At 70.2% G+C, this 112,710-nt stretch carries 106 protein-coding genes, 2 tRNA genes and 2 pseudogenes (1 of these 110 only partly in view); 43 read left to right on the top strand and 67 right to left on the bottom strand.

All coding sequences use genetic code 11. The features are described from left to right. Both J7E96_RS25385 and J7E96_RS25380 read right to left on the bottom strand, forming a co-directional pair. Window positions 1-2,455, bottom strand: the 5' portion of a protein-coding gene (locus tag J7E96_RS25385) for an SUKH-4 family immunity protein (RefSeq protein WP_215134150.1). 209 nt of this gene lie to the left of the window's left edge; only the first 2,455 of its 2,664 coding nucleotides appear in the window; its start codon is at window positions 2,453-2,455; the stop codon falls past the left edge of the window. A 7-nt stretch (window positions 2,456-2,462) separates the two neighbouring features. After that, window positions 2,463-3,440 carry an HNH endonuclease gene (locus tag J7E96_RS25380; RefSeq protein ID WP_215134148.1) on the bottom strand — a complete coding sequence of 326 codons (978 nt, stop codon included), beginning with the start codon at window positions 3,438-3,440 and terminating at the stop codon, window positions 2,463-2,465. A 238-nt stretch (window positions 3,441-3,678) separates the two neighbouring features. On the opposite strand from J7E96_RS25380, the gene J7E96_RS25375 reads away from it, so the two are divergent. Together J7E96_RS25375 and J7E96_RS25370 are read left to right on the top strand one after the other, a co-directional pair. Next, window positions 3,679-4,281 (top strand): YwqJ-related putative deaminase, encoded by a 603-nt coding sequence (locus J7E96_RS25375; RefSeq protein ID WP_215134145.1) that lies wholly within the window; start codon window positions 3,679-3,681, stop codon window positions 4,279-4,281. 10 nt (window positions 4,282-4,291) lie between these two features. Next, the gene (locus J7E96_RS25370; protein WP_215134143.1) at window positions 4,292-4,801 is read left to right on the top strand and encodes an SUKH-3 domain-containing protein; all 510 of its coding nucleotides are present in this window, start codon (window positions 4,292-4,294) and stop codon (window positions 4,799-4,801) included. Between the two features lie 230 nt (window positions 4,802-5,031). Here J7E96_RS25370 and J7E96_RS25365 read toward each other — a convergent pair whose 3' ends face one another. After that, window positions 5,032-6,369: a sensor histidine kinase gene (locus tag J7E96_RS25365; RefSeq protein ID WP_215134141.1), complete on the bottom strand. Its 1,338-nt coding sequence runs from the start codon at window positions 6,367-6,369 to the stop codon at window positions 5,032-5,034. Window positions 6,370-6,523: 154 nt separating this feature from the next. On the opposite strand from J7E96_RS25365, the gene J7E96_RS25360 reads away from it, so the two are divergent. The 8 genes from J7E96_RS25360 (at window position 6,524) to J7E96_RS25325 (ending at window position 13,092) form a co-directional block, all read left to right on the top strand. Then, window positions 6,524-7,393, top strand: a complete 870-nt coding sequence (locus tag J7E96_RS25360; RefSeq protein ID WP_215134139.1) for a hypothetical protein — start codon at window positions 6,524-6,526, stop codon at window positions 7,391-7,393. An 11-nt stretch (window positions 7,394-7,404) separates the two neighbouring features. After that, window positions 7,405-7,475, top strand: a tRNA-Gln gene (locus J7E96_RS25355). A 109-nt stretch (window positions 7,476-7,584) separates the two neighbouring features. Beyond that, entirely contained in the window at window positions 7,585-9,036 is a 1,452-nt protein-coding gene (gene glmU / locus J7E96_RS25350) for a bifunctional UDP-N-acetylglucosamine diphosphorylase/glucosamine-1-phosphate N-acetyltransferase GlmU (RefSeq protein WP_215134137.1), read from the top strand. Window positions 9,037-9,157: 121 nt separating this feature from the next. Then, window positions 9,158-10,135, top strand: coding sequence for a ribose-phosphate diphosphokinase (locus tag J7E96_RS25345; RefSeq protein WP_215134135.1), 978 nt, complete (start codon window positions 9,158-9,160; stop codon window positions 10,133-10,135). Between the two features lie 184 nt (window positions 10,136-10,319). Next, the gene (locus tag J7E96_RS25340; RefSeq protein WP_215134133.1) at window positions 10,320-10,904 is read left to right on the top strand and encodes a 50S ribosomal protein L25/general stress protein Ctc; all 585 of its coding nucleotides are present in this window, start codon (window positions 10,320-10,322) and stop codon (window positions 10,902-10,904) included. 132 nt (window positions 10,905-11,036) lie between these two features. Next, window positions 11,037-11,639: an aminoacyl-tRNA hydrolase gene (gene pth, locus J7E96_RS25335; protein WP_215134130.1), complete on the top strand. Its 603-nt coding sequence runs from the start codon at window positions 11,037-11,039 to the stop codon at window positions 11,637-11,639. A 65-nt stretch (window positions 11,640-11,704) separates the two neighbouring features. After that, a complete protein-coding gene (locus J7E96_RS25330) occupies window positions 11,705-12,172 on the top strand; it encodes a hypothetical protein (RefSeq protein WP_215134128.1) in 468 nt (155 codons plus the stop codon). Window positions 12,173-12,363: 191 nt separating this feature from the next. Then, window positions 12,364-13,092: an LPXTG cell wall anchor domain-containing protein gene (locus J7E96_RS25325; protein WP_215134126.1), complete on the top strand. Its 729-nt coding sequence runs from the start codon at window positions 12,364-12,366 to the stop codon at window positions 13,090-13,092. A gap of 72 nt (window positions 13,093-13,164) precedes the next feature. Here J7E96_RS25325 and ppc read toward each other — a convergent pair whose 3' ends face one another. Then, window positions 13,165-15,891: a phosphoenolpyruvate carboxylase gene (gene ppc, locus J7E96_RS25320; protein ID WP_215134124.1), complete on the bottom strand. Its 2,727-nt coding sequence runs from the start codon at window positions 15,889-15,891 to the stop codon at window positions 13,165-13,167. Window positions 15,892-16,108: 217 nt separating this feature from the next. On the opposite strand from ppc, the gene J7E96_RS25315 reads away from it, so the two are divergent. Next, window positions 16,109-17,092 carry an acyl-CoA desaturase gene (locus tag J7E96_RS25315; RefSeq protein WP_215134121.1) on the top strand — a complete coding sequence of 328 codons (984 nt, stop codon included), beginning with the start codon at window positions 16,109-16,111 and terminating at the stop codon, window positions 17,090-17,092. Beyond that, window positions 17,089-17,778 (top strand): TetR/AcrR family transcriptional regulator, encoded by a 690-nt coding sequence (locus tag J7E96_RS25310; RefSeq protein ID WP_215134119.1) that lies wholly within the window; start codon window positions 17,089-17,091, stop codon window positions 17,776-17,778. The genes J7E96_RS25315 and J7E96_RS25310 overlap by 4 nt, the downstream gene beginning before the upstream one ends. Before the next feature lie 74 nt (window positions 17,779-17,852). Here J7E96_RS25310 and J7E96_RS25305 read toward each other — a convergent pair whose 3' ends face one another. The 5 genes from J7E96_RS25305 to J7E96_RS25285 form a co-directional block, all read right to left on the bottom strand. Next, a complete protein-coding gene (locus J7E96_RS25305; protein WP_215134118.1) occupies window positions 17,853-18,074 on the bottom strand; it encodes a DUF397 domain-containing protein in 222 nt (73 codons plus the stop codon). Then, window positions 18,071-18,313 (bottom strand): DUF397 domain-containing protein, encoded by a 243-nt coding sequence (locus J7E96_RS25300; RefSeq protein ID WP_214977249.1) that lies wholly within the window; start codon window positions 18,311-18,313, stop codon window positions 18,071-18,073. Before J7E96_RS25300 ends, J7E96_RS25305 begins: the two co-directional genes overlap by 4 nt. After that, window positions 18,306-18,512 carry a DUF397 domain-containing protein gene (locus J7E96_RS25295; protein WP_214977250.1) on the bottom strand — a complete coding sequence of 69 codons (207 nt, stop codon included), beginning with the start codon at window positions 18,510-18,512 and terminating at the stop codon, window positions 18,306-18,308. The genes J7E96_RS25300 and J7E96_RS25295 overlap by 8 nt, the downstream gene beginning before the upstream one ends. Next, window positions 18,509-19,375: a helix-turn-helix transcriptional regulator gene (locus J7E96_RS25290; protein WP_215134116.1), complete on the bottom strand. Its 867-nt coding sequence runs from the start codon at window positions 19,373-19,375 to the stop codon at window positions 18,509-18,511. The genes J7E96_RS25295 and J7E96_RS25290 overlap by 4 nt, the downstream gene beginning before the upstream one ends. 221 nt (window positions 19,376-19,596) lie before the next feature. Further along, a complete protein-coding gene (locus J7E96_RS25285; RefSeq protein ID WP_214977252.1) occupies window positions 19,597-19,785 on the bottom strand; it encodes a hypothetical protein in 189 nt (62 codons plus the stop codon). A 23-nt stretch (window positions 19,786-19,808) separates the two neighbouring features. Between J7E96_RS25285 and J7E96_RS25280 the strand changes: the two genes are divergently transcribed. Genes J7E96_RS25280 through J7E96_RS25265 form a run of 4 tightly spaced genes read left to right on the top strand, consistent with a single transcriptional unit; the run spans window position 19,809 to window position 21,377 of the window. Continuing rightward, window positions 19,809-19,961 carry a hypothetical protein gene (locus J7E96_RS25280; protein ID WP_215134284.1) on the top strand — a complete coding sequence of 51 codons (153 nt, stop codon included), beginning with the start codon at window positions 19,809-19,811 and terminating at the stop codon, window positions 19,959-19,961. Then, window positions 19,958-20,707: an ATP-binding protein gene (locus J7E96_RS38530; RefSeq protein ID WP_215134114.1), complete on the top strand. Its 750-nt coding sequence runs from the start codon at window positions 19,958-19,960 to the stop codon at window positions 20,705-20,707. Before J7E96_RS25280 ends, J7E96_RS38530 begins: the two co-directional genes overlap by 4 nt. Then, window positions 20,704-21,120 (top strand): DUF6247 family protein, encoded by a 417-nt coding sequence (locus tag J7E96_RS25270; RefSeq protein ID WP_251061189.1) that lies wholly within the window; start codon window positions 20,704-20,706, stop codon window positions 21,118-21,120. Before J7E96_RS38530 ends, J7E96_RS25270 begins: the two co-directional genes overlap by 4 nt. After that, the gene (locus J7E96_RS25265) at window positions 21,117-21,377 is read left to right on the top strand and encodes a hypothetical protein (protein WP_215134112.1); all 261 of its coding nucleotides are present in this window, start codon (window positions 21,117-21,119) and stop codon (window positions 21,375-21,377) included. The genes J7E96_RS25270 and J7E96_RS25265 overlap by 4 nt, the downstream gene beginning before the upstream one ends. 57 nt (window positions 21,378-21,434) lie before the next feature. Here J7E96_RS25265 and J7E96_RS25260 read toward each other — a convergent pair whose 3' ends face one another. From J7E96_RS25260 to J7E96_RS25235, 6 genes are all read right to left on the bottom strand, one after another. Next, on the bottom strand, window positions 21,435-22,529 hold the full coding sequence (locus tag J7E96_RS25260) for a serine hydrolase domain-containing protein (protein WP_308296128.1): 1,095 nt from the start codon (window positions 22,527-22,529) through the stop codon (window positions 21,435-21,437). Beyond that, the gene (locus J7E96_RS25255) at window positions 22,526-23,461 is read right to left on the bottom strand and encodes a hypothetical protein (RefSeq protein ID WP_215134110.1); all 936 of its coding nucleotides are present in this window, start codon (window positions 23,459-23,461) and stop codon (window positions 22,526-22,528) included. Before J7E96_RS25255 ends, J7E96_RS25260 begins: the two co-directional genes overlap by 4 nt. Next, entirely contained in the window at window positions 23,458-24,453 is a 996-nt protein-coding gene (locus tag J7E96_RS25250) for a hypothetical protein (RefSeq protein WP_308296127.1), read from the bottom strand. Before J7E96_RS25250 ends, J7E96_RS25255 begins: the two co-directional genes overlap by 4 nt. Further along, window positions 24,450-25,157 (bottom strand): hypothetical protein, encoded by a 708-nt coding sequence (locus J7E96_RS25245; RefSeq protein WP_251070395.1) that lies wholly within the window; start codon window positions 25,155-25,157, stop codon window positions 24,450-24,452. The genes J7E96_RS25250 and J7E96_RS25245 overlap by 4 nt, the downstream gene beginning before the upstream one ends. Window positions 25,158-25,168: 11 nt before the next feature. Continuing rightward, window positions 25,169-25,360 (bottom strand): hypothetical protein, encoded by a 192-nt coding sequence (locus tag J7E96_RS25240; RefSeq protein ID WP_215134108.1) that lies wholly within the window; start codon window positions 25,358-25,360, stop codon window positions 25,169-25,171. A 159-nt stretch (window positions 25,361-25,519) separates the two neighbouring features. After that, complete coding sequence (locus J7E96_RS25235) at window positions 25,520-26,335, bottom strand: trans-aconitate 2-methyltransferase (protein WP_215134106.1); 816 nt, start codon at window positions 26,333-26,335, stop codon at window positions 25,520-25,522. Window positions 26,336-26,423: 88 nt separating this feature from the next. Between J7E96_RS25235 and J7E96_RS25230 the strand changes: the two genes are divergently transcribed. Further along, window positions 26,424-26,921, top strand: a complete 498-nt coding sequence (locus J7E96_RS25230; protein WP_215134104.1) for a MarR family winged helix-turn-helix transcriptional regulator — start codon at window positions 26,424-26,426, stop codon at window positions 26,919-26,921. Here J7E96_RS25230 and J7E96_RS25225 read toward each other — a convergent pair. The 4 genes from J7E96_RS25225 to galT form a co-directional block, all read right to left on the bottom strand. Further along, complete coding sequence (locus J7E96_RS25225; protein WP_215134102.1) at window positions 26,880-27,722, bottom strand: response regulator transcription factor; 843 nt, start codon at window positions 27,720-27,722, stop codon at window positions 26,880-26,882. The genes J7E96_RS25230 and J7E96_RS25225 overlap by 42 nt on opposite strands. Window positions 27,723-28,100: 378 nt before the next feature. Beyond that, complete coding sequence (galK, locus tag J7E96_RS25220) at window positions 28,101-29,255, bottom strand: galactokinase (RefSeq protein WP_215134100.1); 1,155 nt, start codon at window positions 29,253-29,255, stop codon at window positions 28,101-28,103. Beyond that, window positions 29,252-30,226 (bottom strand): UDP-glucose 4-epimerase GalE, encoded by a 975-nt coding sequence (galE, locus tag J7E96_RS25215; protein WP_215134099.1) that lies wholly within the window; start codon window positions 30,224-30,226, stop codon window positions 29,252-29,254. Before galE ends, galK begins: the two co-directional genes overlap by 4 nt. Next, window positions 30,223-31,257 carry a galactose-1-phosphate uridylyltransferase gene (gene galT, locus J7E96_RS25210; protein ID WP_215134097.1) on the bottom strand — a complete coding sequence of 345 codons (1,035 nt, stop codon included), beginning with the start codon at window positions 31,255-31,257 and terminating at the stop codon, window positions 30,223-30,225. Before galT ends, galE begins: the two co-directional genes overlap by 4 nt. Window positions 31,258-31,471: 214 nt before the next feature. On the opposite strand from galT, the gene J7E96_RS25205 reads away from it, so the two are divergent. Together J7E96_RS25205 and J7E96_RS25200 are read left to right on the top strand one after the other, a co-directional pair. After that, window positions 31,472-33,142, top strand: coding sequence for a sodium:solute symporter family protein (locus J7E96_RS25205; protein WP_215134095.1), 1,671 nt, complete (start codon window positions 31,472-31,474; stop codon window positions 33,140-33,142). A gap of 14 nt (window positions 33,143-33,156) precedes the next feature. Continuing rightward, complete coding sequence (locus J7E96_RS25200; protein WP_215134093.1) at window positions 33,157-33,423, top strand: hypothetical protein; 267 nt, start codon at window positions 33,157-33,159, stop codon at window positions 33,421-33,423. A gap of 166 nt (window positions 33,424-33,589) precedes the next feature. Here J7E96_RS25200 and J7E96_RS25195 read toward each other — a convergent pair whose 3' ends face one another. The 10 genes from J7E96_RS25195 to rsmI form a co-directional block, all read right to left on the bottom strand. Then, entirely contained in the window at window positions 33,590-34,264 is a 675-nt protein-coding gene (locus J7E96_RS25195; protein WP_215134091.1) for a LuxR C-terminal-related transcriptional regulator, read from the bottom strand. Between the two features lie 226 nt (window positions 34,265-34,490). Next, on the bottom strand, window positions 34,491-36,239 hold the full coding sequence (locus tag J7E96_RS25190) for a PQQ-binding-like beta-propeller repeat protein (protein ID WP_215134089.1): 1,749 nt from the start codon (window positions 36,237-36,239) through the stop codon (window positions 34,491-34,493). Window positions 36,240-36,307: 68 nt separating this feature from the next. Next, on the bottom strand, window positions 36,308-38,149 hold the full coding sequence (locus J7E96_RS25185) for a PQQ-binding-like beta-propeller repeat protein (RefSeq protein ID WP_215134087.1): 1,842 nt from the start codon (window positions 38,147-38,149) through the stop codon (window positions 36,308-36,310). Between the two features lie 229 nt (window positions 38,150-38,378). Next, entirely contained in the window at window positions 38,379-40,181 is a 1,803-nt protein-coding gene (locus J7E96_RS25180) for an ABC-F family ATP-binding cassette domain-containing protein (RefSeq protein WP_215134085.1), read from the bottom strand. 165 nt (window positions 40,182-40,346) lie between these two features. Next, a complete protein-coding gene (locus tag J7E96_RS25175; protein WP_215134083.1) occupies window positions 40,347-41,258 on the bottom strand; it encodes a 4-(cytidine 5'-diphospho)-2-C-methyl-D-erythritol kinase in 912 nt (303 codons plus the stop codon). Then, complete coding sequence (gene rsmA, locus J7E96_RS25170; RefSeq protein ID WP_374196718.1) at window positions 41,255-42,181, bottom strand: 16S rRNA (adenine(1518)-N(6)/adenine(1519)-N(6))-dimethyltransferase RsmA; 927 nt, start codon at window positions 42,179-42,181, stop codon at window positions 41,255-41,257. The genes J7E96_RS25175 and rsmA overlap by 4 nt, the downstream gene beginning before the upstream one ends. Before the next feature lie 260 nt (window positions 42,182-42,441). Further along, window positions 42,442-43,704: a ubiquitin-like domain-containing protein gene (locus tag J7E96_RS25165; RefSeq protein ID WP_374196717.1), complete on the bottom strand. Its 1,263-nt coding sequence runs from the start codon at window positions 43,702-43,704 to the stop codon at window positions 42,442-42,444. A 108-nt stretch (window positions 43,705-43,812) separates the two neighbouring features. Beyond that, on the bottom strand, window positions 43,813-44,682 hold the full coding sequence (locus tag J7E96_RS25160) for a TatD family hydrolase (protein ID WP_215134079.1): 870 nt from the start codon (window positions 44,680-44,682) through the stop codon (window positions 43,813-43,815). A gap of 58 nt (window positions 44,683-44,740) precedes the next feature. Continuing rightward, window positions 44,741-45,148: a hypothetical protein gene (locus J7E96_RS25155; protein ID WP_215134077.1), complete on the bottom strand. Its 408-nt coding sequence runs from the start codon at window positions 45,146-45,148 to the stop codon at window positions 44,741-44,743. Between the two features lie 138 nt (window positions 45,149-45,286). Further along, window positions 45,287-46,189, bottom strand: coding sequence for a 16S rRNA (cytidine(1402)-2'-O)-methyltransferase (gene rsmI / locus J7E96_RS25150; protein WP_308296126.1), 903 nt, complete (start codon window positions 46,187-46,189; stop codon window positions 45,287-45,289). A 61-nt stretch (window positions 46,190-46,250) separates the two neighbouring features. On the opposite strand from rsmI, the gene J7E96_RS25145 reads away from it, so the two are divergent. From J7E96_RS25145 to J7E96_RS25130, 4 genes are all read left to right on the top strand, one after another. After that, on the top strand, window positions 46,251-47,972 hold the full coding sequence (locus J7E96_RS25145; protein WP_215134073.1) for a dolichyl-phosphate-mannose--protein mannosyltransferase: 1,722 nt from the start codon (window positions 46,251-46,253) through the stop codon (window positions 47,970-47,972). Between the two features lie 133 nt (window positions 47,973-48,105). Further along, window positions 48,106-49,731: a penicillin-binding transpeptidase domain-containing protein gene (locus tag J7E96_RS25140; protein ID WP_215134072.1), complete on the top strand. Its 1,626-nt coding sequence runs from the start codon at window positions 48,106-48,108 to the stop codon at window positions 49,729-49,731. 27 nt (window positions 49,732-49,758) lie between these two features. Further along, window positions 49,759-50,283: a YbaK/EbsC family protein gene (locus J7E96_RS25135; RefSeq protein ID WP_374196716.1), complete on the top strand. Its 525-nt coding sequence runs from the start codon at window positions 49,759-49,761 to the stop codon at window positions 50,281-50,283. Beyond that, on the top strand, window positions 50,280-51,125 hold the full coding sequence (locus J7E96_RS25130) for a DMT family transporter (RefSeq protein WP_215134067.1): 846 nt from the start codon (window positions 50,280-50,282) through the stop codon (window positions 51,123-51,125). The genes J7E96_RS25135 and J7E96_RS25130 overlap by 4 nt, the downstream gene beginning before the upstream one ends. 55 nt (window positions 51,126-51,180) lie before the next feature. On the opposite strand, the gene J7E96_RS25125 is transcribed toward J7E96_RS25130, so the two are convergent. The 5 genes from J7E96_RS25125 to J7E96_RS25105 form a co-directional block, all read right to left on the bottom strand. After that, entirely contained in the window at window positions 51,181-51,963 is a 783-nt protein-coding gene (locus J7E96_RS25125) for an SDR family NAD(P)-dependent oxidoreductase (protein ID WP_215134065.1), read from the bottom strand. A gap of 7 nt (window positions 51,964-51,970) precedes the next feature. Continuing rightward, window positions 51,971-53,128 (bottom strand): serine hydrolase domain-containing protein, encoded by a 1,158-nt coding sequence (locus J7E96_RS25120; protein ID WP_215134260.1) that lies wholly within the window; start codon window positions 53,126-53,128, stop codon window positions 51,971-51,973. Between the two features lie 208 nt (window positions 53,129-53,336). Continuing rightward, a complete protein-coding gene (locus J7E96_RS25115) occupies window positions 53,337-54,098 on the bottom strand; it encodes an energy-coupling factor ABC transporter ATP-binding protein (protein ID WP_251070391.1) in 762 nt (253 codons plus the stop codon). Window positions 54,099-54,112: 14 nt separating this feature from the next. After that, entirely contained in the window at window positions 54,113-54,874 is a 762-nt protein-coding gene (gene cbiQ / locus J7E96_RS25110) for a cobalt ECF transporter T component CbiQ (protein ID WP_215134063.1), read from the bottom strand. A gap of 1 nt (window position 54,875) precedes the next feature. Then, complete coding sequence (locus J7E96_RS25105; RefSeq protein ID WP_215134061.1) at window positions 54,876-55,928, bottom strand: energy-coupling factor ABC transporter permease; 1,053 nt, start codon at window positions 55,926-55,928, stop codon at window positions 54,876-54,878. Between the two features lie 167 nt (window positions 55,929-56,095). Between J7E96_RS25105 and J7E96_RS25100 the strand changes: the two genes are divergently transcribed. Beyond that, complete coding sequence (locus J7E96_RS25100) at window positions 56,096-56,479, top strand: SsgA family sporulation/cell division regulator (RefSeq protein WP_215134060.1); 384 nt, start codon at window positions 56,096-56,098, stop codon at window positions 56,477-56,479. Window positions 56,480-56,641: 162 nt separating this feature from the next. Here the strand turns inward: J7E96_RS25100 and J7E96_RS25095 are convergent, their stop codons facing one another. Continuing rightward, window positions 56,642-58,870: an MMPL family transporter gene (locus tag J7E96_RS25095; RefSeq protein ID WP_215134058.1), complete on the bottom strand. Its 2,229-nt coding sequence runs from the start codon at window positions 58,868-58,870 to the stop codon at window positions 56,642-56,644. Between the two features lie 162 nt (window positions 58,871-59,032). Next, on the bottom strand, window positions 59,033-59,608 hold the full coding sequence (locus J7E96_RS25090; protein ID WP_215134056.1) for a TetR/AcrR family transcriptional regulator: 576 nt from the start codon (window positions 59,606-59,608) through the stop codon (window positions 59,033-59,035). 388 nt (window positions 59,609-59,996) lie between these two features. Here J7E96_RS25090 and J7E96_RS25085 point away from each other — a divergent pair, with 388 nt between their 5' ends. Next, window positions 59,997-63,236 (top strand): S41 family peptidase, encoded by a 3,240-nt coding sequence (locus tag J7E96_RS25085; RefSeq protein ID WP_215134258.1) that lies wholly within the window; start codon window positions 59,997-59,999, stop codon window positions 63,234-63,236. Between the two features lie 376 nt (window positions 63,237-63,612). Here J7E96_RS25085 and J7E96_RS25080 read toward each other — a convergent pair whose 3' ends face one another. The 4 genes from J7E96_RS25080 to J7E96_RS25065 all read right to left on the bottom strand — a co-directional run bounded on the left by J7E96_RS25080 (window position 63,613) and on the right by J7E96_RS25065 (window position 67,329). Further along, on the bottom strand, window positions 63,613-63,858 hold the full coding sequence (locus tag J7E96_RS25080; RefSeq protein ID WP_215134054.1) for a hypothetical protein: 246 nt from the start codon (window positions 63,856-63,858) through the stop codon (window positions 63,613-63,615). A 101-nt stretch (window positions 63,859-63,959) separates the two neighbouring features. Beyond that, entirely contained in the window at window positions 63,960-64,841 is an 882-nt protein-coding gene (locus J7E96_RS25075) for an SDR family oxidoreductase (RefSeq protein WP_215134052.1), read from the bottom strand. Next, window positions 64,838-65,800 carry an alpha/beta fold hydrolase gene (locus J7E96_RS25070; RefSeq protein ID WP_215134050.1) on the bottom strand — a complete coding sequence of 321 codons (963 nt, stop codon included), beginning with the start codon at window positions 65,798-65,800 and terminating at the stop codon, window positions 64,838-64,840. The genes J7E96_RS25075 and J7E96_RS25070 overlap by 4 nt, the downstream gene beginning before the upstream one ends. After that, complete coding sequence (locus tag J7E96_RS25065) at window positions 65,797-67,329, bottom strand: NAD(P)/FAD-dependent oxidoreductase (protein WP_215134047.1); 1,533 nt, start codon at window positions 67,327-67,329, stop codon at window positions 65,797-65,799. Before J7E96_RS25065 ends, J7E96_RS25070 begins: the two co-directional genes overlap by 4 nt. Window positions 67,330-67,493: 164 nt before the next feature. On the opposite strand from J7E96_RS25065, the gene J7E96_RS25060 reads away from it, so the two are divergent. Then, a complete protein-coding gene (locus J7E96_RS25060) occupies window positions 67,494-68,150 on the top strand; it encodes a MerR family transcriptional regulator (protein ID WP_215134257.1) in 657 nt (218 codons plus the stop codon). On the opposite strand, the gene J7E96_RS25055 is transcribed toward J7E96_RS25060, so the two are convergent. Then, a complete protein-coding gene (locus J7E96_RS25055) occupies window positions 68,147-68,956 on the bottom strand; it encodes an exodeoxyribonuclease III (protein ID WP_215134045.1) in 810 nt (269 codons plus the stop codon). The two genes, J7E96_RS25060 and J7E96_RS25055, sit on opposite strands and share 4 nt — an antisense overlap. Window positions 68,957-69,022: 66 nt before the next feature. Between J7E96_RS25055 and J7E96_RS25050 the strand changes: the two genes are divergently transcribed. After that, on the top strand, window positions 69,023-69,505 hold the full coding sequence (locus J7E96_RS25050; protein ID WP_215134043.1) for a GNAT family N-acetyltransferase: 483 nt from the start codon (window positions 69,023-69,025) through the stop codon (window positions 69,503-69,505). Between the two features lie 74 nt (window positions 69,506-69,579). Here J7E96_RS25050 and J7E96_RS25045 read toward each other — a convergent pair. From J7E96_RS25045 to galU, 9 genes and pseudogenes are all read right to left on the bottom strand, one after another. Further along, window positions 69,580-69,653: transfer RNA gene (locus J7E96_RS25045), tRNA-Ala, on the bottom strand. Between the two features lie 60 nt (window positions 69,654-69,713). After that, window positions 69,714-70,814, bottom strand: coding sequence for a gephyrin-like molybdotransferase receptor GlpR (gene glpR / locus J7E96_RS25040; RefSeq protein ID WP_215134041.1), 1,101 nt, complete (start codon window positions 70,812-70,814; stop codon window positions 69,714-69,716). 140 nt (window positions 70,815-70,954) lie between these two features. Next, on the bottom strand, window positions 70,955-71,581 hold the full coding sequence (locus J7E96_RS25035; protein ID WP_215134255.1) for a GNAT family N-acetyltransferase: 627 nt from the start codon (window positions 71,579-71,581) through the stop codon (window positions 70,955-70,957). Continuing rightward, window positions 71,578-72,183, bottom strand: a complete 606-nt coding sequence (locus J7E96_RS25030; protein ID WP_215134039.1) for a molybdenum cofactor biosynthesis protein B — start codon at window positions 72,181-72,183, stop codon at window positions 71,578-71,580. Before J7E96_RS25030 ends, J7E96_RS25035 begins: the two co-directional genes overlap by 4 nt. Continuing rightward, the gene (moaC, locus tag J7E96_RS25025) at window positions 72,180-72,659 is read right to left on the bottom strand and encodes a cyclic pyranopterin monophosphate synthase MoaC (RefSeq protein ID WP_215134037.1); all 480 of its coding nucleotides are present in this window, start codon (window positions 72,657-72,659) and stop codon (window positions 72,180-72,182) included. The genes J7E96_RS25030 and moaC overlap by 4 nt, the downstream gene beginning before the upstream one ends. Window positions 72,660-72,710: 51 nt before the next feature. Further along, window positions 72,711-74,163 (bottom strand): annotated as a pseudogene (locus J7E96_RS25020) (transposase). Further along, window positions 74,156-74,610: pseudogene (locus tag J7E96_RS25015) on the bottom strand (recombinase family protein). The pseudogenes J7E96_RS25020 and J7E96_RS25015 overlap by 8 nt, the downstream one beginning before the upstream one ends. Before the next feature lie 93 nt (window positions 74,611-74,703). After that, window positions 74,704-76,005: a gephyrin-like molybdotransferase Glp gene (gene glp / locus J7E96_RS25010; RefSeq protein ID WP_215134035.1), complete on the bottom strand. Its 1,302-nt coding sequence runs from the start codon at window positions 76,003-76,005 to the stop codon at window positions 74,704-74,706. Then, entirely contained in the window at window positions 76,002-76,937 is a 936-nt protein-coding gene (galU, locus tag J7E96_RS25005; protein WP_215134033.1) for a UTP--glucose-1-phosphate uridylyltransferase GalU, read from the bottom strand. The genes glp and galU overlap by 4 nt, the downstream gene beginning before the upstream one ends. 135 nt (window positions 76,938-77,072) lie before the next feature. Between galU and J7E96_RS25000 the strand changes: the two genes are divergently transcribed. Next, entirely contained in the window at window positions 77,073-77,624 is a 552-nt protein-coding gene (locus tag J7E96_RS25000; RefSeq protein WP_215134031.1) for a 5-formyltetrahydrofolate cyclo-ligase, read from the top strand. On the opposite strand, the gene J7E96_RS24995 is transcribed toward J7E96_RS25000, so the two are convergent. Next, the gene (locus J7E96_RS24995) at window positions 77,614-80,397 is read right to left on the bottom strand and encodes a penicillin acylase family protein (RefSeq protein ID WP_215134029.1); all 2,784 of its coding nucleotides are present in this window, start codon (window positions 80,395-80,397) and stop codon (window positions 77,614-77,616) included. The genes J7E96_RS25000 and J7E96_RS24995 overlap by 11 nt on opposite strands. Window positions 80,398-80,601: 204 nt before the next feature. Between J7E96_RS24995 and J7E96_RS24990 the strand changes: the two genes are divergently transcribed. The 6 genes from J7E96_RS24990 (at window position 80,602) to mscL (ending at window position 86,333) form a co-directional block, all read left to right on the top strand. Next, a complete protein-coding gene (locus tag J7E96_RS24990) occupies window positions 80,602-82,116 on the top strand; it encodes a potassium/proton antiporter (RefSeq protein ID WP_251070404.1) in 1,515 nt (504 codons plus the stop codon). A 253-nt stretch (window positions 82,117-82,369) separates the two neighbouring features. After that, a complete protein-coding gene (locus J7E96_RS24985) occupies window positions 82,370-83,635 on the top strand; it encodes an MFS transporter (RefSeq protein WP_215134027.1) in 1,266 nt (421 codons plus the stop codon). A gap of 67 nt (window positions 83,636-83,702) precedes the next feature. Beyond that, a complete protein-coding gene (locus J7E96_RS24980) occupies window positions 83,703-84,044 on the top strand; it encodes an FmdB family zinc ribbon protein (RefSeq protein WP_215134025.1) in 342 nt (113 codons plus the stop codon). A 78-nt stretch (window positions 84,045-84,122) separates the two neighbouring features. Further along, window positions 84,123-84,956, top strand: coding sequence for an S-methyl-5'-thioadenosine phosphorylase (locus J7E96_RS24975; protein ID WP_215134023.1), 834 nt, complete (start codon window positions 84,123-84,125; stop codon window positions 84,954-84,956). 126 nt (window positions 84,957-85,082) lie between these two features. Then, window positions 85,083-85,697 (top strand): RcpC/CpaB family pilus assembly protein, encoded by a 615-nt coding sequence (locus tag J7E96_RS24970; RefSeq protein WP_308296125.1) that lies wholly within the window; start codon window positions 85,083-85,085, stop codon window positions 85,695-85,697. Window positions 85,698-85,832: 135 nt separating this feature from the next. Beyond that, entirely contained in the window at window positions 85,833-86,333 is a 501-nt protein-coding gene (gene mscL / locus J7E96_RS24965) for a large conductance mechanosensitive channel protein MscL (protein WP_215134021.1), read from the top strand. Window positions 86,334-86,340: 7 nt separating this feature from the next. Here the strand turns inward: mscL and J7E96_RS24960 are convergent, their stop codons facing one another. Next, a complete protein-coding gene (locus J7E96_RS24960; RefSeq protein WP_215134019.1) occupies window positions 86,341-86,565 on the bottom strand; it encodes a hypothetical protein in 225 nt (74 codons plus the stop codon). 93 nt (window positions 86,566-86,658) lie between these two features. On the opposite strand from J7E96_RS24960, the gene J7E96_RS24955 reads away from it, so the two are divergent. Continuing rightward, a complete protein-coding gene (locus J7E96_RS24955; RefSeq protein ID WP_215134016.1) occupies window positions 86,659-87,744 on the top strand; it encodes a P1 family peptidase in 1,086 nt (361 codons plus the stop codon). Window positions 87,745-87,888: 144 nt separating this feature from the next. Continuing rightward, the gene (locus tag J7E96_RS24950; protein ID WP_215134014.1) at window positions 87,889-88,653 is read left to right on the top strand and encodes a DUF6227 family protein; all 765 of its coding nucleotides are present in this window, start codon (window positions 87,889-87,891) and stop codon (window positions 88,651-88,653) included. Window positions 88,654-88,665: 12 nt separating this feature from the next. On the opposite strand, the gene J7E96_RS24945 is transcribed toward J7E96_RS24950, so the two are convergent. The 4 genes from J7E96_RS24945 to J7E96_RS24930 form a co-directional block, all read right to left on the bottom strand. Then, window positions 88,666-90,756, bottom strand: a complete 2,091-nt coding sequence (locus tag J7E96_RS24945; protein WP_215134012.1) for a fructose-specific PTS transporter subunit EIIC — start codon at window positions 90,754-90,756, stop codon at window positions 88,666-88,668. Beyond that, the gene (gene pfkB, locus J7E96_RS24940; RefSeq protein ID WP_215134010.1) at window positions 90,753-91,730 is read right to left on the bottom strand and encodes a 1-phosphofructokinase; all 978 of its coding nucleotides are present in this window, start codon (window positions 91,728-91,730) and stop codon (window positions 90,753-90,755) included. Before pfkB ends, J7E96_RS24945 begins: the two co-directional genes overlap by 4 nt. 13 nt (window positions 91,731-91,743) lie before the next feature. After that, a complete protein-coding gene (locus J7E96_RS24935) occupies window positions 91,744-92,505 on the bottom strand; it encodes a DeoR/GlpR family DNA-binding transcription regulator (RefSeq protein WP_215134008.1) in 762 nt (253 codons plus the stop codon). A gap of 173 nt (window positions 92,506-92,678) precedes the next feature. Continuing rightward, window positions 92,679-94,163, bottom strand: coding sequence for an MFS transporter (locus J7E96_RS24930; RefSeq protein ID WP_215134006.1), 1,485 nt, complete (start codon window positions 94,161-94,163; stop codon window positions 92,679-92,681). Window positions 94,164-94,225: 62 nt separating this feature from the next. Between J7E96_RS24930 and J7E96_RS24925 the strand changes: the two genes are divergently transcribed. Beyond that, window positions 94,226-95,203, top strand: coding sequence for a YafY family protein (locus J7E96_RS24925; protein ID WP_215134004.1), 978 nt, complete (start codon window positions 94,226-94,228; stop codon window positions 95,201-95,203). A 95-nt stretch (window positions 95,204-95,298) separates the two neighbouring features. On the opposite strand, the gene J7E96_RS24920 is transcribed toward J7E96_RS24925, so the two are convergent. Next, window positions 95,299-96,297 carry an RNA polymerase sigma factor RpoD/SigA gene (locus tag J7E96_RS24920; protein WP_215134002.1) on the bottom strand — a complete coding sequence of 333 codons (999 nt, stop codon included), beginning with the start codon at window positions 96,295-96,297 and terminating at the stop codon, window positions 95,299-95,301. Between the two features lie 172 nt (window positions 96,298-96,469). Here J7E96_RS24920 and J7E96_RS24915 point away from each other — a divergent pair, with 172 nt between their 5' ends. Further along, window positions 96,470-97,009, top strand: coding sequence for a GNAT family N-acetyltransferase (locus J7E96_RS24915; protein ID WP_215134000.1), 540 nt, complete (start codon window positions 96,470-96,472; stop codon window positions 97,007-97,009). A gap of 49 nt (window positions 97,010-97,058) precedes the next feature. After that, on the top strand, window positions 97,059-98,105 hold the full coding sequence (locus J7E96_RS24910) for a questin oxidase family protein (protein WP_215133998.1): 1,047 nt from the start codon (window positions 97,059-97,061) through the stop codon (window positions 98,103-98,105). A gap of 16 nt (window positions 98,106-98,121) precedes the next feature. Here J7E96_RS24910 and J7E96_RS24905 read toward each other — a convergent pair whose 3' ends face one another. After that, window positions 98,122-98,883, bottom strand: a complete 762-nt coding sequence (locus J7E96_RS24905) for a dioxygenase (protein WP_215134249.1) — start codon at window positions 98,881-98,883, stop codon at window positions 98,122-98,124. A gap of 104 nt (window positions 98,884-98,987) precedes the next feature. On the opposite strand from J7E96_RS24905, the gene J7E96_RS24900 reads away from it, so the two are divergent. After that, a complete protein-coding gene (locus tag J7E96_RS24900; protein WP_215133996.1) occupies window positions 98,988-99,479 on the top strand; it encodes a MarR family winged helix-turn-helix transcriptional regulator in 492 nt (163 codons plus the stop codon). Window positions 99,480-99,511: 32 nt separating this feature from the next. Here J7E96_RS24900 and J7E96_RS24895 read toward each other — a convergent pair whose 3' ends face one another. Both J7E96_RS24895 and J7E96_RS24890 read right to left on the bottom strand, forming a co-directional pair. Continuing rightward, window positions 99,512-101,041, bottom strand: coding sequence for an MFS transporter (locus tag J7E96_RS24895; RefSeq protein WP_215133994.1), 1,530 nt, complete (start codon window positions 101,039-101,041; stop codon window positions 99,512-99,514). A 64-nt stretch (window positions 101,042-101,105) separates the two neighbouring features. Then, window positions 101,106-101,777: a TetR/AcrR family transcriptional regulator gene (locus J7E96_RS24890; RefSeq protein WP_308296124.1), complete on the bottom strand. Its 672-nt coding sequence runs from the start codon at window positions 101,775-101,777 to the stop codon at window positions 101,106-101,108. Window positions 101,778-102,013: 236 nt separating this feature from the next. Between J7E96_RS24890 and J7E96_RS24885 the strand changes: the two genes are divergently transcribed. Next, the gene (locus J7E96_RS24885; protein ID WP_215133992.1) at window positions 102,014-103,366 is read left to right on the top strand and encodes a M6 family metalloprotease domain-containing protein; all 1,353 of its coding nucleotides are present in this window, start codon (window positions 102,014-102,016) and stop codon (window positions 103,364-103,366) included. Here the strand turns inward: J7E96_RS24885 and J7E96_RS24880 are convergent. The 6 genes from J7E96_RS24880 to J7E96_RS24855 form a co-directional block, all read right to left on the bottom strand. Then, window positions 103,363-104,004, bottom strand: a complete 642-nt coding sequence (locus tag J7E96_RS24880) for a bifunctional 2-polyprenyl-6-hydroxyphenol methylase/3-demethylubiquinol 3-O-methyltransferase UbiG (RefSeq protein WP_215133990.1) — start codon at window positions 104,002-104,004, stop codon at window positions 103,363-103,365. The two genes, J7E96_RS24885 and J7E96_RS24880, sit on opposite strands and share 4 nt — an antisense overlap. 120 nt (window positions 104,005-104,124) lie before the next feature. After that, window positions 104,125-104,559, bottom strand: coding sequence for a hypothetical protein (locus J7E96_RS24875; RefSeq protein ID WP_215133989.1), 435 nt, complete (start codon window positions 104,557-104,559; stop codon window positions 104,125-104,127). A gap of 133 nt (window positions 104,560-104,692) precedes the next feature. After that, window positions 104,693-105,823 (bottom strand): hypothetical protein, encoded by a 1,131-nt coding sequence (locus J7E96_RS24870; RefSeq protein WP_308296123.1) that lies wholly within the window; start codon window positions 105,821-105,823, stop codon window positions 104,693-104,695. After that, a complete protein-coding gene (locus tag J7E96_RS24865) occupies window positions 105,820-106,713 on the bottom strand; it encodes an NAD(P)-binding domain-containing protein (protein ID WP_215133987.1) in 894 nt (297 codons plus the stop codon). Before J7E96_RS24865 ends, J7E96_RS24870 begins: the two co-directional genes overlap by 4 nt. After that, entirely contained in the window at window positions 106,710-107,909 is a 1,200-nt protein-coding gene (locus J7E96_RS24860) for a hypothetical protein (protein WP_215133985.1), read from the bottom strand. The genes J7E96_RS24865 and J7E96_RS24860 overlap by 4 nt, the downstream gene beginning before the upstream one ends. 29 nt (window positions 107,910-107,938) lie before the next feature. Further along, window positions 107,939-108,247, bottom strand: a complete 309-nt coding sequence (locus J7E96_RS24855; RefSeq protein WP_251070388.1) for a hypothetical protein — start codon at window positions 108,245-108,247, stop codon at window positions 107,939-107,941. 173 nt (window positions 108,248-108,420) lie between these two features. Between J7E96_RS24855 and J7E96_RS24850 the strand changes: the two genes are divergently transcribed. Next, complete coding sequence (locus tag J7E96_RS24850) at window positions 108,421-109,521, top strand: DNA-binding transcriptional regulator (protein ID WP_215133983.1); 1,101 nt, start codon at window positions 108,421-108,423, stop codon at window positions 109,519-109,521. Window positions 109,522-109,537: 16 nt separating this feature from the next. Continuing rightward, on the top strand, window positions 109,538-110,116 hold the full coding sequence (locus J7E96_RS24845; protein ID WP_215133981.1) for an HD family hydrolase: 579 nt from the start codon (window positions 109,538-109,540) through the stop codon (window positions 110,114-110,116). A 93-nt stretch (window positions 110,117-110,209) separates the two neighbouring features. On the opposite strand, the gene J7E96_RS24840 is transcribed toward J7E96_RS24845, so the two are convergent. After that, window positions 110,210-111,898, bottom strand: a complete 1,689-nt coding sequence (locus J7E96_RS24840; RefSeq protein ID WP_308296122.1) for a class I adenylate-forming enzyme family protein — start codon at window positions 111,896-111,898, stop codon at window positions 110,210-110,212. Window positions 111,899-112,710: the final 812 nt, after the last annotated feature.

The raw sequence follows: 112,710 nt of genomic DNA, 5'->3' as shown, positions 1-112,710 counted from the left end.
ACTGCGGCGGCACGGGCTGGCCGCCGGGGCCCGCCTCCACCGGTACGGCCACGATGTTGGCCGTGCCGTACTGCACACAGACCGCCCGGCCGAAGTCGCTGCCCATGACGAGATACGAGCCCGCGTCCGGAGCCGGCTGCACGCCGCGCTGCGCGGCGAGCTCCGCGAGCGTCGGCACCGGCTGACCCGGCACCGCCTGCGCCCAGAAGAACGGCCCGAAATCGACGGGCAGACCCGCCCACACGAGCGTGCGCGCCACGATCTCCGGTACGCCCTGACGCGACACCGCCGCCTGGTCGAAGCGGAAGATGCCCTGCGGCCCGAAGGCGCCCATCAGCTCGTGCGCGATGCCTTCGGGCGGGATCGGCGGCGCCTGCGTCAGCTGGCCCGGCGGCGGCAACGGCACCCGCATCGGCGCGGGGCGCGCCGGGCCGTCCGCGACCTGGTGCAACTCCCCCTGGTGGGTGAGGAGATGCCGCATGCCCTGCTGGCGGCTGGCGTGATCCTTGCCGTACGGCGCCACGCTCGTGATCCGCACCTGCGGCCAGGTCTCGCGGATCATGCGGGCGCAGTAACCACCCGGCAGCTCACACGACTCCAGCTCCGTGTGCAGCTCCAGCACCTGCTGCGGCGGCACGTTCATGGCGCGCAACTCGTGCAGGATCTGCCACTCCGGGTGCGGCGTGCCGGGCGCGGAGCGGCGGATGAGCTGCTGCTCACTGCCGTCCTGGGCGCGGTAGCGCAGGACGGCCTGGTAGCCGGGGCCGACGGTCGGCAGGCCGGTCGGCTGGGGCTGCGGATAGCCGTACGCCTGCCCCTGGCCCTGCGGAGGCTGCGGCATGGGCATGGGCATGGGCTGCGGCATCGGTGCGCCACCGGGCGGCATTCCCGGCATTCCCGGCATCCCGGGCGGACCGGGCGGGCCGGGCGGCTGCGGGGCGCCGGGCGGCGGACCGACCTGGCCGGGACCGGCCAGCATGGTCTCCGCGTGATGCACACCGCCGCCGGGAGGGCCGGGCGGACCGGGCGGTTGCGGAACCCCCGGCATGCCGCCACCCTGACTCGGGTCGGAGAACATCGTCGCCGCATGATGTACGCCCCCACCGGGAGGCGGGGCCGCCGAACCAGGAGCCCCGGGAGGCCCAGGAGGACCGGGAGGAGCGGGCGGCTGCGGAGCCCCCGGCATGCCACCGCCCTGACTCGGGTCGGAGAACATCGTCGCCGCATGGTGAACACCGCCACCGGGAGGCGGCGTCGGCGAACCAGGAGGGCCAGGAGGACTCGGCGGGCCGGGCGGACTGGGCGGGCCGGGCGGACCGGGCGGCTGCGGGCCGTCGGGCCCCAGCGCCGAAACGAGCTGAGTCGGTACGTACCCACCCGCCGGCGTACCGGGAACGCCGGGCGGCGGCGGAGGCATCGAACCGCTCCCCCGCGCACCGCGCGGCACCGCGGCCTTGCTGGTCGCGGCGTCGGCGATGTCCCCGGCATCGGGCCGGGGCCCGCCGGGGCGTACGGGCGCAACCGGCGGCTGCGGCGCCTCACCGGGGACCGCGGGGGCCACCGTGGTCGAGGGCAAGTGGCTGCCGCCCGACATCAGCGCCGTCTTGGCCTCCGGCGGCACACCGGGCGGCGGGGCGTCGTCCTCGTCGGACCCGGAGAGCGGCGGCGCGAAAACCGTCGCGGGCAGCGGAACGGACGCGTCGTCGGAGCCGGTGGCCGAGTTGGTGTCGGTCCCGGCCCAGGGGGTCGCCCCGACGGGCGCCGCGGGCACGCCGTCGGAAGCGGTGGGCTCGTAGTCGACCTGGCCCGCACTGGGCCAGGGAGTCCCTCCGGACCCGCGTTCGGCCTGCGAAGCGTTCTCACTCCCGGATCCGCCCCAATTCCCGCCCCCGGCCGTCGAACTGGCGTCGGCCGAATCACCGAGCGCGCCACCGGCACCGCCCGCCGAAGGCGAAGCCGCCCCCGCGCTGACCGCGTCGGCCCAACCGCCGCCCGCAGAGGCCGAACCAGCAGCCGAACCCGAAGTCGAAGTCGAACCCGAACCTGAACTCGAACCCGTCGAACGGCGATCCGGAATGCCGATCTTGTCCGCCGCGTCCTGGAGCCACTCCGGTGGCGTCAACAGGAACGACGTCTGTTCCAGGTCAACCCGCTGCGCCGGAGCCGGCCCCGCATCCGCCACCGGTGACACGTCCGGCGTCCCGTACTCCTCCTCGTACCGGCGGATCACCTCACCCACCGGCAGCCCGGGCCACAGCGTGGCCTCGCCACTGTCCCGCGCGATGACGAGGCGCTGACGCCCACCGTCCGACGCCGGACCGTCCGCACGGTCCTCCGCCCACACCACGAAACCGAGTTCGAACTCGCGCACCCGCACCTCACGGTGCGACGGCACGGGCACATCCCCGTTGACCCACTCTTCCGCGCGCTCCTGCGCCTGCGCGAAGGTCACCATCGGACCGTCACCCCTCCACCGGGACGGCGCGCGCGAAGCCGCCGTCCACCATCAGGTTCGCCACGGTCTCCAGCTCCGGCGGATTGCCCGCCAGCCGCTGCAGAAAAGCGTCGAAGTCGTCGCCGCAGGGCAGCAGCAGCCGCTCCACGCGGTCATTCACCGTCCAGCCGTCGCGGTCCCGCGCGTCGTCGTACGCGACGAACCACACCGACCCCACCGCCTCGCCCCTGACCTTCACGGCCAGCAGACCGCCCTGCACGAAAGCGACGCCCAGATAGTCCTTGGTCATGTGGTCGCGCAAGCACTTGTTGACGTACACCAGATCATTCACCGCGGCCTCGTCCCGCACAGTGAAGAACGGCTGGTCGACCAGCAGCCCCAGCTCCGCGTCCAGCGCAGCGCCCACCGGCGCGCAACCGCCCGCCGCCTTCAGGAAGGACCTGTACGCGCCCGGAAGCCGGTAGCCGAGATCCTCCTCCACGCCCAGGATCTGCTGCTCACTCACCGATACGGAACCCTTCGGCAGCCCGAAATGGGCCGGCCGCGTCTCCTGAAGGGGCCGCGTACCGCGCTTGTCCTGATCGACGGCGGCCGTCGTCAACCCACCGTGGTGACGCAAAAGCGCCTTCACCTCTACGGGTACGAGTTCCATGCGCCGGGTGTTCGCCACGTGGTGCCAGGTCCAGCCGTGCGGGGTCGCGACCGCCGGGATCGTGTCCCACAGGTCATGCCCGTCGGCGGCCAGCGCCGCATTGGCGGACACGTAGTCGGTAAGCCGCAGTTCATCGACGCCGAAACCCTCCGGGGGCTCGGCGATCTCCGCGACAGCACGCGCGTACGGCGTGAAAACCGGGAAGCCGGCGTCGTCAACACGCACACCCTGAGGATGGCGGGAGGCCCGGACCGGGTCCGGGAAGTGCACGAGCTGCCCGGCGTAGGCCGCATTCGGTGGCGCGGCTTGCTGCCCGAGCCGACCTGTCGTCATGGCGGTTGCCCCCTGCTGCGTCTGGCTGATCCGGACAGCCTATGCGGTGGGACAACACGCGGCCCCGCCCCTCGCCTTGCGTAACGAACCGTCACACCGGGGTCACCACCTGGCGACACACGTACACGATTCACCGACCCAGCTTCCGTACCAGCGGACACATTTGGCAGGCTGTCCCAGCAACGCGGGGGCGTGCACACCAGCGGCTACCGTCGCGGGCACGGAGGGGAGCACCACCATGCACACGGCACAGACAGCCGCCACGACGACACCGACGGGCACGGCCACGGCCACGACAGCGACAACGAAGACGTCGGCAGCGGCGGCCACAGGCGCAGACACAGCCACAGCCGGAGACCCGCGCCTCAGCTGGAGCAGCACCGATCCCACCCACGTGCCCGCGCTCAGCCACCGCCGGGACGGCATCCTGCCGACAGTCGCCGCCGCACTCTCGGTACGCGGCGCCGACACGCTGATGTGCACCGCCGGCAGGGGCGACCAGCCGCCGGCGCTGCACCCGCTCGTCCAGGACTTCCTCGACACCCTCACCAGCGGCCAGCGAGAACGCTTCACCGGCCGCTGCCCGGAAGCGATCCTCCTCTCCCGGCACATCACCGCCACCGAAGGCGCACGCTCCAAGCGCGCCTCCCGCAAACCGCTCACCACGGGCGAGGCCCGCCGCTCCCTGAAGCACTCCAAACTCACGGCACGCCGCATCCGCGAGGACGGCGATCCCCTGCACGGCAGCTACGCACCGCCGTGCCGATCCTGTACGCCGATGCTCGCCCATTTCGGCGTACGTGCCGTAGACCCGACCGCGACCACCAACGAGAAGGGCTGACCCGCACCCCATGCCGGCCCCCAACACCAGCACCACCCGCTTCCCGGTAGCCGTGGACGCCGCCCTGCGCGCGGCCGGCTGGCAGCCCGGACGCTGGGACATACGGCAGGCGGAGCACTGGGCCGACACCCTGCGCGCCCACACGTCACCGGTCGGCCACCAGCACAGCGTGTTCCCCGCGGCGGTAGAGGCGTGGGCCGAATTCGGCGGCCTGCACATCACGCCGCCGGGCCCGGGCCGGCAGATCGCGCCCACACCCGTACGTTTCGATCCCCTCAGCGGACTGCACCACGCCCGTACGCTCGCCGACCTCGGCCGGGCCCTCGGCACGGAGGTGTGCCCGCTGGGCACGGAACTCGGCGGCGAGGGGTACGACGGGCAGGCGGTGCTCGCGATCGATGTGGAGGGCCGCGTCTACAGCCTGGACCACACGGGCGACTGGTACCTGGGCCCGGACCTCGACCACGCCCTCTCCACCCTGATCACCGGCACCCAGCCCAGCCGGCTGACCCCGGCGTAGCACCGCGCCGGAGCCGGGCGGCGCGCGCGGTTCGCGGGGGCTACGTGGTCGGCGCCGCGCCGCGGCGTCTCCTCGGGCGTCGAACGTTCGGCCACCGCGATTCGCTCGGCGTGGCTGCGTTCAACGCCCTGCGGGGAGCGCCCCGACACGCCCCCTCCGGCACCGCGCCACATCGCCACATCGCCACCACACGCCGCAGCCGAAAGCGGAGCCGAATGCGCACGCGGCGGCTACGTTCCGCGCGGGCGGGCCGGGAGTACCGCCGAGACGCGGAAGCCGCCCGCGTCCGTCGGGCCGGACACGAAGACGCCCCCCAGCGCCGTCACCCGCTCCCGCATCCCCACCAGCCCATTCCCCCCGCTCGGCAGCCCCGCGTCAGCCGTCCCGGCGTCCGACGGCCCGTTCTCGACCTGCATCGCGACCTCCGAGCCGCGGTGCGCGAGCCGCACCCACGTCTTCGCCCCCGCCGCGTGCTTGTGCACGTTCGTCAGGGCTTCCTGCACCACGCGGTACGCCGTCTGCTCCACCAGCGCCCCGCAGTCGACCGGATCGCCCTCCACCGAGAACTCCACCACCATCCCCGCCTGCCGCGACTGCCCCACCAGCGCCTCAAGATCGGCCAGATACGGCCCGTCCTCCGCCTCGGCGGCAGCCACAGCCGCAGCCGCCGCACCCACCGCCGCCAGCGGAACAGCCGACGACGTCAACGACCGCGCCCCAGAACCCCCCGCATCCCCCGACCGCAGCACCCCGAGCATCTCCCGCAACTCCCTCAGCGCCCGCCGCCCCATGTCCCCGACCAGCGCCGCGTTCTTCACCGCCTTGGCCGGGTCCTTCAACGCCACCGCCTGCAGCGCCGCCGCATGCACCACCATCAGACTCACCCGGTGCGCGACCACATCGTGCATCTCACGCGCGATCCGCGTCCGCTCCTCCGTACGCGCCCACTCGGCCCGCTCCTCCGCCCGGTCCGCCAGCAGCGACAGCTCCCGCTCCAGCGAATCCGCCCGCTCCCGCAAGCTCTCCATCAACCGCCGCCGCGCCCCTATATAGAGCCCGTACAACACCGGCGGCCCCGTCAGCCCCAGCGACAAGAACAACGAAACCACCGGCACGTACCAGGGCCCGGGCCTGAAGTCCCCGTCCGTGGCGTTCGCCACGTCCTGCTGGGTCCGTACGAACGTCACGATCAACGTCCCGGCCAGCGACATCCCCGCCAGCACCACCGTGATCCGGCGCGGCACCTCCGACGCGGCCAGCGTGTACAGCGACACGATGCCCATCAGGAAAGCCATCTCGGCCGGCGTCACGGCGATCGACACCAGCACCACCGCGATCGGCCACCGCCGCCGCACGACCAGCACGGACCCCGCGACCAGCCCGAACACCACCCCCAGCGGAACCGGCAGCCCCGCGTTCCCCGCGAACCTCACACCCTCCAACGCACATTCGAGCGCCGAAACCAGCGCCAGCCCCACATCCAGGACGACACTGCGCCGCCTGTCCCACCACCAGAAGCGCCGGGCGGTCATGCCCGTGGCGTCCTGATCTGCCCCCGTAACGGTCATGCCGACCACCCTACGGGCGCCCGCCACCCAATATCCGGAGACCGGACGAGTGCGGAAACAGCCGTTGGCCCCCGAAACATGTGTTGTCCACACGAACTATTGAATCGCCCGCACTTTCGACCCAGGACACCGCATAACGAACAAGGCTGCTCGCATGACGGAAATCCTCGGCAAGTACGCCGACTTCGAAGGCCTCCGGGAGCAGGCGATCTCACTCCGCCGCCAGGGCCTCAGCCGCCGCCAGATCCGCGACCTCATCCAGGTCGACAACAACGACATCCTCAACCGCCTCCTCGACGGCGAACCCGCCCCCGACTGGACCAAGCGCCCCAACGCGAAGGACGACCTGCGGGCGAAGGCCCGCGAGCTACGCCTCCAGGGCCTCACGTACGACCAGATCCAGCTGGAGCTGGGCTGCTCGAAGAGCTCGATCTCTTTGTGGGTCCGGGAGCTGCCCAAGCCGCCGAAGAGGACCCGCGAGGAGGCATCCACTATCGGGAAGCGAGGCTGGGAGGCAACAAACCAGCGACGTGAAATTGAGCGGGAGAGGACCAAGCGTGCCGCTACGGAGGCAGTCGGCACACTGACGGACCGCGAACTCTTCCTCGCCGGTGTCACGCTCTACTGGGCCGAGGGCGGCAAGGACAAGTGGTACGACCGGCGCGAGTCTCTTAAGTTCATCAACAGCGACCCGAACGTGATCAAGCTCTACCTGCGATGGCTCGACCTGCTCGAGGTGCCCCGTGAGCGCCTGCGCCTCTCCGTCAGCATTCACGAATCGGCCGACGTGCCCGCCGCCGAACAGTTCTGGGCGGAGGTCGCAGGCGTGGCACCCTTCGCCTTCAACAAGGCAACACTCAAGCGGCACAATCCCAAGACCGTCCGCAAGAACACAGGCGACGCGTACCGGGGTTGCCTGAGCATCTACGTCACCAAGAGCGCCGACCTCTACCGTCGCATGGAAGGCGCCTGGTACGGCATAGTAGGGGCGTCACTCGCGTCCGATCCAGAAAATCGGACATAAGCGACGAACCATCCCGGGTCGTCTAATGGTAGGACAAATGGTTTTGGTCCATTGAATGAGGGTTCGATTCCTTCCCCGGGAGCTTCACCTTGCGGGTCCTGACCACACTGGTCAGGACCCGCCCGCGTTTCGCGCATGACACCCCCCGGTATCCTGCGGGTGTCCACCACCCGAAGCCGAAGGGCATCACCGTGAGCGCCAACCGCCCGGCCGCCGCCGTCGTCGTCCTCGCAGCGGGTGAGGGCACCCGCATGAAGTCGGCCATCCCGAAGGTCCTGCACGAGATCAGCGGGCGCTCGCTCGTCGGGCACGTCGTCGCCGCCTCCCGCGAGCTGAACCCCGAGCACCTCGTCGTGGTCGTCGGCCACGCCCGCGAGCAGGTCGCCGCGCACCTCGGCGAGATCGACCCCGAGGCCCGCACCGCCGTACAGGAGCAGCAGAAGGGCACCGGGCACGCCGTCCGCATGGGCCTGGAGCAGCTCGGCGGCGGCATCGACGGCACCGTCGTCGTGGTCTGTGGCGACACGCCGCTGCTGACCGGTGACACCCTGGCCCGTCTCGCCCGGACGCACGCCGCCGACGGCAACGCGTGCACCGTGCTGACCGCCGAGGTTCCGGATTCGACGGGGTACGGGCGGATCGTCCGGGACCGGGACAGCGGCGCGGTCACCGGGATCGTCGAGCACAAGGACGCCACGGACGCGCAGCGGGCGATCAGTGAGATCAATTCCGGTGTGTTCGCGTTCGACGGGCAGCTGCTGGCCGATGCGCTGGGCAAGGTCCGTACGGACAACAGTCAGGGTGAGGAATACCTCACGGATGTGCTCGGCATCCTGCGTGAGGCGGGCCACCGGGTGGGTGCGGCGGTTGCTTCCGATCATCGGGAGATCCTGGGTATCAACAACCGGGTCCAGCTGGCCGAGGCGCGCCGGCTGCTCAACGCGCGGCTGCTTGAGCGGGCGATGCTGAGCGGTGTGACCGTTGTCGACCCGCTCTCCACGTTCGTCGATGTGACGGTGACGTTCGATCAGGACGCGGTGGTGCATCCGGGTACGCAGTTGCTGGGTGCGACGCACTTGGGTGAGGGCTGTGAGGTGGGGCCGAACTCGCGGCTCACGGACACGGTCGTCCATGCGGGCGCTCGCGTGGACAACACGGTGGCGGAGCGGGCGGAGGTCGGGCCGGGGGCGGCGGTCGGCCCGTACACCTATTTGCGGCCCGGTACGAAGCTCGGTCCGAAGTCCAAGGCCGGTGCGTATGTGGAGATGAAGGCGGCTGTCATCGGTGAGGGCACGAAGGTGCCGCATCTGTCGTACGTCGGTGACGCGACCATCGGCGAGTACACGAACATCGGCGCCGCGAGCGTCTTCGTGAACTACGACGGTGAGAAGAAGCACCACACCACGATTGGTTCGCACTGCCGCACGGGCTCGGACAACATGTTTGTGGCTCCTGTCACGGTCGGGGACGGCGCGTACACCGCGGCGGGCTCTGTCATTACCAAGGATGTTCCGTCCGGTTCACTCGCTGTTGCCCGTGGGCAGCAAAGGAATATCGAGGGTTGGGTGGCTCGAAAGCGTCCGGGAAGTGCTGCCGCGCAGGCGGCTCAGTCGGCGGCTGAAGTGGCCGAAGGCGAAAACTGACTGGAAACAGGTGCGCCACTGACGGCGTACCGTGATAGGTGCACACAATTCGGCTGGCTCGTATGCGATTCAAAGGCGTGCGGGCGCAGCAGCAATGATTCACGTCCGAGGAGACAGTGCTGTGACCGGGATCAAGACGACCAGCGAGAAGAAGCTGATGCTCTTCTCCGGCCGCGCCCACCCCGAGCTGGCCGAGGAGGTCGCGCACCAGCTGGGTGTCGACCTCGTGCCGACGAAGGCTTTCGACTTCGCCAATGGTGAGATCTACGTCCGCTACCAGCAGTCGGCGCGCGGTGCCGACTGCTTCCTGATCCAGAGCCACACGGCCCCGATCAACAAGTGGATCATGGAGCAGCTGATCATGCTCGATGCTCTGAAGCGGGCTTCCGCGCGGAGCATCACGGTGGTCGTCCCGTCCTACGGGTACGCCCGTCAGGACAAGAAGCACCGTGGCCGTGAGCCGATCTCGGCCCGTCTGATCGCCGATCTGATGAAGACGGCGGGCGCGGACCGCATTGTCACGGTGGACCTGCACACCGACCAGATCCAGGGTTTCTTCGACGGTCCGGTGGACCACCTTTTCGCGCTGCCGGTCCTCGCGGACTATGTCGGGGCGAAGGTGGACCGGTCCAAGCTGACGATCGTGTCGCCGGACGCCGGCCGCGTGCGCGTCGCCGACCGCTGGTGCGACCGGCTGGACGCGCCGCTGGCGATCGTCCACAAGCGCCGCGACAAGGACGTTGCGAATCAGGTCACGGTCCACGAGGTCGTGGGTGACGTGAAGGGGCGTATCTGCGTCCTGGTCGACGACATGATCGACACGGGTGGCACGATCTGCGCCGCTGCGGACGCGCTGTTCGAGAACGGTGCGGAGGACGTCATCGTGACGGCCACGCACGGCATTCTGTCCGGTCCGGCTGCGGATCGTCTGAAGAACTCCAAGGTGAGTGAGTTCGTCTTTACGGACACGCTGCCCACGCCGGGTGAACTGGAGCTCGACAAGATCACTGTGCTGTCGATCGCGCCGACGATCGCGCGTGCGGTGCGTGAGGTCTTCGAGGACGGTTCGGTCACGAGCCTCTTCGAGGAGCAGTCGTAGCGACGTTCCGCACCTAGATCGATTTTTGGTACGGCCTTCCCGCCGGGTAGACTCCTTGAGTTGCTCGGCGAGGGAGGCCGTACTTGTTCAGTACGGCATATCCGTTATCGACGCGCTCTTCGTAGCAGGCCGTTTCGTGGCCGGGTGACCCATCCGTTTTTTGTCACCTGCGAGGAGTGCAGCCATGGCCGAGATCAAGATCGCCGCTGAAGTCCGTACCGAGTTCGGCAAGGGCGCTGCCCGTCAGACCCGTCGCGCCAACAAGGTTCCGGGCGTCATCTACGGCCACGGCGCCGAGCCGGTCCACGTCACCCTGCCGGGTCACGACCTGATGATGGCGCTCAAGACCAGCAACGCGCTGCTGAGCCTCGACGTCGACGGCAAGACCGAGCTGGTCATCCCGAAGGCGATTCAGCGTGACGCGATCCGTCGCACCATCACCCACGTCGACCTGCTCGCGGTCAAGCTGGGCGAGAAGGTCACGGTCGAGGTCGCGGTCCACACCGAGGGTGAGCTGGCCCCGGGTGGCAACCTGCTGGAGAACGTGCTGAACACGCTGTCGGTCGAGACCGAGGCCACGCACATCCCCGAGTCCGTCACGGTCTCCATCGCGGGCCTTGAGGCCGGTGTCTCGATCCACGCGAAGGACATTCCGCTGCCCGAGGGCACGACCCTGGTCACCGACCCGGACGCCATCGTCATCCAGGTTCTGGCCCCGCAGGCCGAGGAGGCCCCGGCCGAGGGTGAGGCCGAGGGCTCCGAGGTCTGAGCCTCGTTGCTCAGCTAGCTGCTCACCCAGCTGCTCACTGTCCAGCCGCCGTCCCGCGCCTCTGCGCGCGGGACGGCGGTTGGCGTATGAGGGCGTACGAAGCGCACGAAGGCGTATGAAGGAGACATGCAGATGACGGACGCAGCAGCAGCCCCCGCCGGGCCGTGGCTGATCGTGGGCCTGGGCAATCCTGGTCCCGACTACGCGGCCAACCGCCACAATGTCGGCTTCATGGTGGCCGATCTGCTGGCGGAGCGCATGGGGGCGAAGTTCAAGGCGCACAAGGCCCGCGCCCAGGTCGTCGAGGGCCGCATGGGTGCGCCGGGTCCGGCGAACCGGCGTGTGGTGCTGGCCAAGCCGCTGTCGTACATGAATCTGTCCGGCGGTCCGGTCACGGCGCTGCGTGACTTCTACAAGGTGCCGACGGCCAGCATCGTCGCGATCCACGACGAGCTGGACATCGATTTCGGGGCGCTGCGCGTGAAGCTGGGTGGCGGCGACAACGGTCACAACGGCCTCAAGTCGATGACCAAGGCGATGGGGCCGGACTATCACCGCGTTCGGTTCGGCATCGGGCGGCCGCCGGGGCGTATGCAGGTGGCGGACTTCGTCCTGAAGGATTTCTCCTCGACTGAGCGCAAGGAGCTGGGTTACTTCGTGGACCGGGCGGCGGATGCGGTGGAGTGTCTGGTCACTGAGGGCCTTGAGCGCGCGCAGAGCTCGTACAACTCCTGACATTCCCCCTCCAGTCATGGCCAGAGGTTGACCGAGCGCGGTCACATGGCCAAGGATCGCGCTCCATGGCCTCGAAGCGGACTCAAGCCCTCCTGTACGCCCGGCGGACTGCGATGGCCGGCATCGCGCTGCTGCTGCTCATCGCCGGCGTGCGTTCCTCATGGGGCACGGCCCAGCACGTCATGCTCGCCAAGGGGCGCGAGCACGGCACGATGACGGTCGCCGCGTGCGGCGCCGAGACCTGTACCGGCCCGTACACCCCCGAGGGCCGTACGCCCGACCACCCGCGCGTGAGCATCGACAAGTCGATCGCGGCGAAGAAGGGCATGAAGCTCCGGGTCGTGGTGAAGCCCGGCACCGATGAGGTGGTACGCGCCGGAGGGTCCGGGCTCCTGCACGCCTGGACCCCGCTCGGTGGCGCACTGCTGCTCGCCGGTCTGGTGATCGGTGGGGGCCTGCGGCTGACCCGCACGGCCTGGGCAGCGGGGGTGGTCGGCGGGGCGCTGTTGGTCGCCTCTTTCTTCGCGCTCTGAGTTACGGGCCGCGCACCTCTGTGCGGGAAGCCGGTACCGCGTATTCCTGATCGTTACCCGGGACCAATGGGTCAAGTCACGGCGCATGGGACGGATGGGCCGAGTTCCTCCTTGACGGGCCCCAGCGATCACAGGAAGCTGAGCCGCCCCACCCCCCACGGCATGCCCACTTCTCTCACGTTGGACTGCCCATGCGCCCCCTCATTACCTCCAGCGCTCTGGTGACGGCTGTGACCGCCTCCCTGCTGCTGGCCCCTTCCGCCTACGCCACGCCCAAGGGCGACAACGGCACGGTGAAGATCCACGACGCCACGACCGGCGAGGAACTTCGCAAGAACGAGCCGAAGGTCTGCTCCTTCTATCTCGACGCTTTCGGCTTCGACGCCGCCCAGCAGGTCGACTGGCACATCGAAGCCTGGGCCAACAACGAACTCGCCAAGGGCGAGACCGTGAAGTCCGGGTCGCTGACGCTCGACAGCTCCGGCCACGAGCGAACCGCGGACATGACCCTGCCCGACGGCCAGTACAAGCTGTTCTGGAACTTCGAGGGCGAGAACGGCAGGGCCAAGCACAAGGTCTTCAAGACCGACTGCCCGGCCGAGGAGAACCCCGCAGACAAGCCCGGTAAGCCCGCCGACAAGCCCGCCGACGAGCCCGCCGAGGAGCCGGGCGCCACGCCCAACGAGAAGCCCTCCGAGCCCGCCCCGGCCGGCGAGCAGCCGAACGGGGGCGCCTCCCCGGCGGAGTCCGCTCCGGCGTCCCCGGCCCCGGCCGGTCAGGGCGATGTATCCGGCGGATCCGGCGACCTGGCGGAGACCGGTTCGGGTGCGCCCGTCGGTGTCCTCTCCGCCGTCGCCGCGGCGCTGCTCGGCGCCGGTGGCTACCTGGTGATGCGCCGCCGCAAGGCCCAGCAGAGCTGATCAGCGAACACGAACGGCGGTGGTCCTTGAGGACCACCGCCGTTCGTGTTGTCCGTACTGCCGCCGTGTCCGTCAGCCGGTGTTGCGCAGGCCTGCCGCTACGCCGTTGACCGTGAGCAGCAGCGCCCTGGCCAGCAGCGGGTCCGGCTCCTCGCCGCGTTCGGCCGCCGCGCGCTGGCGGGCCAGCAGCGAGACCTGGAGGTAGGAGATCGGGTCCAGGTAGGCGTCGCGGATCGCGAACGTCTGGTGGAGCACCGGGCTGGAGCCCAGCAGCTGCTCCTCGCCGGTGATCCGCAGGACTTCCGCGACGGTGAGCTCGTGCTCGGCGCGGATCATCTCGAAGACGTGCTTCAGCTCGTCCGGGACGAGCGTGTCGACGTAATGCTGCGCGATGCGCAGATCAGTCTTGGCGAGCGTCATCTCCACGTTGGAGAGGAAGTTCCGGAAGAAGTGCCACTGTTCGTGCATTTCGTCCAGGACCGTGTCGAGCCCCGCTTCGCGCAGCGCCTTCAGGCCGGACCCGACGCCGTACCAGCCGGGCACGATCTGCCGGGACTGTGTCCACCCGAAGACCCACGGGATGGCCCGCAGGCCGTCCAGACCCGCGCCGCTGTCAGGGCGGCGCGAGGGCCGTGAGCCCAGGTGCAGGTCCGCGAGCTGGTCGACCGGGGTGGCCGCGAAGAAGTACGCCGGCAGATCCGGGTTCTCGACGAGCTCGCGGTACGCCGTGTGGGCGGCCTCGGACACGGTGTCCATCGCCGCGTCCCAGCGCGCGAGCGCCTCGTCGGACTGGCGCGGCGAGGTGTGCAAGGCGGAGGCCTGCAGCGTGGCGGCGACCGTCAGCTCCAGGTTCTCCCTGGCCAGGGACGGCACGAGGTACTTGTCGGAGATGACCTCGCCCTGCTCGGTCACCTTGATCTCGCCCTCCAGCGTGCCCCAGGGCTGCGCGAGGATCGCGTCGTGCGAGGGGCCGCCGCCGCGGCCGACGGTGCCGCCGCGGCCGTGGAAGAGCCGCAGGCGTACGCCGTACCGGTGTGCGACGTCACGCAGCCGCCGCTGGGCGCGGTGGATCTCCCACTGGCTGGTCGTGATGCCGCCGAACTTCGACGAGTCGGAGTACCCGAGCATGACTTCCTGCACGTCACCGCGCAGGGAGACGAGCCGCCGGTACGACGGATCGGCGAGCATTTCGTCCAGGATCACGTCGGCCGCGCGCAGCTCGTCCGTGGTCTCCAGCAGCGGCACGATGCCGATCTTCGCCCAGCCGGTGTGCAGGTCGACGAGCCCCGCCTCCCGCGCGAGCACAGCGGCGGCGAAGACGTCATCGGCGCCCTGGCACATCGAGATGATGTACGACTCGATGACCTCGGGCCCGAAGCGCTCCAGCGCCTCCCTGATCGTGGTGAACACGCCGAGCGTCTTCTGGCCCGCGGCGTCCAGCGGCGCGGGCGTCGGGGCGAGCGGCCGCCGCGACCGCAGTTCCTTCGCGAGGAGCTTCTGCCGGTACTCGCGCGGCATGTCGGCGTACCGCCAGGACTCCTCGCCCAGCCGGTCGAAGAGTTGCCCGAGGGCGTGGTGGTGGGCGTCGGCGTGCTCGCGTACGTCCATCGTGGCGAGCTGGAGCCCGAACGCCGCGAGCGTGCGGATCGTACGGTCCATGCGGCCGTCGGCGAAGAGCTCGCCGCGGTGCTCGCGCAGCGATGTCTGGATGAGCGCGAGGTCGGCGATGAGCTCGCCGGTGCCGAGGTAGTCGATGCCGGGGCGGTGCGGGGTGCCGTTGGCGAGGCGTTCGCGCGTGTTGAGGAGCTTCTGCCGGATGCAGGTGGCCTTGAGCCGGTAGGGCTCCTCGGCGTTCAGCCGCTTGTAGCGGGGGCTGATGGGCAGCCGCTCCAGATCTTCCTGGAGGGAGGTCATCAGCTCTTCGGTGACACCCGTGTAGCGGATGGAGTTGGACAGCTGCCCCCGCAGCTGATCAACGAGCTCCAGCGCGTCCGTGATGCCGTGCTCGTGCTGAAGGATCAGCACTTCCCACGTCACCGCGGGGGTCACATTCGGATTTCCGTCGCGGTCGCCGCCGATCCAGGTGCCGAAGGTGAGCGGCCGGGTGCCGGCGGGCAGCTCGACGCCCACCCGCTCCAGCTCGGCGGAGAGGTCTTCGAGGACGTCGCCCACGGCCCCCGCGTGCAGCTCATCCAGGTAATAGATGGCATTGCGGGCTTCGTCGGCGGGCTCGGGGCGTACGACACGCAGCTCGTCCGTCTGCCAGATGAGGTCGATCGATTCGGCCAGACGGAGGTCATGGCGACGCCGGTCGGAGGCGATGACCGGGGTCTCCAGAAGCTCCGCGATGCGGCGCAGCTTGTTCAGCACGGACCGGCGCGCCGCCTCGGTCGGATGGGCCGTGAAAACCGGCCTGACGTTGAGGTTCTTGACGGTGTGGCGCAGGTGCTCGGGGTCGGCGTCCTTGAGCCTGTCAGCCGTTCGGGCGAGAAGCCCGCCCTGTTCGGCACGCTTTGCGCGCATCTCACGACCGCGGTGCACCTGCTCGGTGACGTTGGCAAGATGGAAGTACGTCGAGAAGGCGCGCACCAGCCTGGCTGCGGTTTCCAGGTCGGTGTCGCCAAGTAGTTCGGCGGCGGCCTCGCCGTCGGTGCGCGTCAGGGCGCGCACCCGCTCCACCAGCTCAAGGAGCTCGTGGCCTTCCTGCCGTACGAGCGTCTCGCCGAGCAGGTCGCCGAGACGGCGGATGTCGGCACGCAGCTCCGCGCTGGTGTTGGAGTTCTGGTCGGCACTGCTCACAGGTGCGGCTCCTTGCAGTGTTTGAGCACGTCTGGAGGTTATGTGGACCACGCTGTCCGACGGCACCAAGGATATGCGGCGCGGCCGAACGGGTTCCCCGCGGCCTCTTGCCGCCGGGCAAAGCGCTGCCATACTTACGACGCCGTAGGTTACGCATCCGTAGCCAAAGCGTTCACGGCTACAGCTTCTGACACTTCCCTCACCCCCAGGGGACCCCATGACCACTCGTTCCGACGTGCTCGAAGATGCCCGTGAGGCAGGTAGCGACACCTCGGCCCCCACCGCCACCCGCGGCGGGGAGTCAAAGCGCTCCGTCGAGCAGCTCGCGCTTCTCCTCTTCATCATCGTCCCCTTCCTGGCCCTGCTGGCGGCTGTGCCGCTGGCCTGGGGCTGGGGGGTGAGCTGGCTCGACCTGGGCCTGATGGTCTTCATGTACTACCTCGGGTGCCACGGCATCACGATCGGCTTCCACCGCTACTTCACCCACGGTTCCTTCAAGGCGAAGCGCCCGCTGCGCATCGCCCTCGCTGTGATGGGCTCAATGGCGGTCGAGGGCCCCCTGGTCCGCTGGGTCGCGGACCACCGCAAGCACCACAAGTTCTCGGACGCCGAGGGTGACCCCCACTCCCCGTGGCGTTTCGGCGAAACACTCCCCGCCCTCATGAAGGGCCTGTGGTGGGCGCACATCGCATGGATGTTCGACGAGGAGCAGACGTCACAGGAGAAGTACGCCCCGGACCTGATCAAGGACCCGGCGATCCGCCGCATCTCCCGCGACTTCGCCTACTGGACGATCCTGTCCCTGGCCATCCCTCCCCTCGTCGGCGGCCTGGTGACGATGTCCTGGTGGGGCGCGTTCACGGCGTTCTTCTGGGGCTCCCTGGTCCGCGTCGCGCTCCTCCACCACGTCACCTGGTCGATCAACTCGATCTGCCACGCGGTGGGCAAGCGCCCGTTCAAGTCCCGTGACAAGTCGGGCAACGTCTGGTGGCTCGCGGTCCTGTCCTGCGGCGAGTCGTGGCACAACCTGCACCACGCGGACCCGACGTCGGCGCGGCACGGCGTGATGAAGGGCCAGCTGGACTCCAGCGCCCGCCTGATCCGCTGGTGCGAGAAGGCCGGCTGGGCGTACGACGTCCGGTGGCCGAGCGCGGACCGTATCGACTCCCGACGCAAGAGCGAGCCCTCCGAAGCGGCATGATTGGTGACGTGGCGATCGACGGCAGCAGTACGAACAGCGAGAAGAGCAGGCCCACTCCGAGCCGGCGTGCCCGCCGCGTCCGCATGACCGGCAAGGAACGCCGCGAACAGCTGCTGGACATCGGCCGCACCCTCTTCGCCGAGAAGGGTTTCGAAGGCACGTCGGTGGAGGAGATCGCGGCGAAAGCAGGCGTCTCCAAGCCGGTGGTCTACGAACACTTCGGCGGCAAGGAGGGCCTGTACGCGGTAGTGGTAGACCGTGAGATGCGCCGCCTGCTGGACATGGTCACGGGCGCCCTTACGGCGGGCCACCCCCGCGAGCTCCTGGAACAGGCCGCCTTCGCGCTCCTGGACTACATCGAGACGTACACGGACGGCTTCCGCATCCTGGTGCGGGACTCCCCGGTAGCCCAGTCAACAGGCAGCTTCGCCTCCCTCATCAGCGACATCGCCACCCAGGTGGAGGACATCCTGGGCCTGGAGTTCAAGGCCCGCGGCTTCGACCCCAAACTGGCCCCCCTGTACGCCCAGGCCCTGGTCGGCATGGTCGCGCTCACCGGCCAGTGGTGGCTGGACGTCCGCAAGCCGAAGAAGGCGGAGGTCGCGGCGCACCTGGTCAACCTGTGCTGGCACGGCCTGGAGAACCTGGAAGCCAAACCCCGCCTAATAGGCCACCGCAAGAACTGATCACCCCGGAACCACGCGAGCGGGCCGCCCCGGAAGAGGGCGGCCCGCTCGCGTTGTCTCCGGAGGCGTTCGCGTCAGACGGTACGGTCCAGCCCGTCGCCCTTGATTCCGCCGAGGAACGCGACGAACGCGGCGGCGGTGACGGCGAGCACGGGACCTCGTTCGGCCTTCGAGTCACGGACTCCGACCCACAACCGGGCACGTGCGATCTCGACGCACTCGTTGTCGGCCGCGCTGTAGCTGCTCTTGAACCAGCCCGCAGCCGCGAGCTCAGCGGCAGTTGGCGCGTTGTTCATCGAGGGCGCCCTTGTCGCGCTGTGGCCGATAGCTCGTCGCCCTTGATCCCGCCGAGGAACGTCGCGAACGCATCGGCGGTGACAGCAAGAACCGGGCCTTGCATGACCTTCGAGTCTCGGATGCCGGTCGTGCCGTCAGCGAAGGCCACTTCGACGCAGTTGTCGCCGCCTGAACTAAAGCCACTCTTGAACCACACCGTGTCCGCTGCTCCACTGTGGAGAGAAACGCGATCAGTCATGGGGACGCTCCTGCGTCAGTTCGCTGAGAAAGGCAGTGAACGCAGCGGAGGTGACGACGAGTACGGGCCCCTGCACGGCCTTCGAGTCGCGGATGCCGGCCTTGCCGTCAATGAGGGCAACCTCGACGCAGTCTCTGTCGCCTGCGCTGTAACTGCTCTTGACCCACGACGCCTTACTCAGGTCGACCTGCCTGCTCAACTCAGCTCCTCGATGATCTTGCGGATGAAGGCGCAGGACTCGTCCGTGCCGAGCGCCCTTGCCCGCAACAGATTGAACGCAAGTTCGTACTGCCCCACGTGTGCATCTTCCTCCAGGTACAGGGAAGTTGTCAGGGGCTCCACCACGACTACTGGGTCACCGCTGTCGAATCGGAACACCGTGTAGGAGCCGGCGCTCACCCCGGCATGGGCGCCCAAGCCGAAGGGCATGACTTGGAGCTGTACGTGAGGGACTTCGTCCTGAACGTTCAGCAAGTGGTGCAACTGCGCTCGCAGCACTTCGCTCCCGCCTACGCGTCGGCGCAGCACCGCCTCGTCCAGCACGCACCAGAGACTGAGAGGTAGCTCCCTCCGGAGGACTGCCTGGCGGCGCATACGCAACTCCACGAACGTGGATACCTCGCGCTTCGTGCGCCACCGCGTACCGGAACTCACAACCGCGTGCGCGTACTCCTCGGTCTGGAGGAGCCCCGGGATGAGCTGGGACGCGTAGAAGTCGGCGTGATTGGCCAGCTCCTCCAGCTCAAGGTAGTCAGCGAAGGGGTCGTCGATCGCGTCTCTGTACTGGTTGAGCAGATTGCCTCGACGCCCGGAGGAAGCAAGGCTGGCCAGCTTTCGGATCTCGGACTTACGGCTCTCCGGTACGTCGTAGATCGCGAAGTACTGATCGAGCGACGCGCCCGGGACCCGCATCTTGCCGTTCTCGATCTTGCTGAGCACGGGCGGCCCGGACATGCCCAGCCGTTCCGATGCCTCCTGAAGGCTGAGACCGGCCCGCTGCCGAAGCGTCCGCAGGGCAAGCCCCAGCCGCCTCCGCATCAATGTCGGCTTGGCATCCACCACTACCCGATCACCATCCTCTCGACCGAGAGCGTACAAGCATCAACTCCGGTGTCATATGCCAGTTTTGGAGTCCAGCCCGAAATATTGCCTAAGAGTGTTGCGCAGAAAATTTTCGGGAGCCATGCTTAGGTCGTCACACAACGCAGTCACGTGACTGCTTAAAGCAACCTGTTGTCACGCGCCCGAAGGAAGCGGCCATGGCGTTGCACACTCCCGCGGACCTACGCACCGAGGTCCTGGACCTTCTCTCCCTCACCCCCGAAGCTCGCCTCCGCCTTGCCGGACTCGCCTGCGCCCGGTGCGGAAGCACCGCCCCACTCCGGCCCGGCGGCCACGCGTACACCCGCAGCCCCGGCGGCGGGCGGCTCGGGTGGGCCGTGAAGGTCTGCGAAAGCTGTCCTCTCGCTCATTCCGCAGAAGGGAAGTCGGGCTCTTGACCAACTTCGCCGGCGGCCGGGCCACCGCAATGGTCCGCCCCTACCTGCTCGCCGCCGAACAGCGCCAACGGCGCCGGGCCCTGTGGCTGGCGATGTACGGCATCGATGTCGGCCCGCGTCGTATCCATGGGGTGGCGGTGGCGCGGTGAACCGGCTGCTCCCATGGACCGGTGAGGACGGCCGGTCCTGTTACCTCTCCACGGACGGCGACGGCCCGTTGTCCCGGCTCGCCGACCGGATCGAGTTCGTACAGCTCTCTCTCGCGGGCCGGCTCCTCGACCATGCGCGGGACGTACTCACCGAAGCCGGGCCGGTTGCGGCATCGGACCTCGGCGTCGTGGTGGCCCAGTTGACGGATGCCTTGCGCGACGCGCTGCTCATCGCGGAGAGCCGGGGTGCCCGCCTCGCTCCGGCAGAGAACGAACGCGTCCTCCCGAACGGAGTTCACGCCGTGCCACCACTCATCGAGGTCGCCCAGGACACACTGGCCCACTGCCCCACCGCGCCCAAGGCACTCGGCCTGCTCTCGCTCCCCGGCGGAGACCTCGCCTCAGCGGGCGCCGCCAGGCGCTACGTACGGATGGCGGCCACGTCCTGGGGACTGCCGCCGGACACGGCAGACGCCCTGGAAACGATCACCGGAGAGCTCGCCGCCAACGCCTTGGAGTACAGCGCGAGCCTCTCCATCACCGTCGCCCTGTCCCGTACCGCCTCGGCGGTCGTCGTCAGCGTGACCGACGAAGGCCAGGAATGCTTGTCCGTACCTGACACGCCAGGGCCCGAGCAGGAACATGGGCGCGGGCTGCTGATCGTCGACGCGCTGGCCTCTCACTGGGGCCGGCGGCACACACGTACCGGGCTCACCGTCTGGGCCGAGATCACCGTCGAAGGATGAGCCCCACGACCACCCGCCGCTGCCGGTACCGTACGAAGACCGAACCGCCCGCACCGGAGGCCACCGTGAGTGCCCAGCCCAATGGCCCGTACGGACCACTGATCCCCATGCCCGAGCTCACGCCCGACGCGCTGCGGAACGCAGTCTCCCGCATCGCCCCCAGCCGGGTCCCCGCGCTCACCCAGCACCTGTTCGAGGCCACGACCAACGCCCAGCAGACGCAGAGCCTCGCTCCGCTGCGCGCCTTCGTGCACTCGTGGGCCGTGTTCGTCGCGATCGAGCGGCATCCGGAGCGCGCAGCCCAGCTGCGTGAACTGGAGCGCATCGTGGACGCGGGCGAGCAGGATCCCACCGACGCGATCACCAAAATCCGCCGGATCCGGGAGGCAGCCGAGGCGGAGGCCGGGCTGTGACGGACTGGACGTGGGATTACAACCCGAGCGCCGAGTACCTCACCAGTGGACTGCCAGTCGGTGTCGCGGCGGAAGTAGAGCGGCTGGCCACCGAGCTGGCCGCACTCGGACGCGACTCGGTGAAAGTCGGCCGGCCCATCGACCGCGAGGGTGGGCTCCGAGAGTTCGATCTGATGGGCGGGCGCGGATTCATCAGCTTTCTCGCTGTACCGCGCCACGAATGCGTCTACGTCTGCAACATCACCTGGTACGGCTGACGCCGACGACGCCTGAGCCCGCGCCGGCCACGGCCGTGTCCCCGACGGGACGCATGCTCAGAGCGTCGAGCCGGCGGCGAGTGCGTACAGCAGCTCGTACGCCGATTCCACCAGGCGCAACCTGTCGCCCCGGCGGGTCGCCAGCGCCGCGATGCCGGTTCCCGAGGCGGGGTGGAAGCCGAGGAAGGCCTGTTGGCCGAAGGTGGCTCCAGCGTGGAAGAGCAGGGGTCCCCCCGGGGCCGGGTGGTGGAACCAGGTCAGGGTGTGGGTGTCGCGGCGGCGCAGGCCGCGGCGCAGTTGCGGGATCTGGACGTCGTACAGGGGCAGGTGCAGTGGCGTGGGTCCGGGGTTCAGGTGTGCTTCGAGGTACGCGAGGAGGTCGGCGGGGGTGGAACGTACGGCTCCGGCGGCCATGAAGGGGCCCATGCCGATGCCGGTTACGGGTGTGGTGCCGTTCCTGCGGTGCCCCACGGCGGTGGTGGAGGGGGTGGTTGATGGGACGCCGGGGCCCAGGGTGGTGCCTGTCAGGCCCAGGGGGCGCAGCACGTGGCGGGTGAGCAGCGTGGGGCAGTCGGCGCCCGCGGCCCGGGCCATGGCGGGGCCGAGCAGCGCCACCCCGAAGTTGGAGTAGCGCCAGCGGGTGCCGGGGCGGTGGTGGGGCCGGGTGCGGGCGAAGGTGCGCAGGAGGCGTTCGGTGTCGTACGTGGCGTAGGCGTCGGCGTACGGGCGCAGCAGCGCACCGGGGATCAGGTCGCCGGGGATGCGGGGCAGCCCCGCGGTGTGCGTGGCGAGGTGGCGCAGGGTGATGTGGCGCGATTCGGGGTGGCGCAGGGGAAGGGGCAGGTCCGGCAGGTGGGCGGTGAGCGGGTCGTCGAGGGACAGCACTCCGGTACGGGCCAGGTGGGTCAGGAGCAGGACGGTGAAGGTCTTGCTGACCGAACCGAGTTCATACCGCAGCGCGTGTCGCGGCACGGCCGGGGCGCGCGCCGTGCCACCCCTGCCTGCCGTGCCACCAGTCACCGTCGTACGCCGGCCGTGGCGGGTGACCGCGAGCACGACGTCCGGGGCGTCGATCGCGGTGACGGCGTCCGCGAGGCGCAGCGCGAGCGCGTCGGCGGACGTCGTGGCGGCCGGTGCCAGGCGCGTCGTCACGTGGGGGACATCGCCCGAGAGGTGGCCATCGCGGAGGCGAACGCGGCGACCAGCGTCGGGTGGTGGACGATGTCGAAGACCTCCGCCTCGTCGCCGTCCGGCATCCCGTGCTGGAGGGGCATCGCACCGCTCTCGGACTGCGCGGCGGCGTACCGCTCCCACACCTGCGCGTCGAGCGTGGGACGGGGCAGGCACGCGTCGACGACGAGGAGTTCGCCGAGCAGGTCCCAGTGTTCGAGGTCGGCCCAGTCGTCGATCCAGGCGGGCAGGTACAGGGCGAGGTAGGCGGCGGTCTGCGGCGGGATGCGGCCGGGGGCTTCACCCCAGTTGGTGAGGTGGAAGACGGTGTGCGTGATGTCGTATGCGATGTGGTACTGGACCGTCCACGGTTCGGGGTGCCGGCTCAGCCAGGTCAGCTTCACGGCTTCGTCGAAGTCCCCGCTGGGGGTGAGGCCGATTTTGCGTTCGGCGCCCAGCACGCTGAGCCGCCGGGTGGGCACCATGTCCAGCGCCGGCCAGGTGCGGGTGCGGTGGCTGGCGTCCACGGCCGTTTCCAAGCCCGGGTGACGGAAGCCGAGTTCATGGAAGGTCGCGTAGATCTCCAGAGGTACAGGGGTGAAGGGTTCGTCGCGCTGAAGAGCCGCCAGTACATTGCCGCCGTCGAGCAGTTCCCGCCATGTGAAGTCCAGGAGCTGTCCGGCGCGGGCGTGCTGACGTGAGCCAGCCACGCCCTCCCGGAAGAGCACCCGCATGTTGAGCGCCAACTCGCCGATGGGTTTGAGCCGTTCGACGATGCCTCGGCCGGTGGCGCGGTCACCGGGCGTCAGCCGGAAGTGCTCACGGTGGTCGTCGAGCCAGGTCAGGGCCCGGTCTCCGACACTGTGCAGGAGCGCGGGAGGAGCGGCTGCGACTGCGCCTGCGGTACGTGTCATCGAGTTGCCTCGCTTTCGTGGACCTGCGCCCGCGTATCACCCTCGACCGCACCCAGGGCGATGCGGGCCAGCGTGCCGGCGAAGGCGGTCACCAGGGTGGAGTGGTAGCAGGCCGTGAAGGTGGCGGCGCGGTCGCCGGCGGGTGGTCCTGCTCCCCTGTCGGGCACGCTGCCGTCGGCCCTGCGCGCGTCGGCCAGCCGCCGCCAGGCCACCGGATCGTACGGAGCGGCGGGCAGGCAGGCCGTCACTGCCAGCAATTCGCCTGCCAGGTCCCACAGTTCTTCGTCCAGCCAGTTCTCCAGCCAGGCGGGGAGCCACAGCCGCAGGTAGTCGGCCTGCGCGCGGGGCAGCCGGCCACGGGCGCGGCCCCAGTCGGTGAGGTGGAAGACGTCGTGGGTCAGGCCGTACGCCCCGCCCCGGTCCAGCGCCCACGGCTCCGGCATCAGGCCGAGGTTGGTCAGCCCCAGCACGGCCTCGAAATCGGCGTGCGGCGCCAGACCGATCCGGCGCTCCGCGTTGAGCACGGCGAGGGTACGGGTGTGGTCATCGCGCGTCACGCGCCAGCCGCGCAGCCCGGTCGTCGCCGCCAGCAGTTGTTCCACGGTGGTGTTGCGCAGCCCGGCCTGGGCGAAGACTCCGTAGATCTCCACCGGATACGTGGCGTGCGGCTCACCGCGGATGAGCTCGGCGAACAGCTCCGCGCCGCGCGTCTCGTTCCAGGCGAAGGCGAACAGCCCGTCCGCCACCTGGCGCAGCTCGTCGCGGGGGTGTGACGTGCGGATCAGGTGCGTCAGTTCGGCCAGTTCACCGAGGGGTTTGAGGGTGAGGTTGGGATCGGCGTCCGTGGTGACGTTCGGGGGCAGCCGGAAGTCCCCGCGCGCCGCGTCCAGCCACTCCAGGCTGTCGCCGACCATGCGGTCGAGGAACGACGCCCACGACGCTGACGCCGGGGCGGCCGGGTCGCCGGTCACCCACCCCGTGTGGCCGGTCACCCGCCCCGTCCGTAGAACTGCCGTGCGGCCACGACGTGGAGCGCCACCCTCGGATCTCCGTCGCTCATTTGCCGTACGAACACCAGTCCGGTATCGAGCCCCAAGGTCGGTGGGGCGTCCGGCAGCCGGGCCAGCCAGCGCCCGAGTCCGGCGGCCTGCAACCAGTCCCTGCGGCGTACGGCCCGGACGAAACCCCGGGCCAGGTCGTCGGTGCGCGACGCGAGCCGGTCGGCCAGCCCCTGCGCGAGTCCGGGAAGCGCGAGCGCGGCCAGTTGTGACGCCCGGTGGGAAAGCTTTGGCCAGGGATCGTCGGTCACCCATGCGGAGGCTGCCTGTGGCGCCTGCGGCCAGCGGTCCGCGCCGCCGGGCAGGAAGGCGCGCGAGGCCTCCACCAGGCCGCGGTAGCTCCACACCGACACCTCCGAGGCGTCAGGGCCGGGCGGGTAGGCGGCCAGCGCCTCCCGGACGACCACTTCGTCGTTCTCCCCACCGGGTGCTGCCCGGTGGTCCAGCGCGTACGGTGCGAGCGCGTCGGCGCCCAGCACCCGGATCGCGGCTGATGCCAGCGCGTCCCCTTGCCGCAGGAGGCTGGAGAGCGCATAGGGGTCGCCCTCACCTCGCAGGGCAAGGACGACTCCGTTTGCGGCATCGGCGACCACAGCGCTCAGCGGGACTGAGCCCGCCTCTTGAGCCTGTTCAGTCAACGCATTCCTCCTCAACGGGCCTTCGGGTCCGTCTTCGGGCGGGGGGTCGGCGGTGAGCCGAGGAGCAAAGCTGCGAGCAGGAAGGAGCCCTCACACTCACGCGTGTCGCGGAAGACGCCCTCCGGCTCCGTGGAATCCAGCAGCCCCTCTACTTCGGCGCTCAGCGCCGCGGTCTCGACCGGGGAAGTGCGGTCCATGATCATGGGACCATCTCCTCTTCTAGCGGCTGAACAACCAGCGTTGCATGGGCCCCAATTGGTTGCAAACGGGAGATAACGGGCGCGGGTCCGACGGGAAATCCGAGAGAAATCCGCCTCTTTGTTGACGACGTAACAGCTGCACCTCCCTGACCAAAGGTCAGCTCAAACGGCCTTCCCTCCGCCCTTCCGTGCGACCGCGAAGATGCGCCGGAACGGAAAGACCGTCCCGTGCGGTCCCGCCGGATACGCACCACGCAAGGCCTCGGCGTACTCCGCGACAAAGGCTTCCCTCGCCTCCGGATCGTCCGCGAGGGCGGTCAGGACCGGCCGCAGGGCTGTGCCCTTCACCCAGTCCAGGACCGGGTCCTCGCCATGGAGGACGTGAAGGTACGTCGTCTCCCATACGTCGGCCTCGCAGCCCAGCGCCGTGAGGCGGGTGAGGTAGTCGCCCGGTTCGAGGACCGCCGCCACCGCCGCCCGCCCACCCGCGCCGCCCAGCCGTCCGCGCCAGCGCGGGGAATCGCGCAGGGCGGCCAGGATCGTGTGGCTGGGGGCCGTGAAGTTGCCCGGCACCTGGAAGGCGAAGGTGCCGCCGGGGGTGAGTGCGTCCAGCCAGGCCGGGAAGCGGTCGGCGTGGTCCGGAACCCACTGGAGGAGCGCGTTGGAGACGATCAGGTCGTACGTCGCCTCCTCGGGCGCCCAGGTCGCGGCATCGGCGTGGACGAAGTCGAGGAGCGGCCCCGCGTGCCGCGCGGCCCGCTCCAGCATCTGCGGGGAATTGTCGTAACCCGTGATGCGGGCGGCGGGCCAGCGGTCCGCCAGCAGCGCGGTCACGTTGCCGGCGCCGCAGCCGAGGTCGGCGATGCGGGCGGGCGCGGGGGCGTCGACGCGGGCGAGGAGGTCGAGGAAGGGCCGGATGCGGTGGCCCGCGTGCCGGAGGTACTGCTGCGGGTCCCAGATCGGGGGGCGTACCGTCATGTACGCAGCTTGACCACCCAGCCCTCTCGACATCAAGATTCTCTACGCCAAGAGACTTCATGTCGACAGACCAACTACACTGATCGCCATGGAGGACGAGGTCGACCGACTGGTCGCTGCATGGCGCCGCGAGCGCCCCGACCTCGACGTGGAACCACTCGAGGTCCTCAGCCGCGTCTCCAGGCTGGCCCGCCACCTCGACCGCGCCCGGCGCATAGCCTTCTCCGAGCATCAGCTGGAGCCGTGGGAGTTCGACGTACTGACGTCGCTGCGGCGCGCCGGCGACCCGTACCAGCTCTCGCCGGGCCAGCTGCTGACCCAGACCCTGGTCACCTCCGGCACCATGACCAACCGCATCGACCGGCTCGCCAAGAAGGGCCTGGTCGAACGGCTGCCCGATCCCAGCGACCGCCGCGGCGTCCTCGTGCGGCTCACCGCCGAGGGCCGCGACCGGGCCGACCAGGCGCTCGCGGGGCTGCTCGCGCAGGAGCGGGCCATCCTCGCCGAACTCTCGCGCGCGCAACGCGGCGAACTGGCCGGGCTGCTACGCCGGTTGACCGCCCCGTTCGACAACATCCCGGGCTAGGCCCACGGATCCCGGCTCCACGGGTCCCGGGACCACCGGCCCCGGATCCACCGGTCCCAGACCCACCGGCCCCAGGTCCACCGGCCCGACCCCGGCGCGGCGCGCGAGCGCGACGGCGGCGAGCGTGGAGTGCACGCCCAGCTTCCCCAGCACGTTCTGCATGTGCGTACGGACGGTGTGCGGGGAGAGGAAGAGCCGCTCGGCCACGGCCTTGCGGCCCAGCCCCGCCACCATGCACCGCAGCACCTCCCGCTCACGCGGGGTGAGGGACTCGACGAGCCGCTCACTGTCGGTGCGGTGCTTGCGAGCCGCGGTCAACTCGCGCAGTACGCCCGTGAGAAGCGCCGGCGGCAGGTGCGTTTCGTCGCGCAGTACGCCGCGGATGACGGCCAGCAGGCGTTGCAGCGAGCAGTCCTTGGCGACCCAGCCCGCGGCCCCGGCCTGCAGCGCGAGGGCGGCGCGGCGCGGATCGTCCTTCTCGGCGAGGACGACCGAGCGTACGGTCAACTGCCCGGACCGGACGCCCGCCACCAGCGAGATACCGTCCACCGGACCGTCCTCGCCCGGCTCCGGCACGCGGACCGCGCGGGCGGGCGGCACCGCGGTGGTGCCGAGGTCGGCGTCGACGAGCATGACATCGAATCGGCGGCCTTCCGCCGCCCCCCGCTCCAGGGAACGCAGCGCGGCCGGGCCGCTGCCTGCCGCGCAGACATCGACGTCCGGCTCGGCGGCGAGGGCCGCGGCGAGCGACTCGGCGAAAATGCGGTGATCGTCCACCACCAGTACCCGGATCCGAACCACAGACACCCCCATGCCGCTGCCGCGTTGTGCCGGGATGTCCCCCTGGGCCCCCCCGGGGAGGCGAAACCGCCTGCGGGTACGACGCCCGGAGGAAGGTGCACGTCACGTCGGACGCACGGCCGCCGCCGTGTACCGAACACTGACCACTGACCACCCCGGGCGACGTACCCGACTGTCTCGCCCCCTGATCAAGCACCGGCCCCCACCGGCGCTCTTCTTCAGCGTACGGGCGGGGGCGGCAAGCGGAAGGCAATTCGCAGAACTGATTGGCCGGTGTGTTTCTGCTGTGCCTCCTGTTCCTTCTCGAGACAGAAGACGACAGAACTCGACCAACAACGGCACCGCGGGTCCGCGAGGCCTGACAGTGCCGGAGAGCCGTCACGCGACGCGGTGGGCTCCCTGCGCCGGGATGGCCCGGAAGATGCGGGGCGCCGTACGGGAGGTCGCCGCGAAAGCCGTCTCGACCGACTTCGTGACGGTGTCCGACGCCGACGACTCCACCAGGACGATCGCCGAGCCACCGAACCCGCCCCCCGTCATCCGCGCCCCCAGCGCCCCCGCCGCGTTGGCGGACTCGACCACCAGGTCGAGTTCGGCGCACGAGACGCGGAGGTCGTCGCGGAGCGAGACATGCCCCTCCGTCAGGAGCGGGCCCACCGCTCGCGGATCCGACGCGTCCAGGAGGCCGATCACCTGCTCCACGCGGTGGTTCTCGGACACCACGTGGCGTACGTAGCGGCGTATCCGCTCGTCGCCCAGAGACTCCAGCGCCGCCCGCAGACCGGCGTACGGAACATCCCGCAGCGCCGTCACGCCCAGCGCCCGCGCGCCCGCCTCGCATCCCTCGCGCCGCTCGGCGTACGCCCCGTCGCCCAGCGCGTGCTTGACGCGCGTGTCGACGACCAGCAGTTCCAGTCCGTGGGCGGCCAGGTCGAACGGGACCTGGCGGCGCGTGAGGTCGCGCGTGTCCAGGTGCAGCGCGTGGCCCTCCGTGCAGCAGGCCGCCGCCGTCTGGTCCATGATCCCGCAGGGCACCCCGACGAAGGCGTTCTCGGCGCGCTGGGCGACCACCGCCAGCTCGGCGCCGGAAAGCCCCAGCTCGTACAGGTCGTTCAGGGCCAGCGCCGTGACGACCTCCAGCGCGGCGGACGACGAGAGACCGGCGCCCGTCGGCACCGTCGACGTCAGGTGGATGTCGGCGCCGCCGACCGCGTGGCCCGCTTCCCGCAGCGCCCACACGACCCCCGCCGGGTACGCCGCCCATCCGCCGCTGCCACTGCCGAGCGGCGCGAGTTCGTCGGCGCGCAGCTGGACGATGCCGCCGTCGGCGTCCGCCGAGTGCAGGCGCAGCACGCCGTCGTCGCGGCGCGTGACCGCCGCGACCGCCGTGTGCGGCAGGGCGAGCGGCATCACGAAGCCGTCGTTGAAGTCGGTGTACTCGCCGATGAGGTTGACCCGGCCTGGGGCCGCCCACACCCCGTCGGGCTCGGCGCCGTACAGCTCGGTGAAGCCCTTGATGACGGCGTCGGTCATACGTCCTTCTCCTCCCGGCGGGCAAACGCCCACGCGTCCGCGACGATGCCCGCGAGATCCGCGCGGGACGGCTTCCAGCCGAGCTTTTCGCGCGCCGCGTCGGCGGACGCGACCAGCACCGCCGGGTCGCCGGCCCGGCGCGGCGCGGGAGTCTCGGGGATGGGGTGCCCCGTGACCTTGCGTACGGTCTCCACGACCTCACGCACCGAGAAACCGTTGCCGTTGCCGAGGTTGCAGATCAGGTGGGCGCCCGGCTCGGCCGCCCCCAGGGCCAGCAGGTGCGCCTCGGCGAGGTCGGCGACGTGAATGTAGTCGCGGACGCAGGTGCCGTCGGGGGTCGGGTAGTCGTCGCCGTACACGGCGATCGACTCGCGCCGGCCCTGCGCGACCTGGAGGACGAGGGGGATGAGGTGGGATTCGGGGTCGTGCCGCTCCCCGTACGTGCCATACGCGCCGGCCACGTTGAAGTAGCGCAGGGAGACCGCCGCCAGGCCGTGCGCGGCGCTCTCGCCGCTGATCATGTGGTCGACGGCGAGCTTGGAGGCGCCGTACGGATTGGTCGGCGCGGTCGGCGCCGCCTCGGTGATGGGTGTGGAGACCGGCTCGCCGTACGTCGCCGCGGTCGAGGAGAAGACCAGCTTCCGCACGCCTGCGCCCCGCATCGCGGCGAGCAGCGCCATCGTCCCGCCGACGTTGTTCGTCCAGTACTTCTCGGGGTCGAGGACGGACTCGCCGACCTGCGAGAACGCGGCGAAGTGCAGTACGCCGTCGTACGAGGAATCCAGCCAGCGGTCCGCGTCCTGGATGCGGCCCTCGATGAAGGTCGCGCCGGCCGGGACGCCCTCGCGGAAGCCGGTGGAGAGGTCGTCGAGGACGGTCACCTCGTGGCCGTCCTCCAGGAGATGGGCCGCGACCACGCTGCCGACGTATCCCGCACCACCAGTGACCAGGTACTTCTGCTGCTGCTTCACTCGCTCGCTACCTCTCGCAGTCTCGCTGCCGCGGTCTCCGGCGGCACATCGTTGATGAACACATTCATGCCGGATTCGGAACCCGCGAGAAACTTCAGCTTGCCCGAAGTGCGTCGGATGGTGAAAAGCTCGAGGTGCAGCGCGAAGTCGGGGGCGCCGAACGGTGCCTGGTGCCAGGCGGAGATGTACGGCGTGGGCGGCTCACCGGGGCCGAAGATCCGGTCGAAGCGACGCAGTAGTTCCAGGTAGATCTGCGGGAATTCTGTGCGCGCGTCGTCGTCGAGCCCCCGCAGGTCGGCCGCGCGCCGCTTCGGGTAGAGGTGCACCTCGTACGGCCAGTGCGCGGCGTACGGTACGAAGGCCACCCAGTGCTCGCCCTCCAGCACCACCCGCATCCCCTCGGCGCGCTCGCGCTCCACGACGTCGTCGAAGAGGTTCCGCCCGGTCTCCGCCAGGTGCGTGGCCGCCGAGCGCAGCATCAGCTCCGTGCGGGGGGTGACGAAGGGATAGGCGTAGATCTGGCCGTGCGGATGACCGAGGGTTACGCCGATCTCCGCGCCCCGGTTCTCGAAACAGAACACCTGCCGCACGCCGGGGAGCTCGGCGAGCTCCGCCGTCCTGTCGGTCCAGGCCTCCAGGACGAGGCCGGCCTGCTCCTCGTTCAGGTCGGCGAAGGACGCGTCGTGGTCGGAGGTGAAGCAGACGACCTCGCAGCGCCCGGCGTCTCCGGCCAGTGACGGGAAGCGGTTCTCGAAGACGGCTACGTCGTAGGCGGCGGCCGGGATCTCGCTGTGCCGGCCGTCGCGCGACGGGCAGAGCGGGCACTCGTCGGCGGGCGGGTGGTAGGTGCGGGCCTGGCGGTGCGAGGCGATGGCGACAAAGTCGCCGAGGAGCGGGTCGCGGCGGATCTGCGAGGTGGTCGCGACGGGTTCGAGGGGCCGCGGGTCGGCGGCATCGCGTACGGCGTCGTCGCGGGAGTCGTAGTAGAGCAGCTCCCGGCCGTCGGCCAGCCGGGTCGACGTCTTCTTCACACGCAGGCTCCTCATCACACCCACCACGGAACAACATAACCGAACACAACAAACCACGGCCAAACATCGGAGTCAACACTGCCGGGCCGCCGCCTCCCGACCGACTCCCGCATCACAATCAAACAAAGAACACCAACAAAAGTCTTCAGTTCCGCTATGTGGAGGCGTAGGTTCCGTCTGGTCCGTTCGCTCGACGAAGACGAAGCAGGTCTCCATGCACTACCTGGCCGAAGGGCTACGGCTCCCCACCAACGGGCTCGACTACACGATTCTGGCGATCTACTTCGCCGTGGTCCTCGGCATCGGATTCGCCGCCCGGGCCAGCGTGAAGACCAGCCTCGACTTCTTCCTCTCGGGCCGGTCACTGCCGGCCTGGGTCACCGGCCTGGCGTTCGTCGCCGCGAATCTCGGCGCCACCGAGATCCTCGGCATGGCCGCCACCGGCGCGCAGTACGGCGTCGCTGTCGTCCACTGGTACTGGATCGGCGCCATCCCGGCCATGGTCTTCCTCGGCCTGGTGATGATGCCGTTCTACTACGGCTCCAAGGTCCGCTCGGTCCCCGAGTTCCTGCTCCAGCGCTTCGACAAGTCCGCGCACCTGCTGAGCTCGGTCCTCTTCGCCTTCGCCGCCATCCTCATCGCGGGCGTGAACCTCTACGCCCTGTCGATCGTCGTCGAGGCGCTGCTCGGCTGGCCGCAGTGGGTGTCGATCGTCGTGGCGGGCTTCTTCGTGCTGGCCTACATCACGGTCGGCGGCCTCTCCTCGGCGATCTACAACGAGGTGCTGCAGTTCTTCGTGATCCTCGCCGCGCTGATCCCGCTCACCATCCTCGGCCTGAAGCGGGTCGGCGGCTGGGACGGCCTGACCGGCTCACTTCAGGCCAGTCACGGCGACAACTTCCTCACCGCCTGGGGCGGTACGGGCATAGGTGACGCCAACCCGCTCGGCGCGAACTGGCTCACCATCATCCTGGGCCTCGGCTTCGTGCTCTCCTTCGGCTACTGGACCACCAACTTCGCCGAGGTGCAGCGGGCGCTGTCCGCGAAGAACCTCTCCGCCGCGAAGCGCACTCCGCTGATCGCCGCCTTCCCCAAGATCTTCATCGTGTTCCTGGTGATGATCCCGGGCCTGGTCGCCGCCGTACTCGTACCGAAGATCGGCACCGCCGGCTCGGACCTGACGTACAACGACGCGATCCCGCTGCTGATGCAGGAGTTGCTGCCGAACGGTGTGCTGGGCATCGCGGTGACGGGTCTGCTGGCGGCCTTCATGGCGGGTATGGCGGCCAACGTGTCGTCGTTCAACACCGTCTTCACCAGCGACATCTGGGCGAAGTACGTAAAGCCGGGGCGTGAGGACGCGTACTACCTGCGCTTCGGCCGGCTGATCACGGCGATCGGCGTGCTGGCGTCCATCGGCACGGCCTTCATCGCGTCCAGCTTCTCCAACATCATGAGCTACCTCCAGACGCTCTTCTCCTTCTTCAACGTCCCGATGTTCGTGGTCTTCATCATCGGCATGTTCTGGAAGCGTGCCTCGATGAAGTCCGGTGTCTGGGGCCTGGTCGCGGGCACCGGCGCCGCGATGGTCAATTACTTCTGGATCTACAAGGAGGGGATCATCGACATCCCGACCGACCAGGGCGCCAACTTCGTCTCCGCGATCGTCGGGTTCGTCGCCGGTGCGGTGGTCATGGCCGTCGTCACCCTCTTCACCGCGCCGAAGCCGGAGGCGGAGCTGGCGGGGCTGGTGTACGGGACGCGCTCGCCGGGGCTGGAGGAGCCGCCGGGTGAGGGCGACGACGCGTGGTATCGCAAGCCCGCTCTGCTCGGCTGGGGCGCGATCGTCATCGCCGCCCTCTGCTATGTCCCCTACTCCTTCTGACCGGAGGCCAGAACATGTCTGAGCTGCACCACGAAGTCTCCGAGCTGGAGCGCAAGTCCGCGACCGCGGCACGCCTTTTCGACATCCGCCGCATTATCGGCGGCCTGTTCGTCGTGTACGGCGTGATCGTCACGATCGCCGGTATCAGCCCGTCCGAGGCGGACCTGAGGAAGGCGGAGGGGGTCCACATCAACCTGTGGACGGGGCTGGCCATGCTGGCCCTTGGGCTCTTCTTCCTGATCTGGCTGAAGCTGCGGCCGATAGCCCCTCCGACCGAGTAGGGCGCCTGCGGCGGGCCTTTCCCCACCCCGCCCCTTCCCGAACTGGGGGCAAGCCCCCAGCCCCCCCGTCAACACAGACGCCCTGCGGGCGTGTCCTCAATCGCCGGAGGGGCTCCTATGGAGCCCCTCCGGCGATTGAGGAGCGGGGTCTGGGGCAGCGCCCCAGTCAGCTCTGCGGCGGCGTCGCCCGGTCCAGCAGGCCCGTTCGTGCTGCCAGGGCCGCCGCCTCCAGGCGGGAGCCCACGCCCAGCTTCATCAGCACCCGCTGAACATGCGTACGCGCCGTGCTCGGCGCGATGCCCATACCCGCCGCGATCAGCCGCGTGTCCTCACCGTCCGCGACCCGCATCAGGACCTCCACCTCCCTCGGCGTCAGCATCTGGAGCAGCCGCTGCCCCTCGTCGTCCGGCTGCGCCGCCGGGTTCAGCAGCTCGGCGAACGCGCCCGCGAGGAGCTGCGGTGCCACCGCCGCCTCCCCCGCGCGGGCCTTCACGATCGCGCGCTCTACGCCTTCGATGCGCTCGTCGTGGCGTACGTACCCACACGCCCCGGCAGCGAAGGCCGCCGCGATGCCGCGCGGATTCGGCACCGGGCCCAGCACGACGACGGCCACCTGCGGCCGTTCGTGCTTGATGCGGACGATCGGGTCGAAAACCCCTGGTTCGGCGGGACTCGCCGTACCGAACAAGCACACCTCGGGCGCCCTGCTGACGACCAGTTCCGCCGCCCCCGACGTCGGAGCGGCCGCCGCGAGCACCCGGTGCCCGCGCAACTTGAGCGCCGAGGCGAGCGCCTCGGCGAGCAATCGGTGGTCATCAACCACCATCAGCCGCACGCCCATAGAGAAACCCCCATACCCCTGCCCCTGGAGCTGGCCCCCCGGCCCTCCTGACCCGGCAAGCTACACGCTTGTTCGACGTTGCGCGCCCCTTACTGGTAAGAAACCCCCTGGATTGTCGAATTCCTCGCGATTCAGGACTACTTGCCGGGCGGATGTGACATGGGAAGGCCCCGGCAGCGGAGACGAACCCACTGCCGGGGCCGGACGACCCAGCGTGCCGGACCCGTCAGCCGGTGCCGAAGCCGATCGCCAAGTAGCGCTTGAAACCCTCGCGCTCCTGGCTCATGAGACGAGTCGCCATGAACAAGCGGCCGTCCGCGTAACGGAATTCGGCCGAGTCCACCACGAAGCTCGTCGTCACATCACGGACCGCCCTGTCGGCCGGGTTCTCCATCAGCAGCGTCTCCTTCATGGAACCGCCGTTGATGCTCACCACCTGGCCGCCCTTGTCGTACGGCGGGTACTTGTACGCGATGATGTTGCCGCCGTCCATGCGGATCGGGTGCATCGTGTAGCGGTCGCCCGCGTCGGCCCGGTCACCGGTGAGCTTGCCGGTCGCCAGGTCGAAGGAGACGATCTCGTTCGTACGGCCGCCCTCGGCGCCGCCCTCGTGCTCCTCGGTCGGCACGTAGATCCTGCCGTTGCCGACGACGATCTTCGTGCAGCCCTCGGTGTCGCGGCACCTCGGCGCGTACTGCTCGGCATCGACCGGGATCCTGGCGCGCAGCTTGCCGGTCTTCTCGTCGATCGAGAAGAAGTCGGAGACCCCGCTTCCGTCGCCCGCGGTGTCGCCGACGTCGGCGGCGGCCACCAGCGGCTTGGTGGAGACGATGCTCGCCCGGTCGACGCCGGTGGGCATCTTGTACTTGGCGATCGGCGCGCCGGTCTTCGGGTTCAGGTGCTCGATGGAGAGCTGCGGAGCGCTGGCCGAACCACAGCTGCGTACGGTGGCGAGTGCCTCGCCGCCCGCGTAGCCGACGTCGCGGCACTGTTCGGCGTTGGGCTTCGGCTGCCAGCGGACCTTGCCGGTGGCGACGTCGAAGGCCGCGCCGCCTCTGGTACCGCCTGCGCCGACCGCGTCACCGCCCACGGTGACCTCACTGAACATGATCTTGTCGTCGCCGTCCTTGACCGACTTCTGCCACAGCAGTCTGCCGGCGTCGATGTCGATCACACCGACCTCGGTGCACGGCGAGTACGTCTTGCCCGCCGGCATCGGCCCCGCGAAGAGGATCGCGGTCTTGTTGTCCTTGGTGACGTGAGGCGACGCCGCGCAGACCTCGCCCGGCAGCGGAATGCTCCACAGCTCGGCGCCGCTGTCCAGGTTGTGGCCGACGACCTCGTTGAGGCCGCTCTTGACGTACGCCTTGTCGGTGATCCAGGAGCCGTTGACGCCGGCGACCGATTCCGTCACCTTCGGAGCGGGCAGCTGGAAGAGGACCTTCGAGTTGGCGTTGGAGGGCTTCTCTTCCTTGCCGGCGCCGTCGGGGGCGGGTTTGCCGTCGTCGCCGCCACCGCCCGTCGAGCCCGCGGAGGAGTTCTGCGCCGGGTCGTCCTTGCCGCCCCCGTCGCCGGTCGCGAACCAGACGCCGACGCCGACGATCAGCGCCACCGCGACGACCGCCGCGATGACGACGGCCGTGGTGGTGTTGACCTTCTTGCCGCCGCCCTGCGGGGGCATGCCCTGCGGGTAGGTGTACTGCGGCTGTTGCTGGCCGCCGTACGGGGGCTGCTGACCGTAAGGCGGCTGCTGGCCGTACGGGTTGGGCTGGCCGGGCTGCTGGCCCGGGTAGCCGTAACCGGGCTGCTGGCCGGGCTGGGAGGGGTAGCCGTAACCCGGCTGCTGGGCGGGCGGGGGCGTCTGCGGGTAGCCGTAGCCGGGCTGACCGGCGGGCGGAGGCGGGGGCGGCGGGGCGCCGAACCCGCCCTGCGGGGGCTCGTTCGGCGGCGGGGGCGGGGACGGGGGCTGCGTCATGGCGTACGTACCTCTGGAGAAGGGGAGTCGAAGACGTGGGAGAAGACCCGGAACTCAGTCACCGGCCGTCACTTGCCGAAGACCATCATGGTCTTCGTCTCCTTCTCCTCCTCGTCGTTACCGGCGCTGACGCGGGAGGCGACGACGTAGAACTGGCCACCCTCGTAGGCGACCTTCGTCGTGAAGAAGCTGTTCTCGATCTCGGCGGTCGACTGCGGGTTCTGGAGCAGCGTCTTCGGCTTGCCGCCCGACGCCGGGATCGTCGCGAGCGCGCCACCCATGTCGTACGAGGCGTCCATGTGCACCAGGACCTCTCCGCCCTCCATCCGCACCGGCATCATCGGGCGGTCGGTGGCGGCGGAACGCCACTTGGGCTTTCCGGTGTCGAGGTTGAAGGCGACGACCTCGTTGGTGCGCTTGAGGCCGGTCGTCTTCTCGGCGGTGGCCATGTAGAAGGCGTTCTGGTCGGCGGCGACGCCGGTGCAGCCTTCGAGGTTCCGGCCGAAGATGACGAAGCTGCCGCCGCACTGCGGCTGGAACTTGTCCTTGCCGCCGTCGATCACCGAGCGCAGCTTGCCGCTGTCGGTGAGCGCGATGATGCTCCAGGTCTTCTTCGCGCGCTCCTGCGCGGACACGACGAGCGGGGAGACGGAGTAGACCTTGTCGACCGACCAGCCCTTGGCCAGCGGGTACGACCACTTGACCTTGCCGGTGGCCGGGTCGTGCTCCTGGATCCGCTCGTGGTGCTTGGCGGTCTCGCCGGTGGAGCAGGCCGCGGCGGCGATCAGCTTGGCGCTGCTGGTGAAGGAGTACGGCTGGCACTCACCGGGCAGCTTGCCCCACAGCTCCTTGCCGTCCTTCATGCTGAAGGCGGTGGAGTGACCGGTGCGGCCGGCGGTGACGGTGTTGCCGCTGATGGCGATCGTGATGTCGGAGAGGAGGTCGAACGTTCCTTCCTTCTTGACCTCGGCCTGCCAGCCCGCCTTGCCGGTCTGCAGGTCGACCAGCTGGAGCCGGCTGCACTTGGCCTTCTCGGTGGTGCCGTTCTTGACGCCGATGACGATCTTGCCGTCGTCGGAGGCCCTGACGGGCGCCGCGCAGATCTCGGTGGAGAGCGGAAGGCTCCACTTCTCCTTGCCGTCGGTGGTGCTGTAGGCGGCGACCTTCTTGTACATCGCCTTGACGACGAGGCCGTCGGTGAACCACGGGCCGTACACGTCGGCGCCGTTGCGCGGCAGGTCCACGTCGTTCTTCTGCAGCCACAGCACCTTGGACTCGCCCGACTGGCGCCCGGCGTTCAGGTCGTCGCCGGCGTCACGGCCGCCCGCGGAGTCGTCGCTGGGGTCGCCGGTGCCGCCGGTGGGCTGGCCGTCCTGCTTGTTGTCGTTGCTGCTGCCGGCGACGGGCCGCTTCTTCTTGCCGCCGTCGTCACCGCTGACGGCGAGGTAGATGCCGCCGCCGACGACGAGGACCGCGGCGAGGACCGCGCCGATGATGACCGCGGGCTTGCCCTTGAAGCCGCCGCCGGTGCCGCCGGTGCCCGGGGCGGGTGCGCCGGGGAAGCCGCCGTAGGGACCCGGCTGTGGCTGACCGTACGGGCCGGGCTGCTGCTGGCCGTAGGGACCGGGCTGCGGCTGACCGTACGGTCCGGGCTGCGGCTGACCGTACGGTCCTGCCTGGCCGGGCTGTTGGCCGGGCTGCTGGCCGGGGTAGCCGTATCCCGGCTGCGGTGCCTGCTGCGGCGGTGCCTGCGGGGAGCCGTAACCGGGCTGCGCGGGCGGGCCGGGCGGGGCCGGGGGCATCTGCGGTGGCTGGGCAGGCGGCTGCGGCGGCTGCTGGGGCGGCTGCTGCCGGGGGTCCTGGGGGGCTCCGAAGCCGCCCTGCGGCGGCTGGTTGGGCGGCTGAGACATCAGCGCTTACCTCTTCACACGAGACCGCCGCCCGTTCGGTCTCCCCCGCAATTCCGGCGGCGTAACTCCCCCAGAAAGGAGCGAATCAGGCTTGAGCCCCGCAGATCTACGTCAGTCGAGCGGGGCTTCTTTCTATCACTTGGGCCCCCTCCAACGAGGGGCCGGTCCGCCCCTGTTCCCAAGGGAGGACCGGCCCGTGACGCGCTCGTTATGCGGATTTGAGGATCTGCTACGCGTCCTCGGCGAGTTCCATCCAGCGCATCTCCAGCTCATCGCGCCCGGCGACCAGTTCGCGCAGCTCGGCGTCGAGCAGGGCGACCTTCTCGAAGTCGGTCGCGTTGTCCGCGATTTGGGCGTGCAGCTTCGTCTCCTTGTCGGAGAGCTTGCTGAGCTGACGCTCGATCTTCTGCATTTCCTTCTGGGCGGCACGGGCGTCGCCGGACGCCTTCTTCTTGACGGGCGCGGCGACGGCGGCGGGCGCCGGGGTGGCGGCCTCGATCATCTGCCGCCTGCGCTCCAGGTACTCGTCGAGACCGCGCGGCAGGTTACGCAGCGTCTGGTCGCCGAGCAGGGCGTACACCTTGTCGGTCGTACGCTCGATGAAGAACCGGTCGTGGGAGATGACGACCATCGAGCCGGGCCAGCCGTCGAGCAGGTCCTCCAGCTGCGTGAGCGTCTCGATGTCGAGGTCGTTGGTCGGCTCGTCGAGGAAGAGTACGTTCGGCTCGTCCATCAGCAGCCGCAGGATCTGGAGCCGGCGCCGCTCACCGCCGGACAGGTCGCCGACCGGCGTCCACTGCTTCTCCTTGGAGAACCCGAACTGCTCGCACAGCTGGCCCGCCGTCATCTCCCGGCCGGTGCCGAGGTCCACCCGGTCCCGTACACGCTGAACGGCTTCCAGCACGCGCAGCTTCGGGTCGAGCTCGCCGACCTCCTGGGAGAGGTACGCGAGTTTCACGGTCTTGCCGACGACGACCTTGCCCGCGACGGGCTGGGCGTCGCCCTGCGTGCGCGCCGCGTCGGCCAGCACGCGCAGCAGCGAGGTCTTGCCCGCGCCGTTCACGCCGACGAGGCCGACGCGGTCGCCGGGGCCGAGCTGCCAGGTGAGGTGCTTGAGCAGCACCTTGGGCCCGGCCTGGACGGTGACGTCCTCAAGGTCGAAGACGGTCTTGCCGAGCCGCGAGTTGGCGAACTTCATCAGCGCGGAGGTGTCGCGGGGCGGCGGCACGTCGGCGATCAGCTCGTTGGCCGCCTCGACGCGGAAGCGCGGCTTCGACGTACGGGCGGGGGCGCCGCGGCGCAGCCATGCCAGCTCCTTGCGGACCAGGTTCTGGCGCTTGGTCTCCTCGGTCGAGGCGATGCGCTCGCGCTCGGCGCGGGCGAAGACGTAGTCGGAGTAACCGCCCTCGTACTCGTGCACGGCGCCGCGCTGCACGTCCCACATGCGGGTGCAGACCTGGTCGAGGAACCACCGGTCGTGGGTGACGCAGACGAGCGCGGAGCGGCGGGCCTGGAGGTGCTTGGCGAGCCAGGCGATGCCCTCGACGTCGAGGTGGTTGGTCGGCTCGTCGAGGACCAGCAGGTCCTGGTCGTCGATGAGCAGCTTCGCGAGCGCGATACGGCGGCGCTCGCCGCCGGAGAGCGGGCCGATCACGGTTTCGAGTCCGTGCTCGAAGCCGGGCAGGCTGAGCCCGCCGAAGAGGCCGTTCAGTACGTCGCGGATCTTGGCGGTGCCCGCCCACTCGTGGTCCGCGAGGTCGCCGATGATCTCCTGGCGGACGGTCGCGGCGGGGTCGAGCGAATCGTGCTGCGTGAGGACGCCGAGGCGCAGGCCGCCGTTGTGCGTGATGCGACCGGTGTCGGCTTCCTCAAGCTTGGCGAGCATGCGGATGAGCGTCGTCTTGCCGTCGCCGTTACGGCCGACGACACCGATCCGGTCCCCCTCGGAGACGCCGAGGGACACGCCGTCGAGCAGGGCACGGGTGCCGTAGACCTTGCTGACGGCCTCGACGTTTACGAGGTTGACGGCCATTGATGCGCGCTCCAGGACAGAAAAGGGATAGGCGTACCAGCGTAGTCGCCTCCGCCACGTCCCCGACGACCACCCGGTGCGCGGCCGCTGACGCGGTGGGCCGGTGCGCTTCTCCCGGTCCCTCCCGGTCCCTCCCGGCCCTCCCGGTCCCTCGTGGCCCCGGATTCAGGCGGCGACCACCGTCGCGCCCACGGCCGGGGACTCCGCCGCCCTCGCCGTGCGGCAGGTGCCCGACGCGGTGAGTGCCGCGGCCACCGACTCCGCCGACTCCGCGTCCTTCGTCAGGAACGCCGTCGTCGGGCCCGAGCCCGAGACCAGGGCCGCCAGCGCGCCCGCGTCCGTGCCCGCCGCCAGGGTGGCGGCGAGGGACGGACGCAGGGACAGGGCCGCGGGCTGGAGGTCGTTCACCAGGGCGCCCGCGAGAGCGGTCGGGTCGCCGGTGCGCAGGGCGGCGAGGAGGGTCGGGGACGCCGTGGGGGGCGGGACGTCAGTGCCCGCCGTGAGGCGGTCGAACTCGCCGTACACCGCCGGTGTCGACAGGCCGCCGTCCGCCACCGCGAACACCCAGTGGAACGTGCCGCCGACATCGAGGGGCGTGAGGTTCTCCCCGCGGCCCGTGCCCAGTGCCGCCCCACCCACCAGGCTGAACGGCACGTCACTGCCCAGATCCGCGCAGATGGCCAGAAGCTCCGGCAGGGAGGACTCCGTACCCCACAGCTTGTCGCACGCCAGCAGCGCGCCCGCGCCGTCCGCGCTGCCGCCCGCCATGCCGCCCGCGACCGGGATGTCCTTGGCGATGTGGATGTGTACGTCCGGCGACAGCCCGTGGCGTTCGGCCAGCGCGATCGCCGCCCGCGCGGCCAGGTTCGTACGGTCCAGGGGGACCTGCGCCGCGTCCGGGCCTGAGCACGTGACGCGCAGGGAGTCCGACGGGGTGACGGTGACCTCGTCGTACAGGCCGACCGCCAGGAAGACGTTCGCCAGGTCGTGGAAGCCGTCGGGGCGCGCGCCGCCCACCGCCAGCTGGACGTTCACCTTCGCGGGAACCCTTACCGTGACCGCAGCCTTCACCGTCATGCCGCTGCTCCCTTGTTCTCCGCGATACGCGCGAACTCCTCCACCGTCAGGGACTCGCCCCGCGCCTGGGGCGAAACCCCGGCCGCCACCAGCGCCGCCTCGGCCGCCGGCGCCGATCCCGCCCAGCCGGCCAGCGCGGCCCGCAGCGTTTTGCGGCGCTGCGCGAAGGCCGCGTCGACCACCGCGAAGACCTCCGCCTTGGTGGCGGTCGTCTTGATCGGTTCGGTGCGGCGCACCAGGGACACCAGGCCCGAGTCGACGTTCGGGGCGGGCCAGAAGACGTTGCGGCCGATCGAACCGGCCCGCTTGACCTCGGCGTACCAGCACGCCTTCACCGACGGCACGCCGTACACCTTGTTGCCGGGGCGGGCCGCGAGCCGGTCCGCGACCTCCGCCTGGACCATGACGAGCGTCCGCTCGATGCTCGGGAAGCGCTCCAGCATGGTGAGGAGGACGGGGACCGCGACGTTGTACGGGAGGTTCGCGACCAGGGCCGTCGGGGGCGGCCCTGGCAGTTCGGTGACGTGCATGGCGTCGGAGTGGACGAGCGCGAAACGGTCCGCCCGGGTCGGCATGCGGGCCTCGATCGTGGCGGGGAGGGCGGATGCGAGTACCTCGTCGATCTCTACGGCGACCACGCGGTCGGCGGCCTCCAGGAGTGCGAGGGTGAGTGAGCCCAGGCCGGGGCCTACCTCGACCACGACGTCGTCGGGGCGCACGCCGGCCGTCCGTACGATCCGGCGGACCGTGTTCGCGTCGATGACGAAGTTCTGGCCGCGCTGCTTGGTGGGGCGTACGCCGAGTGCCGCCGCCAGCTCCCGGATGTCGGCGGGGCCCAGGAGGGAGTCGGGCGCCGACGGGGAGGCCGGTGTGGGCTCGGGCGTCGGGTCAGGCAGGGGCTCAGAAGGCTCAGTGGTGCTCACCGCTCAAGCGTAAAGGCCCCCGGAACCGCGACCGTGCGGCCGGGGCGGGCGCCCGGGGCGCTGGGGTCGGTGCCGCGCCGGGGCGTCTCCTCGGGTGCCGAACGTTCGGGTACTGGTTTTTGTATGCGGGCTCGTTGCGTTCGACACCCTGCGGGGAGCGCCCCGACACGTCCCCTCCCGGCACCGCGAACGTGTAGCCGTGCTGTCGTGGAGGCAGTGACCCCGCAGGCGTGAAGGTGTGCTCCGGGGCGGCGCGGGGGTCAGTGCTTCAGGCGGGGGCCGCAGTGGGGCCAGGGGGTGGTGCCTCGCTGGATGTACAGCTTCTTCGCTCGGAATGTCTGCTCGCTCGCGGGCGCGTCCTCCGGGCGGCCGCTGCCGCCCAGCCTCTGCCAGGTTTGCGCGTCGAACTGGTACAGGCCGCCGTAGTTGCCCGTCGCGTCCACCGCGCCGGGACGGCCGCCGGACTCGCAGTGGGCGAGCTCGTTCCAGTTCAGCCCGTCCGCGCCGGCCACGGACGCCGGCTTTTCCTTCGTGCCCACCTTCACGTGGCGCGCTACCGGCTGCCGCGCGATCTCCTCGGCGATCCTCCTCGGCGTCTGCCGGACGCCGTTGACGGTCCGTACGGAGTAGGTGATTCTCCTTGAGCCCTGCTCGCCCGCCTGGACCACGACCTCTGTGCCCTTGAAGAGCGACGCGTCCTCGGTGCGGACGATGCCGAACGGGATGGGCTCCTCGCGCACTTCCTTCGTGCCCCTGATCCGCATCACGGTGATCGTCTGCCCGTCGCGCGGGAAGCTGCCGGACGGCACGGAGATGGTGTCCTGGCCGCGCAGGCTGATGCCGGCCTCCTCGACCGCCTCCCGTACGGTCGCGGCGTTCGTACGGATGGTCCGCTCGCGTCCGTCCGCCATGAACGTGACGGTCCGCTCGGTGCGTACGTCGAGCGTGAGGCCGGCGCGCCCGATCTCCAGGGAGCGCGCGACGGAGAGGTACGCGCCCTCCGCACGCACCCCGAGCTGGCGCAGTGCGCCTTCGACCGTACGGGCGGTGGCCCAGATCCGTCGCCGCTGCCCGTCCAGTGTCAGGGTGACCGGCCGACCGTACCGGACCACCACCTCGTCACCGCTCTCCAGCGCCGCGCCGGGGGCGGGTGCCACGAGGTCGTGGGCGCCCACTTCGACGCCCTGGTCCTCCAGCAGTTCCGTGACGTCGTCGGCGAAGGTGTGCATCGTGCGGGGTACGCCGTCGACGCTGAGCCTGACCGCCTTGTCGCTGGCGACGAACGCCGAGGTGCCGCCGGCCAGGAACGCGACGACAAGCGCCTGCGGAACGAGCCGGCGCAGCGCCTCGGGGCGCTCGGCGACCTTGCGGCGCCTGGCGGCACGCCGGGCCTGCGCCCTGCCGCCCCCGGCGTTCTGGCGCGGCAGCATCGGCTCGCGGAGCTCGTACGACGGCACATATGTGTCCGCCGTGCCGCGGACGCTGCCGCGCACCGCCCGGTGACTGCCCTGCGAATTGCCCACGACGCTCCAGAAGTCCGGTCCGCCCGATGACGCTGCGGGCCGGGACACTAGCCGAGCGGCGGTCACTCTCCAAAGCAACACGGCTACGGAGGGTCGCGGCATGAGCCGTCAGTAGTCGAACGCGCGTGCCGTGTTCGCGGCGAGCGCCGTCGCCAGAACGTCCTCCTCGATTCCCCTGACCGCCGCCATCGCCCGCACGGTGACCGGGATGAGGTACGGAGCGTTGGGCCGCCCGCGGTACGGCGCCGGGGTCAGGAACGGCGCGTCCGTCTCGACGAGGACCAGCTCCAGCGGCGCGACGGCGAGCGCGTCCCGCAGGGGCTGGGCGTTCTTGAAGGTCACGTTCCCCGCGAAGGACATGAAGTAGCCCTTGCGCGCGCAGACTTCGGCCATCGCTGCGTCGCCGGAGTAGCAGTGGAAGACGGTGCGCTCCGGAGCGCCCTCCTCGTCGAGTACGCGCAGTACATCGTCGTGCGCCTCGCGATCGTGGATGACGAGCGCCTTGCCGTGCCGCTTGGCGATCTCGATGTGGGCGCGGAACGACCGCTCCTGGGCGGCCATGCCCTCGGGGCCCGTACGGAAGTAGTCGAGACCGGTCTCGCCCACACCGCGTACGTACGGCAGGGCGGCGAGCTGGTTGATCTCGGTGAGCGCGTCGTCGAGTGCGCCGTCCCCGCCCGGGATCCGCGCGCCCTGCCGCGACCAGCCGTCGGGGTCTCCGAGGACGATGCGCGGGGCTTCGTTGGGGTGCAGGGCGACGGCGGCGTGCACGTTCTCGTGCGCCGCCGCCGTTTCGGCCGCCCAGCGGGAGCCCTTCACGTCGCAGCCGACCTGGACGACGGTCGTGACCCCGACCGCGGCGGCCTTCGTCAGGGCCTCCTCGACGGTGCCGTCCTGCATGTCCAGGTGGGTGTGCGAATCAGCGACCTCTCCCCGGAGGGGTTCGGGCAGCGGCGGGAGTGCGTCCTTGGGGCTCATGGTCACGATCGTACGAAAACCGCGCGCCCCTCCCGCCTGCCGCCGCCCTGCCCGCGGCTCACTTCCGGTGGTGGAAGGGATGCAGCAGATCGGCCACGCGCCAGTTGTGCTTCACCCGCACCGGGCCCGGTGCGTCCTCGCGCACGGATCCGGGGATGCCCACCACCGGTCCGGCCATGGGGGCGTCCACTACGGCGGCCCGCAGCATTTCCTTGATCGACGAGACCTGCCCCGCCTTCATGATCCGTACGACATGTCCGCCACAGTTCAGACAGGTGGGGCGGGACAGCGGCGAGGGAACGCGCTCGCCGTCAGCCGTGTAGGTCACGAACTCGTGGCCGTTGCCGTCGACGTGGTGGTGTATTTCGAAGGACTGCTCCCAGCCGTGCCCGCACCTCATGCAGGCAAAGGCGTAGGCCTCGTGAACGGTGGTTCCTGCGCCGGCGGTGTCTGCGATCTCGCTCATGCCAGCTCCTTTCCACTGGTCCAGTGGACGCCTGTTTCGGCGGGAGCGCATCGGTGCCTGTCGATATATGGACCGGTCTTGGCCTTTCCATGGAAAAAGGCCCGGTGCGCGGTCTGTGCTTGGGGAAGCTTTAGCTATTCACGATAGTCCTTTGCCGTCCGCGGAGCCCGTCCTTGCCGCATTCTTTGCCGCGACCACCGCGTCGAACACGTCCCGCTTGGGCAGCCCCGCCTCGGCGGCGACCGCCGCGATGGCCTCCTTGCGCCGTTCCCCCGCCTCCTCGCGCACCTGCACCCTGCGCACCAGCTCCGCGGGGTCCAGGTCCTGCGGCGCGTCCGAGGCGCCTTCGACGACGACGGTGATCTCTCCCCGTACCCCCTCGGCCGCCCATTCGGCGAGCGCCTTGAGCGGGCCGCGCTTCACTTCCTCGTACGTCTTGGTCAGCTCGCGGCACACGGCGGCCCTGCGCTCGTCGCCGAAGACCTCGGCCATGGCGGCGAGGGTGTCGTCGAGGCGGTGCGGTGCTTCGAAGAAGACCATGGTGCGCCGCTCGGCGGCGACCTCGCGCAGCTTGCCGAGGCGTTCGCCGCCCTTGCGGGGCAGGAAGCCCTCGAAGCAGAAGCGGTCGACGGGCAGGCCGGACAGGGCGAGGGCGGTCAGTACGGCCGACGGGCCGGGCACGGCCGTGACCTTGATGTCCTTCTCGACGGCCGCGGCGACCAGCCGGTAACCGGGGTCGGAGACGGACGGCATGCCCGCGTCGGTGACGAGCAGTACCCGCTTGCCGTCCTCCAGGGCCTCGACGAGTTCGGGCGTACGCGCGGTCTCGTTGCCCTCGAAGTACGACACGACACGGCCTGTCGTCTGCACCCCGAGCGCCTGCGTCAGGCGGCGCAGCCGCCGGGTGTCCTCGGCTGCCACGACGTCGGCCGTCGCGAGTTCGGCGGCGAGGCGGGGCGGCGCGTCGGCCACGTCGCCGATGGGGGTCCCGGCGAGTACGAGCGTTCCAGCCGGTGCGGTCGTTCCAGTCGATCCAGTCACAAGAGCCATCCTCGCAGGGCGCGCACACCACGCGCACAGATGTGTTCCCTACGATGGCGCGGTGACCAGTACCGCGTCAGAAGCCCAGCAGGGCCGGGCCCCAGGGGAACAGCCGCCCTCCTGGCAGCAGCGGCTGCGCCGATTCGGCTACGCACCCAGGCCCGTCATCGGGCTGCGCGAACGGCTCGTGCCGCCGTACAGCAGGCCCGGCACCCAGGTCTGGAGAGTGCTCGGGGTGCCGCCCGTGCTCGCGGGGCGCCTGGTGCGGTGGGCCGCGTGGGGAGGGCCGCTGCTGGTCGCGCTCGTCGCGGGGCTGCCGCGGTTCTGGAACCTGGGCAGCCCGAAGGCGGTGATATTCGACGAGACGTATTACGCGAAGGACGCCTGGGCGCTCATTCACCAGGGGTACGAGGGCCAGTGGCCGAAGGACATCGACAAGTCGATTCTTGCCGACCCGTCGGGGGTCACGGTCCCCGCCGACCCCGGCTATGTGGTGCATCCGCCGGTCGGCAAGTGGGTCATCGGCATCGGCGAGCAGCTCTTCGGGTTCACGCCGTTCGGCTGGCGCTTCATGGTCTGCGTACTGGGCACGCTGTCGGTCCTGATGCTCTGCCGGATCGGCCGCCGGCTCTTCCGCTCGACCTTCCTGGGGTGCCTGGCGGGCGTGCTGCTCGCGGTGGACGGCCTGCACTTCGTGATGAGCCGCACGGCGCTGCTCGACCAGGTGCTGATGTTCTTCGTGCTGGGCGCGTTCGGGTGTCTGCTGATCGACAGGGACCGGTCGCGGCGCAGGCTCGCGGCGGCGCTCCCGTGCGACGACGAGGGCGTGCTGCGCCCGGACGCCGAGGTCGCGGAAAGGCTGCGGCTGGGGTGGCGGCCGTGGCGGATCGCGGCCGGGGTGTGTCTGGGCCTCGCCTTCGGTACGAAGTGGAACGGCCTGATGACCCTGGCGGCATTCGGGCTGCTGACGGTGCTGTGGGACGTGGGCGCGCGCCGGACGGCCGGGGCGGTGCGGCCTTACGTCGCGGTGCTGAAGAGGGACGTCGCGCCGGCGTTCGTGTCGACGGTCGTGGTCACCTTCGTGACGTACGTCGCCTCCTGGACGGGCTGGATCGTCACCAGGGGCGGCTACTACCGCAACTGGGCGCAGGGGGACGGCAAGGGCGGCAACTGGACCTGGCTGCCCGACTGGCTGCGCAGCCTGTGGCACTACGAGACCGAGGTCTACAGCTTCCACGTCAACCTGACGTCCGGTCACACCTACCAGTCGAACCCGTGGAGCTGGATCGTCCTGGGCCGCCCGGTCTCGTACTTCTACGAGTCACCGAAGCCCGGCGAGGAGGGCTGCCCGGCGACCGAGAAGAGCGACTGCGCCCAGGAGGTCCTGGCGCTCGGCACCCCGCTGCTGTGGTGGGCGGCCTGTTTCGCGGTCCTGTACGTGCTGTGGCGCTGGGCGTTCCGGCGCGACTGGCGGGCGGGGGCGATCGCGTGCGGCATCGCGGCGGGATGGGTGCCCTGGTTCTTCTACCAGGAGCGGACGATCTTCCTCTTCTACGCCGTCGTCTTCGTCCCGTTCCTGTGTCTGGCGCTGGCGATGATGATCGGCGCGATGCTGGGCCCACCCGGCTCGCACGAACGGCGGCGGGCGGCGGGCGCGGTCGGCGCGGGAGTGCTCGTCCTGCTCATCATCTGGAACTTCATCTACTTCTGGCCCATCTACACCGGCCAGACGCTCCCGATAGACGAGTGGCGCAACCGCATCTGGCTCGATACGTGGGTGTGACCGCCGGGGGATTCGTCCCGGTCCTGTAACAGTCACTCCTGATGTCACTGGGGTCCCGTACAGTGCGATACAGCACTTCTTGAACATGTTCAGTTCAGGAAGCGGGGGACTCCTGGGGAGGGGACTGCACAGCATGCGCAGTGGAGCGAAGGTCGCCATAGTCGGCGGAGTGTTCCTGGTCGCGGCCACAGGCGTGGGCTTCGGGGCGTACTCCGTGGTGAGCGGTGAGGCCGGCGACACGGACCCCACAACCCTCTCGGCGCCGGAGAAGTCGGGGCCGCCGAGCGCGGACGAGATCGCGCGGACCTCGAAGGACTTCCTCGCCGCCTGGGCCAGGGGCGACGCCGACGCGGCCGCTGATCTGACCGACAACGCCGCCGACGCCCGGCCCGCGCTAGCCGCCTACCACGAGATGGCGCACATCGGTGAAGTGAAGCTGACGGCGGGCACGGCGGCCGGGGCGAAGGTGCCGTTCACCGCCGATGCGACGGTCACGTACAAGGGCAGGAGCAAGCCCTTCTCGTACGAGTCGGAGCTCACCGTCGTGCGCGGCAAGACCTCGGGCAAGGCCCTGGTCGACTGGAAGTCGGCCGTCCTGCACCCCGGCATCAAGCCCGGCGAGGTGCTGAGGACGGGCGAGGCCTCGGCTCCGCCCATCAAGGCGGTCGACCGCGACGGCACCGAGCTGACGAAGGAGAAGTACCCGTCGCTCGGGCCGGTGCTGGACGCGCTGCGGGAGAAGTACGGCAAGCAGGCGGGCGGGAAACCGGGCGTCGAGCTGGCGATCGAGAGCGGCAGCGACAACGGGGCCGCCCCCCGGACGCTGGTCACCCTCACCAAGGGCAAGCCGGGCAGGCTGCCGACGACGCTGGACGCGGACGTGCAGGCGGCCGCCGAGACGGCGGTGAAGAAGTACAGCGAGGCGTCGGTCGCGGCGGTCAAGCCGAGCACGGGCGAGATCCTGGCCGTCGCCAACAACCGCGTGGACGGCTACAACGCGGCGGTCATGGGCGAGCAGGCGCCGGGCTCCACGATGAAGATCGTGACGGCCGCGATGCTGCTGGAGAAGGGCCTGGTGGGGGCGGACCGCAAGGCCGAGTGCCCGAAGACCGTGCTGTACCAGGGCGTGAGCTTTCACAACCTGAAGATGTTCGAGATCCCGGACGGCACCTTCACCACCAGCTTCGCCCGCTCCTGCAACACGTCCTTCATCAAACTGATCGACGACACCAAGGACGACGCGGCGCTGCCGAAGACCGCGCGCGAGGTCTTCGGGCTCGGACTCGACTGGCAGACCGGGATCGTCACCAAGGACGGTTCGGTGCCCGAGGCCACCGGCGGCGAGGCCGCGGCGCAGTACATCGGGCAGGGCACGGTCCAGATGAACGCCCTCAACATGGCGTCCGTCACCGCCACCGCCAAGGCCGGCACGTTCAAGCAGCCGGTCATCGTGCCGCAGTCGCTGGACGGCCGGGAAATCGCCACGGCGGCCCGCTCCCTCTCCCCCTCCGTACACAGCCAGTTGGCCGGCATGATGCGGCAGACCGCGGCGTGGGGCACGGGTGCGAAGGCGATGGCCTCGGTCGGCGGCGACAAGGGCGCCAAGACCGGTTCGGCGGAGGTCGGCGGACAGGGCAAGCCCAACAGCTGGTTCACCGGGTTCAGCGACGACGTCGCGGCAGCCGCGTCCGTCGAATCCGGCGGCCACGGCGGCGACGCGGCGGGCCCGCTGGTGGCGGCGGTACTGCGGGCCGGCTGACGGCGAGCCGACCCGAAACCGGCTCGCATGGCCCGTACAGCTACCGCTAGCGTGCGGGCCATGACAACTCCAGAAAGCCAGGCCCACCCCCGGTTCGCCGAAGCCCTGCGCACGCTCGGCATCGCGCGGTTGGAGGTACGCCGCTTCCCCGACGCCACGCGTACCGCCGCCGAGGCGGCGGCGGCGATCGGCTGCGGGATCGACGAGATCGTCAAGTCGCTGGTCTTCGAGGCCGACGGGGTGCCCGTCCTGGTCCTGATGGACGGCTCCTCACGGGTCGACGTGGAGCTCGTACGACGCGAACTGGGCGCGGAGAAGGTCAAGCGGGCGAGTGCCGCTCTCGTACGGGAGACCACCGGTTACGCGATCGGCGGCGTACCGCCCTTCGGCCACCGCACCAAAACGCGGGTGCTGGCCGACCGGGGGCTGCTCGACCACGCCCTGGTGTGGGCGGCGGCGGGCACCCCGCACGCGGTCTTCCCGATGGAGCCGAAAACCCTGATCGGCCACGCGGGCGGCACGCTGGTGGACATACGCGAGCAGACCAGGTGACACCGATAGTCGCGGCGGCGGTCCTGATCGCCGCGATCACACACGCGAGCTGGAACGCGATCGCGCACCACATCAAGGACCAGCTGCTCTCGTTCACGCTCATCTCGGGCGGCGGCGCCCTGATCGGCCTGGCCGCCGCCGCGTTCGTGCCCTTCCCGGCGGCAGCGGCCTGGCCGTACCTGATCACCTCCGCCGCGCTGCACGTGGCGTACATGGCGCTGCTGATGCGGTCGTTCACGCTCGGCGACTTCGGGCAGATGTACCCCATCGCGCGGGGCACGGCGCCGCTGGTGGTGACGGTGCTGGCGGCGGTCTTCGTGGGGGAAGTACCGGACGGGTGGCAGATGACGGGCGTCGTGGTGGCCTGCGCGGGCCTGGTCGGCGTCGCCCTGTGGGGCATCCGGGGCTCGCGGCCGCACTGGCCGGCGCTGGTGGCGGCGCTCGCCACCGGTCTGTCGATAGCGGCGTACACGGTGGTGGACGGCGTGGGGGTGCGGGCGTCGGGCTCGTCGCTGGGCTACATCGCGTGGCTGATGATCCTGCAGGGCCTCGCGATCCCGGCGTACACCTTCTACCGCCGCCGCTCCGAACTCCTCACCCAGCTACGCCCGCCGGCCGCGCGGGGCTTCTTCGGCGCCGCCCTGTCCATCTCGGCGTACGCGCTGGTCCTGTGGGCCCAGACCCGCGCCCCACTGGCGCCGATCGCCGCGCTGCGGGAGTCGTCGATCATCGTGGGCGCGGCGATCGGCGCACTGTTCTTCAAGGAACGCTTCGGGGCGCCGAGGATCGCGGCGGCGGGCCTGATGGTGATCGGGATCGGCCTGATGCTCCACACAAACTGACGCACCACCACCACCGCCGGTGCGCAAGGCCGCTCAAAGCCCCCGGGCGTCGTTCTCACGGCCCGCCCAGCGCTCCCCGCAACCCAATGTTGCCGATCAGCAGACCGCCGTCCACCGGCAGGGTTACGCCCGTGATCCAGCCCGCGTCCCGCGACGCCAGGAACGCGACCGCTGCCGCGATGTCCTGCGGCTCTCCCACCCGCCCCAGCGGGTAGTGCGCCGCCGCGCGCTCAAGGGCGTCGCCCTTCCCCGCCCACGCGTCCGTACGTACCGTCCCCGGGGCCACGAGATTGACCCGCACCCCGCGTCCCGCCGCGTGCCCCGCCAGGGTCCGGGTCAGGCTCGCGAGGCCCGCCTTGGCCGCGCTGTAGGCGTGGTTGCCGAAGTCCTGCTCACCGTTGACCGAACCGACGCTGACGATCGCCCCGCGCCCCGAAGCGGCCAAGTGCGGCAGCGCCGCCCTCGCGCACCGGTACGCGCCGGTCAGCGTGACGTCGAGGTCGCGCTGCCACACCGCCTCGTCCTCGTCCTCGAAGAACTCCGCGTCAGGCGCACAGGAGTACGCGTTGTTCACGAGTACGTCGAGCGCCCCGAACTCCCGCACCGCGTACGCGACGGCCGCCTCCACCGACGCCCGGTCGCCCACGTCGCAGGCGAACGCCCGAGCGCCCGCGATCGCCCCCGCGGCCTTCTGGGCCCGCGCGCCGTCCACATCCGTGACGAGGACCCGCGCCCCCTCGTCCGCGAACCGCCGCGCGATCGCCTCGCCGATGCCGCGACCGGCGCCGGTGACCAGGACGCCGTACCCCTCGAAACGTGTCGAACGTGTCGTCTGCATCAGCCGATCATGCAGCGGACCGTACCGCCCTGACCAGAGCCTGCGCACGCGGGTCGGCCGTAACTCCCTTCTGATGCCCGTTGGTTACGTACCCGAAGGCGATCCCCGACTCCGGGTCGGCGAACCCGAGCGAGCCGCCCCGCCCCGGATGCCCGAACGAGCCGGGTGCGAGCAGCGGGGCGCCGGAGCCGTGCAGCATGAAGCCGAGCCCGAAGCGGGTGTTGACGGCCAGGACCCGGTCCGGACCGGACGATTCCTCGGTCCGCGCCAGGGTGAGCGTCGCCGGGGCGAACAGCCGGTGCCCGTCGACCTCCCCGATCATCGCCGCGTAACAGCGCGCCAGCGCCCGCGCGGTGGATATCCCGCCGGACGCGGGGAGTTCGGCGGCCCGGTACGCCGGGTCGTTCTCGTCCGCGAGCGGATCGATCGCCCCGAACGCGCGCCGGGTGAGCGACGCCGGATCTCCGTATGCCTCGCTGACGCTCCGCTTGGGCCGCAGCCGCAGCGACCCGCCGTCCACGGGCGGCGGCTCGACGGGACCGACACGGCCGACCCGGTGCGCCTCGTCCGCCGGCAGCCCGACCCAGAAGTCGAGGCCGAGCGGCCGGGCGATCTCCTCGGCGATCCACCGCCCGACGGTCCGCCCCGTCACGCGCTTCACGAGCTCGCCGATCAGCCAGCTGTACGTCTGCGCGTGGTAGCCGTGGTCGGTGCCGAGCTCCCACGCGGGCGCCTGGGCGGCCACGGCGCGCGGCCCGGACACGCCGTCGATCGCCTCGGCGGGCGTCAGGGGGCGGTCGAGCACCGGTACGCCGGCCCGGTGGGACAGCAGGTGCCGTACGAGCACGCGCTCCTTGCCGTTCGCCTTGAACTCCGGCCAGTACGTCGCGACGGGGGCGTCCAGGTCGATCTGGCCGCGCTGGTGCAGGAGCAGGGGCACTGCGGCGGCCACGCCCTTGGTCGCGGACCGCACGACCTGGGCGGTGTCGACCGCCCACGGCTCGGCGCCGTCCACGTCGCGGGTTCCGGCCCAGAGGTCGACCACCTTGCGGCCGTGGCGGTAGACGGCTACGGCGGCGCCGCGTTCGCCGCGTTGCCCGAAGTTACGTACGAACGCGTCCCTGACCGGTTCGAATCCGGCAGCCACCGTGCCCTGTGCATCCACTACTGCGCTCGCGCTCATGCCCCCCATGGTGCAATGCCGCTGCGCGGGGCCTTTCCCCACCCCGCCCCTTCCCGCAGTGACACTTTGCGGCTCCGCCGCGTGGGGGCTCCGCCCCAGACCCCGCTCCTCAAACGCCGGAGGGGCTGGGTGGTGCCGATGAGCGGCAAATCGAGCCCGTCCGGCGGGGGCCGGCAACCCAGCCGGGCGCTTACCCTTCCACCCGCACCGAACCCGGGTCGAACCCGAACGGCAGTTCAAGCCGGTGCTCCCGCATCACCACATCGTCCGACAGCAGCTCCTGCGTCCGCCCGTCCGCCACGATCACGCCCCCGCTCAGGATCACCGACCGCGGGCACAGCTCCAGCGCGTACGGCAGGTCATGCGTGACCATCAGCACCGTCACGTCCAACGACCGCAGGATGTCCGCCAGTTCGCGCCGCGACGCCGGGTCCAGGTTGGACGACGGCTCGTCCAGCACCAGGATCTCCGGCTCCATCGCCAGTACGGTCGCGACCGCCACCCGCCGCCGCTGCCCGAAGGACAAGTGATGCGGCGGCCGGTCCGCGTACTGCGCCATACCCACCCGCTCCAGCGCCGCCGCGACGCACGCCTCCAGCTCCGCGCCGCGCATCCCCGCCGCCGCCGGCCCGAAGGCCACGTCCTCGCGGACCGTCGGCATGAAGAGCTGGTCGTCGGGGTCCTGGAAGACGATGCCGACCCGGCGCCGGATCTCGGCGAGGTGCCGCTTCCCGACGGGGAGCCCCGCCACGGTCACGGAACCGGCGCCCGCCGTGAGGATGCCGTTGAGGTGGAGCACGAGCGTGGTCTTGCCCGCGCCGTTGGGGCCGAGCAGCGCGACTCGCTCGCCGCGCGCGACCGACAGGTCGACGCCGAAGAGCGCCTGGTGGCCGTCCGGATAGGCGTACGCGAGGCCGCTCACCTCAAGAGACATCGTGGGCATCGTGGGCATCGTGGGCATCGTGGTCACAGGGTCCATCCCAGCAGACAGACCGCCAACGCCGAAACCGGCAGCGCGGCCGCGTACGACCACTGCGCCCGCGTCGCGGTCACTTCGTCGATCACCGGCATGGTGCCGGTGTACCCCCTGCTGACCATGGCCAGATGCACCCGCTCACCTCTCTCGTACGAGCGGATGAAGAGCGCACCCGCGGTCTTGCCCAGAACACCCCAGTGCCGCACGCCCCGCGCCTCGAATCCGCGCGAGCGCCGGGCGATCGACATGCGGCGCATCTCGTCCGTGATCACATCGCCGTACCGGATCATGAACGACGCGATCTGCACGAGCAGCGGCGGCAGTTTCAGCCGTTGCAGCCCGAGCAGCAGGGACCGCAGTTCGGTCGTGGACGCGAGCAGGACGGACGCCGCGACGCCGAGCGTGCCCTTGGCCAGGACGTTCCAGGCTCCCCACAGCCCCGACACGCTCAGCGACATGCCGAGCACCTCCACCCGCTCCCCCTGCGCCACAAAGGGCATCAACACCGCGAACGCCACAAAAGGCACCTCGATGAGCAGCCGCTTCAGCAGGAACCCGGCCGGCACGCGCGCGGCGTACGCGACCATCCCGAGCAGCACCGCGTACAGCCCGAAGGCCCACATCACCTCACGCGGCGTCGAGACGACGACCAGCACGAAGCAGAAGACGGCGGCGAGTTTGCAGTGCGGCGGCAGGGCGTGCACCGCGCTGTGCCCGTGCCGGTAGAGCTTGTGGGCGTGGCCCGCGCCCATGTCAGGCGGCTTCCTTGACCTCGGCCGGCCGGTCGGCGCCGCGCCGGCGCCGCACCGTCCAGAAGACGCCGCTGCCGACGGCCACGGTCGCCGCGACGCCGACGACTCCGGCGAGGCCGCCGGAGATACGGCCGTCGGTGATGCCGCTGATGCTGTAGTCGGCGAGCGGGGAGCCGGCGGCGGCGTGCTCCTCGGCCTTCTGGTCGAAGCCCTGGTCGGCGGCGACCTTCTCCAGTCCGTCGGGGCTGGCGGAGGCGTAGAACGAGACGAACCCGGCGAGGACGATCGCCGAGGCCAGCCCCGCGCCCCACACCTTGCGGGTGGAGCGCGCGGCGGCGGGAACCGGCGCCTCCGCGGGCGCCGCGTCCACCAGCTCGCCGCCCACCAGCAGCTTGAGCGGCGCGGCAAGTCCGCGCGCGCCGTGCACCAGGTCGGGGCGTACGGCGATGACGGCGCCCACGGTCAGGGCGGTGATCGCGGCCTCGCCGATGCCGATGAGGACGTGTACGCCGACCATCGCGGTCAGCACCTTGCCGATCGGCACGTCCGTCGTGCCCCCGACGGAGTAGATCAGCGTGAAGGCCGCGGCGGCGGCGGGCACGGACACCAGGGCGGCCACGAAAGCGGAGGCGGTGACGGACGAGCGGCGCCCGCGCGGAAGGATCCGCACGAGGCCGCGAAAGAGGGCGTACGCGACGAGAACCGTCACCACGCCCATGACGTTGATGTTGACACCGAGCGCGGTGAGCCCGCCGTCCGCGAAGAGGATGCCCTGCATCAGCAGGACGACCGAGATGCACAGCACGCCGGTGAACGGGCCGACGAGTATCGCGGCGAGCGCGCCGCCCAGCAGATGCCCGCTGGTGCCGGCCGCGACGGGGAAGTTCAGCATCTGTACGGCGAAGATGAACGCGGCTACGAGCCCGGCGAGCGGGGCCGTCCGCTCGTCCAGTTCGCGGCGTGCACCGCGCAGGCTGACGGCCACGGCGCCCACCGCGACGACACCTGCCACAGCCGAGACAGGTGTGTTGATGAATCCGTCGGGGACATGCATGGAGAGGCTCCGCTTCCTGCGCGTACGCGGGGGGTGATGAACCGTTTGATGATAGTGCCTTCTTGCAAAGAGGTCGCAAGAGCGCATTGGTCACAAACAAAGCGGAGCGCGCGCCCCAAAATATGGGACATTAGAGGACAAAAGCCCCGAACCTGAGGAGCCGCCCGATGCACCCCGCAATTGAGGACCACGCACGGGCATGCCTGGTCACCGATGGCCCTCAGCGCCACGCCGTCCCGGTCACCCTCCGGTACGACCCGCAGGAGGACCCGCTCGCCGTGCACCTGGTCTTCCCGCCGGACGTCTCGCCCGACGGCGTCGAGAACGAATGGGTCTTCGACCGGGCCCTCCTGGAGGGGGGCATGAGCCGCCCGACCGAAACGGAGAGCGGTGACGTCAGGGTCTGGCCGTGCGGCCGGGTGCAGGCGGTGATGGAACTGCGTTCGCCGCAGGGCATGGCCGTGATCCAGTTCGACCGGACGCCGCTGCTGCGCTTCCTGCGCCGTACGCACGCCGTCGAAGAGCCCCCACTCGCCGAAGCCGACCACTGACCTCTCCTGACCCGCCGAAAACGGTGAGGTCCCCCTGGACCGTTCCAGCAGCTGCCGGAACCCCAGGGGGACCTCACCGTCGCACCGGATCCCGTCCCCACGAGCCGGTGCGCGACCGGGACCGCCTTCCGCTCATGGAGCGGCCCCGGAGCTTTTCAGTGCCTACGCACGCACCAGCTCCCGCTCACCCGAGGCATCGCCGCCGGCGCCGTCGTCATCCAGCTCCTTGCGCAGCTGCTCCCCCTCGACGTCCACGTTCGGCAGCACCTTGTCGAGCCCGCGCGGCAGCCACCACGCCTTCTTGCCGAGCAGCGCCAGCACCGCCGGCACGATGGCCATCCGTACGACGAAGGCATCGAAGAGGACGGCGATCGCGAGCCCGAAGCCGATCATCTTGACCATCGACTCGCTGGACCCGATGAAGCCGGCGAAGACGGCCATCATGATCACCGCCGCGGCGGTGACGACGCGCGCGCCGTGCTGGAAGCCGGTGACGATCGCCTGTCCCGGCCGCTCCCCGTGGACGTACGCCTCACGCATGCGCGTGACGAGGAAGACCTCGTAATCCATGGCGAGACCGAAGACGACACCCACCATGAAGATCGGCATCATCGACATCACAGGCCCGGTCTGCTCGACACCGAACACACTCGCCAGCCAGCCCCACTGGAAGACCGCGACCACCGCGCCCAGCGCCGCCACCACGGACAGCAGGAACCCGAGCGCCGCCTTGAGCGGTACGAGAACCGACCGGAAGACGACCATCAGCAGCAGAAACGCGAGGCCGACGACGAGCGCGAGGTAGGGCAGCAGCGCGTCGTTCATCTTCTGCGAGAAGTCGATGTTCATGGCAGTCGAGCCGGTGACCAGGACTTCCGCGCCGGTGTCGGACGTCAGGTCCGTACCCGCGTCGCGGATGGACCGTACGAGCTCCTCGGTCCCCTCCGAACTGGGCCGGTCCTTCGGAACGACGGTAACGACCGAGGTGTCGCCGGCCTTGTTCAGCGGCCCGGGCACGGTGGCGGCGACGCCGTCCATGCCCTTCACGGTGTCGGTGACCTTCGCCAGCGCGTCCTTGGGCTCCTCGGCGCCCTTGACGTCGACGACCAGCATCAGCGGCCCGTTGAAGCCCGGCCCGAAGCCGTCGGAAAGCAGGTCGTACGCCTTGCGCTGGGTGGTGCTGACGGGCTGCGAACCGTCGTCGGGCAGACCCATCTCCAACGAGGCCGCGGGTACGGCGACGATGCCGAGCCCGACCACCGCGGTGACCAGCACGGCGACCGGCCGGCGCAGTACGAACCGAGCCCAGCGCGTACCCATATTGGGCTTGCCCGCACCCGCCGCGGCCACCTCACCCTGCCGCTTACGGGCCTTGCGCCCGAAGACCTTCCTCCCCGCGAACCCGAGCAGCGCCGGAACCAGCGTGAGCGCGATGAGAACGGCGATCACCACCGTGCCGGCGGCGGCGAAACCCATCTTCGTCAGCATCGGAATGTTGACGACGGCGAGCCCGACCAGCGCGATCACGACAGTCAGCCCGGCGAACACGACGGCCGACCCGGCCGTGCCGACGGCCCGCCCGGCGGCGTCCTCCGGCTCACGGCCCCCGGCCAGCTCGGCGCGGTAACGGGACACGATGAACAGCGCGTAGTCGATGCCGACCGCGAGCCCGATCATCATCGCGAGCGTAGAGGTGGTGGAGCCGAGGTCAAGAACGTTCGCCAGGGCGGTAATGGTGGAAATACCGATCCCCACCCCGATGAGCGCGGTGAGCAGCGGCAGCCCGGCCGCGATCAGCGACCCAAAGGTAATGACCAGCACGATCGCGGCGATGGCGACTCCGATGATCTCTCCGGACCCGGTCTCGGGGACAGCCTGCAGCGCGTCACCACCGATCTCGACGGTCAGCCCGGCGTCCCGCGCCTCGTCACCGGCTTCGACAAGAGCCTCCCGCGCCGCCTCCGTCAGCTCCATACCGCTGACCTTGTACGAGACCTGCGCGTAAGCGGTCGTACCGTCACGGCTGAGAGCCTTGCCGGCGTACGGATCGACGACCGAGGCGATCTGATCGGCCCCGGCGCCGGACTTCAGCCCGCCAACGACTTTCTCCACTTCCTCCCGGTGGCCGGCGTCGGTCATCCGCTCCCCTTCGGGAGCCTTGAACACCACGCGGGCGGTGGCACCGTCCGCGGCAGCACCGGGAAAGCGCTCATCCAGAAGATCGAACGCCTTCTGAGCCTCGGTCCCGGGTATGGAGAAGGAACTGGAAGTGGCGGTGGACGCGGAGGCGGCGCCGACACCGGCGAGCACCAGCAGCGCGACCCAGGCGAGGGCGACGAAGGGGCGGCGGCGGAAGGCGAACCGGCCCATTTTGTAAAGGAATGTGGCCACGAGGGCGTACTCCCGGTCAGGTCGTTGGTACGAACAGGGCATGGGTGACCAGCCCGACGACGAGAGCGGTGCGCGTCAGGTGGAGCGTTTCTGCGGGGACGGACGCCGGGCGGGGAGATTCCACGGCGCCGCTGGGACTAAGCCATGACTACACCGGGGCCATCAGGCGGCACCCAGCGCGGGCAGCACCACGGCTTCGATGTAGTCGGCGAGGAAGGCACGGTCGGGCGACCGGCCCTCGATGAGTTCCTGGGCGACGAAGGCGCCGACCAGCATGTGCGGGACGTACCGCAGAGCGGCTGTCTCGGCAGGGATCTCCCCCCGGTCGACGGCACGCCGCAGCAGGCTGTCCAATCCGGTGAGTTCAGGCGCGATGAGCAATTCCCGCAGCGCCTGATGGAGATCGGGATTGTCGTGAATGGCCTGGGCGAGCCCCCGCATCAGCGCGGCGTCCCTCTCCAGCTGACAGTCATCAGTCCGCTCCACCAGGGCGTGGAAGTCACCCTTGAGCGTCCCGGTGTCGATGTCGGCGACACTGACGGGCTTGTTGTGCCGCAGCGCCCTGGCCACGAGCTCCGGCTTGCTCCCCCACTGGCGGTAGAGGGTGGCCTTGCTGGACCGGCTGCGGGACGCGACGGCGTCCATGGTCAGCCCGTCGTACCCGACTTCCCGGAGCAGGTCGAGGACGGCTTCGTACAACTCACTCTCGCGCTCGGCCGTAAGCCGTGTGCGTCCCATCCCAACCTCCTCCGAACCGAACGAAACGGTTTCGTACACCAAGTACGCTACCCCCCACCCCACCGAAACGAAACCGTTTCGATGGTGTTCCGCGCCACAAGTTGCCGCGCCCCCGCCATGCGGAAAGCATTGGGGGGTGAGCGACGCACCCGGGTCCGTCGGCCCGCAAGAGACCACGCCCGCCGCGCGAAGCACGGTGCCAGGAGGGGACGCGTCGGGGCGCTCCCCGCAGGGCGTTGAACGCGACCACCCCGAAGAAGTCCCCGTACCCGAACGTTCGACGCCCGAGGAGACGCCGCGGCGCGGCACCGACCCCGCAGCCCCCGCGAAGAAGCCCTCCCGAAGCAACACCCACGCGTACCTCCGCTTCCCGCATCTGCACGGCGACATGCTCTGCTTCGCCGCCGAGGACGACCTCTGGCTCGCCCCGATCGTCCCGGCCGGCAAGCAGCCCGACCGGGCCTGGCGCCTCACCGTCGACCGTACGAAGGTCTCCCACCCCCGCTTCTCCCCCGACGGCCGCCACATCGCGTTCACCACCTGGCGCAGCCTCGACCCCGAAGTCCACCTCGCCCCCGTGGACGGCGGCCCGGCCCGCAGGCTCAGCTACTGGGGATCCCTGGACACCCGCGTCTGCGGCTGGACCCCCGAATCGCCCGACCACCCCCCGCACATCCTCGCCGTCGCCTCCCACGGCCAGCCGTTCTCGCACTTCTCGTGGGCCTACACCCTCCCCACGGACGGCAGTCCCGGCTCCCAGCTCCCCTGGGGCCCGGTCTCCGACATCGCGGTCGCGGACATCGAGGGCGAGCGCCGTACGCTCCTGCTCACCGGAAAGCCCCCGCACGAGCCGGCCGCCTGGAAGCGCTACCGGGGCGGCGCCACCGGCCGCCTGTGGCTGCACGGCAAGCGACTGCTGCCCGACATCGGCGGCCACCTCAACTGCCCCATGTTCGTGAACGGACGCATCGCGTTCCTCTCCGACCACGAGGGCGTGGGCAACCTCTACTCCTGCCAGTACGACGGCACCGACCTCCGCCGCCACACCGACCACGACGCGTTCTACGCCCGCAACGCCTCCAGCGACGGCACCCGCGTCGTCTACCAGTGCGCGGGCGACCTGTGGCTGGTCGACGACCTGTCCCCCGGCGCCGTACCGCGCCGCCTGGACGTCCGCCTCGGCGGCCCCCGCGCCGGCCGGCGCACGTACCAGGTCCCGGCCGCCGCCAACGTCGACGGCCTGTCCGTCGACGCCACGGGCCGCGCCAGCGCGGTCGTGGTCAAAGGCAGCCTGTACTGGCTGACCCACCGTGACGGCCCCGCCCGCACCATCACGGACACCCCGGGTGTACGGGTCCGCCTGCCCGAGATGCTCGGCGGCAGCGGCCAGGTCGCGTACATCACGGACGCGGAGGGCGAGGACGCGATCGAGATCGCGTACCTGCCGCGCGCGAGCGGCGACCGCGAGCCGCGCCGCCTCGCCGCCGGCAAGCTCGGGCGCGTACACGACCTGGTGTCGGACCCGGAGGGCGAACGCCTCGCGATCGCCTCCCACGACGGCCGCCTCCTCCTGGTCAGCACGATGGAAGAACCGGAAGGCGAACCCGGCGAGGTCACCGAACTGACCCTTTCCACCAACGGCCCCGTCCGCGACCTCGCCTTCTCTCCCGACGGAGCCTGGCTGACCTGGTCGCACCCCGGAATCGGCCGTTCCCTGCGCCAGATCAAGCTGGCCAAAATCGAATCAAAACAAATCATCGACGTAACGAACGGCCGCTTCGAGGACGAGAACCCGGTCTTCACGAGCGACGGCCGCTATCTCGCTTTCCTCTCCTGGCGGGGCTTCGACCCGGTGTACGACGTCCACACCGGCGACCTCTCGTTCCCGCTGGGCTGCCGCCCCTACCTCGTCCCGCTCTCCTCCGCCACACCGTCCCCCTTCGCGGTGTCCGCGGAAGGCCGTCCGGCGGCGGGCGGCCTTGACCCGGTGGAAGGCGAGGAGAGCGAGAGCACCGACGGCATGACGGTCCTCGTCGAGGTCGAGGGCCTGGCGAGCCGGGTGACGCCCTTCCCCGTGGCCGCCTCCAAGTACTCGGGCCTGCAGCCCGTTTCCGGCGGCGGCCTGGTGTGGCTGCGCTGGCCGATCTCGGGAGCGCTGGGCGAAACCTTCGCCAACCCGGCCGACGTGTCGGGCCGCCCCACCCTCGAACACTTCAACCTGACCAAGGCGCGCAAGACGGAACTGGTGGCCGACCTGGACTGGTTCGCGGTGAGCGGCGACGGCACCCGCCTGGTGGTGATGGACGAGGGCGAGATGCGCGCCGTCCCCGCCACCGAGACCGGCGACACGGACACGACGGTCTATCTCGACCTGCGCCGCATCATGCACCAGGTCGACCCGGAGGCGCAGTGGCGCCAGGCGTACGCGGAGGCGGGCCGCATCGTGCGGGCGTACTTCTGGGAACCGCACATGTGCGGCATCGACTGGGAGTCGGTCCTCGACCAGTACCGCCCGCTGCTCGAACGCGTGGCGACCCCCGACGAGTTCGCGGACCTGCTCCGCGAGGTCCTGGGCGAGCTGGGCACCTCGCACGCGTACGTCGCCGCCGCGCGCCGCAACGAGGGTCCGCCGCACTACCAGCGGGCGATGGGCCTGCTCGGCGCGAACTTCGTGTGCCGGGACGGGCAATGGCTGGTACGCCGCATCCTCCCCGGCGAGTCGTCCGACTCCAAGGCACGCTCACCGCTGGCCGGTACCGGCATCAGGCCGGGCGCGATCCTCACGCACGTCGACGGCCGCCCGGTGGACCCGGTGGCGGGCCCGTACCCCCTGCTGGCGGCGGCCGGTGGCACGACGGTGGAGCTGACGTTCAAGCCGGCGGAGGGCGAGGGCCCGGCCCGCCGGGTCGCGATCGTCCCACTGATCGACGAGCGTCCGCTGCGCTACCAGGACTGGGTGGCAAAACGCCGTGAGGTGGTTCGGGAGTTGAGCGGCGGGAAGTGCGGCTACCTGCACATCCCCGACATGGGGGGCTCCGGCTGGGCGCAGTTCAACCGCGACCTGCGGATGGAGGTTTCGCTCCCGGCCCTGATCGTCGACGTACGGGGCAACGCGGGCGGCAACATCAGCGAACTGGTCGTCGAAAAGCTCACCCGCACCATCATCGGCTGGGACCTGACGCGTGACGCGCAGCCTGTCTCGTACGCCTCGAACGGTCCCCGGGGGCCGGTGGTGGCCCTGGCCGACGAGGCGACGTCGTCGGACGGCGACATGATCACGGCGGCGTTCAAGCTGCTGAAGCTGGGCCCGGTGGTGGGCCAGCGCACCTGGGGCGGGGTGGTGGGCATGACCGGCCGCCACACGCTGGGCGACGGCACGGTGATCACCGTGCCGATGAACGCGGCGTGGTTCGACGCGTACGGCTGGACGGTGGAGAACCACGGCGTGGAGCCGGACATCGAGGTGCTGCGTACGCCGCTCGACTGGGCGGAGGGGCGCCACGCGCAACTGGCCGACGCGGTGCAGCTGGCGCTGGACCTCTTGGCGTCCCACCCGGCGGCAACCCCGCCGACGTACTCGAACGTCCCGAACAAAACCCGCCCCAACTTGCCCCCGCGGCCGGGGTGAGTGGTCAGTGAGACGCGGGGCTGCGCTATGCACAGGTCTCCCGTGAACCGTCCGACTGCGCGGCAGCGCAGTGGCGCCGCACCCAATCCGCAGCCGCCAACGGCGCCCAGCCACCCACCGGAGACCCGCACCTCCGTCAGCCCCGCCCCAACGGGCGGGCGTGGGTGGGCAAGCCACGGCGCGGAGCGCCGGGGATCCACCGACCGCCCGGCGCGCAGCGCCCGGGGTCCCACCGCCCGGCGCGGAGCGCCGACCATGCGGGGGGCCGGGGCGAAGCCCCGGCCATCGGTGCCCGCCACGCCACGCGAAAGACGCACCCGGTGTGGCGATCGGGTGCGCCCTTCACGACGATCACGAGGCAACGCCTCGCACCGCGTCAGCCGCGGTAGCGCTCCGGGCCCTCGCCCAGCTCGTCGTCAAGCCTGTCGTCCTCCCGGGCCCGGCGCATACGCTCCGACGCCTCGTCCTGCAGGCCGCCGCCGCGCGAGGGCTGCGTACCCTGCACGCCCTCCCGGCCCTCGCGGCCCTCGCGGCCGTCCCGGCCCTGCTTGGCCTGCTTGGCCTGCTTGGCCTGGTCCGCGAGCTCCTGCGCCTTGTCCTTGAACTGGTCCTTGATGCCCATGAGGTTCACTCCTGTTGGGGTGTGACGGGATGGAAGCGGGGCGTAGCGCCCCGCGGGCTCGACCAGACTGACACGACCGGACATTCGGCGCATTTCGATCACTAACGCTGCGTACGCGCCTTCTCGTCCGCCTCGCCCCCCGCCCCCACGAGCCCCTTCGAGACCCCCGCCAGCCGAGGCTCGAACCGCTTCATCTCCCGCTGCCCCACCACCCCGATCAGCGCCGGCAAGTAACCCCGCACGGACTGCATCCCCCGCAGCCACCACTGCGCGTACACATGCGACGAACGCCGCTCGATCCCCGCGACGATCCGGTCGACCGCCGGGCCGAGCGGATACGTCCGGTTCGAAGGCCATGGCAGCCGCTGTCGCAACTCCCGCATCACGTCGTCCGCGTCCGCGCCCCGCACCATGTCCGTGTCGGTCCACGACAGGTACCCGACCCCGACCCGCACCCCGCGATACCCGACCTCGGCCCGCAGCGAATGCGCGAACGCCTCGACCCCGGACTTCGACGCGCAGTACGCCGTCATCATCGGCGCCGGCGTGATCGCCGCCAGCGACGCGATCTGGAGGAAGTAACCCCGGCTCTCCATCAGCACCGGCAGGAACGCCCGCCCCGTCACCGCCCCGCCGATCAAGTTGACCTCGATGACCCGCCGCCAGGCGACCGGATCGGAGTCCACGAACGGCCCACCAGCCGCGACGCCCGCGTTGGCGACGACGATGTCGACCTTCCCGAACCGCTCCTTCACCTCCCGCGCGACCTGCGCCATCGCCTCGTGGTCGGTGACATCGGCGTACCACCAGTCCGCCTCGGCGTGCAGCCGCCCCGCCACCTGCTTCAGCTCGTCCGGCTCCAGCCCGACCAGCGCCACCTTCGCGCCGCGCGCCGAGAGTTTGCGCGCCAGCAGCTCGCCGACTCCCCGCGCCGCGCCCGTGACGACCGCGACCTGACCCTCCAGGCTCCGCCTGCTGCTCATACGGCCTGCTCCTTCTCTTCGCTCGAATCGGCCGGGCCGGCCGGGGCGGCCGGGACAGCGACGTACTCATTCACAAGCTCACGAAGCTTCGCCGTAACGACCTCAGGCGCCTCCACCGGCGTCATGTGCCCGACGCCGGTCAGCTCGGTGAGCCCCAGCGAATGCGGCAGCGCCGCGACAATCTCGCGGGCGTGCACAGGCGGCGTCAGCCGGTCGGCGGTCCCGGCGATGAATGCGGTCGGTACGGTCAGCTCCCGCACTCCCACAGCAAGATCGAGATCAGCCAGCACGTGGGACCAGGCCACCCGCGCCGCTCGCGGACAGGCGTGGACGATACGAGCGCACTCCGCCACCCGCTCCGGCGACGCCCCGGGCCCCATGGTCCCGTACTTGAGCATGGCCTTCGACAGCGGCGTGACGGGCCCCATCGGCGCCCGCGCCCCCAGCACCGCCCGCGTGATCCGGGTCCGCAGCCGCCCCGCCCGCATCGGCAGTACGAGCGACTCGGCGACCAGCCGCGAACTGCCCGTACTGCACAGCAGAACCGCCGCCGCGTGCTCACGGAATCCGGGGCGCCCCGCGGCTGCCATCATCGTCATGCCGCCCATGGAGTGCCCTGCCAGTACGGCCCGTTCGCCCGGCGCGAGCGCGGTGGCGAGCACCGCTTCGAGGTCGTCGGCGAGGGCGTCGGTGCTGTACCCGTCGCGCCCGACGGCCGGGGAACGCCCGTGCCCCCGCTGGTCGTACACCACGACCCGGTACTCACCCGCACCCGTCAGCGCGCGTATCTGCGCCGACCAGAAGAGCGTCGAGCACGTCCAGCCGTGCGCCAGGACGAGGGCGGGAGCGCCCTCGGGCCCGTACACCTCCACGTGCAGGCGGGATCCGTCGGCGGAGACGGCGGTCAGCTCGCGTGTGGCGACGAGCGGCTCACCCCCTACCCGCATCAGCCGGCTCATGCGACAACCTCCGCAGCCCCGGCCTCAACCTCGACCTCGGCCTTGCCCGAATCGGCCCCCACCCGGATCACCTCGTACTCCGCGAGGTTCACCTCCCGAGTCGCGCGCCGGAACTCGCTCGGCGTACCGGGCCAGATGGTGGTGTTGCGCCCGTTCGCGTCCAGGTACCAGCTGTCGCAGCCGCCCGTGTTCCACACGGTCCGCTTCATCCGGTCCTGCACCCGCCGGTTCCACGCGTGCACGGCCGAAGCCCGCGCCCCGAGCGCCACCTTGCCGCCCAGAACCCTCAACTGCCGCAGATAGTCGGCCATGTAGTTCAGCTGGGACTCGATCATCAGGATCATCGAGCTGTTCCCGAGTCCGGTGTTCGGGCCGATGATCGTCATCCAGTTGGGGAAGCCCGCCGCCGTCGCGCCGCGCAGCGACTCCATCCCGTCCTTCCACGCCTCGGCGAGCGTGATGCCGTCCGCGCCCACCACCCGCTGGGCGATCGGCATGTCCGTGACATGGAACCCCGTGCCGAAGACGATCGCGTCGACCTCGGTCTCGGTCCCGTCGGCCGCCACGACCGTGGAACCGCGCACCTCCTTGAGCCCCGAGGCCACGACATCCACATTCGGCTTCGCGAGCGCCGGGTAGTACGAGCTCGACAGCAGGATCCGCTTGCAGCCGATCCGGTACGACGGTGTCAGCTTGGCCCGCAGCGCCGGGTCCTTGATCGCCTTGGCCATGTTGGCCTTGGCGAGCGACTCGACGAGCCCGAGCTGGTTCGGGTGCTTGGTGAAGGCGGTGACCTGCAACTCCCGTACCCCGAAGAGCAGTCCGCGCCGAGCCTTCCCGGTGAACGGCAGCTGCCGGTGCAGCCACCGCTCGGGCCCGGTGATGGCCCGGTCCATGCGCGGCATGACCCACGGCGGCGTACGCTGAAAGAGCGTCAGCTTCGCGACGTCGGGCTGGATCGACGGCACGATCTGGATCGCGGACGCGCCCGTACCGATCATCGCGACGCGCTTGCCGCGCAGGTCGAAGTCGTGGTCCCACCGCGCCGAGTGGAAGACCTTGCCAGGGAACCCGGCGAGCCCGGGAATCTCCGGAATCTTCGGATCGGACAGCGGCCCGGTAGCCGAAACCACCACATCCGCGGTAAGCGTGTCGCCCCGCGCGGTCTCGATCTCCCAGCGCAGTTCGTCGCCGTCCCAGTGCATCATCTTCACTTCGTGGTTCAGCCTGATGTGCGGCCGCAGCCCGAAGGTGTCGGTGACGTGCTCCAGGTACGCCCTGATGTGCTCCTGGCCGGAGAAGGTGCGCGGCCAGTCGGGGTTGGGCGCGAACGAGAAGGAATACAGATGGGACGGTACGTCGCACGCGCAGCCCGGATAGCTGTTGTCCCGCCAGGTGCCGCCCACCGAATCGGCGCGCTCCAGGACGACGAAGTCGGTGATCCCCTCGCGGCGCAGCCGGACGGCGGCGCCCAGGCCGCCGAATCCGGATCCGATCACCGCCACTCGTACGTGCTCGTGCTCGGCCATGCCGACGCCTCCCGCGGTCCCACGACTCTGCCAGCAATCACTGGCACGATTGGGAGAGTAGAGCAGCGCCGTACTCATGGGTAGGGGTCGGACAGAGGAAAGTTACCGGCGGTACGACATAAGGTTCCGGGGTGGACAAAGTCACGGCAGCCCGCGAGTACCGCATGGAGGAGCTGGCCAGAGAGGCCGGCATAACCGTGCGCACCCTGCGCTTCTACCGCGAGCGCAAGCTGCTGCCGCCACCGCGCCGCGAGGGCCGTATCGCCTGGTACGACGACCACCACCTGGCCCGGCTGCGTACGATCGCCGCCCTCCTGGAGCGCGGCCACACCCTGACCGGCATCGCGGACCTCACCGCCACCTTCGAGAGCGGCCGCGACGTCGGCGAGCTCTTCGGCGTCGGCGAGGACGCCGCCCCCGCCACCTGGAGCGAGGAGACCCCGGTCCGGCTCACCCCCGAGGACCTCGCGGACCACTTCGCGGGCGAGGTCACCGCCGAGAACCTGGCCACCGCACTCGACCTCGGCTACCTGGCCACTGACGGCGAGGAGATCGTCCACATCAGCCGCCGCCTGCTCGACGCCTCAGCCGCGCTGGTGCGCGAGGGCGTACCGCTGGCCGCCGTGCTCCAGGCCGGCCGGGAGGTACGGGAGCACACGACGGCCATGGCGGAGATCTTCGCGACGATGGTCCGCTCCCACCTGGACGAGGACACGGCCGGCGCCTCTTTGCAACGCCTGCGCCCGCTCGCCAAGAGCGTCGTCGAGGCGGAACTGTCGATGGCCCTGGACCGCCTGATCAGGTCCGAGAAGGACGCCTAGCCACCGGCCTGCTGCTCGAACACCACCGTCACCGGCGCGTGGTCCGACCAGCGCAGGTCATAACTGGCCGCCCGCTCGACGTACGCCTTGACCGCCCGGTCAGCCAGCCCCGGCGTCGCCACCGCGTAGTCGATGCGCCATCCCGAGTCGTTGTCGAAGGCCTTCCCGCGGTACGACCACCACGTGTACGGGCCTTCCTGGTCCGGGTGCAGTGCGCGCACCACATCGACGTACGCCGCCTCCTCGAACACCCGGGTCAGCCAGGCCCGCTCCTCAGGCAGGAACCCGGAAGACTTCCTGTTCGCCTTCCAGTTCTTCAGATCGGCCTCCTGGTGGGCGATGTTCCAGTCGCCGCACACCAGCACCTCACGCCCGTCGGCCGCCGCGCGCTCCTTCAGCCCCTTCAGGTACGGCAGGAACTCGTCCATGAACCGCACCTTCTCGTCCTGCCGCTCCGTGCCGACCTCACCGGAGGGCAGATACAGACTGGCGACGGTCACACCGGGCAAATCCGCCTCGACGTACCGCCCACTCCCGTCGAACTCGGCACTGCCGAATCCCACCTGCACCCGCTCCGGCGCCCGCCGCGTGTAGAGGGAGACGCCCGCCCGCCCCTTGGCGGCGGCCGGGGCGTGCACGACGTGCCAGCCCTCGGGGTCGCGCACCTCGTCGGGAAGCTGCTGCGGTTCGGCCCGTACCTCCTGGAGGCAGATCACATCGGCGGAGGTCCCGGCCAGCCACGGCACGAAGCCCTTCTTGGCGGCAGCGCGCAGGCCATTTACATTTGCGGAGGTCACAGTGAGCACCCCGGCACAATACAGAGACCGGAAATCGTCCGGTGCCCGACCCTGCATAGAAGTACGCTGACTCGCATGAATATCCGAATATGCTCGTACGACCACCCCGACGCCGTGAAGCTCGAAGCCGAAGTGCAGCAGGAATACATGGAGCGCTACAACGGCGACGGCGACACGACCCCGCTGGACCCCGCCATGTTCCGGCCGCCGGCCGGCCTCTTCCTCATCGCGTACGACGAACAGGACCGCCCCGTCGCCACCGGCGCCTGGCGCGCGCAGGACAAGAACGACGAGGGCTATGCGGACGGCGACGCCGAACTCAAGCGCATGTACGTGATCCCCGCCTGCCGCGGCATCGGCCTGGCCCGCCGCATCCTCGCCGTACTGGAGGACGACGCCCGCGCGGCCGGCCGCATACGGATGGTCCTGGAAACGGGCGCGCAGCAGCCGGAGGCCATCGCCCTCTACACGTCGAGCGGTTACGCCCCGACCGAGAAGTTCGGCCTCTTCCGCGAGTACGACGACAGCCGCTGCTTCGCCAAGCCGCTGACACCGTAACGGACATGGCGCGACATCAACGGAACGCCAAAGAGCCCCAGCCGGATCTCTCCGACTGGGGCTCTGAGCTGCGGTGGACCTGTGGGGATTTGAACCCCAGACCCCCTCGATGCGAACGAGGTGCGCTACCAGACTGCGCCACAGGCCCTTGCAACGAGTGAAACTTTAGCACCTCGATCGGGGTGCTTGGAAATCCGTTCTCCGCAGGTCACTCGTTGGCCGCCCGCGGCCGGTCGCCCTCCTCGTACTGGTCGAAGAGCGGCGTGCGGCCGCGGCCCCGGTCGCGGCGGGCCGGGTTCGCGCGCCGGCCCTGGGGCGGGTCGGTGGCGGGCGGGGATTCGGGGGCGGGCGTCGGCTCGGCGGTGCTGGAGCGGGCCGAGCTCCACGTGCCCGGGTCGCCGAAGTCCACGCCGGCGGTGGCGCGCGGGGCGACCGGAGCGGTGACGTACGTCGGCAGCGGGACCGGGACCGGGTCCCAGCTCTCGCCGCGGGCCGCGCCGCGCTCACGCTCGCGCTGCTGGTCCACCCATTCGGCGTGGTCCGTCTGCTCCACCAGCGCGCGGCGGCCCGCCTCCTGCGGCGAGACCGCGGGCGCCGGTTCGGGTTCCGGGCGTACGACGGGCTCCTCGTCGGGCTCCGCGGAGACCGGCCGGCGGCCCGGGTGCGGGCGGCGCTCGCGCAGCCGCTGCGCCGCCACTTCCGCCCTGCGCCGGTCCATGGTGAAGGCGAAGCGCCGCCGCTCGGTGGCCCGCAGGTGCACGATGTACGTGCTCAGCAGCACGGCGGGCACAGCGGGCGCCCAGAGGAACCGGAGGCCGCCGACCGCCGCGACGATCGCGCCGAGCGTGAAGGCGAGGAAGAGGATCACGGTGGTGCGTCTGCGGCGCGCGAGGACCTTGGAGCGCCGGGCCCGTTCGGCGGCGGCACTGGCGGTGCGCGCCCGCCGTTCCTCCCGTACGTGCTCCCGGGCTTCCTCGCGCGCGTTCTCCCGTACGTCCTGCCGTGCGGCAGGGCGCTCGGCTGCTTGCGTCGGGGGCACGGCGAAGGCCCGGACGTCGACGGAACTCAATCGGTCCGTCACGGCGTCCGGGTCCACGTCGGGCTCCACCTCACCCGCGGCGCGTTCCTGCAGCTCCCTGGCATATCGGCGCTCCATTGCCGCCCGTCCGGACAGCAGCCGGATGGCGGTGCTGAAGCGTTCCGTCGGACGGGCTTCGTTGAGCTCGTCCTGCCTGCGGAGCCACATCGGCACCAAGTAGGCGGCCCAGGCCCCGACGATGACTGCGTAAATCAGGCCGCTGCTGCTCACACCCCACACCGTAGAGGGGTTCGCGCAAGGCCATCGGCCAATTGAGCCGGTGTGTCGCACGATCTGGCTGATAACTCGAACTTTTTTGTTACTGATCGGATCAACAGGCCGGCTTTGCCGATCAACTTCGAACACTTATTTCATTTATGAGATGTGCCCGGTCTCGCCCGGTGCCAGCGGTTCAGCAGCCCCTCCGGGACTTCTTCCGCCGTGAGCGCGTAGACCAGATGGTCACGCCACCCACCGTCAATGTGGAGATATCGGGGACGCAGCCCCTCCTGGCGGAATCCGAGCTTTTCCACGACTCTGCGACTGGGCGTGTTCTCGGGGCGAATACAGACTTCGACGCGATGCAGACCGACCGTACGGAAGCAGTGGTCGACGGCGAGGGCGACCGCCGTCGGCATCACACCGCGGCCCGCCACTTCGCGGTCCACCCAGTAGCCGACATGCCCTGAGCACATCGATCCCCAGGTGATCCCGGCGACCGTCAACTGGCCGACCAGCTCCCCCTTGTACTCGATGACGAAGGGCAGCATCCGGCCCGCGTTCGCCTCGGAGCGCAGGTGGCGGACCATCTGACGGTACGTCGGACGCTGGGCCACCGGGCCGGCCGGCGCGGGCGGCGGGATCGTGGCCTCCCAGGGGCGCAGCCAGTCGCGGTTGCGCCGGTTCACCTCGCGCCAGCTCCGCTGGTCCCGCAGCTTTATCGGGCGGAGGGTGACATCGCCGTCCACCAGCTCGACGGGCCAGGATGAAACGTTCAGCTCTGGCTCCCGGGTAGCGGGGAGCCGGTGCCCGAGCCGGGGTGGTCGCCGCCCCGGATCTGGTCCACGGCGTGCAGCAGGAGGCTCTCCAGGACCGCGAGCCCGTCCCGTACGCCGCCGGTGGAGCCCGGCAGGTTCACGATCAGCGTCCGGCCCGCGACGCCCGCGAGACCACGCGAGAGCGCGGCGGTCGGTACCTTCCCCAGGCCCTCGGCACGGATCGCCTCGGGGATGCCGGGGATGTCGTAGTCCAGGACGCGGCGGGTGGCATCGGGGGTGCGGTCGGTCGGCGAGATGCCGGTGCCGCCCGTGGTCAGGATGACGTCGTACGCGGCGTCGACACCGGCCCGCAGCGCCTGCTCCACCGGGTCGCCGTCGGGGACCACCTGCGGACCGTCGACGTCGAAGCCGAGGCCGCGCAGGCCCTCGGCGAGGATCGGGCCGCCGCGGTCCTCGTAAACACCGGCGGAGGCTCGGTTGGAGGCTGTCACGACCAGGGCGCGGCGCGGCGGCTGCGGTGCCGGCGTGGGCGCAGGCTCGTCCGCCGGCTCGTGGCTGTGGCTGTGGCTGTACACCTCTCCGGCGCGCGGGGCGGGGCTCATGCCCGGCTCCAGTCGCCGGACTTGCCGCCCGTCTTCTCCTCGACCCGTACGTCGGTGATGACGGCGGCCTTGTCGACCGCCTTCACCATGTCGATCACGGTGAGCGCGGCGACCGTGACGGCGGTCAGGGCCTCCATCTCGACGCCCGTACGGTCCGTCGTACGCACGGTCGCGGCGATCTCCACGGCGTCGTCGGCGACCGTGAGGTCGAGCTTCACGCCGGAGAGGGCGAGCGGGTGGCAGAGCGGGATCAGGTCGGGCGTGCGCTTGGCGCCCATGATGCCCGCGATGCGGGCGGTGGCGAGGGCGTCGCCCTTGGGGACTCCCTCGCCGCGCAGCAGCTCGATGACGCGCGGGGCGACAAGGACGCGTCCGGTGGCTCGGGCCGTCCGCGCGGTGACGTCCTTGCCGGAGACGTCGACCATGCGGGCCGCCCCCGCCTCGTCGATGTGCGTGAGCCGTTCGTGCGTACTCATTACGTGTGGCGCTCCCGGTCAGGGCCTGTGAGAGCAGACACGGTACCGTCCCTAACCAGTGTGCATTAGTGAGTCCTGGACCCACTGCTGCGATCTGGGCGCATCCCGAACGGTTTTGAATGCACTGGGTCTCCGCTTCCTCATGCCGTCCGGCGGCGCAGCTCCAGGGGTGCGGTCCGTGGCGGGTGGGCGGTTTCCGTCGCGCCCTCGGGCTTGCGGTCGGGCCTGGACGGTCCGATGCTCCGCGGCATCGCTCTGGTGCCGCGGGGGCGGTGTCGTCCGTCGCCTGATCGGATGTCCGAGGGCGCGTCGCCCGATCGCGGTGCCGGCGGCATCGTGACGGGTCGTCTTACGTTGTGGGGTGGTCAGCGGTTTCTGCCAGTGCTGGCTCCCCCAGCGGGAGGTGTAGGCGGGATCTACCGCGACGATCGCCAGGCCCTGCTCGGCGGCCGTGGAGACGAGCCGGACTTTGAGTTTCGCGGTGGGGAAGCGGGAGATCAACCGCCGAAACCGCTTGTTCCCGCCGTGCTTCTCCCGGGTCTTGCCTTGGGCGAAGTCCAGGTCCTCAATAGCGATGGCCTGGACGCCGACTCGCTTGACCCAATGGAGCAGGCGGGTCAAGGCGTGGCGGATCTGCGCGTCACGGTGATCGGCCGTCCCTGACAGGTCGTAGAAGAAGCGGTGGGGTTCACCTACCGGATTGCCGTGGGTGTCGAGCTGCCAGGCCGCGAGGTGATCGTCATTGGTGTCGACACCGATACAGCCGGAGGACAGCGCAGCATCGAGCGGGATGGCTTGGAGGGGTGGACGCTGCCAGCCCGCGGTCACATACCAGCGGTCGCGGTCGGCGTCGTGATGGATGCGGTACGCAACGGTGCGATTCGCTGTGATGCGGTCGGCCCACTCCTGGCCCCGGTGCTGGAAAGTGACGGCGCTGGCGAGGATGTACCGGCCGTGTCCGGCGTTCGCCAGGTGGGCGAGTGGCGCGGGCAGTTTGATGCTGATCTCGCCGCCTGGGGTGATGCGAATCGTTTCGTTCCCGAACCGCTTGCCCGACTCCCCGTCCGCGGACAAGAACATGCGCTCGGCTTCCCAGCGCTCCCGCCACTGCTCGGCGGTGAGCTTGGCTTTCTCCAGGTGGTGGCGGGTGTTAATCAGGCGCTTGCCCCCACGTACTACGCGTACCCGCCCAGCCCAGGCAGCGGCGGGCGAGCGCCCACTGATCATGTGTGCCCTTGGTGACCGATCCGGCCCACCGCGACGAGGACACCGCCGTCAGACCCCGTTTACGGGCCGCCCATGTGTCACCGTCGTGCTCAAAGCCGTTTGCGCACCGGGCCTTGAGATCGCGGGACGCGAGCGTACCCAGCTGCCCGCCAACCAACCGCAGCACCTTCTCGTCCTCGATGGTCAGGCACTTGAGGCGGTCACGTACCGTCACCCCGGATGGCCCGAGGGCCACAAACGGCGCAACGATGGTGCGCAGCTTCTGCGACTCAGCCACGCTCGGCCGCCTCGATGGCCTTCCTTGCCCGAGTCTTCGCCGCCCCGCGCCCGTACCGGCGCGCGCAGAACGAGGTCAGCACCTCGACCATGTCGCGCACGAGGTCGTCTTCCGCTTCCCCGTCATCCAGCACGACGAGCCGACGGCCGTGGGCGCGCAGTGCCCAACCTCGGACTCGACTCGCACCACCCGATGACCGGCCTTGGCCGCCCACCGCGACAGCCGCGCAACCTGGCGCTCCAGGTCCGCCCTCTGCTCGTGCGAGGACACGCGGGCGTACAGGCCGACACCACCGACCATTGCGGGTGCGGTACGGGCCTCGACGTTCACCAGAATCGTGCGCGGCCCGACCCGCTCAGCCGGAACCGGCAAAGTGCCCTCGCGGAACCAGCGATACGCGGTCTGCGGATGCACACCCTGCGCCTGCGCCCACTCCTTGAGGTTCATGCACCTGAACGTAACAACACTCACCAAAGTGCACTATCACTCACAAGGGTGGACCAAGGAAACCAGCAGCTCCCAGCCCCCACCGGGCCCCGGTCACCCGAGCAGGACCACGTCGATCTCCGTGCCGGGCTCTACCTCGGTGGTGTCCTCCGGGACCGTGATCAGGGCGTTCGCCCGGGCGAGGGCCGCTACCAGGTGGGATCCGGCGCCGCCGACCGGGGTGACGGTGCCGGACTCCTCGTCGTACGTACCGCGCAGGAACTGGCGCTTTCCGGAGGGGGAGGAAAGGGGCTTGTCCGCGGTCAGGGTCGCGCGGACCTTCGGGCGGTGCACGTCCTTCAGGCCCATCAGGGCGCGGATCGCCGGGCGTACGAAGAGCTCGAAAGAGACGTACGACGAGACCGGGTTTCCCGGGAGGGCGAGCAGCGGGGTGTGCTCGGGGCCGATGGAGCCGAAGCCCTGGGGCTTGCCGGGCTGCATGGCGAGCTTGCGGAATTCGACGCCGCTGCCGGGCTGGTCCTCGTCGCCGACGGAGGACAGTGCCTCCTTGACGACGTCGTACGCTCCGACACTCACGCCACCGGTGGTGACGATCATGTCGGCGCGGATCAGCTGGTCCTCGATGGTGGACCGGAGGGTGTCGGCGTCGTCCGTGACGGCGCCGACGCGGTAGGCGATGGCTCCGGCGTCGCGGGCGGCGGCGGTCAGCGTGAAGCTGTTGGAGTCGTAGATCTGGCCGGCCGCCAACTGCTCGCCCGGCTGGACCAGTTCGCTGCCGGTCGACAGGACCACGACGCGGGGGCGGGGCCTGACCTTGACGGTGGCGCGGCCGATGGCGGCGAGCAGTCCGATCTGGGGCGGGCCCACGACCGTACCGGCCTCCAGGGCCAGGTCACCGGCCTGGACGTCGCTGCCGCGCGCGCGGACGTGCGCCCGCGCCTCGACGGGCCGGTGGACGCGGACCTCGCCGGTCGCGCCCTCGGGCGCGTCGCTCGCGGCGCGCATCGTGGCGGCCGGGCCGCCGCCCGTGCCCCCGTCGGTCCACTCGACCGGGACGACGGCCTCGGCGCCGGGCGGCAGCGGGGCGCCGGTCATGATGCGGGCGGCCTCGCCGGGGCCGACGTGCAGCGACTCGCCGCTGCCCGCCGCCACGTCACCGATGACGGTGAGGACGGCGGGGAACTCCTCCGTGGCGCCCGCGACATCGCTCGTACGGACCGCGTAACCGTCCATCGAGCTGTTGTCGAAGGGCGGCAGCGCGATCTGGACCGTGATGTCCTCGACGAGGACACAGCCCTGCGCGTCGGGCAGTTGCAGCTCGATGGGTTCGAGCGGCTTGACCGCGGCGAGGATGTCCTCAAGGTGCTCGTCGACAGACCAGATCGTGCTGCTCAAGGTGCCTGCATCTCCTCGGTCACGTAACTGCGAAGCCAGGTCCGGAACTCCGGCCCCAGGTCTTCACGTTCGCATGCGAGTCTGACAATGGCACGCAGATAGTCGCCCCGGTCGCCGGTGTCATAGCGGCGGCCCTTGAAGACGACGCCGTGCACGGGGCCGCCGGCCTTCCCCGCGGTGTCAGCCGCTGATTCATACGTCTCGGCCAGGTGCTGGAGCGCGTCGGTGAGCTGGATTTCGCCGCCGCGGCCCGGCTCGGTCTTGCGCAGTATGTCGAAAACGGCCGGATCGAGCACATAGCGGCCGATGATCGCGTAGTTGCTGGGCGCGTCGGCCGCGTCGGGCTTCTCGACCAGTCCGGTGACCCGTACGACGTCGCCCTCGGGGGTCGGCTCGACGGCCGCGGATCCGTACAGGTGGATCTGGGCGGGGTCGACCTCCATGAGCGCGATGACGCTGCCGCCGTACTGCGCCTGGATCTCGATCATCCGGGACAGCAGGGGGTCGCGCGGGTCGATGAGGTCGTCACCGAGGAGTACCGCGAAGGGCTGGTCGCCGACGTGCGGCGCGGCGCACAGGACGGCGTGGCCGAGGCCCTTGGGGTCGCCCTGGCGGACGTAGTGCATGGTGGCGAGGTCGCTCGACTCCTGCACCCGGGCGAGGCGTTCGGCGTCGCCCTTGCGGCCGAGGGCCGACTCCAGCTCGTAGTTGCGGTCGAAGTGATCCTCAAGCGGGCGCTTGTTGCGGCCGGTGACCATGAGGACGTCGGAGAGACCCGCGGACACCGCCTCTTCGACCACGTACTGGATAGCCGGCTTGTCGACGACAGGCAGCATCTCTTTTGGAGTGGCCTTTGTCGCCGGCAGGAACCTGGTACCGAGGCCGGCGGCAGGGATGACAGCCTTGCTGATCCCGGGGTGCGACTGAGTCATGGTCAGAACGATATCCGTTGCGTATGGGGGGAAGGTTAGGCTCCGGTCAATAAATTCTCATACGAGCCGTTTTGTGGAGCCGCTGTGGTCTGTGACGAGCCTGACAAGGCCGGGTTGCGAAGAGAACTCCTCGACATGAGATCCCGGTTGACCAGGGATGACGTCGAGAAGGCCGCTGCGGTTCTGGCGCGGGTGGCGCTGGAGCTGCCGGAGCTCGCGGACGCCGGGACAGTCGCCGCATACGTCTCCATCGGGAGTGAGCCCGGCACCCGGGCGCTGCTGGACGCGCTGCGCGCGCGGGGCGTGCGGGTGCTGCTTCCGGTGCTGCTCGCGGACAACGATCTGGACTGGGCCGAGTACGAGGGTGCGGAGCAGCTCGTACGCGCGCGGCTGGGGCTCCTGGAGCCGGGGGGCGCGCGGCTCGGCGTACAGGCTGTGCTGGAGGCCGACGCGGTGCTGCTGCCGGGGCTGGCGGTGGACGGGCGCGGGATGCGGCTCGGGCGTGGCGGCGGATCGTACGACCGGGTGCTCGCCCGGCTGGAGGCGGCGGGCGCGCGGCCCCACCTGGTGGTGCTCCTGTACGACGAAGAGGTGGTCGCGCGGGTCCCGAGGGAACCGCACGACCACCCCGTGAGCGCCGTGGTGACGCCGGGCGGTGTCAGGCGTTTCAAGCCTTTTACGGCCTGAGTACCAGTTTGTCGGTGGTGCTCTTCTCGACCGCCTGGTCGCTGAACGGCCAGTCCAGCAGCTCGCCCTTCGCCCACTTGTCGGTCTGGTCGGTGTAGTGCGAGCTGTACGCGTGGCCCGACGCGCCGGTGAGGTTGATCCAGCGGGACTTGTCGAGGTCGTTGAGGTTGACGACCATGCGCATGGACGGCACCCAGATGACCTCGTAGCCGCCCGCCGCGTTCCAGCCGGTGGCGTTGACGGCCGCCTCGCCGCCGCCCAGGTTCCACGGACCGCGGTTGAGGAGCGACTGGACGACTCCGGGGCCGCTCGTACCGAGGGTCTGGTTCTTCAGGTTCAGCTGGTGCAGGCGGCCCCAGCTCCAGGAGTCGATGTCCTTGCCGAGCTTGGCGGTCAGCTCCCAGCGGGCGTCCTTCAGCGCGCGGGCGAGCAGCTCGTCACGGGTGTCGGTCGGCCCGTCCAGGCGGTTCTTCGGCGCCTGCCACCACTCGTTCTTCTCGTCGCCCAGCATCTTGCGGACGACCTCGTACCAGCGGTCGCCGCCGTCCGGCTGCGCCGAGTCCTTGGCGCGCTGGCCGCATTCGCGTACCCGCTCGTCGAGGTCGTCGACCGGGCCCGTGGCGTCGGCGGGGCGGACGCTGAGGCACTGTCCCTTGGCCCGCAGCTCCTTGGGCAGCTTGTTGCCGAAGGCCAGTTTGAGGACGTTGCGCCAGACCGCGTTGAAGTACGCGGCGGCGGCCGAGTCCGGCTCCTGGGTGTAGTCCCAGCCTTCGAGCAGCTTCTGCGTCTCGCGGACGTTCGGGTCGGCCACGTCGATCTTCAGCAGGTGGGGGGTGAGCAGCTTGGCGATCTCGCTGCTGTTGTCCATCTGCATGGTGCGCATGTCGTCGGTGGAGATCTTGCCGCCGTCGGCGATCTTCGACTCGATGAGGTCGTTGATGCGCTGGCTGCGGGCGCCGTAGCCCCAGTCCTCGGTGAGGAGGTAGGGGTACTTCTTCTTGTCGATCACGGCCTGGTTGGCGGTGACGATGTAGCCGCGCTCCGGGTCGTACTCGTACGGCAGCTCCGCCTGCGGGATGAAGCTCTTCCAGCGGTAGCGGGAGTCCCAGCCGGCGGCGGGCGTGGTGCCGTCGCCCGCGTTACGGACCGGGATGCGGCCGGGGGCCTGGTAGCCGATGTGGCCCTTGGTGTCGGCGTAGATGAGGTTCTGGGAGGGGACCTCGAAGTGGGCGGCGGCGGCGCGGAAGGTCTTGAAGTCCGTGGCCCGGTTGAGCTCGAACACGGCGTCCATGGACTTGCCGGGCATCAGGGCGGTCCACTTGAGGGAGATCCCGTAGCCGGCGCCGCGGTCGGGCGCGGCGTTGGTGACCGGGGCCTTCTCGCCGACCTTCCCGAGCTCGTCGTTGCGGTCGGAGACCAGCGGGCCGTTGTTGGTGGAGCGGACCGTGATGGTCTTCGGCTTGCCGCCGGCGACCTTGATGGTCTCCTCGCGGGTGGTGAAGGGCTTCGTACGGCCGTCGTAGAGGTAGCCGTCGCCCGAGATCTTCTGCAGGTAGAGGTCGGTGACGTCGGCGCCGAGGTTGGTGAAGCCCCAGGCGATGTCCTGGTTGTGGCCGATTATCACGCCGGGCATGCCGGAGAAGGTGTAGCCGGCGGTGTCGTACTGGCAGGTCTTGGAGAGGCTGCGGCAGTGCAGTCCCATCTGGTACCAGAGCGACGGCAACTGGGGCGCGAGGTGCGGGTCGTTGGCGAGCAGCGGCTTCTTGGTCGTCGTGTACTTGCCGGAGACGACCCAGGAGTTGGAGCCGATGCCGCTGCCGTTCGGGCCGAAGAGTGCGGGGATCCCGTCGAGGGCGTCGGAGATGCCGGAGAGCTGGGACTGGAGGCCCTGGGTGGCGTCGGCGGCGCCGGTGCCCACGCCCGTGCCGGTGCCTGTGCCGGATGCGGTGCCGGTGCCGGTTCCCGTGCCAGTGCCCGTGCCCGTGTCCGAAGTGCCTGACGCCTTCGGGTCGTACTTCTTCGTCGTCTCGTCGATCCCGCCCTCCTCGACGACCGGCTTGTTCCGGTCGTACGGGTAGGACGGGTAGAGGTCCTTGATCTGCTTCGCGCTCAGCCTGCTCGTCATCAGCGAACGGTCGATCTCGCTCTTCATGTTGCCGCGCAGGTCCCAGGCCATGGCCTTGAGCCACGCAACCGAGTCGACGGGCGTCCACTTCTCGGGCTTGTAGTCGTTCACGAAGCCCAGAGCGGCGTACTCGACGGAGATGTCCTTGCCGTCGCGGCCCGCGAGGTAGGAGTTGACGCCGGCCGCGTACGCCTGGAGGTTCTTCTTCGTCTCCGGCGACAGCTTGGTGTCGTACTCCTGCTGCGCGACCTGGCGCCAGCCGAGCGTGCGCAGGAACGCGTCGGTGTCGACCTGGTCCGCGCCGAACATCTCCGAGAGCCGGCCCGACGTCATGTGACGGCGGACGTCCATCTCGTAGAAGCGGTCCTGCGCCTGGACGAAGCCCTGGGCTCGGAAGAGGTCTTCGTCGGTGTCCGCGTAGATCTGCGGAATGCCGTAATTGTCGCGCTTGACGTCGACGAGGCCCGAGAGCCCGTCGATCTCGATCGACCCTGTGGTCTGCGGGAAGGAGGCGCGCACCGCGCTGATGCTCCAGTACGTGCCGTAGCCGACACCCGCGACGAGGGCCAACACCAGCACGATCACGATCAGGCGGGCGCGACGCCCCTTCTTCTTCTTGCCGGAAGAGGCGGTGGTGTTGGCGGGCATCGCTGTCCTTCGAGGGGCAGGGTGGTCCTTGAGTGCTGGAGCAACCATAGGCGCAGCGCTCCGGCGGCCTGGACGCGGTGCCTCCAACAGCGATCGTACGGACGATCTAGCGGCGTCAAGGAAACGTTAAAGATTAGGTAAGGTAACGAAGTACCGGCCGCTGGAGGAACGATCCGGCAGGCGTGCGAGGGAAGGAACGGCCCGCTGACTGTCCACCAGCTCAATGAACTCCTGCTCATCTGCTCGCTCGTTCTGCTCATCGCCGTCGCGGCGGTACGCATCTCGTCCCGGAGCGGGCTCCCCAGCCTGCTGCTGTACCTCGGGATCGGGATCGCCATAGGGCAGGACGGCATCTTCGAGGTCAAGTTCGACAACGCCGAACTGACACAGGTGATCGGCTATGCCGCACTCGTGGTGATCCTGGCCGAGGGCGGCCTGGGCACGAAGTGGAAGGAGATCAAACCCGCGTTGCCCGCCGCGGTCGTCCTGTCGACCGTCGGCGTCGCGGTGAGCGTGGGCGTTACAGCGGCCGGTGCGCACTATCTGGTGGGGCTGGACTGGCGGCAGTCTCTGATCGTCGGCGCGGTCGTCTCGTCGACGGACGCCGCCGCGGTCTTCTCCGTACTGCGCAAGGTGCCACTGCCGTCGCGCATAACGGGCGTACTGGAGGCGGAGTCGGGCTTCAACGACGCTCCTGTCGTGATCCTGGTGGTCGCCTTCTCGACGGTCGGCCCGGTGGACGACTGGTACGTCCTGCTCGGCACGATCGTCCTGGAACTGGCGATCGGCGCGAGCATCGGTCTCGCGATGGGCTGGCTCGGGGCGTACGCCCTGCGCCATGTGGCGCTTCCCGCGTCCGGTCTCTATCCGATCGCGGTCATGGCCATCGCCGTATCGGCGTACGCCGCCGGGGCCATCGCGCACGGCAGTGGCTTCCTCGCCGTCTATCTGGCCGCGATGGTGCTGGGCAACTCGAAGCTGCCGCACTGGCCGGCCACGCGCGGGTTCGCGGACGGGCTCGGCTGGATCGCGCAGATCGGCATGTTCGTCCTGCTCGGGCTGCTGGTGACGCCGCACGAGCTGCTGGCCGACTTCTGGCCGGCGGTGATGGTGGGACTGATCCTCACCATGATCGCGCGGCCCCTGTCGGTGCTGATCAGCCTGGTGCCGTTCCGTATCCCGTGGCAGGAGCAGGCCCTGATGTCGTGGGCCGGGCTGCGCGGCGCGGTGCCCATCATCCTGGCGACCATCCCCCTGGTGTCGGAGATCGAGGGCAGCGACCGGATCTTCAACATCGTCTTCGTCCTCGTCGTCGTCTACACCCTCGCCCAGGGGCCGACGCTGCCCTGGCTGGCGAAGTGGCTGCGGCTCGGCGACGACCCCTCCGAGGCCGCCGACCTGGGCATCGAGTCGGCGCCGCTGGAGCGGCTGCGCGGGCACCTGCTGTCGGTCGCGATCCCCGAGAAGTCGAGGATGCACGGCGTGGAGGTGGCCGAGCTGCGGCTGCCGCACGGGGCGGCGGTCACCCTGGTCGTACGGGAGGGGACGAGCTTCGTGCCACTGCCTACGACCGTGCTGCGGCGCGGCGACGAGCTGCTCGTGGTGGCGACCGATCCGGTACGGGACGCCGCCGAGCGGCGGCTGCGGGCCGTCGGGCAGGGCGGCAAGCTCGCCGGGTGGCTGGGAACGAGCGTCAACGGCTCCCACCGATCACGTTGATCACAGGTGGTGTGACGTAATCCGTGCGCAAATCGCAGGTGCGCCGCAGGGATGCCCTGTAACATGAAGGCCTACTGATCGACCAACTCTGCCTGACGCAGAGCTGGCGCGACCGTACGGCGGCCGGCCCCCTCGCAGTGGGTGTCCTGGTATCTACCGCCGGTCCTGCGCAAGAGGACAGCTCTCGGCGGCTCCCGCACGCACACACCGCGTGCACAGGGGAGCGTCACCAGGCGGCAGAAAGGCAAGGACCGTGTCCAACACGGTCACTACCCCCCGTCCCGGTTACGGCCAGCTGCTCCGCACCCCTGGAGCATGGACGTACCTGGTGCCGGGATTCCTGGCACGGCAGCCCTTCGCGATGCTGACCATCGGCATCGTGCTGCTCGTCCAGCACACCACAGGGTCCTACGGGAGTGCGGGCGCCGTCGCCGCCGTCACCGGCGTTTCCATGGCACTGTTCGCGCCGCAGAGCGGCAAACTGGCCGACCGTTTCGGACAGAGCGCCGTTCTGTTTCCGGGCGTTCTCGTGCACACCGCTTCCGTCGTCACACTGCTCGTGCTGGCGCTCTCGGGAGCGCCCATGTGGGCGCTCTTCGTCGCGGCTGTTCCCACCGGTGCCTCTGTTCCGCAGATCGGGCCTATGGTGCGGTCCCGCTGGGCCGCCAAGCTGGAGGGCTCGCCGCTGATGTCGACCGCCGCGGCCTTCGAGTCCGTGACGGACGAGTTCACCTTCGTCGTGGGACCGGTTCTCGCGACCGCGCTGTGCACCGGTGTGCACCCGGCGGCCGGCCTGGCCGCCGAGGCCGTGCTGACCCTGGTCGGCGGTCTGTTCTTCGCCGCACAGCGACGTACACAGCCGCGGGCCGGACGCCTGTCGATGTCCGACGGGCCGCGCGCCTCCGCGCTGTCCATTCCGGGCGTACGAGTGCTGGTGGTGGCCTTCCTCGGCATCGGCGCTGTCTTCGGGGGAATGCAGGTCTCGCTGACCGCGTTCTCCGAGGAGATCGGCAACCCCGGCGTGAACGGACTGCTCTACGGAACGTTCGCCGCGGGCAACATGCTCGCCGGTGTCGCGTGCGGCGCCATCGCCTGGAAGGTCGGGCCCCGGCGCCGTCTGATGGTCGGGTACGCCGCGCTGACGCTGGCCGCCTCCGGACTGTGGGCGGTGCACTCCGTGCCCCTGCTCGCCGGTCTGGGCCTGATCGTCGGCCTGTGCATCGCGCCCGCGCTGATCACCGGCTACACCATGGTCGAAACCCTGGTGCCCGCCACGGCCCGTACCGAGGCGTTCACCTGGCTGACCGGCGCCGTCGCGCTCGGCCAGGCCGCGGGCGTCACGGTCGCGGGACGGCTGGCGGACGCCAACGGCGCCAGCGCCGGATTCCTGGTCCCTCTGGTGGGCACCGCGCTCGCCCTCGCCACCCTGGTGGCGCTGCGCTCGCGGCTCGCGCCGAAGGCTCCGGGACGGGTCGCGGCACGTGGCGTGAGTCACCGAGTGCCTGTGACGGTGGACTGATCCAGCGGAATACGTCAGTATTGGAACGTCGTTAGCACTCATTGAGTGAGAGTGCCAGGAGGAGCAAGTGCCGACCTATCAGTACCAGTGCACCGAATGCGGCGAAGGCCTCGAGGCGGTGCAGAAGTTCACCGATGACGCACTGACCGTGTGCCCGAGCTGTGAGGGACGCCTGAAGAAGGTGTTCTCCGCGGTCGGCATCGTCTTCAAGGGTTCCGGTTTCTACCGGAACGACAGCCGCGGCTCTTCGTCGAGCAGCACGCCGGCCACGGCGCCCGCGAAGGCGGGAGCGTCGTCTTCGTCGAATGCCTCTTCGGGGTCCGACTCGAAGCCGGCCGCCTCGTCGTCGAGCTCGTCGTCGGGTTCCAGCAGCTCGTCCAGCTCTTCCAGCAGCTCCTCGGCCGCCTAGGCCCACTGCTTCTGGGTGACCCCGCCGTTTCCGACGGCGGGGTCCTCGGCGTTTCCGCGCCCGGCTACTGTGGCCGCCATGGCGAATGCGGAGATCGGCGTGATAGGCGGCTCGGGCTTCTACTCCTTCCTGGAGGACGTGACCGAGGTCGAGGTGGACACCCCGTACGGGAAGCCGAGCGACTCGCTCTTCCTCGGTGAGATCGCGGGACGGCGGGTGGCCTTCCTCCCCCGCCACGGGCGCGGTCACCACCTGCCGCCGCACCGCATCAATTACCGCGCCAACCTGTGGGCGCTGCGGTCCGTCGGTGCGCGTCAGGTGCTCGGGCCGTGCGCGGTGGGCGGGCTGCGGGTCGAGTACGGGCCCGGCACGCTGCTCGTACCGGATCAGCTGGTGGACCGTACGAAGGCGCGCGCGCAGACGTTCTACGACGGCGAGACGCCGGTGGACGGGAAGCTGCCGAACGTCGTACACCTGACCTTCGCCGACCCGTACTGCCCCGAGGGACGCAAGGCGGCGCTCGACGCGGCGCGCGGGCGGCAGTGGGAGCCGGTGGACGGCGGGACGCTGGTCGTCATCGAGGGGCCGCGGTTCTCGACGCGGGCGGAATCGCGGTGGCATGCGGCGGCGGGCTGGTCGGTCGTCGGCATGACCGGACATCCCGAGGCCGTGCTCGCCAGGGAACTGGGACTTTGCTACACGTCGCTGGCGCTGGTCACGGACCTGGACGCCGGGGCGGAGTCGGGCGAGGGTGTCTCCTACGCGGAGGTGCTCAAGGTCTTCGCGGCGAATGTGGACCGGCTGCGGGATGTGCTCTTCGACGCGGTGGCGGGGCTGCCGGCGGACGAGGCCCGCGACTGTCTGTGTTCGCACGCGCTGGACGGGATCGACACCGGGATCGCGCTGCCCTAACGGGTGATCGATTTGTCCAGAGTTGGGGGACTGTCCACAGGCGTCGGCGGGATTCGGGCTGACCGTGGATCGTGAGGAGCGTCCAGCCGGAACTCCTCGAAGTCCTCGTGGCAGGCGGTGGTCACCGTGTCCCTCTATCCCTACGTCCCCACTCCCCCCGTGCCGCCCGTTCCCGGGCCGGATCCGTGCGGTGTGCCGGAATTCGCACCGCTGCGGGTGCGCGGCGGCAGGCACCGGCTCCGGCGGGCGGTGCGCCGCAGGAGGCGGGCGATGGCGGCCGGGCTCGCGATGACCGCCGCCGCGCTGGCCGCTTCGGGGGCGCGCGACGCGGGGCGTACGGGCGGTGCGGCACAGGCGCGAGCCCAGGCACAGGCGCGGGAACACGCGCTGTCGCGGGCCGACTCGGGCGCGGCGGCGCGGCGCGAGCGCCGGCCGGTGGAGATGGTGTCCGCGCCGGTGCGTATCGCGGACGCCGGGACCGTGCGGCTGCTGCGCCGGGGAGACCGCGTCGACGTGATCGCGGCGGCCGCCGACGCGTCGGTGGCGGGTGGTGAACCGCCGGCCGCGCGGGTGGTGGCTGTCGGTGCGCGGGTGGTGGAGGTACCGAAGGCGCCGGAGGCACACGAGGCCGCGGGGGCCGAGGGCGGCGGTGCGCTGGTCGTCCTGTCCGTACCGCGAACCACGGCCGCGGCACTGGCCGGTGTGGGCACGACGTCCCAACTGGCGGTGACGCTGTGCTGACTCGAGTGCCGGCTCGAACTGGCCGGCTGTCAAGTCGCTGGTGTGTGGGCCGGGATTGGACAGGGCCGTCACCTGCTGACGTAGGTTTCGGAACTGTTTGCTCCGCCCCCGGTACATGCGAAAAGAGGCTCATTCGTGAGCGAGGAGAAGAAGCAGAGCGTGCTGGCCGGCTTCAAGGCCTTCCTGATGCGCGGCAACGTGATCGACCTGGCTGTCGCGGTGGTCATCGGCGCCGCGTTCACCAACGTCGTGAACTCGATCGTGAAGGGGGTCATCAACCCGCTGGTCGGTGCGTTCGGCACGCAGGACCTGGAGAAGTACAGCTCCTGCCTGAAGCAGCCGTGCAAGCCGGACGAGAACGGCGTGATGCAGGGCATCCCGATCAACTGGGGGCTCGTTCTCAGCGCGGTCCTCAGCTTCCTGATCACCGCTGCGGTCGTCTACTTCCTCATGGTGCTCCCCATGGCCAAGTACCTGGCGCGGCGGGCGGCGCGGGACAAGGCGAGGGAAGCCACCGTGGAGGTCATGGAGGTCACCGAGGTCGAACTGCTGAAGGAGATCAGGGACGTCCTGGTCGCCCAGCGCGGGACGGAACGCGGCACAGAGCGCGGCACGGGCCGCGACAACACGCCGTAGCCCGTGCTCAGAGGTGGTGCGGCGGCTTCTCGTCCAGGAATCGGGCGAGGTCGGCCGCGCTGCCACCACTGCCGGGAGGCCGCTCACCCCACCCTCGGTCCGTATCGTCCGCTGATTGCTGGTCCAGTGGATCGCCGAAGTCCAACGCCGGCTTCGGCCGTGGCTTGCTCTCGGCCTGCTGCTCGGACGTCTGCTCCGGGTCTCGCGAGCCGTGGGCGGGGGCGGTGCTCATGTTTCCAGGGTACGGCGGACGGCCCGTGCGGGTGCGCCGGCAGTCTCCGCGGTCGTGCCCGCCGGTGGATTCTCCCGTGATACGCAGGACTTCATGGGACACCAGACGAGGGCGGACGCCCTGACCGATGTGGCCGGACTGCGGGTCGGCCACGCGAACGTGCCGGGCGAGCGGGCTCTGAGCGGCACCACCGTCGTGCTGGCGCCGGAGGGCGGGGCGGTCGCCGCCGTGGATGTCCGGGGCGGTGGCCCGGGCACCCGCGAGACGGACGCCCTCGACCCGCGGAATCTGGTGCAGCGCGTCGACGCCATCGTCCTGACGGGCGGCAGCGCCTTCGGTCTCGACGCCGCGTCCGGGGTGATGGCCTGGCTGGAGGAGCAGGGCCGTGGTTTCCGGGTCGGGCTCGGCCCCCAGCAGGTGGTGCCGGTCGTCCCGGCCGCCGGCCTCTTCGACCTGGGGCGCGGCGGCGACTGGCGGGCCAGGCCGGACGCCGCGACGGGACGGGCCGCCGCCGAGGACGCGGCGCGTACGGACCTCGGGGCGCCCGTGGCCCAGGGCGGGGTGGGTGCGGGGACGGGCGCGGTGGCGGGCGGGATGAAGGGCGGGGTCGGCACGGCCTCCGTGGTGCTGGACTCGGGTGTCACGGTGGGGGCGCTCGCGGTTGTCAACGCCGCCGGTTCGGCCGTCGATCCGCTGACGGGGGTCGTCTACGGGAGGTACTTCGGGGGGCGGTGCGAATATCCGGCGGCGGAGGTGCACGCGGTGGCGCAGCTCCGGCTGGCCGACGCGCGGGAGGAGACACAGCGTCGCAGCTCCGCCGGCTCCGCGCTCCCCCCGTTGAACACCACCCTGGCTGTTGTCGCCACGGATGCCGAGTTGACCCGCGCGCAGGCGCAGAAGCTCGCCGGTACGGCGCACGACGGGCTCGCGCGCGCCGTGCGGCCTGTGCACCTGCTCACCGACGGGGACACCGTTTTCGCGCTCGCCACGGGTACGAAACCGCTGCTGGGCGGGGCGGTGGAACCCGCGTTCGCGGCGCACGCGGGGGCGGCCGCTCTCAACGAGGTACTGGGGGCGGGTGCGGACGCGCTGACCCGTGCGGTGGTGAAAGCCGTGCTGGCGGCGGAGGGGGTGGACGGGCCCGGGGGTGTTTACCCGGCGTACCGGGACCTCTACTGACGTACTGCCGGGGCGAGTTGGCCCCCAGGCGCGGGAACCTTGGGTGCGCCCCCTTCGTTTTGCTCAACCCCGGCGACGTTGTCAGACCCAGGGGCTACGTTGAGCACTCGGCAAGTAACAAGCGGCGACGGCCTGGAGAAACCCTTGAGCGATCCGTACGAGACAACCGAGGAGCACCTCGAGCGACTCCTGGGGCGCGCACTCAACTCGTTCGACCTGCCCGACGCGACTGTGGAGCGGCTCGAATCGGCGCTGGCACACAGCACGTCCCTGCACTCCTCGCACCACAGCGCGGGGCTGCACCGTGAGACGTTCCAGCATGCCTTCCTGCTGGCTGACGGCAGCTCGCTCGTGTTGTGGGAGCTGGCGCACAACGCGGGCCGCGACGGCACCACGCAGCACGAGCTGTACACGGAGGCGGCGGAGGTCCGGCTGGCCGCGTCCAGACTGCCGCGCCCGGCCGGCACCGATGCCTTCGGGTTGCCCGTTGGGGATGACGCCGACCTTGACGCCGACCTTGACGGCGACCTCGAAATCCTCGCCACGCTCATGGCCGCGCGGCCGGCCGCCGCTCGCCGTATTTTCATCCCGGACGACTCCGCCGACCACGCACGCCGGGTGCTCCGCCGTGCGGAGAACGCCGGGCGGCCCGGCCCGGACATCGCGCTGCGCCTGAGCGGCGCCGTCGCCCACCAGATCACGCAGGCCTTCGGCCGCCAGTGCAGCGTGGAGGGCCGGGACGCCGGCTTCACGCTGTACGAGCACGCGTTCCTGCTGTGCGACAACAGCGAGGTCAGCCTGTGGGAGGTCGAGCACACGGCCACGCCGGACGGCCGTCACATGTGCGAGGTGTACGAAACGGAACGCGCCGCGCGCGAAGCGATGGAGCTTCGCGCGCGGGTGCGGTGACGGTGCCGGGGGTCAGGCCGCTACTGCGACCTTTTCGGGCTGGGCCGGGGCTAGGTCGGTGTTTGGGGGCTGGGGTGTTTTGCGCAGGCCCTTGAGGGTTGCCACCAGGGCTGTGCTGACCACCGTTCCGGCCAGGATGGCGATCAGGTAGAGGAACGGGTTGCCGATCAGCGGTACCACGAAGATGCCGCCGTGCGGGGCGCGCAGCGTGCACTCGAAGGCCATCGACAGGGCGCCGGTCACCGCGCCGCCCGCCATGGCCGCCGGGATCACGCGCAGCGGGTCCGCCGCTGCGAACGGGATCGCCCCCTCGGTGATGAACGAGGCACCCAGTACCCAGGCCGCCTTGCCGTTCTCGCGCTCCGCCTTGGTGAAGAGCCTGCGGCGTACGGTCGTGGCCAGCGCCATCGCGAGGGGCGGGACCATGCCGGCGGCCATGACGGCGGCCATCACCTTGAGGCTGCCCTCGTTGGGGTTGGCGAGGCCGCCGACCGCGAAGGCGTAGGCGACCTTGTTGAGCGGGCCGCCGAGGTCGAACGCCATCATCAGGCCGAGGATGACGCCGAGGATGATCGCGTTGGCGCCGGAGAGGCTGGACAGCCAGTCGGTGAGCGCGCCCTGAAGCTTCGCGATCGGCTCGCCGACCACCAGGAACATCAGGAAGCCGACGATGATCGAGGAGATCAGGGGGATTACCACCACCGGCATGATGCCGCGGAGGGGGGCGGGGACCTTCAGCTTCTGGATCGCCATCACTACCGCGCCTGCGACGAGGCCCGCCACCAGTCCGCCCAGGAAGCCGGCGTTGATCGTCAAGGCGATCGCGCCGCCTACGAAGCCGGGGACCAGGCCTGGCCTGTCCGCCATTCCGTACGCGATGTAGCCGGCCAGGATCGGCACGAGGAAGCTGAAGGCCACGCCGCCGATCTGGAACATCAGGGCGGCCCAGCTGGTGGTGTCCGTCCAGGCGAAGTGCTCGATGACCGAGGGGGCCTTGTCGATCTCGTAGCCGCCGATGGCGAAGCCCAGGGCTATGAGGAGGCCGCCTGCGGCCACGAACGGGACCATGTAGCTGACGCCGGACATGAGCCACTTGCGGAGCTTTGTTCCGTAGCCTTCGTCTGGTTCTCCGGTTTCTTCTACCGGGGAGCCCTTGGTCGCGGTCGAGACCTCGCCGCGCTCTGCTTTTGCGCGTACTTCGGTGATGAGGTCGGCGGGGCGGTTGATGCCTGCCTTTACGCCTACGTCGACTGTTGGCTTGCCCGCGAAGCGTTCCTTGTCGCGTACGGGCACGTCGTGCGCGAAGATCACGCCGTCGGCGGCGGCGATGACGGCGGGGTCCAGGCGCTGGAAGCCGGCGGAGCCCTGGGTCTCGACGGCCAGTTCGACGCCGGCGGTGGTTCCGGCTCGTTGCAGTGCCTCGGCTGCCATGTAGGTGTGCGCGATGCCAGTGGGGCAGGAGGTGACGGCGACGATCCTGAAGGGAGCGGGCCGGGCGGGTGCTTCGGGGCCGGTCCCGCGCTGCGGCGTCTCCTCGGGTGCCGAACGTTCCGGCACCGCGCCTTCTTCGGGGTGGTTGCGTTCGACACCCTGCGGGGAGCGCCCCAGCACGTCCCCTGCGGCCACCTCGGTCTGCGAAGCGGTGGTGGGCGCGTCCTGTGGGGCGTCGCCGCGGATCAGGGCCGCTGCCGATGACGGGTCATCGGCCGCGCGGAGGGCGGTGGTGAAGTCCTCGTTCATGAGCTGGCGGGCCAGGGCCGAGAGGATCGTCAGGTGTGCGTCGTCCGCGCCTGCCGGGGCCGCGATGAGGAAGATCAGATCGGCCGGGCCGTCCGGGGCGCCGAAGTCGATGCCGTGGGAGCTGCGGCCGAAGGCCAGGGTCGGCTCGGTGACGTGCTCGCTGCGGCAGTGCGGGATGCCGATGCCGCCGTCCAGGCCGGTCGGCATCTGCGCCTCGCGCGCCGCGACGTCGGCGAGGAAGCTGTCGAGGTCTGTTACGCGGCCGAGCGCCACCATGCGCTCGGCGAGCGAACGCGCCGCCTCTTCCTTCGCGCCGGCGGCCAGGTCGAGATCGACCAGGTCCGCGGTGATCATCTGGCTCATCGCGGGCTCCTTACGAGGTGCGCTGCACATGCGGCCGGCTCCGCCAGCGGGCGGTCCAGCGGCACGTCCGCGGTCACGGTGACCGCGGAGGGGTTCAGGTCGGACGGCGTCGGCATGACGCTGCCGGGGAGTTGCACGGCGGCCGCGCCGTGCGCGACGGCGGCGGCGAGGGCGTCCGGGCCCTCGCCGCCTGCGGTGAGGAAGCCGGCCAGCGAGGCGTCGCCCGCGCCGACGTTGCTGCGGATCAGGGTGATGTGGGAGGTGGCGTAGTACGTGCCGTCTTTGCTGACGAGGAGTTGTCCGTCGGCTCCCAGGCTGGCGAGCACCGTGCGCGCGCCGGCGTCCCGGAGTTCCTGCGCCGCCTTCAGCGCGTCGCCGATGGTGGCGAGGGGGCGGCCGACGGCCTGGGCCAGTTCGTCGGCGTTCGGCTTCACCACGTCCGGGCGCTCGCGGAGTGCCGCGAGGAGGGACGGGCCCGAGGTGTCGAGGGCGATGCGGGCGCCGGCTTTGTGGGCGCGGGCCACGAGTTCGGCGTACCACTCGGGGGCGAGGCCGCGCGGGAGGCTGCCGCAGCAGGCGATCCAGGCTGCGCCGGTCGACTCGTTTTGTGTTGTGGTGAGCAGCGACTCGGACTCGGTGGGGGAGAGTTCGGGACCCGGGGCGTTGATTTTGGTGAGCGTTCCGTCCGGTTCGACGATGGAGATGTTGGAACGGGTGTGGCCTGTTACTGGTACTGGAGTGACCTCTATGCCCTCGGTGTTGAGGAGTTCGGCCACCAGTGCCCCTGGTGCCCCGCCCAGCGGCATGACCGCGATGGTGCGGTGACCGGCCGCCGCGACCGCGCGTGAGACGTTGACGCCCTTGCCGCCCGGGTCCATCCGGTCGGCGGTGGCGCGCAGCACCTCGCCGCGCTCCAGGGACGGGACTTCGTACGTCCGGTCGAGGCTGGGGTTGGGGGTGATGGTCAGGATCATGGGCACTCGTTCCCTAAACACACTGCACTTCGGTGCCGGCTGCCTCGATGGCGGCGGCGTCTTCCGGGCTCAGACCGGTGTCCGTGATGAGCAGATCTACGTCGGTGAGGTCGCCGAAGCGGGCGAAGTGCTCCTGGTTGTGTTTGGCCGAGTCGGCGAGCAGGACGACTCGGCGGGCGGCCGCGACGCATGCGCGCTTCACCGCTGCCTCGGCCAGGTCGGGGGTGGTCAGGCCGCTGTCGGGGGAGAAGCCGTTGGTGGCGAGGAACGTCACGTCGGCGCGGATCTCGCTGTACGCGCGCAGGGCCCAGGCGTCCACGGCCGCGCGCGTACGGTGGCGGACCCGGCCACCGACGAGGTGCAGGTCTATGCCGGGGTGGTCGGCCAGGCGGGCGGCGACGGGGAGCGCGTGGGTGACGACCGTGAGGCCGCAGTCCAGCGGTACGTCGGCTGCCAGGCGGCCGATCGTCGAGCCGGCGTCGAGGATGACGCTGCCGGAGTCGGGCAGTTCGGCGAGGGCGGCGCGCGCGATGCGGTCCTTCTCGTCGGCGGCCGTCGACTCACGCTCGGCCAGGTCGGGCTCGAAGTCGAGGCGGCCCGCGGGGATGGCGCCGCCGTGTACGCGGCGCAGGAGGCCTGCGCGGTCCAGGGCCTTGAGGTCGCGGCGGACGGTCTCCGCGGTGACCTTGAAAGTCTCGGCGAGAGAGAGCACGTCCACCCGTCCGCCCTCGCGTGCGAGGCGGAGGATTTCCTGCTGGCGCTCCGGTGCGTACATGTGGGATTACATCCGTTCGATGCCCGAACCTGTGGTTTTGATTGCAGAGTACGACCAGGTTGCGCGCATGTAAACAGATTCGGGCAGGCGGACGGACATATTCGGGCGCCGGGATGCCGTACGGCGCCCGTGTCCAGGGGACACGGGCGCCGTCGGGTGAGTGCGTAGGCGGGTCAGGGAGTGAGCACCGGCTCCTTCGCCACCCCGGCGGTGGCTGCTGCCTCTGCCCCCACTCGCGGGCGCGCCGGCAGCGCGAACATCACGCAGAAGATGACTACCAGCACCGCCGTCGTCCACCACAGTGCGTTCTGGAACGCGTCCACGAACGCCATGCCCAGCGCGTTCGGGGCGAGACCGTCGTCGATCACGCCGAAGAAGACGACGGACACCAGGCCCAGGCCCAGCGCGTTGCCCATCTGTCCCATCGTGTTGATGAGGCCGGACGCCGAGCCGGCGTGCTCACGCGGCACGTCGGCCAGCACCGCGTCGGTCAGCGGCGCCACGATCAGGCCCATGCCGAGGCCCATGACGATGAGCGGCAGCGCCATCTGCCAGGACTGGATGGCCGTCCCGTACCGGTCGGCCTCCCATATGTAGAGGAGGAGTCCCGCCACCATCGTCAGCGCCCCGGCCTGGAGGACCTTCCGGCCGAAGCGCGGGACCAGTTTCTGTACGGAGAGGCCTGCGGCGAGGGAAACCGCGATGGAGAACGGGATGCCCGTCGTGCCCGCGCGCAGCGCGCTCCAGCCGAGGCCGACCTGCATGTACAGCGTCCAGACCAGGAAGAAGATGCCCAGGGCCACGCCGAAGGTCAGCTGCACCGCGATGCCCGCCGCGAAGCTCTTGACCTTGAAGAGGGAGAGTTCGACGAGGGGGGAGCCGTCCTTGCGGGTCTTGTAGCGCTCGTACGCGATGAAGAGCGCGAAGACCGCCGGGCTGGCGATCATCGAGAGGTGGCCCCACAGCGGCCAGTCCAGCTCCTCGCCTCGGGTGAGGGGGTAGATCAGCATGAGCAGGCCGAGCGTCGCGAGCGCTACGCCGACGAGGTCCAGGCGCAGCGCCTTGGGGGCCTTGGACTCGCTGATGAAGCGGATGCCGAGGATCAGGCCCGCGATGCCGACCGGGAGGTTGATGAGGAAGATCGGGCGCCATCCCAGGCCGAACAGGTTCCACTCGGTGAGCAGTGCGCCCAGCATCGGGCCGGATACGGCGCCGAGTCCGACGACGGCGCCGAACAGGCCGAAGACCTTGCCGCGTTCGTGCGCGGGGAACGTGGCGTGGACGATCGACAGCACCTGCGGCACCATCAGCGCCGCCATCGCGCCCTGGAGGATGCGGGACGCGACCAGGATCTCCGGGTTGGGAGCGAAACCGCAGAGGGCGGAGGCGAGGGTGAAGCCGGTGATGCCTATCAGGAAGAGGCGCTTGCGGCCGTAGATGTCACCGAGCCTGCCGCCCGTGATCAGCCCGGCCGCGAAGGCCAGGGCGTATCCCGCGGTGATCCACTGGATCGCGCCGAAGTCGGCGCCCAGGTCCTGCTGGATGCTGGGGATCGCTATGTTGACGATCGTGACGTCGACCAGGTCCATGAAGGCGGCGGTCATCACGATGGCCAGCGCGAACCATCTGCGGCGGTCGGGCGGGGGTGTTGAAGTCATGTGAGTGAGGCTATGGGGGATGTAGGACAGTTTTTGTCCTAATGGGGAAGCATCCTGAAAACATGACGACCGACACACCGGCCCGGCTGCTGCAACTGCTCTCGCTCCTCCAGACGCCCCGCGAATGGCCCGGCAGCGAACTCTCCGAGCGGCTGGGCGTCAGTCGCCGCACCGTGCGGCGCGACATCGACCGGCTGCGCGAGCTCGGCTATCCGGTACAGGCGACGATGGGCGCGGACGGCGGCTACCGGCTCGTCGCGGGCAAGGCCATGCCGCCGCTGGTGCTCGACGACGAGGAGGCCGTCGCCATCGCGGTGGGGCTGCGGGCCGGCGCGGGCCACGCGGTCGAGGGCATCGAGGAGGCGTCCGTACGGGCGCTGGCGAAGCTTGAGCAGGTGCTGCCGTCCAGGCTGCGCCGGCAGGTGTCCACGCTCCAGGCCGCCACCATCCCGCTGACCAGCGGCGACGGCGCGACGATCGATCCTCGTACGCTCACCGTGATCGCGGGCGCGGCGACCGGGCAGGAGCGGCTGCGGTTCGGTTACCGCTCGGGGGACGGGTCCGAGTCCAGGCGTCTCGTCGAGCCGCACCGGCTGGTCAGCACGGGGCGGCGCTGGTATCTCGTCGCGTACGACGTGGACCGTGAGGCGTGGCGTACGTTCCGGGTCGACCGGGTCAGTGAACCGTTCGCCACGGGGGCGCGCTTCACCCCGCGGGGGCTGCCGAGCGGGAACGCCGCCGAGTTCATCCGGCAGTCGTTGAACCGCTCGCAGGCGCGGTACCGGGTGGTGGCGACGTTCGACGCGCCCGCCGAGTTCGTGGCGGCCCGGCTGCCGGGCTCGCTCGGCACACCGGAGCCGGTGGCGGGCGACGACAGGCGCTGCAGGCTCGATGTCACCTCCACCGACTCGATGGAGTGGCTGGGGATCCGACTCGCCCTGGTCGACTGCGAGTTCACCGTGTCCCAGCCGCCGGAGCTCGTCGACTATCTGGCCGGGCTCGGCGGACGGATCAGCCGTGCGACCCGCGACAGCGGATGAGGGACGGAGGGATGAGGGATGGGGCGCGCCCCGGCGCCGGGGGGGAGGGCGCCGGGGCTCGGCTCTGGGGCGACACCTGCTTCGCCCGGTGGCGTTTATGCCGCCGATTCGAAGCCCGTGTCGCGGGCGAGGCGCTTCAGCTCCAGCAGTGCGTGCTTCTCGATCTGCCGGATCCGCTCGCGGGTCAGGCCGTGCTGCTTGCCGACCTCGGTCAGGGTCCGCTCGCGGCCGTCCTCAATGCCGTACCGCATGCGGATGATCGAGGCCGTGCGCTCGTCGAGGTGGCCGATGAGATCCTCCAGCTCCTCGCTGCGCAGCAGCGACATCACCGACTGCTCGGGCGACACCGCCGAGGTGTCCTCCAGCAGGTCGCCGAACTGGGTCTCGCCCGCGTCGTCGACCGGCATGTTGAGCGAGACCGGGTCACGCGCCCACTCCAGGACGTCGCTGATGCGCGCCGTCTTGGCGTCCAGCTCGGCCGCGATCTCCGCGTGCTCCGGGTCGCGCCCGTGCATGCGGTTGAACTCGCGCTGCACGCGCCGGATGCGGCCCAGCTCCTCCACCAGGTGGACGGGGAGCCGGATGGTGCGGGACTGGTCGGCTATGGACCGGGTGATGGCCTGGCGGATCCACCAGGTCGCGTACGTCGAGAACTTGAAGCCCTTCGCGTAGTCGAACTTCTCGACCGCGCGCACCAGGCCCGCGTTCCCCTCCTGGATCAGGTCGAGCAGGGGGAGGCCACTGCGCGGATAGCGGCGCGCGACAGCGACGACGAGGCGGAGGTTGGAACGGATGAACAGGTCCTTGGCGCGCTCGCCCTCGGCGACCAGCGCTTCCAGCTCTTCCCGGGAGGCACCGCCCGCCTCGCTCTCCACCTCTTTGTCGAGGATCTGCTGGGCGTACACGCCCGCCTCGATGATCTGTGAGAGGTCGACTTCCTTTGCGGCGTCGAGCAGCGGCGTCCGTGCGATCTCGTCGAGGTACATGCCGACCAGGTCGCGGTCGGCGATCTCCCCGCCTACGGCGCGAACGCTGCGTACCCCGCCGGACCCGCCGGTGGCGGTCTGACGACGGGCGACGGCACGGGTTGCCATGCGGTGCTCCCTTGCGTAAGTAGGTCGCGGTTGCGCGGTCGGTTGGCTGCGGGACTCCCTTCGGGTGCCCCGCCTCCGATGGAAACAACGACTGGAATCCGGACAGAATTCCCATGGCGTGCATTCATTTTCGTGATCTTGCAGTATCCTGTCGGCCGCCGAGGGGAGACGTATGCCGCAGCAGCGCTCAGAGGTGCAGGTCAGCGCGGGTACCGAGGCCGACCTCAGCGCCCTCACGGACATCTACAACCACTACGTCCGTGAGACGGCGATCACGTTCGACACCGCCGGATTCACCGCCGGGCAGCGCCGCCCGTGGTTGCGCTCTCACCCTGAAGACGGCCCGCACCGGCTACTGGTTGCTCGCGAGGTGGGCTCCGGGCGCGTTCTGGGTTACGCGACGAGCAGTCCGTTCCGGCCGAAGGCCGCGTACGGCACCTCGGTAGAGGTGAGCGTCTACTGTGCGCCCGATGCCGGGGGGCGGGGGGTCGGGACGCTGCTGTACGAGGCGCTGTTCGAGGCGCTGGAGGGCGAGGACGTTCACCGCGCGTATGCCGGCATCGCGCTGCCGAACGAAGCGTCCGCGCGGCTGCATGCCCGGTTCGGCTTCCGGCATGTCGGTACCTACCGGGAGGTCGGCCGGAAGTTCGGCCGCTACTGGGATGTGGCGTGGTACGAGCGCGGGGTGGGGAAGACCTACTCCCCGGCCTAGGTCCAGCGCCCGTTACGCCGCACCCCACCCCGCACATAGCCTCCACCGCATGGACACGACAGGCACCCTCGACGAAGCACTCGAACGCCTCCACACCCACGGCCCCGAACGCCTCGGCCGGCTCACCAATCACGCCCCGATGGCCGTCGAATCGCTCGCCGTGCACGGCCAGGCCGGATCCGTCCACCGATGGCTGGATCTGTACGCCGACAGGCTGGAAGACTTCCCCGCCCTCCACACGCCGGTGAGCGACAGCAACTGGCAGGCCGCGCTCGGCGATCCGCGCCGCGCCGCCGACTGGATCGCCTACTTCACACGCCTTGTGGAGGAGCAGCCGTGGCGCGAAGTGCTCGCCACCTGGTGGCCCCGCCTGCTGCCCGGCATTTACGGCGGCGCCGCGCATCCCGCGATCCGCGTGGGCCACGCGGTACGCACACTGCTGGCCGACAGCGAGAACGGCGAGAGCGGCGAGGACGGCAAGAGCGCCCCCCGCCGCACCGAGCTCGCCCACGGCCTCGGCTACTGGGCCGCCCGACACCTCCCCGTCCGGCCGCCCGCCGCGCTCCCCGGCGCGCGCACCGCCGCCGAAGCGCTCGACGCCGTGCCGCCCATCGACGTACGGCAAGGAGGTTTCCCGGACCGCCTGCCGCGGGTCACCCGGCTCCCCGTCTGGGAGGGGTCCCAGGCGCCGATGGACCCGGACGAGGCGCGGCAGAAGCTGGCGGAGCTCGTACGGGCGGCCACGCACAGGTACGCCACGCACGGCCACGGCGACGCAACCATGCTGGTCCACGCGGCGACCGCCCCGAACGCCGTCCTGCGCACCCTGCCCGCACTCCCCCGCGCCCTGTGGGCACCGAGCCTGCACGCCGCCTGGACGGCGTCCGCCGCGGTCACCTCGATGTACGCCCCGGACGCACCCGTGCCGTACGCCTCGCCCGGCTCCATCACCCCGGAGGAGGTCTTCGACGAGCGCGCGACGGCGCACGGCGACGAGCACGTCATCAAGCTGACCGACACCGCGCTCGACCTGGGCGACGAGCAGGCGCTCGCGGCCGCGCTGCGCGCCATCGAGCTCAGCGAGCCGCTGGTCTGACGGCCCGGCACCGGCGTCAGCCGAATTGCAGCGAACGCTTCGCCAGGCCCATCCAGAAGCCGTCGATGACACTGCGCTGCGTGCCCAGTTCGCCCATCGACGCGCCCAGCGTCACGAACAGCGGCGCGAAGTGCTCGGTGCGCGGGTGGGCGAGCCGGCCGGCCGGGGACTTGTGCTCGAAGTCGAGCAGCGCGTCCACGTCCGCCGCCGCCAGCGCCTCACCTCCCCACGCGTCGAACTCCGCCGACCAGCCGGGCACTCCCCCGCCCTGGTGCCGCAGAGCGGCCAGGTTGTGGGTGAAGAAGCCGCTGCCGACGATCAGCACGCCCACGTCACGCAGCGGCGCGAGCTTGCGCCCGATGTCCATCAGCTTCCGCGGGTCGAGGGTGGGCATGGAGATCTGGAGTACGGGGATGTCGGCCGCCGGGAACATCTCGACGAGCGGGACGTACGCCCCGTGGTCGAGCCCACGGTCCGGGAAGTCCTGGACGGGCGTACCCGCGCCGCTCAGCAACTTCCGTACGGAATCCGCGAGTTCGGGCGCGCCGGGCGCGGCGTACTCGACGCGGTAGTAGTGCTCGGGGAAGCCCCAGAAGTCGTAGACCAGCGGCCTCGCCTCAGTGGCGCCGAGCGCGAGCGGGGCCTCCTCCCAGTGGGCGGAGATCATCAGGATCGCGCGGGGGCGCGGCAGCTCGGCGGACCAGGCCGCCAGCTGGCCGGGCCAGACGGGGTCGTCGGCCAGCGGCGGGGCGCCGTGGCTCAGGTAGAGGGCGGGCATAGGCTCCATGGCCGGCGAACCTCCTTGAAGTTTCAAGCTGTGGTCTACAGGGACCATAACTCCATCTAGTTTAAGTTTCAAGAAGTAAGTCGTAGAGTGGTCGCATGACGACGGGACCCCGCTGGCTCAGCGAACAGGAACAGCGCACTTGGCGTGCATACCTCCAGGCAACCACGCTTCTGGAGGACCACCTCGACCGCCAGCTTCAGCGCGACGCCGGGATGCCGCACGTCTACTACGGCCTGCTCGTGCAGCTCTCCCAGGCGCCGGGGCGGCAGCTGAGGATGACCGAGCTGGCCCGCATCGCGAAGATCACCCGCTCCCGGCTCTCGCACGCCGTCGCCCGCCTGGAGCGCAACGGCTGGGTGCGCCGCGAGGACTGCCCGTCCGACCGGCGCGGGCAGAACGCCGTACTGACGGACGAGGGGTACGCGGTGCTGAAGGAGACCGCGCCCGGCCATGTCGCCACCGTCCGCCAGGCGATGTTCGACCGGCTCACCCCCGAGCAGGTGCGGCAGCTCGGCGAGATCATGCAGGTCATGGCGGAGGGGCTGCAACCGAAGGACACGGACGCGGACCTGCCCTGGCTCCGCTGAGGCAGAACCAGGGCAGGTGGCTTGTACGTACGTCAGTGCGCGATGACGGGGATCTTCAACTCGGCCTCCGCATCCGCACCCGTACCCGTACCCGAGCCCGCGATCTTCGTCGTCCCCGGACGGCCGGTGTTGATCAGCGTCAGCGCGATCGTCGCCGAGACGAGCAGGATGCCCACCGCCCACCAGATGGCACTCGCGTAGCCGTGCACCATCGCCTGGGCCTGGAGCAGCTGCTCGTTGGTGGCGCCGGCGGCGTGCGAGGCGATGTACGCCGTGGTGGCGCTCGCCGCAATGGTGTTCAGCAGCGCCGTGCCGATCGCGCCGCCCACCTGCTGCGACGTATTGACCATGGCCGAGGCCACGCCCGCGTCGCGCGGCTCGATGCCGTGCGTCGCCAGCGACATGGCCGGCATGAACGCCGTACCCATGCCCAGGCCCAGCAGCAGCTGCGCGGGCAGGATCAGACCGGCGTACGACGAACCGATCTCCAGCTGCGTCAGCAGCAGCATGCCGAGCGCCGCGACCAGGAAGCCGGGGCCCATCAGGTAGCGGGGCGCGACCCGCGTCATCAGGCGCGCGCCGATCTGGGTCGAGCCCGTGATCATGCCCGCGATCATCGGCAGGAAGGCGAAGCCGGTCATGACGGGCGAGTAGCCCTTCACGATCTGGAGGTAGTACGTGAGGAAGAGGAAGAGGCCGAACATCGAGATGACGGCGAGACCGAGCGACAGGTAGACACCGCCGCGGTTGCGCTCCATCAGGACGCGCAGCGGCAGCAGCGGGGACTTGACCTTCGACTCGACGAACACGAAGGCGAGCAGCAGCACCGCCGAAGCGATGAACAGGCCGACCGTCGCGCCCGCCGCCCAGCCGTCCGACTCGGCGCGAGTGAAGCCGTACACGAGCGCGACCAGGCCGAGGGTGGAGAGGACCACGCCCGGGATGTCGAGCGGCGAGCGGTTGCGGCCGCCGGCCGGCTCGCGGATCACGAAGTACGCGCCCGCTGCCGCGACGATCGCGAAGGGGATGTTGACGAAGAAGGTCCAGCGCCAGTTCAGGTACTCGGTGAGGAAGCCGCCCAGGATCAGGCCGACCGCGCCGCCACCGCCCGCGATCGCGCCGAAGATGCCGAAGGCCTTGGCCCGCTCGCGTACGTCGGTGAACGTCACCGCGAGGAGGGAGAGCGCGGCGGGTGCGAGCAGCGCGCCGAAGGCGCCCTGGAGGGCGCGTGAGCCGAGCATCATCGCCTCGTTGGTGGCCGCGCCGCCCAGCGCGGAGGCCGCCGCGAAGCCGAGCAGGCCGACGACGAAGGTGCGCTTGCGGCCCCAGATGTCGGCGATGCGGCCGCCGAAGAGCAGCAGGCCGCCGAAGGCCAGGGCGTACGCGGTGATGACCCACTGGCGGTTGGCGTCCGAGATTCCCAGGTCCTGCTGGGCCGACGGCAGCGCGATGTTCACGATCGTCGCGTCGAGCACCACCATCAGCTGGGCGAGGGCGATGAAGACCAGCGCTTTCCAGCGATTGGGATCAGGGAGGGCGGCCGTGTCGGGTGTTTTTGGCATGGAGGTATCCACCTAGGGGTGCGAAGAGGCGAAAAGGTACGTAACTACGTCGGCGGAGGAGGGGTTACGACTCCCGGCGCAGGTCCTCAAAGGTCGCGGGAGAGCCGGGGAGAACGGAGCGCGCCGGTGCCTCCAGGCCGTCGAGGAAGAGTTGCAGGTGCCGGTGCACGAACTGGTCGAAGTTCATGCAGGCATTGCCCGGCAGCGGCCGGGTGAGCTGGGAGAGGGCGACGAGCAGGTCACCGACTGCGACGTCGTCGCGGAGCCGTCCGCACTGCCGTGCGCGCGCCATGAGGCCACCGATGGCCTCTTCGAGGCGCTCGCGCTCGGCGAGCAGTTCCGGATGGTCCTTGTCGAAGCCGTCGGCGAGCATCGGGCACAGCGCGCCGATGCGCTCGTCGGCGGCCGCGTGGACGAAGCGCCGCAGCGCGTCGAACGCGTCGGCCTCTTCGTCGGTCGCCGCCCGTGCCTGGTCCGTGGTGCGGGCCATGACGGAGACGACCACGTGGTGGATGAGTTCGTTACGGTCCGGGAAGTGCCGGTAGAGCGTCGCGTTGCCGACGCCCGCGCGGCGGGCGATCTCGTCGAGCGGCACCTCGGGGCCGGACTCGACGAACATCTCGCGCGCGGCCGCGACGATCCGTTCCCGGTTGCGCAGCGCGTCGGCCCGCGGGCGCGGCGTCCGGCGCCGGTCGGTTCCGGGCCGATCGGTTTCGGTGCGGGTGACGGTGGCCACGGCGCTTCCTTTCGTACGTAACCGGGGATCGAGTCCCCGCTTCGGTCGGCACTCCTGCAAACGGGGAGAGTGTCCCCGGTTATTTCCCGAAGTCGCACATGTGATCCAGAACACAGCCGGGCCCGGAAATTCGCACGATCGGGTCACCCAGCGGGCGGCCGGACGGCCCCCGGCACAGGGTGATCGCACGAGAGCAGTCTGGGACGGCCGGCTGCCGCGGACCCGAAGGCGAACGTATGCAGCGGACCCGCCCCCGGATACGCAAGCCCCGCCACATAGTCAGCGTCGCCGCCCTCACCGGCCTCGCGCTCACCGCCGTGACCTCCGACGGATCCCCGCTCAACAACCGTTCCAGGGCGTCGGCCGGCCCGGTGGCCACCGCCGACCAGGCCGTTTCGGTGGCCGACGAAGCCGCCCTTGAGCCGTGCCGGATCGCGGGCGCCATGGGCGTACAGATGTCGGAGGGCCTACCGACGCCGCCCGGCTTCGCGCGCTCCACGGGCGACGTACGCGCCCTCACCCTCATGATCGACTTCTCGGACGCGCCGGGGCGGCGCCCGGCGCGCGACCGGTTCGAGGAGTTCTTCCCGCAGACGACGAAGTGGTTCACGACGAGCTCGTACGGGCGTCTGCGCTATCGGCCGGTCACGCCGTTCACCGACTGGGTGCGGATGCCGATGCCCTTCGCGGAGTACGGGATCGACCGCGGCTCACCGTACGAACCCGGCTACCGCAGCCTCGTCGAGGACATCATCGCCGCGACCGACGACCGGGTGGACTTCCGCTCGTACGACCTCATCAACGTGCTGGTCACGCCCAACGCCGGGCCCTCGGCCCTGGAAACCGTCCTGTCCGTCACCTTCTCCGGCAACGACGACGCGCCGCGCGCGGACGGCGTCCCGCTCGCCAACACGTCGTTCGTCTACAGCCGCCAGGACGACGGATCGGGATCGTACGGCGAAACGGGCTTTCGCGTGCTGCCGCACGAGAACGGCCATGTCTTCGGGCTGCCGGACCTCTACACCGTGGACGGCGGAGGCGCGGTCGGGCACTGGGACATCATGTCCGAGGACTGGGGGGCCAACAACGATCTGCTCGGCTGGCACAAGTGGAAGCTGGGCTGGCTCGACAGCGCGCAGATCCGCTGCGCGTCCGAGCACGGCACCAGCGAGCACCTCCTCGCGCCGCTCGCCTCGCGCGGCGGGAGCGGCGAGGCCGACGCGGGCAGTGAGGGCGGCGAGGGCAGCGAGGACAGCCCGGTGAAGCTGGTGTTCATACCGCTGACGGACAGGACGGGGTACGCCGTGGAGGTGCGCACCTGGGCCGGCAACGACGAGGCCGTCTGCAAGCCGGGCGTCCTGATCTACCGCGTCGACGCCGATGTCGACACCGGCCACGGTCCGGTGACCGTCGCCGACAGCGAGCGCGACAGCGGGGGCTGCACGCGGCGGCCCAATGTGCACGCGGAGCTGTCGGACGCGCCGTTCGGGGAGGGCGAGACCTTCAAGGACCGGCAGTACGGGATCCGGATCTCGGTGACGGGGGAGGACGAGCGCGGCAACTTCCGGGTGCGCGTCACCCGCCGCTAGACGACCAGGGCCTGTACGAGCAGCGTGCCGAGGTTCTTCGGTTCGGGGGCTTCGACGACCTTCGCGAAGACCTCCAGGAATCCGGCGTTGCGCAGGATGCCCTCCCACATCTCCGGTGAGTAGGCCCACCGCTGCACGTCGAGGACCCGGCCCCGGAAGCCGTTGCCGTACATTCCTTGCGCGCCGTAGCAGCCGTCGACCGGCGGGGCACAGGAGAAGACCAGGACGCCCTTGTCGGTGAGGTGCTCACGTACCGGCGCCAGCCACGTGCGGGGGTCCATGAACCACAGGGCGCCCCAGTTGGAGAAGATCGCATCGAACTTCTCGCCCGTGCCGGCGAGAAAGGTGAGGACGTCGGAGCACACGAATTCGGCCCCGTCCTGGGGCCATCGCTTGTCAGCGTGCTCGATCTGTACGGGCGAGAGGTCCACGCCGGTGGCCCGGATGCCCTTGCGGGCGAGATAGGCGGTGTGGTCGCCAGGCCCACAGCCGAGTTCTAGAGCGCTTTCGGGCTGCCCCAGCAGCTCCTCCGCCGGGCCGTGGTTGTCGTACTGCGTCCAGCCGAACCGGCGATCCAGGGACTCCTCGACGGAGATCGGGCTCTCCGCGTAGCGGTCCCAGTAGTGCTCAAGAGTCATGTCGCGACGCTACCGACACAGGGACTTGATCACCGGGTTTCCGTACTGCTTCACCCCGGGAACCGCCGGGGACCGGTGCCCGGAGGCACCGGTCCCCTTCATGTGCGATCAGTTGTGCGATCAGTGGCATCCGCTCTGCGTCTTCGAAGAGCACGGCGTGCAGTTGGCCGCGTCCTTCTCCCACAGCGGGCGGTCGATCTCGAAGCCGAACGCCTCGATAGCCTCGGCCGTCCGCATCACGGACCCGTCGGCCTTGCGCTCGATGAACGGGATGTGGTCGAGGAACTGCCCGTAGTGCTCCTGGCAAAACTCGCGGTAGATCCTGGTGTCGAGGATGAGCTGGTGCACGCCCTCGTCGACCAGCTCGCCGCAGCCGAGACCCGGCGTGCCGCTCTGCATAGCGGTGATGAGGTAGGCGATGGCCTGGCCGAAGACGCGCTCGGCCATGACCGTGTCCCACGTGTGATGGTCGCGGACCAGGAGCGCGATCTCCCGCTCCCAGACCTCCGGCGTCACGTAGTCGCGCGGTTTACGGCTGATGGTCGGTGTTGCCACGGTGCCCTCCGATTGTTGTACGGATGGGTTGGTGGTTCCGATCGGAGCCGGGGGCCTTGTGCTGATGTGGTCCCCGGCTCCGGCTGCCGCCCGGCTCGACCTGTCCAGGGTTGTCCCGGGCGGAGTGTGCGGGTCACGCCGTGGTGGTGACCTTGGCGAGGAATTCGGCGGCGGCCTCGCTGTCGTGGCCGAGCACCACGTTTTGGTGGGGGAGTTCGGTGAGAAGGCCGGCGACGCGTTCGCGGTCCTCGGCACGGCCCCCGCCGTCGACCCGGATGAGGCGGAAAACGTCGGGGTAACGGTCCTCCGTCTCCCCGCTCATGAAGTCGTGTTCGGCCAGGCCGCGCTCCTCGTCGACGAGCTGCGGTTCGGCGTCCGGGAAGATCGCGGGGAACAGCAGCAGGGAAGCCCGGCCTCTGGGCGCGAGGTCCATGCCGAACCAGTCCGGGAACTGATCCGGGAAGAGCTGGACTTTCAGCTCCTTGCCGTTCGGGGACCACAGCGGTTCACGGCGGTCCTCCAGCAGAGCCTCCGTCACCCGCCGGTCCTGGGTCGGGTGCAACTTCTCCCCGGCCTGAAGGCGTTCGCGAACGACGTCGTACATGCCCAGCGCGTCCAGCAGGCCCAGACCCAGCGCGGCAGCCGACGGCCACGGAAGAACCTGGACGCGACCGGAGCCGTCGGGGCGGACGAAGATGCGGTCGTTGGCCAGCAGGCCCGCGCCGGACTTCCGGGCCAGGAGAACGGCCGTGGTGGACTTCCCGGCACCTTTGGAGCCGAAACTGAGGATGGCGTTTCCGTCGATCACGACGGCGGAAGCGTGCAACAGCGTCCAGCCGTCCCGCAGCAGAAGGCCGCGGACAACTTCCCGGGCAAGGCGGGAGGCAGCAACTGCGACGCTCTCAACGTCGGTGCCGAAGATAGTGAGGCAGCCGGTGTGGGGCTCGGAGACGTAGGCGAGCTGGTCGGGCGGGGAGAACGCGCGGATCGTGCCGTGCTGGTCCTCGGCGACGAGCAGCGGGGCCTTTGCGTAGACGGTCTCCTCGTGCTTGCCCTCGGTGACCGTCCGGCCGAGCGCGGCGTACTGCCCGGGGTCGACGTCGGCCAGCACGACCGGGCCCGCGCAGAGGGTCGTGGGCTCCACGGCGGTGGCGTTCCACCAGTCGCCGAAGTAGCGGGTGGCCCACTGCGTGATGGAGGAGGTGTCGCTGATGACGGTCACGGCCGCGTCGGCAGCCTGGATGCGTGTGGCGAGTGCGCTCACGATGTCCTCTCGGGCGGAGTGATGTTCGCGTAGGCGGAGTGCAGCTTCGACCGGGCCGCATCCAGCAGCTGGGCCTCGGTGGGGTCGAGCCGGGGCAAGCACGGTATGGGCTGGCCGGCGGTGAAGCGCAACGGAATTCCGTGCCAGATCCCGTCATGCGCGGTGGACAGTTCGGTAGTGCCGTCCCGGTGTCCGAGAGCCAGGGCAAGGGCAGAGAGCACGGCTCCGGCCGGTCCACAGCGTGTACGGCCGATCCCCGCATTGATCCGTCCGGGACGGGAAATGAGTTCGGCCCGTACCTCTGACAGAGGGACGGAAATGGGTTCTTCGTTGACGGTGGTCGACGATGCGCAGATCACCGCGGCGTCCCCGTGCTCGCCGATGACATGCCCGTGTACCGCCTCCCGCGGGACGTCGAGCAGCCGGGCAACGGCGATCCGGTAGCGGGCCGAGTCGAGGTTCGAGCCGATCCCGAAGACCCGTGTGCACCCGGACTCCTCGTTGAACAGCCTGGTCATCAGGTCGACCGGATTGGTCACCATGAACACGGTGCCTTCGTAGCCCCGCAGCATGTGGGCCAGGCCGCGGACGGTGGGGGCATTGGCCGCTGACCCGGCCATGCGGACATCGGTGCTGTGTGTGTTGGTAAAGCGGGCGCGCACGGCGATCACGATGGCGTCGACGTCCCTCAGCCCCATCACGTTGCAGGTGCCGGTCCGCGCGCGGGCGCCGGTGGCAGACACCAGGTCGTCAAGGTCGTCGGCGAGAGCGCGGGCCTGGTCCTGCGTGCGAGAGGTCAACAGCAGCCGCGAGCACAGGCCCGAAGCCGCCAGCGCGGTCCCGATGCTCTGGCCGACCGCTCCCGCTCCGACGAGTCCCACGGCGATCACGTTGCCGCTCCGCTCACCGTATTCAGCGCACACTCCCAGACCGTCGAGACGTTCGATCGAGTGGTGAGGCCCTGACTGATGTCGTTGACCATCCGCAGGACTGCCCCCGCCGCGTGGATCAGGGCCAGTCCCTGCCGGGGCAGCGGAAGCGCCTGGGGCGCCGAGATGTACGTGGTCATGATGTTGACGGTGTCCATGCACCACAGGGCCAGCAGCTCCCGCAGCGCCGCTTCCCTCGCAGGCCTGTCCAGGTCGCTGACGAGATATCGGGTGAAGTTCTGGAGGCCAAAGGCGATACCCGGGGCAGCATCCGGATTCGCCTCTGCCGCCAGCGCGAGAACGGTCCGGCTGATGAGCTTGGCAGCATCCACCGATGCCCGCGCCTGCATCAGGCCCGGGTCGATGAATACCGGCCGCCGGCTGGACCCGTCGGGGTAAATGACGTGCTCGGGCTTGAGGTCCCCAAACACGACCCTGCGCTCCAGCGGCGCGGCCATCGACAAGAGACGACGCAGCCGGGCCTGGACAGCCTGAACGAGTGCGACGACTTCGGCCGCCACATCGGCGGGCAGCCGGTCCTCGCCGAGGCGCTCGATGTAGGTCTTGCCGCTCAGACCGTTGAACTTCCGCCGGAAGGTGCCCGCGATCGACCGCTCTTCGATTACCCCCGCTTTCGCCGGGGAGCCGCCCCGGTGAAGGGGCCGAAGTTCGCCCCACGTCTGGATCAACAGGTCGCCCGTGTCTCCCGGCGCGGCCAGTATCAGCGCCGCGAGCGTCGGGCCGACAACCGGCTCGGTGAACAGCACACCCCGACGCAGACCCGCCACCACGCAGGCCAGGGGCTGCCCGGCCTCCGAGAGGAACTTGAGCTGCGCCGTCTCACGGACAAGGAGGGAGGCGGGATCAGCCACGTACGCGTCTTGGCGCTCCGCGACCACGTCCCAGTTCCCGTACGTTCCGCGAAGCACAGACACCAGAGACGCGCCGAGCATGGAGTGCTTCGCGTATAACTCCCGGTCCCCGACGCGAATGCGGTGGACGTACCCGGTCACGCTGGGGACGTGCTCGCCCAGTACTACCGGGACAGCCGGCCACAACTCGGACGCTGCGCGGTGGATCTGCTCGCAGGCGTGCCCGAAGATTTCTCCCGTGGTCGGCTTTGTGCCGGTGGCCGGGATACGCAAGGTGTCGCTCACAGAATTCTCCTCGAGGGGGAGGGAGCGTGCTAGCGCACGGCCTGGATGTTGTCGGCCGCCGTGGACCACTCGATGCCGTTCGCTGCCTTGACGTAGGCGACGCGGGTGACGCGCTTGCCGTGCTCCTCGTGGACGACAGCGGTCAGTTCGCCCTCACCGCGCGATGCGATGTCGCGGACCTGACGGTGAAGGAACGGGTGACGCTCATGCCCGAACGAGTCGATTGGATACATCTCTGCTCCGGCTCCTCGGCCTTGGAAGCGCTCCCAGCCGGATTCGGCACGTTCGAGGAGGTCAGGGCTCGGCCAGGACGGGGGCGGCGGCATGGAGTCGGGCATCGGCGTCTCTCCTCTCCGAGGGGGTGCCGCCCGAGGGCGGCAGCGGCGTCAACTCAACGCGCCTTTACGGGGCCTGGTTGATTCCGCGTGATGAACGTACGGTCGCCACGGATGCGGTAGAACTGACCGGGGGTACGTGTTTCGATACGGAGCGCGATCGGGGAGCGAGCGTCATGAACACCAGACCGTCCGCCCGCAGACGCGCAGGCGTCATCGCGGGGTTTGTGCTGCGCATGGCACGCGAGAGTGTCCCGCACACGCAGGTCGGCATGGCGGAGGCGCTGGGCGTGGACCTGGGGACCGTGCAAGGCTGGGAGTCCGGGCGCCGCGCGCTGGCGAACATGAAGGCAGGGGCCCTGCTGGACCTGCGTCGGCGGCTACCCGCGCTGGGCGCGGATCCGGCGATCGTGGGATTACTGGACGCGGCGATGGACGCGGACCGGATCATCAGCGCATGCATTGAGCCGGCGGAGCCCGAAGGGCTGCATCCGCTCGCGGGCTGGGTGCACACCCGGGACACCGCGCACATGCTCGCCTGGGCAATCAACGGGACGACACCCCCCGCGCTCGACGGCCGGGTACCCGCTGCTCGGCGAGGGCCCGTTGCCCCCGCCCCACTTCTGGGCGCGCAGGACCGCATGATGTTCTTCGACCGGCTTCGGGACACCGCCGAGTCGGCCACCCGGCAGGGCGAGCGGGGCATACTGCTGCACCGACAGGCCCTCTATCTGACCTCGTACGACCGCAGCACCGAGGCCGTGTCGTGGACGGTGCAAGCCCTGCACGCCCGGCGCGGAGTCCTCGCCGCACGGGGCTGGACGCCACACTGGGCAGAGGCGCGCTCGACGGCCGCGGCCCTGGCGCGGCTCGGTGACCCCCAGCCGCTCCTCGACTTCATCGAACGTTCCATGGCCGATGACGACGACGGCGAGGCGGCGAACCTCAACTACTGGGCGTACTGGCTCGGAGCGCTCCCCGTTGCGCAGGCCGACGACCGGTTCATGCGGGACCGGAACCTGTCCGGATGGGATCCGATCACTCTCCTGCGCGGCCTCGTTCACGGCCTCCACCAGGCGCCGGGATATGTCGACCTGTACGTGCATTCGCTGTGGGCCCTGCTCACAGCGTACCCGTGGCTGCCGCAGGCGTCTGGCCCTCTGGTGTGCGAGTTGGAGAAGCGTACCGGCCAATTCCTCGACGGAGGCGGTATCTCCACAAGGTCCAGGCGTGAACTCGTCACCATCCATTACGTTCTGCGTGAACGGCACCACTGAGACCGGAGGGCACCACATGGCGGACGAGACGACCGACGCGAAGGGCACCACGGGGTATCTGCTGGAACTGGGGATGCTCAAGAGGGCCAAGCGGTCCGGCTGGTGGATCGCCGGTGTGAAGGACCCGGAGACGATCGCCGAGCACAGCTTCCGCGTGGGCGTCGTCGGTGCGGTGCTGGCGATGATGGAGGGCGCCGACCCCGCCAAGGTGGCGCTGATGTGCCTGTTCCATGACACGCAGGAAACCCGGGTGGGCGACATTCCCCACATCGGCCGGCGCTACCTCGAAGCCGCGACGAACGAGAAGGTCACCGCAGACCAGGTCTCGGCCGCGCACCCGGCGGTGCGGGGCGGCGTGCAGCGTGTAGTCGAGGAGTACGAGAACGGCAGCAGCCTGGAGGTAGTCGTGGCCCACGACGCCGACAAGCTGGAGTGCCTGATCCAGGCTGTTGAGTATCGCGAGCAGGGCTACGCCAATGTACAGAACTGGATCGACACGAGCTTGAATTCCCTCAAGACCGCGTCGGCGCAGGCTCTCGCCGAGGCCGCGCTCAGTATGTCGTCGGTGGAGTGGCAGAAGACCTATCTCCGTTGACCTTCCGTTGACCTTCCGTTGACCTTCCGTTGATCTCAGCCGCCCGCAGTTCCCGCCTGGGGGTGCGGGCGGGCCAGAACTCCAGCCGCGTAGTCACCCGCCGCTGACGAGGCGGTCCGTGGTGGTGCGCAGCTCCCTCTTGAGGATCTTGCCGGTGGCGTTACGCGGCAGCGGTTCCTCCCGTACGAGCACGTGGGCAGGCACCTTGAACGCGGCGAGGTTCTTGGCGACATGCGCGCGAAGCTCGTCCGCACCGGCCGTGGCGCCGGGCCGGAGCTGCACGACCGCGGCGACTTCCTCGCCCAGAACGGGGTGCGGAACGCCGAGCACGGCCGCGTCGAGCACGTCCGGGTGATCGTGCAGCACGCTCTCGACCTCGACGCAGTACACGTTCTCGCCGCCACGAATGACCATGTCCTTGATGCGATCGACGATGCTGACGCGCCCGTCGCGCACGGTCGCGAGGTCCCCGGTCCTGAACCATCCACCGGCGGCGAAGGCCTGCGCGGTCGCTTCGGGGTCGTTCCAGTACCCCCTGACGAGCGACTGCCCGCGCAACCACAGCTCGCCGACCTCGCCGTCGGGCAGTGCCTGCCCTTCCGGGCCGGCGACGCGTACTTCGGTGCCCGGTGCGGGCCGGCCGACACTGCCGGGGTACGCGCGGTAGGCCGCGCCGAAGTTGGCCATGACGCCGCCGCTGGTCTCGGTGAGCCCGTAGCCGTTGCGCGGCTCGATGCGCTCGCCGTGCCGGTCGGTGAGCCGCTCGACGAGGCCGGCCGGGGCGGCGGCGCCACCGGTGTTGAGCATCGCGAGGCTGTCCAGCCCGTCCCCGGCCGCTTCCGCCGCGTCCAGCAGCTGGAGGGCGGTGGCCGGCACGCCGGCGTAGTGCGTGACCTTGTGCTCGCGGATCAGCGCGAGCGCGCGCCCGGCCTCCCACTTGCGCATGAGGACGAGAGTGCCGCCGGCCGCCATGGCGGCGTACAGCGCGGTGAAGGCGGCGACGTGGAAGAACGGAAACGTCATGAGCGATACGGGCGTCGGCCCCTGCCCCGGGATCTGCCCGCGCCCGAGCGCGGACAGCGCGGCGTGGAACCGGGGGTGGGTGGCGGCGCCGGCCTGGGCGAGGTGGGTGGCGACGGCGCCCTTGGGCCGCCCGGTGGTCCCGGACGTGTAGATGATGGTGGCGTCGTCCTCGGCCCGTACGTCGATGTCGGGCGGCCCGAGCAGCGGGTCGGCCGCCCGGATCCCCTCGTACTCCTCGCCCCACTCCCCCGCGTCCCCGTGGAAGACGACGACGTGGGGCCGCCGCTCGGTCTGCGCCGCGAGCCACGGCTCCACTCTCGGCAGCCGCTCGCCGTCGACGAGCAGCACGCGCGGTGCGCAGTCGTCGAGGGCGTACGTGAACTCCGCCTCGGTCCACCAGGCGTTCAGCGGCACGGCGACGATTCCCGCCAACTGGGCGGCCCAGAAGGCCACTTGCCACTCGGGATGGTTCCGCATGGCGATGACGGCGCGGTCCCCCGGCGCGAGGCCGTACTCGCCGGCGAACCGCCGGGCCAGCGCGGACGCCGCCGCGAAGAACTCGCCGTACGTGTACGTCCCGCTCTCCGCGACCAGGAACGGCCGGTCTCCGTACGCCCAGGTCGCCTCGACGAACTCCCGCAGCGTCCGGGGCCCGCCGGCGTACATCGGACTGCCGTCCTCCGCGCGCACGACTTCGAAGGGCGCCCCGGGGGCGGTCAGCGCGGCTTCGGCGGCGCGCAGCGGATCATTGTTCGGCACGGACGGACCTCTCCAAGCGCTTGCTCAGTCCTCCGGACGCTATGCCGCGCGCCACTTCGCGTCAAGATCGATGTATCGACCATCTTTCTGCCGCGCGGGGCTCGGCTCTCCCTACCCGCCCCGTCGCCCCAGCAGTGACATGTGCGGTTCCGCCGCGCAGGGGCAACCCCCAGCCCCCGGGCGCCCCACGGGCGCGTCCTCAAACCCGCCACCGATATCGGGGCCGCAAGCGGATCGGCGACCTGGGGTTCGGTCGCTTCATCGGCCCGCTGGGGGCCTGGGAGTGCGACGAACTCGCCACATGATGAATCTCATCGCCTCTCCAGTCCCATTGGTCTCGGCCGTATCGCTTACGGCCGTCATGGGAGCCTTTCGACCCGCACGGGCATGCGTTGGTCCCCTCTTCGTTGCCTCACCACCCACTCACACCGGCAACGTGCTTGAGGTTCGACCGGTCACCGGTCGGGGTGGGCGCCACACTCACCCGAGTCGCCCCATTGAACTGTCGCGCTCCACCCGCAGCCCATGAGTCCGCAGGTCGACCCGGCGGCTCACCGGCCGCCGTCGTGGGTGCGCGTGTGCGTGGGAATGGGGGTGTCGCGCCAACGGCCGTTGCCGCACTCGCCGAGTCTGGGGCCGAGCCGCCCCCTGGAGCTGGTGCGCCCCACCCACACACCCGCCGTCCGGCCGGAAAGTTGAGCCAGCAGACGGGCCTGCGCCGGGGCCCGCCCCCGGGGGCCGCCCCCCGTAAAGAACCAGCGGTGGAGGGGTGGGTGTCAAGGGTGGCCCGGAGGGTCATCGCGCAGCGACGC

The sequence above is a fragment of the Streptomyces sp. ISL-96 genome, assembly GCF_018614035.1.
Classification (GTDB): Bacteria; Actinomycetota; Actinomycetes; order Streptomycetales; family Streptomycetaceae; genus Streptomyces.
This window is presented reverse-complemented; position numbering and strand designations above follow the sequence as displayed.

What these genes read in the sequence shown, in the direction of transcription:
- J7E96_RS25380 (WP_215134148.1), bottom strand. Translation starts at nt 3,440, where the DNA reads ATGACGACAGGTCGGCTCGGGCAGCAAGCCGCGCCACCGAATGCGGCC.
- J7E96_RS25375 (WP_215134145.1), top strand. Translation starts at nt 3,679, where the DNA reads ATGCACACGGCACAGACAGCCGCCACGACGACACCGACGGGCACGGCC.
- J7E96_RS25370 (WP_215134143.1), top strand. Translation starts at nt 4,292, where the DNA reads ATGCCGGCCCCCAACACCAGCACCACCCGCTTCCCGGTAGCCGTGGAC.
- J7E96_RS25365 (WP_215134141.1), bottom strand. Translation starts at nt 6,369, where the DNA reads ATGACCGTTACGGGGGCAGATCAGGACGCCACGGGCATGACCGCCCGG.
- J7E96_RS25360 (WP_215134139.1), top strand. Translation starts at nt 6,524, where the DNA reads ATGACGGAAATCCTCGGCAAGTACGCCGACTTCGAAGGCCTCCGGGAG.
- J7E96_RS25340 (WP_215134133.1), top strand. Translation starts at nt 10,320, where the DNA reads ATGGCCGAGATCAAGATCGCCGCTGAAGTCCGTACCGAGTTCGGCAAG.
- pth (WP_215134130.1), top strand. Translation starts at nt 11,037, where the DNA reads ATGACGGACGCAGCAGCAGCCCCCGCCGGGCCGTGGCTGATCGTGGGC.
- J7E96_RS25330 (WP_215134128.1), top strand. Translation starts at nt 11,705, where the DNA reads ATGGCCTCGAAGCGGACTCAAGCCCTCCTGTACGCCCGGCGGACTGCG.
- J7E96_RS25325 (WP_215134126.1), top strand. Translation starts at nt 12,364, where the DNA reads ATGCGCCCCCTCATTACCTCCAGCGCTCTGGTGACGGCTGTGACCGCC.
- J7E96_RS25315 (WP_215134121.1), top strand. Translation starts at nt 16,109, where the DNA reads ATGACCACTCGTTCCGACGTGCTCGAAGATGCCCGTGAGGCAGGTAGC.
- J7E96_RS25310 (WP_215134119.1), top strand. Translation starts at nt 17,089, where the DNA reads ATGATTGGTGACGTGGCGATCGACGGCAGCAGTACGAACAGCGAGAAG.
- J7E96_RS25305 (WP_215134118.1), bottom strand. Translation starts at nt 18,074, where the DNA reads ATGAACAACGCGCCAACTGCCGCTGAGCTCGCGGCTGCGGGCTGGTTC.
- J7E96_RS25300 (WP_214977249.1), bottom strand. Translation starts at nt 18,313, where the DNA reads ATGACTGATCGCGTTTCTCTCCACAGTGGAGCAGCGGACACGGTGTGG.
- J7E96_RS25285 (WP_214977252.1), bottom strand. Translation starts at nt 19,785, where the DNA reads ATGAGCGAGAGGACAGCTTTCGCAGACCTTCACGGCCCACCCGAGCCG.
- J7E96_RS25270 (WP_251061189.1), top strand. Translation starts at nt 20,704, where the DNA reads ATGAGCCCCACGACCACCCGCCGCTGCCGGTACCGTACGAAGACCGAA.
- J7E96_RS25255 (WP_215134110.1), bottom strand. Translation starts at nt 23,461, where the DNA reads ATGACACGTACCGCAGGCGCAGTCGCAGCCGCTCCTCCCGCGCTCCTG.
- J7E96_RS25240 (WP_215134108.1), bottom strand. Translation starts at nt 25,360, where the DNA reads ATGATCATGGACCGCACTTCCCCGGTCGAGACCGCGGCGCTGAGCGCC.
- J7E96_RS25235 (WP_215134106.1), bottom strand. Translation starts at nt 26,335, where the DNA reads ATGACGGTACGCCCCCCGATCTGGGACCCGCAGCAGTACCTCCGGCAC.
- J7E96_RS25230 (WP_215134104.1), top strand. Translation starts at nt 26,424, where the DNA reads ATGGAGGACGAGGTCGACCGACTGGTCGCTGCATGGCGCCGCGAGCGC.
- galK (WP_215134100.1), bottom strand. Translation starts at nt 29,255, where the DNA reads ATGACCGACGCCGTCATCAAGGGCTTCACCGAGCTGTACGGCGCCGAG.
- J7E96_RS25205 (WP_215134095.1), top strand. Translation starts at nt 31,472, where the DNA reads ATGCACTACCTGGCCGAAGGGCTACGGCTCCCCACCAACGGGCTCGAC.
- J7E96_RS25200 (WP_215134093.1), top strand. Translation starts at nt 33,157, where the DNA reads ATGTCTGAGCTGCACCACGAAGTCTCCGAGCTGGAGCGCAAGTCCGCG.
- J7E96_RS25195 (WP_215134091.1), bottom strand. Translation starts at nt 34,264, where the DNA reads ATGGGCGTGCGGCTGATGGTGGTTGATGACCACCGATTGCTCGCCGAG.
- J7E96_RS25190 (WP_215134089.1), bottom strand. Translation starts at nt 36,239, where the DNA reads ATGACGCAGCCCCCGTCCCCGCCCCCGCCGCCGAACGAGCCCCCGCAG.
- J7E96_RS25185 (WP_215134087.1), bottom strand. Translation starts at nt 38,149, where the DNA reads ATGTCTCAGCCGCCCAACCAGCCGCCGCAGGGCGGCTTCGGAGCCCCC.
- J7E96_RS25180 (WP_215134085.1), bottom strand. Translation starts at nt 40,181, where the DNA reads ATGGCCGTCAACCTCGTAAACGTCGAGGCCGTCAGCAAGGTCTACGGC.
- J7E96_RS25175 (WP_215134083.1), bottom strand. Translation starts at nt 41,258, where the DNA reads ATGACGGTGAAGGCTGCGGTCACGGTAAGGGTTCCCGCGAAGGTGAAC.
- J7E96_RS25160 (WP_215134079.1), bottom strand. Translation starts at nt 44,682, where the DNA reads ATGAGCCCCAAGGACGCACTCCCGCCGCTGCCCGAACCCCTCCGGGGA.
- J7E96_RS25155 (WP_215134077.1), bottom strand. Translation starts at nt 45,148, where the DNA reads ATGAGCGAGATCGCAGACACCGCCGGCGCAGGAACCACCGTTCACGAG.
- J7E96_RS25140 (WP_215134072.1), top strand. Translation starts at nt 48,106, where the DNA reads ATGCGCAGTGGAGCGAAGGTCGCCATAGTCGGCGGAGTGTTCCTGGTC.
- J7E96_RS25135 (WP_374196716.1), top strand. Translation starts at nt 49,759, where the DNA reads ATGGCCCGTACAGCTACCGCTAGCGTGCGGGCCATGACAACTCCAGAA.
- J7E96_RS25125 (WP_215134065.1), bottom strand. Translation starts at nt 51,963, where the DNA reads ATGCAGACGACACGTTCGACACGTTTCGAGGGGTACGGCGTCCTGGTC.
- J7E96_RS25115 (WP_251070391.1), bottom strand. Translation starts at nt 54,098, where the DNA reads ATGCCCACGATGCCCACGATGTCTCTTGAGGTGAGCGGCCTCGCGTAC.
- cbiQ (WP_215134063.1), bottom strand. Translation starts at nt 54,874, where the DNA reads ATGGGCGCGGGCCACGCCCACAAGCTCTACCGGCACGGGCACAGCGCG.
- J7E96_RS25105 (WP_215134061.1), bottom strand. Translation starts at nt 55,928, where the DNA reads ATGCATGTCCCCGACGGATTCATCAACACACCTGTCTCGGCTGTGGCA.
- J7E96_RS25100 (WP_215134060.1), top strand. Translation starts at nt 56,096, where the DNA reads ATGCACCCCGCAATTGAGGACCACGCACGGGCATGCCTGGTCACCGAT.
- J7E96_RS25090 (WP_215134056.1), bottom strand. Translation starts at nt 59,608, where the DNA reads ATGGGACGCACACGGCTTACGGCCGAGCGCGAGAGTGAGTTGTACGAA.
- J7E96_RS25085 (WP_215134258.1), top strand. Translation starts at nt 59,997, where the DNA reads ATGCTCTGCTTCGCCGCCGAGGACGACCTCTGGCTCGCCCCGATCGTC.
- J7E96_RS25080 (WP_215134054.1), bottom strand. Translation starts at nt 63,858, where the DNA reads ATGGGCATCAAGGACCAGTTCAAGGACAAGGCGCAGGAGCTCGCGGAC.
- J7E96_RS25075 (WP_215134052.1), bottom strand. Translation starts at nt 64,841, where the DNA reads ATGAGCAGCAGGCGGAGCCTGGAGGGTCAGGTCGCGGTCGTCACGGGC.
- J7E96_RS25070 (WP_215134050.1), bottom strand. Translation starts at nt 65,800, where the DNA reads ATGAGCCGGCTGATGCGGGTAGGGGGTGAGCCGCTCGTCGCCACACGC.
- J7E96_RS25065 (WP_215134047.1), bottom strand. Translation starts at nt 67,329, where the DNA reads ATGGCCGAGCACGAGCACGTACGAGTGGCGGTGATCGGATCCGGATTC.
- J7E96_RS25060 (WP_215134257.1), top strand. Translation starts at nt 67,494, where the DNA reads ATGGAGGAGCTGGCCAGAGAGGCCGGCATAACCGTGCGCACCCTGCGC.
- J7E96_RS25050 (WP_215134043.1), top strand. Translation starts at nt 69,023, where the DNA reads ATGAATATCCGAATATGCTCGTACGACCACCCCGACGCCGTGAAGCTC.
- J7E96_RS25030 (WP_215134039.1), bottom strand. Translation starts at nt 72,183, where the DNA reads ATGAGCCCCGCCCCGCGCGCCGGAGAGGTGTACAGCCACAGCCACAGC.
- moaC (WP_215134037.1), bottom strand. Translation starts at nt 72,659, where the DNA reads ATGAGTACGCACGAACGGCTCACGCACATCGACGAGGCGGGGGCGGCC.
- galU (WP_215134033.1), bottom strand. Translation starts at nt 76,937, where the DNA reads ATGACTCAGTCGCACCCCGGGATCAGCAAGGCTGTCATCCCTGCCGCC.
- J7E96_RS25000 (WP_215134031.1), top strand. Translation starts at nt 77,073, where the DNA reads ATGAGATCCCGGTTGACCAGGGATGACGTCGAGAAGGCCGCTGCGGTT.
- J7E96_RS24995 (WP_215134029.1), bottom strand. Translation starts at nt 80,397, where the DNA reads ATGCCCGCCAACACCACCGCCTCTTCCGGCAAGAAGAAGAAGGGGCGT.
- J7E96_RS24975 (WP_215134023.1), top strand. Translation starts at nt 84,123, where the DNA reads ATGGCGAATGCGGAGATCGGCGTGATAGGCGGCTCGGGCTTCTACTCC.
- J7E96_RS24960 (WP_215134019.1), bottom strand. Translation starts at nt 86,565, where the DNA reads ATGAGCACCGCCCCCGCCCACGGCTCGCGAGACCCGGAGCAGACGTCC.
- J7E96_RS24955 (WP_215134016.1), top strand. Translation starts at nt 86,659, where the DNA reads ATGGGACACCAGACGAGGGCGGACGCCCTGACCGATGTGGCCGGACTG.
- J7E96_RS24945 (WP_215134012.1), bottom strand. Translation starts at nt 90,756, where the DNA reads ATGAGCCAGATGATCACCGCGGACCTGGTCGATCTCGACCTGGCCGCC.
- pfkB (WP_215134010.1), bottom strand. Translation starts at nt 91,730, where the DNA reads ATGATCCTGACCATCACCCCCAACCCCAGCCTCGACCGGACGTACGAA.
- J7E96_RS24935 (WP_215134008.1), bottom strand. Translation starts at nt 92,505, where the DNA reads ATGTACGCACCGGAGCGCCAGCAGGAAATCCTCCGCCTCGCACGCGAG.
- J7E96_RS24930 (WP_215134006.1), bottom strand. Translation starts at nt 94,163, where the DNA reads ATGACTTCAACACCCCCGCCCGACCGCCGCAGATGGTTCGCGCTGGCC.
- J7E96_RS24925 (WP_215134004.1), top strand. Translation starts at nt 94,226, where the DNA reads ATGACGACCGACACACCGGCCCGGCTGCTGCAACTGCTCTCGCTCCTC.
- J7E96_RS24920 (WP_215134002.1), bottom strand. Translation starts at nt 96,297, where the DNA reads ATGGCAACCCGTGCCGTCGCCCGTCGTCAGACCGCCACCGGCGGGTCC.
- J7E96_RS24915 (WP_215134000.1), top strand. Translation starts at nt 96,470, where the DNA reads ATGCCGCAGCAGCGCTCAGAGGTGCAGGTCAGCGCGGGTACCGAGGCC.
- J7E96_RS24910 (WP_215133998.1), top strand. Translation starts at nt 97,059, where the DNA reads ATGGACACGACAGGCACCCTCGACGAAGCACTCGAACGCCTCCACACC.
- J7E96_RS24905 (WP_215134249.1), bottom strand. Translation starts at nt 98,883, where the DNA reads ATGCCCGCCCTCTACCTGAGCCACGGCGCCCCGCCGCTGGCCGACGAC.
- J7E96_RS24900 (WP_215133996.1), top strand. Translation starts at nt 98,988, where the DNA reads ATGACGACGGGACCCCGCTGGCTCAGCGAACAGGAACAGCGCACTTGG.
- J7E96_RS24895 (WP_215133994.1), bottom strand. Translation starts at nt 101,041, where the DNA reads ATGCCAAAAACACCCGACACGGCCGCCCTCCCTGATCCCAATCGCTGG.
- J7E96_RS24885 (WP_215133992.1), top strand. Translation starts at nt 102,014, where the DNA reads ATGCAGCGGACCCGCCCCCGGATACGCAAGCCCCGCCACATAGTCAGC.
- J7E96_RS24880 (WP_215133990.1), bottom strand. Translation starts at nt 104,004, where the DNA reads ATGACTCTTGAGCACTACTGGGACCGCTACGCGGAGAGCCCGATCTCC.
- J7E96_RS24855 (WP_251070388.1), bottom strand. Translation starts at nt 108,247, where the DNA reads ATGCCCGACTCCATGCCGCCGCCCCCGTCCTGGCCGAGCCCTGACCTC.
- J7E96_RS24850 (WP_215133983.1), top strand. Translation starts at nt 108,421, where the DNA reads ATGAACACCAGACCGTCCGCCCGCAGACGCGCAGGCGTCATCGCGGGG.
- J7E96_RS24845 (WP_215133981.1), top strand. Translation starts at nt 109,538, where the DNA reads ATGGCGGACGAGACGACCGACGCGAAGGGCACCACGGGGTATCTGCTG.